The sequence below is a fragment of the Pseudomonas vanderleydeniana genome (assembly GCF_014268755.2).
Classification (GTDB): Bacteria; Pseudomonadota; Gammaproteobacteria; order Pseudomonadales; family Pseudomonadaceae; genus Aquipseudomonas; species Aquipseudomonas vanderleydeniana.
The window spans coordinates 1,553,265-1,668,607 of record NZ_CP077093.1 but is presented as its reverse complement, the minus strand read 5'-3'; the positions used below and the strand labels follow the sequence as shown (position 1 = coordinate 1,668,607).

105 protein-coding genes (2 of these 105 cut by a window edge) are annotated in these 115,343 nt (G+C 63.1%); 42 read left to right on the top strand and 63 right to left on the bottom strand.

The features are described 5' to 3' along the window. From HU752_RS07415 to HU752_RS07330, 18 genes are all read right to left on the bottom strand, one after another. Positions 1–981, bottom strand: partial view of a phage tail protein gene (locus tag HU752_RS07415; RefSeq protein ID WP_186681959.1) — the start only. 1,065 nt of this gene lie to the left of the window's left edge; the window shows 981 of its 2,046 coding nt (coding positions 1–981); the start codon lies at positions 979–981; its stop codon lies beyond the left edge, outside the window. A gap of 13 nt (positions 982–994) precedes the next feature. Next, positions 995–1,594 carry a YmfQ family protein gene (locus HU752_RS07410; RefSeq protein ID WP_186681962.1) on the bottom strand — a complete coding sequence of 200 codons (600 nt, stop codon included), beginning with the start codon at positions 1,592–1,594 and terminating at the stop codon, positions 995–997. Then, positions 1,582–2,622 carry a baseplate J/gp47 family protein gene (locus HU752_RS07405; RefSeq protein ID WP_186681964.1) on the bottom strand — a complete coding sequence of 347 codons (1,041 nt, stop codon included), beginning with the start codon at positions 2,620–2,622 and terminating at the stop codon, positions 1,582–1,584. The genes HU752_RS07410 and HU752_RS07405 overlap by 13 nt, the downstream gene beginning before the upstream one ends. Then, the gene (locus HU752_RS07400; RefSeq protein WP_010451253.1) at positions 2,612–3,010 is read right to left on the bottom strand and encodes a phage GP46 family protein; all 399 of its coding nucleotides are present in this window, start codon (positions 3,008–3,010) and stop codon (positions 2,612–2,614) included. Before HU752_RS07400 ends, HU752_RS07405 begins: the two co-directional genes overlap by 11 nt. Beyond that, positions 3,010–3,519 carry a phage baseplate assembly protein V gene (locus tag HU752_RS07395; RefSeq protein ID WP_186681966.1) on the bottom strand — a complete coding sequence of 170 codons (510 nt, stop codon included), beginning with the start codon at positions 3,517–3,519 and terminating at the stop codon, positions 3,010–3,012. Before HU752_RS07395 ends, HU752_RS07400 begins: the two co-directional genes overlap by 1 nt. 152 nt (positions 3,520–3,671) lie before the next feature. Next, positions 3,672–4,721, bottom strand: coding sequence for a phage baseplate assembly protein (locus HU752_RS07390; RefSeq protein WP_186681968.1), 1,050 nt, complete (start codon positions 4,719–4,721; stop codon positions 3,672–3,674). Positions 4,722–4,724: 3 nt separating this feature from the next. Continuing rightward, entirely contained in the window at positions 4,725–6,023 is a 1,299-nt protein-coding gene (locus HU752_RS07385) for a DNA circularization protein (RefSeq protein ID WP_186681970.1), read from the bottom strand. After that, positions 6,013–7,770, bottom strand: coding sequence for a phage tail family protein (locus HU752_RS07380; protein WP_186681972.1), 1,758 nt, complete (start codon positions 7,768–7,770; stop codon positions 6,013–6,015). The genes HU752_RS07385 and HU752_RS07380 overlap by 11 nt, the downstream gene beginning before the upstream one ends. Positions 7,771–7,900: 130 nt before the next feature. After that, the gene (locus HU752_RS07375) at positions 7,901–8,197 is read right to left on the bottom strand and encodes a phage tail assembly protein (protein ID WP_026007905.1); all 297 of its coding nucleotides are present in this window, start codon (positions 8,195–8,197) and stop codon (positions 7,901–7,903) included. After that, positions 8,194–8,541 (bottom strand): phage tail tube protein, encoded by a 348-nt coding sequence (locus tag HU752_RS07370; protein ID WP_010451233.1) that lies wholly within the window; start codon positions 8,539–8,541, stop codon positions 8,194–8,196. The genes HU752_RS07375 and HU752_RS07370 overlap by 4 nt, the downstream gene beginning before the upstream one ends. A gap of 68 nt (positions 8,542–8,609) precedes the next feature. Continuing rightward, the gene (locus HU752_RS07365; protein ID WP_186681974.1) at positions 8,610–9,194 is read right to left on the bottom strand and encodes a DUF642 domain-containing protein; all 585 of its coding nucleotides are present in this window, start codon (positions 9,192–9,194) and stop codon (positions 8,610–8,612) included. 99 nt (positions 9,195–9,293) lie between these two features. After that, positions 9,294–10,790: a phage tail sheath subtilisin-like domain-containing protein gene (locus HU752_RS07360; RefSeq protein WP_186681976.1), complete on the bottom strand. Its 1,497-nt coding sequence runs from the start codon at positions 10,788–10,790 to the stop codon at positions 9,294–9,296. Then, the gene (locus tag HU752_RS07355; RefSeq protein WP_017906169.1) at positions 10,790–10,972 is read right to left on the bottom strand and encodes a DUF2635 domain-containing protein; all 183 of its coding nucleotides are present in this window, start codon (positions 10,970–10,972) and stop codon (positions 10,790–10,792) included. The genes HU752_RS07360 and HU752_RS07355 overlap by 1 nt, the downstream gene beginning before the upstream one ends. Then, entirely contained in the window at positions 10,969–11,553 is a 585-nt protein-coding gene (locus HU752_RS07350; protein ID WP_186681977.1) for a phage tail terminator protein, read from the bottom strand. The genes HU752_RS07355 and HU752_RS07350 overlap by 4 nt, the downstream gene beginning before the upstream one ends. A 96-nt stretch (positions 11,554–11,649) precedes the next feature. Beyond that, the gene (locus tag HU752_RS07345; protein ID WP_186681979.1) at positions 11,650–12,402 is read right to left on the bottom strand and encodes a hypothetical protein; all 753 of its coding nucleotides are present in this window, start codon (positions 12,400–12,402) and stop codon (positions 11,650–11,652) included. A 10-nt stretch (positions 12,403–12,412) separates the two neighbouring features. Then, on the bottom strand, positions 12,413–12,598 hold the full coding sequence (locus HU752_RS07340) for a Com family DNA-binding transcriptional regulator (RefSeq protein WP_186681981.1): 186 nt from the start codon (positions 12,596–12,598) through the stop codon (positions 12,413–12,415). A 32-nt stretch (positions 12,599–12,630) separates the two neighbouring features. Continuing rightward, a complete protein-coding gene (locus HU752_RS07335; RefSeq protein ID WP_186681983.1) occupies positions 12,631–12,978 on the bottom strand; it encodes a phage holin family protein in 348 nt (115 codons plus the stop codon). 603 nt (positions 12,979–13,581) lie between these two features. Further along, positions 13,582–14,325: a LexA family transcriptional regulator gene (locus HU752_RS07330; RefSeq protein WP_186681985.1), complete on the bottom strand. Its 744-nt coding sequence runs from the start codon at positions 14,323–14,325 to the stop codon at positions 13,582–13,584. A gap of 192 nt (positions 14,326–14,517) precedes the next feature. Here HU752_RS07330 and mutS point away from each other — a divergent pair, with 192 nt between their 5' ends. From mutS to HU752_RS07230, 20 genes are all read left to right on the top strand, one after another. Then, on the top strand, positions 14,518–17,085 hold the full coding sequence (gene mutS, locus HU752_RS07325) for a DNA mismatch repair protein MutS (RefSeq protein WP_186682168.1): 2,568 nt from the start codon (positions 14,518–14,520) through the stop codon (positions 17,083–17,085). A gap of 141 nt (positions 17,086–17,226) precedes the next feature. Then, entirely contained in the window at positions 17,227–17,550 is a 324-nt protein-coding gene (gene fdxA, locus HU752_RS07320; protein ID WP_007924025.1) for a ferredoxin FdxA, read from the top strand. A 525-nt stretch (positions 17,551–18,075) separates the two neighbouring features. Continuing rightward, the gene (locus HU752_RS07315; protein WP_186681987.1) at positions 18,076–18,594 is read left to right on the top strand and encodes an RNA polymerase sigma factor; all 519 of its coding nucleotides are present in this window, start codon (positions 18,076–18,078) and stop codon (positions 18,592–18,594) included. 94 nt (positions 18,595–18,688) lie between these two features. Then, positions 18,689–19,663 (top strand): FecR family protein, encoded by a 975-nt coding sequence (locus HU752_RS07310; RefSeq protein WP_437182333.1) that lies wholly within the window; start codon positions 18,689–18,691, stop codon positions 19,661–19,663. A gap of 115 nt (positions 19,664–19,778) precedes the next feature. Then, positions 19,779–22,382: a TonB-dependent receptor gene (locus HU752_RS07305; protein ID WP_186681989.1), complete on the top strand. Its 2,604-nt coding sequence runs from the start codon at positions 19,779–19,781 to the stop codon at positions 22,380–22,382. 116 nt (positions 22,383–22,498) lie between these two features. After that, the gene (locus tag HU752_RS07300; protein WP_186681991.1) at positions 22,499–23,107 is read left to right on the top strand and encodes a biliverdin-producing heme oxygenase; all 609 of its coding nucleotides are present in this window, start codon (positions 22,499–22,501) and stop codon (positions 23,105–23,107) included. 181 nt (positions 23,108–23,288) lie between these two features. Next, a complete protein-coding gene (locus HU752_RS07295) occupies positions 23,289–23,696 on the top strand; it encodes a YbaN family protein (RefSeq protein ID WP_186681993.1) in 408 nt (135 codons plus the stop codon). A 131-nt stretch (positions 23,697–23,827) separates the two neighbouring features. Continuing rightward, complete coding sequence (locus HU752_RS07290) at positions 23,828–25,177, top strand: CoA transferase (protein ID WP_186681995.1); 1,350 nt, start codon at positions 23,828–23,830, stop codon at positions 25,175–25,177. Between the two features lie 338 nt (positions 25,178–25,515). Beyond that, positions 25,516–26,943 carry an arginine-ornithine antiporter gene (arcD, locus tag HU752_RS07285; RefSeq protein ID WP_186681997.1) on the top strand — a complete coding sequence of 476 codons (1,428 nt, stop codon included), beginning with the start codon at positions 25,516–25,518 and terminating at the stop codon, positions 26,941–26,943. Positions 26,944–26,974: 31 nt separating this feature from the next. Continuing rightward, complete coding sequence (gene arcA, locus HU752_RS07280; RefSeq protein ID WP_186681999.1) at positions 26,975–28,231, top strand: arginine deiminase; 1,257 nt, start codon at positions 26,975–26,977, stop codon at positions 28,229–28,231. A gap of 24 nt (positions 28,232–28,255) precedes the next feature. Next, positions 28,256–29,266, top strand: a complete 1,011-nt coding sequence (locus HU752_RS07275) for an ornithine carbamoyltransferase (RefSeq protein ID WP_186682001.1) — start codon at positions 28,256–28,258, stop codon at positions 29,264–29,266. 158 nt (positions 29,267–29,424) lie between these two features. Continuing rightward, a complete protein-coding gene (gene arcC, locus HU752_RS07270) occupies positions 29,425–30,354 on the top strand; it encodes a carbamate kinase (RefSeq protein WP_186682003.1) in 930 nt (309 codons plus the stop codon). 61 nt (positions 30,355–30,415) lie between these two features. Then, on the top strand, positions 30,416–30,775 hold the full coding sequence (locus HU752_RS07265) for a DUF5064 family protein (protein ID WP_186682005.1): 360 nt from the start codon (positions 30,416–30,418) through the stop codon (positions 30,773–30,775). A gap of 93 nt (positions 30,776–30,868) precedes the next feature. Next, positions 30,869–32,377, top strand: a complete 1,509-nt coding sequence (gcsR, locus tag HU752_RS07260; RefSeq protein ID WP_186682007.1) for a transcriptional regulator GcsR — start codon at positions 30,869–30,871, stop codon at positions 32,375–32,377. A 384-nt stretch (positions 32,378–32,761) separates the two neighbouring features. Then, positions 32,762–33,139: a glycine cleavage system protein GcvH gene (gene gcvH / locus HU752_RS07255; protein WP_186682009.1), complete on the top strand. Its 378-nt coding sequence runs from the start codon at positions 32,762–32,764 to the stop codon at positions 33,137–33,139. A gap of 9 nt (positions 33,140–33,148) precedes the next feature. Further along, the gene (gene gcvP, locus HU752_RS07250) at positions 33,149–35,998 is read left to right on the top strand and encodes an aminomethyl-transferring glycine dehydrogenase (protein ID WP_186682011.1); all 2,850 of its coding nucleotides are present in this window, start codon (positions 33,149–33,151) and stop codon (positions 35,996–35,998) included. A gap of 221 nt (positions 35,999–36,219) precedes the next feature. Further along, positions 36,220–37,596 (top strand): L-serine ammonia-lyase, encoded by a 1,377-nt coding sequence (locus tag HU752_RS07245; protein WP_186682013.1) that lies wholly within the window; start codon positions 36,220–36,222, stop codon positions 37,594–37,596. A gap of 49 nt (positions 37,597–37,645) precedes the next feature. Beyond that, the gene (gene gcvT, locus HU752_RS07240) at positions 37,646–38,770 is read left to right on the top strand and encodes a glycine cleavage system aminomethyltransferase GcvT (RefSeq protein WP_186682015.1); all 1,125 of its coding nucleotides are present in this window, start codon (positions 37,646–37,648) and stop codon (positions 38,768–38,770) included. A gap of 390 nt (positions 38,771–39,160) precedes the next feature. Further along, the gene (locus HU752_RS07235) at positions 39,161–39,373 is read left to right on the top strand and encodes a cold-shock protein (RefSeq protein ID WP_064301650.1); all 213 of its coding nucleotides are present in this window, start codon (positions 39,161–39,163) and stop codon (positions 39,371–39,373) included. A gap of 141 nt (positions 39,374–39,514) precedes the next feature. Continuing rightward, complete coding sequence (locus HU752_RS07230; protein WP_186682017.1) at positions 39,515–40,000, top strand: RDD family protein; 486 nt, start codon at positions 39,515–39,517, stop codon at positions 39,998–40,000. Between the two features lie 77 nt (positions 40,001–40,077). Here HU752_RS07230 and HU752_RS07225 read toward each other — a convergent pair whose 3' ends face one another. The 4 genes from HU752_RS07225 to rpoE all read right to left on the bottom strand — a co-directional run bounded on the left by HU752_RS07225 (position 40,078) and on the right by rpoE (position 43,934). Continuing rightward, on the bottom strand, positions 40,078–41,502 hold the full coding sequence (locus HU752_RS07225) for a DegQ family serine endoprotease (protein WP_416773437.1): 1,425 nt from the start codon (positions 41,500–41,502) through the stop codon (positions 40,078–40,080). Between the two features lie 251 nt (positions 41,503–41,753). Continuing rightward, positions 41,754–42,722: a MucB/RseB C-terminal domain-containing protein gene (locus HU752_RS07220; protein ID WP_186682019.1), complete on the bottom strand. Its 969-nt coding sequence runs from the start codon at positions 42,720–42,722 to the stop codon at positions 41,754–41,756. Between the two features lie 8 nt (positions 42,723–42,730). Next, positions 42,731–43,321, bottom strand: coding sequence for a sigma-E factor negative regulatory protein (locus HU752_RS07215; protein WP_186682021.1), 591 nt, complete (start codon positions 43,319–43,321; stop codon positions 42,731–42,733). A 31-nt stretch (positions 43,322–43,352) separates the two neighbouring features. Beyond that, positions 43,353–43,934, bottom strand: coding sequence for an RNA polymerase sigma factor RpoE/AlgU (rpoE, locus tag HU752_RS07210; protein WP_010452874.1), 582 nt, complete (start codon positions 43,932–43,934; stop codon positions 43,353–43,355). A gap of 566 nt (positions 43,935–44,500) precedes the next feature. Between rpoE and nadB the strand changes: the two genes are divergently transcribed. Beyond that, positions 44,501–46,117, top strand: coding sequence for an L-aspartate oxidase (nadB, locus tag HU752_RS07205; protein WP_186682023.1), 1,617 nt, complete (start codon positions 44,501–44,503; stop codon positions 46,115–46,117). Here nadB and HU752_RS07200 read toward each other — a convergent pair. Further along, the gene (locus HU752_RS07200) at positions 46,086–46,538 is read right to left on the bottom strand and encodes a protein YgfX (protein WP_186682025.1); all 453 of its coding nucleotides are present in this window, start codon (positions 46,536–46,538) and stop codon (positions 46,086–46,088) included. The genes nadB and HU752_RS07200 overlap by 32 nt on opposite strands. Further along, positions 46,522–46,776 (bottom strand): FAD assembly factor SdhE, encoded by a 255-nt coding sequence (locus HU752_RS07195; RefSeq protein ID WP_186682027.1) that lies wholly within the window; start codon positions 46,774–46,776, stop codon positions 46,522–46,524. The genes HU752_RS07200 and HU752_RS07195 overlap by 17 nt, the downstream gene beginning before the upstream one ends. 151 nt (positions 46,777–46,927) lie before the next feature. On the opposite strand from HU752_RS07195, the gene ygfZ reads away from it, so the two are divergent. Next, a complete protein-coding gene (gene ygfZ / locus HU752_RS07190; RefSeq protein WP_186682029.1) occupies positions 46,928–47,869 on the top strand; it encodes a CAF17-like 4Fe-4S cluster assembly/insertion protein YgfZ in 942 nt (313 codons plus the stop codon). Between the two features lie 23 nt (positions 47,870–47,892). Next, positions 47,893–48,714 (top strand): HDOD domain-containing protein, encoded by an 822-nt coding sequence (locus HU752_RS07185; protein WP_186682031.1) that lies wholly within the window; start codon positions 47,893–47,895, stop codon positions 48,712–48,714. A gap of 81 nt (positions 48,715–48,795) precedes the next feature. Here the strand turns inward: HU752_RS07185 and HU752_RS07180 are convergent, their stop codons facing one another. Both HU752_RS07180 and HU752_RS07175 read right to left on the bottom strand, forming a co-directional pair. After that, complete coding sequence (locus HU752_RS07180) at positions 48,796–50,181, bottom strand: sensor histidine kinase (RefSeq protein ID WP_186682033.1); 1,386 nt, start codon at positions 50,179–50,181, stop codon at positions 48,796–48,798. After that, positions 50,174–50,845 carry a response regulator gene (locus HU752_RS07175; protein WP_186682035.1) on the bottom strand — a complete coding sequence of 224 codons (672 nt, stop codon included), beginning with the start codon at positions 50,843–50,845 and terminating at the stop codon, positions 50,174–50,176. Before HU752_RS07175 ends, HU752_RS07180 begins: the two co-directional genes overlap by 8 nt. A gap of 434 nt (positions 50,846–51,279) precedes the next feature. On the opposite strand from HU752_RS07175, the gene HU752_RS07170 reads away from it, so the two are divergent. From HU752_RS07170 to HU752_RS07155, 4 genes are all read left to right on the top strand, one after another. Further along, positions 51,280–52,260 carry a Bug family tripartite tricarboxylate transporter substrate binding protein gene (locus HU752_RS07170; protein ID WP_186682037.1) on the top strand — a complete coding sequence of 327 codons (981 nt, stop codon included), beginning with the start codon at positions 51,280–51,282 and terminating at the stop codon, positions 52,258–52,260. Between the two features lie 63 nt (positions 52,261–52,323). Then, entirely contained in the window at positions 52,324–52,782 is a 459-nt protein-coding gene (locus tag HU752_RS07165) for a tripartite tricarboxylate transporter TctB family protein (protein ID WP_186682039.1), read from the top strand. 1 nt (position 52,783) lies between these two features. Beyond that, positions 52,784–54,298, top strand: a complete 1,515-nt coding sequence (locus HU752_RS07160; protein WP_186682041.1) for a tripartite tricarboxylate transporter permease — start codon at positions 52,784–52,786, stop codon at positions 54,296–54,298. After that, the gene (locus HU752_RS07155; RefSeq protein WP_186682043.1) at positions 54,291–55,319 is read left to right on the top strand and encodes an AbrB family transcriptional regulator; all 1,029 of its coding nucleotides are present in this window, start codon (positions 54,291–54,293) and stop codon (positions 55,317–55,319) included. Before HU752_RS07160 ends, HU752_RS07155 begins: the two co-directional genes overlap by 8 nt. Before the next feature lie 35 nt (positions 55,320–55,354). Here the strand turns inward: HU752_RS07155 and ung are convergent, their stop codons facing one another. Next, a complete protein-coding gene (gene ung, locus HU752_RS07150; RefSeq protein WP_186682045.1) occupies positions 55,355–56,047 on the bottom strand; it encodes a uracil-DNA glycosylase in 693 nt (230 codons plus the stop codon). 132 nt (positions 56,048–56,179) lie between these two features. Between ung and dspII the strand changes: the two genes are divergently transcribed. After that, a complete protein-coding gene (gene dspII / locus HU752_RS07145; protein WP_186682047.1) occupies positions 56,180–57,292 on the top strand; it encodes an enoyl-CoA hydratase/isomerase DspII in 1,113 nt (370 codons plus the stop codon). 21 nt (positions 57,293–57,313) lie between these two features. Here the strand turns inward: dspII and HU752_RS31685 are convergent, their stop codons facing one another. From HU752_RS31685 to HU752_RS07130, 4 genes are all read right to left on the bottom strand, one after another. Continuing rightward, positions 57,314–57,658 carry a hypothetical protein gene (locus HU752_RS31685; RefSeq protein ID WP_225920103.1) on the bottom strand — a complete coding sequence of 115 codons (345 nt, stop codon included), beginning with the start codon at positions 57,656–57,658 and terminating at the stop codon, positions 57,314–57,316. 225 nt (positions 57,659–57,883) lie between these two features. Continuing rightward, positions 57,884–58,723: an ATPase gene (locus HU752_RS07140; RefSeq protein WP_186682049.1), complete on the bottom strand. Its 840-nt coding sequence runs from the start codon at positions 58,721–58,723 to the stop codon at positions 57,884–57,886. 114 nt (positions 58,724–58,837) lie between these two features. After that, positions 58,838–59,836, bottom strand: a complete 999-nt coding sequence (locus tag HU752_RS07135) for an NAD-dependent epimerase/dehydratase family protein (protein ID WP_186682051.1) — start codon at positions 59,834–59,836, stop codon at positions 58,838–58,840. A gap of 51 nt (positions 59,837–59,887) precedes the next feature. Continuing rightward, on the bottom strand, positions 59,888–60,781 hold the full coding sequence (locus HU752_RS07130) for a LysR family transcriptional regulator ArgP (RefSeq protein WP_186682053.1): 894 nt from the start codon (positions 60,779–60,781) through the stop codon (positions 59,888–59,890). A gap of 98 nt (positions 60,782–60,879) precedes the next feature. Here HU752_RS07130 and HU752_RS07125 point away from each other — a divergent pair, with 98 nt between their 5' ends. The 10 genes from HU752_RS07125 to HU752_RS07080 all read left to right on the top strand — a co-directional run bounded on the left by HU752_RS07125 (position 60,880) and on the right by HU752_RS07080 (position 74,937). Next, the gene (locus HU752_RS07125; protein WP_186682055.1) at positions 60,880–61,281 is read left to right on the top strand and encodes an ACT domain-containing protein; all 402 of its coding nucleotides are present in this window, start codon (positions 60,880–60,882) and stop codon (positions 61,279–61,281) included. A gap of 5 nt (positions 61,282–61,286) precedes the next feature. Continuing rightward, complete coding sequence (locus HU752_RS07120; protein WP_186682057.1) at positions 61,287–61,889, top strand: LysE/ArgO family amino acid transporter; 603 nt, start codon at positions 61,287–61,289, stop codon at positions 61,887–61,889. A 175-nt stretch (positions 61,890–62,064) separates the two neighbouring features. Next, entirely contained in the window at positions 62,065–62,661 is a 597-nt protein-coding gene (locus HU752_RS07115; RefSeq protein WP_186682059.1) for a superoxide dismutase, read from the top strand. Positions 62,662–62,998: 337 nt separating this feature from the next. Beyond that, positions 62,999–65,053: a putative bifunctional diguanylate cyclase/phosphodiesterase gene (locus HU752_RS07110; RefSeq protein ID WP_186682061.1), complete on the top strand. Its 2,055-nt coding sequence runs from the start codon at positions 62,999–63,001 to the stop codon at positions 65,051–65,053. A 161-nt stretch (positions 65,054–65,214) separates the two neighbouring features. Next, a complete protein-coding gene (locus HU752_RS07105) occupies positions 65,215–66,558 on the top strand; it encodes an imelysin family protein (RefSeq protein ID WP_186682063.1) in 1,344 nt (447 codons plus the stop codon). A 330-nt stretch (positions 66,559–66,888) separates the two neighbouring features. Continuing rightward, entirely contained in the window at positions 66,889–68,310 is a 1,422-nt protein-coding gene (locus HU752_RS07100; protein ID WP_186682065.1) for a di-heme oxidoreductase family protein, read from the top strand. 27 nt (positions 68,311–68,337) lie between these two features. Continuing rightward, positions 68,338–69,402: an imelysin family protein gene (locus tag HU752_RS07095; RefSeq protein WP_186682067.1), complete on the top strand. Its 1,065-nt coding sequence runs from the start codon at positions 68,338–68,340 to the stop codon at positions 69,400–69,402. Positions 69,403–69,404: 2 nt separating this feature from the next. Then, a complete protein-coding gene (locus HU752_RS07090) occupies positions 69,405–70,502 on the top strand; it encodes a DUF1513 domain-containing protein (protein WP_186682172.1) in 1,098 nt (365 codons plus the stop codon). A 248-nt stretch (positions 70,503–70,750) separates the two neighbouring features. Continuing rightward, positions 70,751–71,899 (top strand): efflux RND transporter periplasmic adaptor subunit, encoded by a 1,149-nt coding sequence (locus HU752_RS07085; RefSeq protein ID WP_186682069.1) that lies wholly within the window; start codon positions 70,751–70,753, stop codon positions 71,897–71,899. 14 nt (positions 71,900–71,913) lie between these two features. Further along, positions 71,914–74,937 carry a multidrug efflux RND transporter permease subunit gene (locus tag HU752_RS07080; protein WP_186682071.1) on the top strand — a complete coding sequence of 1,008 codons (3,024 nt, stop codon included), beginning with the start codon at positions 71,914–71,916 and terminating at the stop codon, positions 74,935–74,937. A gap of 193 nt (positions 74,938–75,130) precedes the next feature. Here HU752_RS07080 and rpoS read toward each other — a convergent pair whose 3' ends face one another. From rpoS to HU752_RS07040, 8 genes are all read right to left on the bottom strand, one after another. After that, complete coding sequence (rpoS, locus tag HU752_RS07075) at positions 75,131–76,135, bottom strand: RNA polymerase sigma factor RpoS (protein ID WP_186682073.1); 1,005 nt, start codon at positions 76,133–76,135, stop codon at positions 75,131–75,133. 107 nt (positions 76,136–76,242) lie between these two features. Next, positions 76,243–77,121, bottom strand: coding sequence for a peptidoglycan DD-metalloendopeptidase family protein (locus HU752_RS07070; protein WP_186682076.1), 879 nt, complete (start codon positions 77,119–77,121; stop codon positions 76,243–76,245). Between the two features lie 241 nt (positions 77,122–77,362). Next, complete coding sequence (locus HU752_RS07065) at positions 77,363–77,998, bottom strand: protein-L-isoaspartate(D-aspartate) O-methyltransferase (RefSeq protein ID WP_186682174.1); 636 nt, start codon at positions 77,996–77,998, stop codon at positions 77,363–77,365. 38 nt (positions 77,999–78,036) lie between these two features. Continuing rightward, positions 78,037–78,786: a 5'/3'-nucleotidase SurE gene (surE, locus tag HU752_RS07060; protein WP_186682078.1), complete on the bottom strand. Its 750-nt coding sequence runs from the start codon at positions 78,784–78,786 to the stop codon at positions 78,037–78,039. Beyond that, the gene (truD, locus tag HU752_RS07055) at positions 78,774–79,832 is read right to left on the bottom strand and encodes a tRNA pseudouridine(13) synthase TruD (RefSeq protein WP_186682080.1); all 1,059 of its coding nucleotides are present in this window, start codon (positions 79,830–79,832) and stop codon (positions 78,774–78,776) included. Before truD ends, surE begins: the two co-directional genes overlap by 13 nt. After that, positions 79,829–80,302 carry a 2-C-methyl-D-erythritol 2,4-cyclodiphosphate synthase gene (gene ispF, locus HU752_RS07050; RefSeq protein WP_186682082.1) on the bottom strand — a complete coding sequence of 158 codons (474 nt, stop codon included), beginning with the start codon at positions 80,300–80,302 and terminating at the stop codon, positions 79,829–79,831. Before ispF ends, truD begins: the two co-directional genes overlap by 4 nt. 194 nt (positions 80,303–80,496) lie before the next feature. After that, positions 80,497–81,360 (bottom strand): S-formylglutathione hydrolase, encoded by an 864-nt coding sequence (gene fghA, locus HU752_RS07045; RefSeq protein WP_186682084.1) that lies wholly within the window; start codon positions 81,358–81,360, stop codon positions 80,497–80,499. A gap of 56 nt (positions 81,361–81,416) precedes the next feature. Further along, positions 81,417–82,529, bottom strand: coding sequence for an S-(hydroxymethyl)glutathione dehydrogenase/class III alcohol dehydrogenase (locus HU752_RS07040; protein WP_186682086.1), 1,113 nt, complete (start codon positions 82,527–82,529; stop codon positions 81,417–81,419). A 106-nt stretch (positions 82,530–82,635) separates the two neighbouring features. On the opposite strand from HU752_RS07040, the gene HU752_RS07035 reads away from it, so the two are divergent. Beyond that, positions 82,636–83,532, top strand: a complete 897-nt coding sequence (locus HU752_RS07035) for a LysR substrate-binding domain-containing protein (protein ID WP_186682088.1) — start codon at positions 82,636–82,638, stop codon at positions 83,530–83,532. A 147-nt stretch (positions 83,533–83,679) separates the two neighbouring features. On the opposite strand, the gene ispD is transcribed toward HU752_RS07035, so the two are convergent. The 23 genes from ispD to rpsB form a co-directional block, all read right to left on the bottom strand. Then, positions 83,680–84,390 (bottom strand): 2-C-methyl-D-erythritol 4-phosphate cytidylyltransferase, encoded by a 711-nt coding sequence (gene ispD / locus HU752_RS07030; protein WP_186682091.1) that lies wholly within the window; start codon positions 84,388–84,390, stop codon positions 83,680–83,682. Beyond that, the gene (gene ftsB, locus HU752_RS07025) at positions 84,387–84,665 is read right to left on the bottom strand and encodes a cell division protein FtsB (protein ID WP_186682093.1); all 279 of its coding nucleotides are present in this window, start codon (positions 84,663–84,665) and stop codon (positions 84,387–84,389) included. Before ftsB ends, ispD begins: the two co-directional genes overlap by 4 nt. A gap of 167 nt (positions 84,666–84,832) precedes the next feature. Further along, positions 84,833–86,122 carry a phosphopyruvate hydratase gene (gene eno / locus HU752_RS07020; protein ID WP_186682095.1) on the bottom strand — a complete coding sequence of 430 codons (1,290 nt, stop codon included), beginning with the start codon at positions 86,120–86,122 and terminating at the stop codon, positions 84,833–84,835. Positions 86,123–86,277: 155 nt separating this feature from the next. After that, on the bottom strand, positions 86,278–87,123 hold the full coding sequence (gene kdsA, locus HU752_RS07015; protein ID WP_186682097.1) for a 3-deoxy-8-phosphooctulonate synthase: 846 nt from the start codon (positions 87,121–87,123) through the stop codon (positions 86,278–86,280). 5 nt (positions 87,124–87,128) lie between these two features. Continuing rightward, positions 87,129–88,760 carry a CTP synthase gene (gene pyrG / locus HU752_RS07010; RefSeq protein ID WP_186682099.1) on the bottom strand — a complete coding sequence of 544 codons (1,632 nt, stop codon included), beginning with the start codon at positions 88,758–88,760 and terminating at the stop codon, positions 87,129–87,131. Between the two features lie 274 nt (positions 88,761–89,034). Next, entirely contained in the window at positions 89,035–90,363 is a 1,329-nt protein-coding gene (gene tilS / locus HU752_RS07005) for a tRNA lysidine(34) synthetase TilS (protein ID WP_186682101.1), read from the bottom strand. Positions 90,364–90,510: 147 nt separating this feature from the next. Then, a complete protein-coding gene (locus tag HU752_RS07000; RefSeq protein ID WP_186682103.1) occupies positions 90,511–91,458 on the bottom strand; it encodes an acetyl-CoA carboxylase carboxyltransferase subunit alpha in 948 nt (315 codons plus the stop codon). A 151-nt stretch (positions 91,459–91,609) separates the two neighbouring features. Then, positions 91,610–95,134 carry a DNA polymerase III subunit alpha gene (gene dnaE / locus HU752_RS06995; RefSeq protein WP_186682105.1) on the bottom strand — a complete coding sequence of 1,175 codons (3,525 nt, stop codon included), beginning with the start codon at positions 95,132–95,134 and terminating at the stop codon, positions 91,610–91,612. A gap of 73 nt (positions 95,135–95,207) precedes the next feature. Beyond that, entirely contained in the window at positions 95,208–95,825 is a 618-nt protein-coding gene (rnhB, locus tag HU752_RS06990; protein WP_186682176.1) for a ribonuclease HII, read from the bottom strand. Positions 95,826–95,836: 11 nt separating this feature from the next. Beyond that, a complete protein-coding gene (gene lpxB, locus HU752_RS06985; RefSeq protein WP_189656603.1) occupies positions 95,837–96,967 on the bottom strand; it encodes a lipid-A-disaccharide synthase in 1,131 nt (376 codons plus the stop codon). Between the two features lie 2 nt (positions 96,968–96,969). After that, positions 96,970–97,746, bottom strand: a complete 777-nt coding sequence (gene lpxA, locus HU752_RS06980) for an acyl-ACP--UDP-N-acetylglucosamine O-acyltransferase (protein ID WP_186682107.1) — start codon at positions 97,744–97,746, stop codon at positions 96,970–96,972. Further along, on the bottom strand, positions 97,743–98,183 hold the full coding sequence (gene fabZ / locus HU752_RS06975) for a 3-hydroxyacyl-ACP dehydratase FabZ (protein WP_186682109.1): 441 nt from the start codon (positions 98,181–98,183) through the stop codon (positions 97,743–97,745). The genes lpxA and fabZ overlap by 4 nt, the downstream gene beginning before the upstream one ends. Positions 98,184–98,288: 105 nt before the next feature. Then, positions 98,289–99,344, bottom strand: coding sequence for a UDP-3-O-(3-hydroxymyristoyl)glucosamine N-acyltransferase (gene lpxD, locus HU752_RS06970; RefSeq protein WP_186682111.1), 1,056 nt, complete (start codon positions 99,342–99,344; stop codon positions 98,289–98,291). A 3-nt stretch (positions 99,345–99,347) separates the two neighbouring features. Then, positions 99,348–99,851, bottom strand: a complete 504-nt coding sequence (locus tag HU752_RS06965) for an OmpH/Skp family outer membrane protein (protein WP_186682113.1) — start codon at positions 99,849–99,851, stop codon at positions 99,348–99,350. Positions 99,852–99,896: 45 nt separating this feature from the next. Next, a complete protein-coding gene (bamA, locus tag HU752_RS06960) occupies positions 99,897–102,284 on the bottom strand; it encodes an outer membrane protein assembly factor BamA (RefSeq protein ID WP_186682115.1) in 2,388 nt (795 codons plus the stop codon). Between the two features lie 76 nt (positions 102,285–102,360). Continuing rightward, positions 102,361–103,713: a sigma E protease regulator RseP gene (gene rseP / locus HU752_RS06955; protein ID WP_186682117.1), complete on the bottom strand. Its 1,353-nt coding sequence runs from the start codon at positions 103,711–103,713 to the stop codon at positions 102,361–102,363. Positions 103,714–103,767: 54 nt separating this feature from the next. Beyond that, complete coding sequence (gene ispC / locus HU752_RS06950; protein WP_186682118.1) at positions 103,768–104,958, bottom strand: 1-deoxy-D-xylulose-5-phosphate reductoisomerase; 1,191 nt, start codon at positions 104,956–104,958, stop codon at positions 103,768–103,770. After that, on the bottom strand, positions 104,955–105,767 hold the full coding sequence (locus tag HU752_RS06945; RefSeq protein WP_186682120.1) for a phosphatidate cytidylyltransferase: 813 nt from the start codon (positions 105,765–105,767) through the stop codon (positions 104,955–104,957). The genes ispC and HU752_RS06945 overlap by 4 nt, the downstream gene beginning before the upstream one ends. Next, on the bottom strand, positions 105,767–106,522 hold the full coding sequence (gene uppS / locus HU752_RS06940; protein WP_186682122.1) for a polyprenyl diphosphate synthase: 756 nt from the start codon (positions 106,520–106,522) through the stop codon (positions 105,767–105,769). Before uppS ends, HU752_RS06945 begins: the two co-directional genes overlap by 1 nt. Positions 106,523–106,539: 17 nt before the next feature. Beyond that, on the bottom strand, positions 106,540–107,097 hold the full coding sequence (gene frr, locus HU752_RS06935) for a ribosome recycling factor (RefSeq protein WP_186682124.1): 558 nt from the start codon (positions 107,095–107,097) through the stop codon (positions 106,540–106,542). Further along, complete coding sequence (pyrH, locus tag HU752_RS06930; protein WP_017906274.1) at positions 107,094–107,837, bottom strand: UMP kinase; 744 nt, start codon at positions 107,835–107,837, stop codon at positions 107,094–107,096. Before pyrH ends, frr begins: the two co-directional genes overlap by 4 nt. 204 nt (positions 107,838–108,041) lie before the next feature. Further along, entirely contained in the window at positions 108,042–108,905 is an 864-nt protein-coding gene (gene tsf, locus HU752_RS06925; RefSeq protein ID WP_186682126.1) for a translation elongation factor Ts, read from the bottom strand. Positions 108,906–109,097: 192 nt separating this feature from the next. Beyond that, a complete protein-coding gene (gene rpsB, locus HU752_RS06920) occupies positions 109,098–109,832 on the bottom strand; it encodes a 30S ribosomal protein S2 (RefSeq protein ID WP_017906276.1) in 735 nt (244 codons plus the stop codon). A gap of 395 nt (positions 109,833–110,227) precedes the next feature. Between rpsB and map the strand changes: the two genes are divergently transcribed. Genes map through dapC form a run of 3 tightly spaced genes read left to right on the top strand, consistent with a single transcriptional unit; the run spans position 110,228 to position 114,978 of the window. Beyond that, complete coding sequence (gene map / locus HU752_RS06915; RefSeq protein ID WP_186682128.1) at positions 110,228–111,010, top strand: type I methionyl aminopeptidase; 783 nt, start codon at positions 110,228–110,230, stop codon at positions 111,008–111,010. Between the two features lie 21 nt (positions 111,011–111,031). Then, positions 111,032–113,734, top strand: a complete 2,703-nt coding sequence (locus HU752_RS06910) for a [protein-PII] uridylyltransferase (RefSeq protein ID WP_186682130.1) — start codon at positions 111,032–111,034, stop codon at positions 113,732–113,734. A 41-nt stretch (positions 113,735–113,775) separates the two neighbouring features. Beyond that, the gene (gene dapC / locus HU752_RS06905; protein ID WP_186682132.1) at positions 113,776–114,978 is read left to right on the top strand and encodes a succinyldiaminopimelate transaminase; all 1,203 of its coding nucleotides are present in this window, start codon (positions 113,776–113,778) and stop codon (positions 114,976–114,978) included. Between the two features lie 197 nt (positions 114,979–115,175). On the opposite strand, the gene HU752_RS06900 is transcribed toward dapC, so the two are convergent. Beyond that, positions 115,176–115,343: the 3' portion of a Na+/H+ antiporter gene (locus tag HU752_RS06900; protein ID WP_186682134.1), read on the bottom strand. The gene runs 1,479 nt beyond the window's last position; the window shows 168 of its 1,647 coding nt (coding positions 1,480–1,647); its start codon lies off the right edge, out of view; the stop codon is at positions 115,176–115,178.

Below are 115,343 nucleotides of genomic sequence, written 5' to 3'. Positions count from 1 at the left end.
CGGCAAGCGGAAGTAACCCGCAGGCTCATCACCCTTGTTGAACGTGGTCCCCAGATACGCCGCCAGATCCGGATAAGCCGCGCTGCTCTGCAAGCTGCCATCGACCTCCAGATACCCTGGAGGTACCGTGCCTTTCGGAAAGGACAGCATTGAACCGACAGGTACCGAAGCTTTCAGTTTCTGCACTTCGTCGACCAGGGCACCCACATCGATCTGACCTTGGTTGACTGGCGCGTTCCAGGCTTTGATACACCACATAACCGCCAAGTTACGAGGGCGTGTTTCAGCTCCACCGGCGGCTCCTATCGTTGTCACCGCCCCCTGGCTACCCACACCCCACGAGTTAGCGCCAGTTCCACCGTTAATGTTCAACATCAGCCCAGGCGAGGTTGCGTGAGAATGGCTCTTATATTCGTCAGACTGCCAACTTCCAAGAGCTCGCCCAGCATCCACCCCCCGCCCATGATCCCAACCTCGCAGAAACTCCCCGCGCGACTCCGGCAGACGAAAATTCCCAGCCCCTTCATCCCCCTTGTTGAACGTCGTCCCCAGATACACCGCCAGGTCCGGATACGTCGCAATGCTCTGCACACTGCCATCGACCTCAAGGAACCCATTCGGCACCACGCCCTTGGGAAACGCCATCATCGCCCCGACCGGCAAGGCGGTGGCATTCTTGAACAGCGCCTCGACCTCCGCCTTGGTATACGCATCGGTAATCCCATACGCAGCCAACGTCGTGCGAATCTGCTCAGGCGGCAGCGAACTCTGGATGATGGTCCGGATCGCCTTCAGCAACTGATCATGCTCCGCCTCGGCAGGCTCCAGCCCACCCGCCTGAACCACATTCAGCAGTTCCTCGGTCACCGCATTCCCCCACACCGCCGGAATCAGCGACCCAGGCGAACCATTGACCGGGTTCTCGTCGACAAACCTGCCATTGACCAACCCAACGCTGGGCGTGCTTTTTGGATAATCCACGTATCCGTCCTCTTCAGTCGTAATTGATGTGCACCAGCGTGTGCGCCGGTGCTGTGCGGTGAATCAGGCATTCCAGGGCGCTGCCCGGGTTGGCGCCGAAGCGCTCGCCCCAGTAGCTGGCGCCAAAACGGCGGCCCATGAGCAAGCGGCCGCCAGTGTTGAGCGTCCACATGAACTGCGCCTGCCAGGTGCCGAACCGCGCCCGACCAAAGCGGGCGCGGCCCATGCGCGGGGTCTGCAGTTCGGTGACGGTGGCGTTGGGATAGCCCTGGCTGCGGGCGATATCCAGGAAGTAGCCGATGCTCTGGTCACCCACCGCCAGCAGGCGCCGACGTACCGCCAGGCGGCGGTCGTCGAACAGCGGCTTGGGGCCCAGGCACGGGTCGGGCAGGTTCATCACCCGCTCCCAGTCCGGGACCAGTTCGCTGACGGTCACCGGGTCCACTTCGTTGAGCAGGTCCACCGCCCGGGCGTCGACCCGGGCCAGTTCCTGGGCGATGCCGAGCAGTACCTGCTGGATCTCCGGTACCTGCTCCGGGTCCCAGGCGGGACCGGCCGGCAGCAGGCTGCGCAGTTGTTCCTGGTATTGCGCGGCAGTTCTTATTCCAGCCATACGCAGCCTCCGAAGGTCAGCAACTGGTTGGTGGCTGCTGGCACATCGGCGGACGGGGTGACCAGCAAATGGTCGTTCTCGCCCGTGGCACTGCTGATGGACTCGGCGATATGGGTCAGCAACAGGGTCTCGCCGAGACCACCCTCACGCTTGTGCAGGTCACGCAGTTGCGCTTCGACGGCAGCGCGGGTGGCCGAGGTGTCCGGTACCAGGCGCAGGGTGTAGGTCACCGGCACCTGCACCGGCGCCAGCACATGCAACTCGGCGGTGACCGGTCGCAACGGCTCGATATAGGCCTGGACCAGCGCCAGTTGCGTGGCATCGGGAATCGGTACCGGGTCGTCGTCACGCATGACGAACAGGCCGACGGTACCTGGTCCGAGATAGTTGCCACGGCACCAGGCTCGGGTGATGCCCGGACACTCCAGCGCCCAGGTTTCGTAATCGGAGGCCGCGCCGCCATGGGGAATGATCCGATAGGAACGGATCACCCGCGAACGCAGCGACTCGAGGCTTTCCGCCGCCACCCCGCCACTCAGCCCCGGGGCGAGCACGGTGAAGGTGTTGCCGACGCCCTGCACCGGCTGGACCGGAAACAGCGTCAGGCCGGCGTCGGCATTACCCAGGCTGCCGGCATCCAGCGCCTGGATCTGCGCGGTATTGCTACCAGCGCTGGTGGTGCCTCCCTGGGTCACCTTGTAGCTGCGGCCGTCATTGCTCTGCAGCAGGGTGTCGACGTCCAGCACCGCACCGGCGGCAGCGGTAAAACTCACGCTGCCGGTGGCCGCCTGGGCAGCCTTGCGCGGTTGGTGCAGACGAAGCGCGGCAATGCGCTCCAGGGTGGATTCATCGGCGGTGTCGGGCAGGATCTGCTCGGCAATCCAGTCGAGGTATCCATACAGGCCAAAGGCCGCGCCGCTGAGGGTGCGGGCCAGGACCTGGGCATCGGACTGGCGCAGCGCATCGCTGGCCAGGTCGCTTTGGGTGCGGTTGATCAGCACCGGCAGCGAAGGGGTTTCAAACGGCATAAGTCACCTGCCAACTGTGGTTCGGGTTGATATCCAGGCGCTCGCCGCCGGCCAGGGTCAGAACCGTGCGCAGGTTCAGTCGCTGGGCGTCGAGCCGTTCGGTTTGAATCTCGATGGCGCTGCAATGGCCGTCGTCGATCAGCCATTGCAAGGCTTCACGGGCATAGAATTCGGCATCGAGCTGGGTCTGCGCGGTCAGCTTGACCCGGCGCAACAGCCACAGCCGCGAGCCGATGCGGTCGTTGGCGACCATGGGGAAACTGTCGCCCCACCAGCCGTAGCGCTCATCGTCATCGATCGGGTCGTCGCTGTTGGCCCGGCGCCAGGTGAACAGGCTGATCAGCACCGAGCGGGTCAGCGCCGCCTTGAGGTTGTTGGAGACGAACATCAGGCACCTCCCGCCGGTGCGCCGGTCTGGCCGCCGCCTGGCTGAATGCCGCCGTGCACATGCTGCATCTGGCTGATGCCACCGGCGACCTGGTCGCCCTGGGAGACGATCTTGCCGGTCTGGGTCAGGGTCGGGCTGTCGAGGTGGATGGCGCTGCTGGCGCGGATGTTCAGGGTGCCGGTCTCGATGTCGATGATCCGGCCACGCTTGAAGTGGATACGGTCACCCTCGTCGGTATAGAGGGCGATTTCGCCGGGGGCGAGGTTCTGCAGGCGGTAGCGGCGGTCGGCGACCACCAGCACGATGCCGTGGGAACGGTCGCCGCCGAGAAAGGTGGCGATACCTTCGGCGCCGGCCAGCGGGTTGCTGGTGAAGCCGTAGGGTTCGAAGTGCTCCATGTCGTCGTTCACTTCGCCGGCGGTCAGGCGCATTTGCAACGATTGCAGTTTGTTGGCCGAGTTGGCGAGCACGACGGTGCCGCGCGCCAGCAGGCGGGTCAGTAGGCTCATGAGGGATTCCTTGGGCGAGCGGTGTGTCAGAAGGGGCCCTTTCGCGGATAAATCCGGCTCCCACAGGATTAGGCAGTGATCACGGACTTCTGTACGCCGCATGCTTGTGGGAGCAGGATTTATCCGCGAAGAGGCCGCCGCGAAGAGGGTGGTTACTTGGCCTTGCTCTTGGCCTTCGTCGGTGTCGCCTCGAAGACTTCCGGCGGCGCCACTTCCAGGGTGGTGATCGAACCCTGCGCGGATAGCGAGTAGGTGATCTTGGAGATCAGCATGTCCTGGTCGACGTCGAGGACCGGGTCCTTCACCCGCACCAGCAGGTTGTGTCGCCACAGGTCGCCGTTGGACTGTCGCCAGCCCTGTACGGTGTAAGTGGTGGCCAAGGCCTTGCCGGCGCGGGTGGCCCGCTCCCAGTCGGCCCGTTGCTGGGCCAGCTCGGGGGTCAGTTGCACGCTTTCGCTGATCACCGTGACGCGTTTGCGCTGCGCAGCGGTCTCGCTGGACACGCCGCTAACTTCACTCACCGCGCTGCCGCTCTTCTGGTCGCTGCCCTTGTGCTGGCCGATCACCCGATACTCGGAGAACACCGCGCTGTAGTCCCTGCCGGTGCTGGCCGAGAGGATGTTCTTGCCCAGCTCCAGTACATCGCTGGCGCGTCCGGCGCTGCCGGGTTTGGCCAGCACCAGGTTGCCGTTCGCATCATCGGTGGAAAACACCCGATACAGGGTCAGCAGGCGGTCGATGGATTTGAATACCGTCTCCCCCGGCACGATGCTGTGGGTCTGCAGTTTGGTGGTGGCCGGGATCTCGCTGCGCACGTTGACCTGGTAGGGTTTGGCGAGCGCCTCGACGATCGTCAGCAAGCCCTGCTGGCGCCACTGGCTCGGCTGGTTGATGGCCGCGCAGTCGACCAGGTCGCGGGTCAGTGAACTGCCCTCGATGGTCAGGCTGATCTGCTTGCCGTCATAGCTGATGGGCGCCTTGTAGACATGCCCGGTGAGCACCAGGTCGCAGCCGATCAGCACCTGGCAGCGGGCACCGGCCTTGATCGGCACGGCCAGCGTCTGCCCCGGCCATTGCCAGGTGATGCCCAGCTTGAAGGTGCGGAACTGACGCTCGAGATCGGCACTGATTTCGATGGCTTTCCAGCCCTCGTAGCTCAGGCCGTCGACCAGCAGGACGACGGCATTGTCGATATCGTTCATGGCTTACTCCCGGGAGATCTGCAACGGTGCCGGCGGGATGAAACCGGGGTGGGCAATCCGGTTGCGTTGCACCACCTCGCCGACCCGCGTGGCATCGCCGAAGTTCTTGTAGGCCACCACCAGCGCCGGCAGGTTGCTCTTGGGCACCAGGTCGATCAGCCGCACGCCGTTGGAGGCCACCGCGTTGAGGTGCTGCACCAGTGCCTGGCGCACGGTATTGAGCGCCTGGTAATGCACCGAGTCGGCCTTGAGCGCCGCTTGCCAGATCGCCTCGTTGAGGTTGTCGCGCAGCGCCAGCACATCATCAACCACCGGCACATCGGCACGCTGCACCGGCTGCTGGGCCTGTTGCGCCAGCGACGGAGTAACGGCCAGCTTCACTGCCTGGGTCGCTGCCGGGATTACCGACACCAACTGTGCGATCTGCACCAGCAAGGCATCCTGGATCAGGTTCACCGTGGCCTGCGAGGCCGCGGCGGTGTCCTTGCCGATCGCCAACTGCGAAGCATCGAGCGACTTGGCGTCCTCGACCTGCTTCGACAGGTCGGCCAGCATCCCGTGGTAGCCCTGGACGGCGAAGTCCTTCAGACCACGCACTTCACCGACCAGGCCACGAACCTCGCCAACCAGGCCATTGAACTCGGCCTTGACCTCGCTGAGCACGCCCTTGACCGCCGCACTCACCTGGTGGGGGAACTCCTTGACCGTGCGCACCAGGGCATAGACATTCGCATAGGTCTCGATCAGCGGCTGCAACTGCTGTTCGATCACCTGGTACGCCTGGGTGATGCCCTTGCGCAGGTTGTCCAGGCCGACCCGCGCCTGGTTGACCAGCTTCATCGCCTCGTCGAAACGACCCACCGATGAGGTGAGCAATTTGCTCGACGCCACCTGCAGTTGCTCCTGGGTGTTGACGACGGGCTTGGGGAACTGCAGCGGCTCGTCCGGGTAGAACTTCAGGTTGAAGGTCACCAGCCCACCGTCCTGGCGGGTCTGGGTCATGTCGCATTCGCCGACCTTGACCTGCATCCGGCCCAGCCATGGGTGGACCAGCTCACCACTGCCCTCCTCCAGCGCCTTGAGCAGCTTGTCACGCTGCTCCAGGCAATCGGCGCCGACGATGAAAGCCGTCAGGTCATGGATCTTCGCCTGCTGGCCGAGCCCTTCGAAAAACGGCTGGTCGCGCTGGGGATACTCATGCAGTTGGCCTTTTTGGCCGACCGGGGTCTTCGCCTGGTCGACCCAGAACGGCACGCCGCGAAACGACGCCGGCAACAGGCGCTCACGCCAGTTAGTCGCCATAGGCACCTCCGAGGGAAAGCGAGCGGTAGCCGACGGCAGGCGTCAGGCTCAGGCCCGGTTGGTTGGTCTGGGGTTGGTCGACACGCAGACCCTGCGGCGCGTTTTCGAAACGCACGGTCAGGCCGCCTTCGAGTTGGGTACGGTTGTTGGTGGCGGTTTGCCGGACGAGCAGGTTGGCGTTCTGTGTCAGGCCGCCAGGCAGCAACGCGCTGCTTCGGGTGACATCAGAGTCGGTCGTCGAGAAATGCCCCGTCGATTCATCACCACCGCCAAAGAAGCGGCTGACAACCCCGACCACACTGCTGATCATGTCCTTGATCGGCTGGACGAAGGGCTTCAGTCTTTCCAGCAGGGAAGAGAAGAATTTGGGCAGCGCGTCGAACTTGGCCCTCAGGACCTCCAGGGGATCACCACCGAACAACGTGCTCATGAAGTTGCGTACCGGCGCCGCCAGGGCTTCCAGCCCCCCTGTCAGATTACCTATCAGGGAAGTCAAACCGGTCCAGAACGTCTCGAAGATGGTCACCGGGGACCAGGCCGCGAAGATCGCCTTCAGACTGTCCCAGAACTGAAGAACACCATCGCCAATGCCATTCCACAGCCCCTCGAAATAACCCACGGCACCGTCCCAGAGCCCACTCAGGTACTGCAGCGGTGACCAGGCATCGAAGGTCGCCTTGATGTTCCCCCAGAACCGAATGACGCCATTGAGGACGTCATTCCACAGCTCCACGAAGAAACGCTTGATACCGCCCCAGATTCCTTTCAGATACTCCAGTGGTGAAAAACTGGCGAACCAGGTCTTGAGTTCACCCCACAGTTTGCCGGTGCCCTGGCTGATTTCTGCGGCTTTCTTGAGAACGCCACTTTTGACATCCGCCCAGGCCGCTGCCGACTTCGTCTTGAGTTCGTCGAGAGATTTTCCGGTACTGGCGCAGGCCCTTTTCCAGCCGCTGGATATGCCAGCGCCCATGGCCTTGGCTCCGTCCACGATCCAGAACAAGAACCGGGTGATAAGCCGCATGCTCGAATTGATCAGCCCCATCACTGGCTTCCATGCCAGCACCAGCACCACGGCGGCTCCGGCGACCACCGCGGCGATCAACCCAATGGGCGATGCCAATACCCCCATTACCGTCGCCAACCCAATTGCCGCAGCGGTAATCACTGTAAACGCCAACGCCCCGACAGCCAGTGCCTGCACCAACGCCGGGTTGTTGGCCACGAATTGCCCAAAGCTGGTTGCCAGGGGAATCAGCGCGGTCACGATGCTATCGAACGCAGGCAACAGCGCCTGGCCGATCTTCAGGGTGATCTTGTCCAATGCCTTTTCGAGCTTGGCCAAGTGTTGCGAAGTCGTTTCCAAGTCCACCTTTGGCACCTTCGGCGTCACCGGGGCCTTGTGTATGACGGCCTTGTGAACAACAGGCGACGTGGACGGCACTGCTACCTTCGGAACAGTTGGCAGCTTCGGCGCCTTGCGCGCGCCCGCCGCCAGGGCCAGTCGATCCTGTTCCTTGATCGCGGCCTTGAGCCCATTGGTGAAGGGCGTAAGCAAGCCACCGCCCTTCAGATTCAGTTTATCCAGCCCGCTCTCTTCAAGATCCTGCTTGAGCTTGTTGGCATGGAGACGAATCCCCGTCTCCTTTGCCTCGGTATCCTTCTTGTCTCCCATCGCAGCAATCTTCGCTGCGATGAGGCTTTCGGCTTGCTTAGCACTTAAAAACGTCTGTTTTTTTCTGGCCATCACTCCACCTGCTGCATCGCATTGATCCGTTGCGCGTGCTCCAGGGACTCCCGGAGCACATCCAGTGGCCTGGCCATCATCCGTTCGGGATCAACCTTCCAGAACCAGGCCAGGTCATAGGCGACCGCAATCAGTTCGCCGATGGCTGCGATGCCGCACTCATGAAAAAACCGGCCACCGCCCAGCTCAAGGTATTGAGGTCGGACAGGTCCAGCTGGTTGACCGACGACGGCGGGATGCCGGCGCAGACCGCGATGTACTTGGCCGCGACATCCATGTCGAGGCTGACTTCTTCGCTCTTGTCGATCTTGTACGGCAGCGCCTTGATCGCCCGCACTTCCTGCACCGTCGGACGGCGCAGGGTGAGTTCGTCGAGGGTCGCGCCGTGGGCTTCGATGGGCACCTGCAGCTTCATCGGCTCGCTCATTGCCAGGTCCCCTTGATGCCTTCGAATTTCAGTTCGATGGCCGCGTCATCACCCTTGATGACCGGTTCCTCGACCAGGTAGGCACCGGCCAGGACGTAGACCTTGCCATTGCTGAACTCGCAGGTGACGGTCATGTCGGAACCGGCGATCAGTTGCTTGAGCGGGAAGTCCGCGGTATGCAGCGCGGTGACCTTGAAGGAGGGAGCGATGTCGGTTTCCTTGTAGAAACCCGGTACCACCGTTTCCCGCTTGACGGCCATCAGGGGCGCTTCGCAGCCGCCGTTGATGGTCAGTTGAGCGCCGTCCACTTTGACGTAGCAGGTGCCCGCAATCAGTTGACCCATGGTGTATCTCCAAAAAATAAGCCCGCTCGATGGCGGGCTGGAATTGACGAGTGAAAATCGAGGCAGACTTAAGGAATGCTTTCGACACTCACGTTATCGATGAAGGCGTAATTGCTGTAGGGATTCTGTTCGTTGGAAAAGGCCAGCGTGGTTTGCGGCGTCGTCGCGGTGAAGTCGTAGGTGATGACATCCCATACCACGGTCGACGAAGTGGCGACCGGCGTGTTGAAGGTAACGTTCTGCCCGGCCACCTTGACCTGGATCACGCCACTACCCGAACGCCCGCCATACACGACGTTGCCCGCACTGAACTTCAGTCGGTACTTGGCACCCACGACCGTCGCGAAGTTCTGCTGGATGCCACCGCCGTTCTGATAGACGTAGTTGGCCAGATCCACGATCACCACACCGTCGGCCGCGACGCCGTAAGGGATCGAAGCCGGCATGTTGAAATACTCGGCCCCGGACAGGAATGTGGTCCAGCCCGTGATGAAGTTGGCTTTTTCAGGCGTGTCCAGCACGCAACTGACCGTACAGCCCGGCGATTCGAAACTGCCGTTGACCAACAGGTTGGCGGCAGAAGCGGAAGTGGCCGCACCCAGAATGGAAGCGGAGAGCAGGCATTGATGGAGGTATTTCTTCAGTACATTCATTTATGAACCTATCGAATCAAAGTCACTGGTAACGCTGAAACGACCTGTTTTCCTCATGTCAAAACAGGCCACTTACAGCACATTTTTCCTACGGGCCGATCAGGCCGCCGCGTCGTACTGCAGACGGAACTGGTTGAGCAGCGCGAACACCCGCAGGCCGTTGACGTAGTCAGGCGGGAACAGCACGTTGACCCGGCTCGGGTCCTGGCTGTCGCGCTCGACGATCAGGTGCTCGGCGAACAGTTCGGCGTTTTCCACGTGGCCTTCCAGTTCGAGCTTGGCGTACTGGGCGATCAGCTCACCGCGGATGGTGCTCGGGGTGACGATCGGCTGGCCGGCGCCGAAGCGGGTGCCGTCGGCGGCCAGCTTGTGGCGGCCGTACTTGCTGGTGATCACGCTTTGCAGACGGCGCACGATGTAGGCCGACTGGTGCATGGTCTCGCTGTCCAGGTAGGAGTTGTCCGCCTGACCGTAGGCGTTCTTCTGGTAGGTGGTGATCGCCCGCTGGATGCGCACGTAGCCACCTTCGTAGTAGGCGGTGGCGACACCGTAGCTGAGCAGCGACTGGCGCTCGGTCAGGGTGAAGCGCTCGCTGGCCGCGGCCGGATCGATACCCGGCAGGCTGCCGCTCTGGGTCGGACGGCTGGCGTCGGCCGAGATGAACACCGAGGTGCGTGCAGCCAGTGCGGCGGCCTGAACCCAGACCGGTTGTGGCACGCCCTGCTCCATCGCCAGGACGGTGACGTGCTGGTCGTTGCGCGCCTGGCCGGCGGCGACCAGGGTGCCGACGGTGCCACGCTTGGCGGTGTAGACATGACCGAACAGTTGCTTGGACCAGGACCAGCGACCGACGCTGTCATCCATCGCCGCCTGCCAGGCATTCAGCGAGGCCACGTCGGACCAGGGCTGGCAGATGAACTCGAACGGCTCGTCGCCCAGCGCCGCGAGGGCTGCGACCTGGTCCGGGATACCGGCGCCACCGGCCATCTTCGCGGTGACGATGGTCAGACCGGCCGGGGTTTCCTCGCCATTGCTCTTGCCCAGGCGGTTGAATTGCAGGCTGATGTCGTTACCGCTGTCACCGGTCCACTTGCAGCTCAGGGTGACGGTGCCATCAGTGGCGACGGCGCTGACCGGCAGGTCGGCGGCGGCATTCACTTGCAGCGCCAGGGTGGTGGCGACCTGCGCAGCGGTCTGGCCGCTGACCACGGCGGCCTGCACACGGGCACCGCCGACATACAGGTTGAGCACGCCGCTTTCGGTGGCGGTGCCGGTCAGCTTCAGGTCGGCCTTGGCGATCGCGCCGGTGCTGTTGCGCAGCGGCAGGCACCAGATCTCGCCGACCGGGTCGGCCTTGCGCCAGGTGTCGTACATGGCGGCGAGCATCGAGCCCTGACCGCCGATGCTCTTGGCCAGGGCGACGCTGGAGACCAGCACCAGGCTGCCGATTTCCGGGCTGGTGGCGTTGTCGTTGACCTGGGCGACGATCAGTCGACGCAGGGTCGACGACGCACTATTGGCCGCCGAGTTGTCCATCTCGGCGTAGAACAGCGGAACACGCAGGTCCGATGGGATGTTGCTGAATCCGATAGCCATTATTGGGCTTCCTGTGGTTGTGCCGCTTGCACGGCGGAAAGGGTGATATCGCCATCGGCCTGACGGCGGCGCCACCAGGCGCTGTCAGCCACTTCGCGGCCGGTAGCCGGCAGCAGGTCGCCAGCCTCCGGGTCCGGTACGGCACGGCCGGCGGCCGGTACTACAGTGATGCGTTGGGTCATGGTTTTACGTTTCCTGAAAAGGCCAGCTCCAGGCGCCCGTCGGGGCCTGGGCGGTGCAGATTGGGGTCGGCGGGGTCGATGGCATCGACCCGCACCGTCACCCCGGTAAAGGACGGCAAGCCGTCCAGTTCACGCTCATGCCAGGTTTCCGCCGGATCGGTGGCGTGGTTGCGCCCCAGTTGGAACTCGGCGAAGAAACGCAGGCGATAAAGCAAGCGAGTGGCGTTGATCGACACCAGCCGACCGCCGCCGTATTGGAGCGGCGTGTAGAAGGTGTCGGGCTTGAACCCCACCAGCGCGCGCCAGAGTTCGGCGCGCAGGTTGTGGAGTTGGTCGAAAGGGGCCTGGCCGTTGCTGGCGTCGAGCACCAGGATCAGTTCCAGGCGGTCGCGGATGGTCTGCCGGGAGACGTTCTGCGCAGTGTTCTCGGCGGCCAGGTCACAGCGAAGGGTGATGAAGGCCGACGGGGTCGGCAGCGAGGTATTGCCTTGCAGCAGGTCCAGGTCGAGACCGGTGGAAATGTGTTGGGCAAGGCTGGGGCATTCAGCACGCAATTGCGTGATGATCGGGGTGATGTTCATGGGGGGATACCGGACATGGAAAACCCGCCGGAGGGCGGGTTTGACTGACGACTGTTCACATTCAGGAAGCCTGCATCCCGGCAGGCTGGGCGCTGCTTATTGACCCAGCAACTCCAGACCGTGGGCCATGTTCAACGACTTGGTCAGCGAGGTGCCCAGGGCGAACACTTCCGTTTCGAAGGTGAAGTAGGCGTTCTGCTGAGCCAGCGGCACCAGCGACGGCGCCAGGGTGTTGAGGGTGTACGAACCCGATCCGGTGAGTCCCTGTTTGCTCACCGTCGTACGGGTGCCGTTCAGGTCGGCGGAAACGCGGATCACGTAGTTCAGGGAACGCTCAGGGTTCCTCGGGTTGAGCGTGACCTTGATCGAGGCAGGAGAGCCTGCCGACTTGACGATATCGGTGATCACGATCTTGTAGTGACTCAGCGCATTGTCCACGGAACCACCGCTGTTGCCGCAACCGCCGACACGACCGGCAGGCAGGGAGAAATACCCCGCCGGGCGATAGGTACCGGGGATCGCGCAAGCGACGATGCCATCTCGCGCCGCAGCGATACGGTAGTTGGCGTTTGCGCCGAGGCTGTCGTTGGCGGAAACCACCACCCACGGCTCACTCAGGCTCGGCAGTTCCTGTGGCTTGATGATGGTCAGGTTCTCTTCCGGGGTACGGTAGCGAATGGCCTTACGGGTCGGGCAGTTTCCGGAGAGGATATTGGCCTCGACCGTCAGATAGCCGATCGGCCGGGACATGTTTTCGCATTGCTGGATCTGCGCCGCCTGGGCATTGATGGAGGCCAGCAGCGAGCTGGCGGCAATCGCCGCGAAAGCGAACAATTTTTGATGGAACATGGTAGTTACCTCAGGATCGAATGGATGAGGCGCACACTGGCGCACAGGTCGATTCGCTCAAGGGCGATGGTTCGAGACGCTCGGTCTTCATATGGTTGAGTGCCGCGCAACGCGGGCACTTGATCTGGATCTGACTGAATTCGCCAATGCGGGCCAGCAGTCGATTGCATTTGCCGCAGCGAAACTCTTGCAGCATCGGTGGACCTCCCTGTTCAACTGACGATGCGCTCAGTGGTTGCTCCCGGCCTCCGGGGGAGGCACTTCGCCAACCCCCAATCGCCTGGCCGCCCAGCGCTCGTAAAGACCGATGGCGACATCCGCCCCGGCCATGGCAGTCAGGCAGCCAAAGGCGCCGGCAGTCCAGATCGACACGCCGGCGGCATACAGCAGCATGATGGTCGATACTCCGCAGACCATGCAGGCCCCGGAGCGCAATACCAGTCGCCGCAGCAGCGGCCAGCCACGGGCGCCTTCCTTGTCGGCGCGCCACATCTCGCCGGACACCCCGCCGATCACGGCCAGCACGATGACCAGCCAGATAGGCATGTCCGCCAACGCTTGTTGCTCGCTTGTCATGTCACGCCTCCTGTTAATGAAAATGGCCATTCACTGGCCGTTGATGGTTTGGCTTGTAGTTCAAGATGAAGGGTTCTCGTGGAAGCCCATGTTCCCTGGGCATTCCAAAAGGCCCGGCTCTGCCAGGCCCTTTGGTAATGCCGGCGTCCGCCCCGGCCCCGCACGCCATTCGGCGAGCGCGGGATACGCGATTCGGACACCCGATCCTTCGGCGCTACTGGCGCGGTACGGATCGATTCGAATTGTTCCTCCGACCGCGGCCCCTGCCCGCCGGATAACTGCTTTTGGTGCTTTACGCTGCACACCCGGGTCAGTTGCCAACCCTCTGGATCATCAAGGCCGATCCATCGCTGCCTGTTCCTTGAAGCGGTACGACTAAAGAGCTTCGGGGCTACCCCCTGGCATCGCTGCCCTTGCCTGGCCTTTCCGGCTGGCTTGGAGCAAAGAATATGCATGCATGCATATACAGTCAATGCATAAATGCATTTATTTTTGCACGACAAATGCACGAACGCATGGAGGCCGCGCCGATCAAGGGGTTGGTCTTTTTTGCAGGCGAAAAAAAACCCACATCGCTGTGGGTTTTTTCCGAATCGGAAGGGGTTACCGGGCGTACATGCCCCACCAGAAGACGTGACCAAGGATGGTGATCTGCTCTTCCTGGATTTCCTGGAAGCTGTAGTCCTCATCCGGGTGCTCGTCGCGATTGAAGCTGCGCAGGCGAATGCCGGTCGGCAGGCGATAGAGCTGCTTCACCCGCAGTTGGCCATTGTGGTTGATCGCGTAGAGATCACCGTCGACGATATCGCCGATGGCGCTCTTGCCGGCATTGACCCCGACCGTGGCGCCGTCGCGCAGCACCGGCAACATGCTGTTGCCGCGTACCGTCACGCACTTGGCCTGGTCGAACTGCACGCCGTTGTGGCGCAGGCTGCGCTTGCCGAAGCGCAGGCTGGCCTTCTCGCTTTCCTCGATGACGAATCTTCCTGATCCAGCAGCCAATTCAACCTCGCGAAGAAAGGGTACGGACACCTCGTCTTCCTCGACGGGGGTGTCGTCGTCCCACAGGCTTATATCCTTGAGTTCAGAGTGCAGCGGGCCTTGCTCCTGGTCGCGGGCGGCGCCGATATCGGCACGGCCGCGCAGCTGGTCGGTACTGACCTGGAAATACTCGGCGATCTTCGAGATGTGCTTGTCCGAAGGGTCGACGATCTTCCCGCTGAGTATCCGCGACAGGGTGGATTGGGGCACGCCGGTTCGACGGTGAAGCTCCGTGGGGGAGATCCCGTGGCGGTCGAGCAGTGCTCGGAGGACGGTAGAAACGTTGCGTATTTGCATAACGCGCATATTGATTGGGCTTCGCGCGAATAGCAAATGCTAATTTGCATATTCAATGCATAAATATTGTTTCAGGAGCAAAAGGCCATGTCTGCGGAGCCGGACCGCCCGTGTTAACCTTGCGCCCATTGCAAGGCAAACAGCCCGATTTTGCCCCCCACTTTATTCAAGCTATCACCTACCCCACTGATGAATAAGCCAATTTCCGATCTGTCCTCGCACACCCCGATGATGCAGCAATACTGGCGCCTGAAGAACCAGCACCCCGATCAGCTGATGTTCTATCGCATGGGCGACTTCTACGAGATCTTCTATGAAGACGCGAAGAAGGCCGCCAAGCTGCTGGACATCACCCTGACTGCACGCGGGCAGTCGGCGGGGCAATCGATCCCGATGTGCGGGATTCCCTTTCACTCGCTCGAAGGCTACCTGGCCAAGCTGGTGAAACTCGGTGAATCGGTGGTGATCTGCGAACAGATCGGCGACCCGGCGACCAGCAAGGGCCCGGTGGAACGCCAGGTGGTGCGGATCATCACCCCCGGCACCATCAGTGACGAAGCCCTGCTCGACGAGCGCCGCGACAACCTGATCGCCGCCGTGCTCGGTGACGAGCGGCTGTTCGGCCTGGCGGTGCTGGACATTACCAGCGGCAATTTCAGCGTGCTGGAAATCAAGGGCTGGGAAAACCTGCTCGCCGAACTCGAGCGAATCAACCCGGTGGAGTTGCTGATCCCGGACGACTGGCCACAAGGCCTGCCTGCCGAGAAGCGCCGTGGCAGCCGTCGCCGTGCACCGTGGGATTTCGAACGCGACTCCGCTCATAAAAGCCTCTGCCAGCAGTTTTCCGTGCAGGACCTCAAGGGCTTCGGCTGCGAAACCCTGACCCTGGCCATCGGCGCCGCCGGCTGCCTGCTCGGCTACGCCAAGGAAACCCAGCGGACCGCCCTGCCGCACCTGCGCAGCCTGCGCCATGAGCGCCTGGACGACACCGTGGTGCTCGACGCCGCCAGCCGCCGCAACCTGGAGCTGGACACCAACCTCGCCGGTGGTCGCGACAACACCCTGCAATCGGTGGTCGACCGTTGCCAGACCGCCATGGGCAGTCGCCTGCTGACCCGCTGGCTGAACCGTCCGCTGCGTGACCTGAAGATCCTCACCGCACGACAGGCCTCCATCGGCTGCCTGCTGGAAGGCTATCGCTTCGAACGGCTGCAACCCCAGCTCAAGGAAATCGGCGATATCGAGCGGATTCTCGCCCGGATCGGCCTGCGCAATGCCCGTCCACGCGACCTGGCGCGCCTGCGCGATGCCCTCGGGGCCCTGCCGCAACTGCAGGACGCGATGCTCGAACTGGACGCCCCGCACCTCAAGCAACTGGCCGCCACTGCCCGCACCTACCCGGAACTGGCGATCCTGCTGGAGCGCGCTATCATCGATAACCCGCCGGCGGTGATCCGTGACGGCGGCGTCCTGAAGACCGGCTACGACGCCGAGCTGGACGAGCTGCTGTCGCTCAGCGAAAACGCCGGCCAGTTCCTGATCGACCTGGAAGCCCGGGAAAAGGCCCGCACGGGCCTGGCCAACCTCAAGGTCGGCTACAACCGTGTACACGGCTACTTCATCGAACTGCCGAGCAAGCAGGCCGAATCGGCACCGGCCGACTACATCCGGCGCCAGACCCTCAAGGGTGCCGAGCGCTTCATCACCCCGGAACTCAAGGAGTTCGAAGACAAGGCGCTGTCGGCCAAGAGCCGTGCGCTGGCCCGGGAGAAGATGCTCTACGAGGCGCTGCTGGAAACCCTGATCGGCGAGCTGCCGCCGCTGCAGGACACCGCCGCCGCACTGGCCGAACTGGACGTGCTGAGCAACCTCGCCGAACGTGCGCTGACCCTCGACCTGAACTGCCCACGGTTCGTCGACGAGCCGTGCATGCGCATCAGCCAGGGCCGCCATCCGGTGGTCGAGCAGGTCCTGACCACGCCGTTCGTCGCCAACGACCTGGCCCTCGATGACAACACCCGCATGCTGGTCATCACCGGGCCGAACATGGGTGGTAAATCCACCTACATGCGCCAGACCGCACTGATCGTGCTGCTGGCTCATATCGGCAGCTACGTACCGGCCGCCAGTTGCGAGCTGTCGCCGGTGGACCGGATCTTCACCCGGATCGGTTCCAGCGACGACCTCGCCGGTGGCCGCTCGACCTTCATGGTGGAGATGAGCGAAACCGCGAACATCCTGCACAACGCCACCGAACGCAGCCTGGTGCTGATGGACGAGGTGGGCCGTGGTACCAGTACCTTCGACGGCCTGTCCCTGGCCTGGGCCGCCGCCGAACGCCTGGCCCACCTGCGCGCCTACACGCTGTTCGCCACCCACTACTTCGAGCTGACGGTGCTGCCGGAAAGCGAGCCGCTGGTCGCCAACGTGCACCTGAACGCCACCGAGCACAACGAACGGATCGTCTTCCTGCACCACGTACTGCCTGGCCCGGCCAGTCAGAGCTATGGTCTGGCGGTGGCGCAACTGGCCGGTGTGCCGGGTGACGTGATCCGCCGTGCCCGCGAGCACCTGAGTCGCCTGGAGACCACCAGCCTGCCCCATGAGGCCCCGGTAGCCAAGGCCGGCAAGCCGTCGGTGCCGCAACAGAGCGACCTGTTCGCCAGCCTGCCGCACCCGGTGCTCGACGAACTGGCCAAGCTCGACCTCGACGACCTGACGCCCCGCCGCGCACTGGAAATGCTCTACACATTGAAGACACGGATCTAACGCAGACGGCCGCAAGCTGCTAGAATCTCGCGCGGTTTGGGAAGCTGCGGGCTATTAGCCTGGTCCGCAGAGCCCTTCCCGAGCCCTGCGAGCCCGTCCTGATAGGGTTTTCGCCGCCGCCGCCTGAGGAGAGAATTAGAAATGACCTTCGTCGTCACCGACAACTGCATCAAGTGCAAGTACACCGACTGCGTAGAAGTCTGTCCGGTGGACTGCTTTTACGAAGGCCCGAACTTCCTGGTGATTCACCCGGATGAGTGCATCGATTGTGCACTGTGCGAGCCAGAATGCCCGGCCGTAGCCATCTTCTCCGAAGATGAAGTTCCGGAAGAAATGCAAGAGTTCATTCAGTTGAACGTCGAGCTGGCCGAAATCTGGCCGAATATCACCGAGAAGAAGGATTCGCTGCCGGACGCCGAGGAGTGGGATGGCGTCAAGGGCAAGATCAAGGATCTCGAGCGCTGAGTCCAGCATGCTCCGAAAAAGGCCCCTTGCGGGCCTTTTTGCATTTGCGGGCCAGGGTCCGCACTTTTCTGCAGGCAAAAAAAGGGGCGGTGTAACCCGCCCACATTTTTTCCCTAGTCCCTTTTTTCCCTTTCATCATCCTGATGAATCGCATCCCGCGATGTTCCTCTCAGCGATCTTCCGTGATCGCCGTGTCTATCCGTCGACACAGGGCCGATATTAATGACTTTCCGGCCCCTCGCAAGTGGATCCCGTACCGCATGGAAAGACTTTGGATCCATCTCCCGCTTAAAAAACTTAATATATTTCAATCAGTTAAACAGACTCTTCGTCAATCTGGTGCGGTCAGCATCCTTGATCGCTTACGCTACGTGTAAGTAAAGACTTACACCGACAAGCCACCAAAAACGAACTTCTGGAACCTCGACAGGTCATCCACCCACCACACCACCGACGCGATTGGCCCTTGACCGAGACTGCAAATGATAAATATTATCATTAATATGAAATCGGTCAGGTGCCGTCGTGACGCAATCCCAGTTCAACCAGGTCTTCCTCACCCAGCGGCTCACGTTGCTGCGGACGCTGCAGCGCATGGTGCAAAACCCCAGCACCGCCGAGGATCTGCTGCAGGAAACCTATCTGCGGGTGACACGGGCCTTGAGCGAACGCCCCATCGACCACCTCGAGCCCTTCGTGTTCCAGACCGCCCGCAACCTTGCACTCGATCATCTGCGCGCACGGCGGATCCAGTCGCGCACGCTGATGGAGGATGTGCCGCTGGAGGTGGTGGAGAATGTCGTTGCACCACTGAGTACCCCGGAAGATGCCACGCATGCCGAACAATTGCTGGAGCGCCTGAGCGTGAGCCTGGGCCAATTGACTGCGCGTCAGCAGCAGATCTTCATCCTCAGCCGCCTGCATGGCTGCAGCTACCAGGAGATCGCCGAACGCCTCGACGTGTCCCTGAGCACCGTGCAAAAGGATCTCAAGCTGATCATGGCCATCTGCGTCGGGGTGGCCGAACGCCTGGATCACCCTTAAGCTTGCCGCCAGCCCCAAGACCTATGAGGCCCGCCAGTCCCCGACAAGGCAGGCCCGCGAATCGAACCGTGACAGCGATTACCGAGGAACACCCGTGACGGACAGCACCAACCAGCCCCCTCCCGAAACCGTTCGGCAGGTGCTGCCAGACGATGCCATGGACCAGGCGCTGGACTGGCTGATCGTGATGGAGTGCCCGACCGCCGGGCAACGCGCCGAATTCGACGCCTGGCTCGCCGCCGACCCGGCGCATGCCCAGGCCTATGCCCGTGCCAGCGGCGCGTGGAATGCACAACCGGTGATTGCCGCCGCCCAGGCATTGCAGGCCACGATCCACCGACGCCCCTCCCTGCTGCGGCGCCTGCGCCCCCACTGGAAACCCCTGGCGACCGCTGCCGTGCTGCTGCTCGCCATCGGCATCTACGGCAACCTGCCGTTGCGCCTGCAGGCCGATCATCTGACCGTGGTTGGCGAGCGCCAGCACCTGCAACTGGAGGACGGCTCGAAAGTCCTGCTCAACACCAACTCGGCATTTTCCAGCCGGTTCACCGATCAGCAGCACCTGGCTCGCCTGTACAAGGGCGAGGCGTTCTTCGAGGTGTCCGGCCAGCGCGAGCATCCGCTGGAGATCGATGCCGGTCCCGTCCAGGCCAGCGTGCGCGATACAGCCTTCGCCGTGCGCTACCTCGATGGCGAGGCGCAGGTGCAGGTGCAACGCGGTGATGTCGACCTGCGCACCCGCGACGACAGTGCTCGCCTGCGCCTCTCCGCCGGCAACAGCGTGCGGATCGGCCCGCATGGGTTCAGTCGTCCGGAAAAGCTTGATGCGCAGAAGGACCTGGCCTGGGTCCAGGGCCGCCTGGTGTTCGAGAACTGCCCGATGGGCCAGGTGCTGGCCGAACTGCGTCGCTATTACCCGGGCTGGATCGTCAATAACAACGAGCAACTGGCCCAGGTTGCCGTGACCGGCAACTACCGCCTGGACAAGCCGCTGGACGTGGTCCGCTCCCTTGCCCACATCACTTCTGCGCGGGTCTCGGAATACCCCGCATTGGTGATTCTCAACTAACCGGAAGTTTTTTTACTCGATAGCGACCGACCATTCGTCTCGTTATAGCCAATGCAAGTGATTCTCATATCGAATCGCATCGCAACTATAAGTTTCTAAGATCGGAGCGTTATCGATGCCCACTCGTTTCACCTCCAAGGCCCGCAGTGGCGGCCTGCAACAGTGCACGCTGTCCCTGCTCACCGCCGCCATGCTGCTCGCCGGCGTCCAGGCGACTCCCGTACTGGCGGCCACCACCAGCACCCAACCGGCGCGCAGCCTGGGCAACTACAACTTCGCCATCGCCCAGCAGCCATTGGTATCGGCCTTGAATGCATTCACCTCGGTGACCGGTTGGCAGGTCGGCCTGCCCGCCGAGCTGGGTCAGGGTGTGGCATCCCCCGGCGTACGTGGTGCACTCACGCCGGAAAAGGCCCTGGAACAACTGCTGGTCGGCACCAACCTGAGCTACCGCAAGCTCGGCGACAACAATGTCGTGCTGGAAAGACGCGCCAACGGCGGCACCCTCAACCTGCAGCAGGTGACCATCAGCGCCACCCGCCAGGCACAGGATGTGTCCTCGGTGCCCAACACCGTGAGCGTGCAGGACCGCCAGCAGCTCGACCGGCAGAACGTGAACAACATCAAGCAACTGGTGCGTTATGAGCCGGGGGTTTCCGTAAGCGGCGCCGGCCTGCGCGGCGGTGGCATCAGTGGCTACAACATCCGCGGCATCGACGGCGACCGCATCCTGACCCAGGTCGACGGCGTCGAGGTGCCGGACAGCTTCTTCAATGGCCCCTACGCGCAAACCCACCGCAACTACGTCGACCCGGAAATCGTCAAGCGCGTGGAAATCCTCCGTGGCCCGGCCTCGGTGCTCTACGGCAGCAACGCCATCGGTGGTGCGGTCAGCTACTTCACCCTCGACCCCAGCGACATCATCAAGCCCGGCCAGGACGTCGGCGCCCGCCTGAAGACCGGCTACAGCTCCGCCGACAACAGCTGGCTGACCTCCGGCACCGTCGCCGGCCGCAGCGGTGACTTCGACGGCCTGCTGCACCTGAGCCAGCGCAACGGCCGCGAGACCGAATCCTACGGCGACACCGGCGGCACCGGCCTGAACCGTACCGCAGCCAACCCGGAAACCAACCGCACCACCAACGTACTGGCCAAGCTGGGCTGGAACTACAACGACGACTCGCGCCTGGGCCTGACCTACGAACGCTACAAGAGCGATGTCGACACCAACCAGCGCAGCGCCGTGGGTGGGCCGTTCAGCAATGGCACGGGCGTGGGCATGTATCGCTCGCGTACCGGCAACGACACCGTCACCCGCGAACGCTTCGGCCTCGAGAACAGCTTTGGCCTCGATAGCGCGGTGGCCGATCACGTCAAGCTGAGCCTGAATTATCAAACCGCCAAGACCGACGAAAGCACTCTGGAAGACTACTTCCCCTTCGTCCGTCGTGTACTGCGCAGTCGGGACACCGTCTACCAGGAACAGCAGTGGGTGCTCGACGCCCAGGCGGACAAGGCCTTCAACATTGGCGAAACCGATCATCTGCTGACCTACGGCACCACGATCAGGCAGCAGAAGGTCACCGGCTCGCGCAGTGGCAGCGGCACCTGCCTGGCAGTCAGCGTCGTACCTGGCCAGGGCTGCACCACGATCGGCGGCAACAGCCCGCTGGATCGCCTGGCGAAATCCAGCGACTTCCCCGATCCAACCATCGACACCTACTCGCTGTTCGCCCAGGACCAGATCAGCTGGAACCAATGGACCTTCCTGCCCGGCCTGCGCTATGACCGTACCCAGCTCAAGCCGCACATAACCCAGGCGTTCATCAACACCATCACCGCAGCGGGTGGCGGTGACATCGACGGCTCGAACAAGACCTGGCACCGCGTGTCGCCGAAGTTCGGCCTGACCTACGCCCTGACCGACCAGTACACCTGGTACGGCCAATACGCCGAGGGCTTCCGCACTCCATCGGCCAAGGCGCTGTACGGTCGCTTCCAGAACGGTACCACCGGCTACAACGTCGAACCCAACCCGAACCTGGAACCGGAAAAGAGCAAAAGCTATGAAACCGGCCTGCGCGGTCGCTTCGATGCCGGCTCCTTCGACGTGGCGGTGTTCTATAACAAGTATCGCGACTTCATCAACGAAGACGCGGTCGCTCCCGGCTATAGCGAGCTGACCTTCCAGACCAACAACATCAAGCACGCCACCATCAAGGGCGCCGAGGTCAAGGGTCGCCTGAACCTGGACCACTTCGGTGCGCCACAGGGGCTCTACACCCAGGGCTCGATCGCCTATGCCTACGGTCGCAACGATGACAATGGCGAGCCGATCAACAGTGTCAACCCACTGACCGGCGTGTTCGGCCTGGGCTACGACCAGGAGCAATACGGCGCCCTGCTGAGCTGGACCCTGGTCAAGCGCAAGGACCGGGTGGACGACACCACCTTCAACGCCCCCGACGGCCTGACCAGCAGCAAGCAGTTCAAGACCCCGGGCTACGGCGTATTCGACCTGACCGGTTTCTACAAGGTCACCGACGACGTGACGGTCAATGCCGGCCTGTACAACCTGACCGACAAGAAGTACTGGAACTGGGATGACGTGCGCGGCTACGACGGCGTGGGCGAGGCCGGTGTACTCAGCCCGGCCAACCTCGACCGCCTGACCGCCCCGGGCCGCAACTTCTCGGTCAACCTGATCTGGGACATCTGACCGATCGCTGCCTCCCCCGCCAATATCTCGATTGGCGGGGTGAGGTTTTTTTACTGTGGCGCGTCTCCTTGTTCGTCTAGTAACTGAAAGCGCCTCTCATTCCCAAGGACTCCGCAATGACCTCCCAGGACTCTACCCAACGCCCAAGCCTGCGCTCCCAGCGCCTGAACCAGATCACCAACGAGCCACACAGCAAGCTCGACCAGTTGGTGAAGGCCCACGCACCGTTCGAGAACCAGGCCAATTTCGCCCGTTTCGTCGTTGCCCAGTATCTGTTCCAGTCGGAACTGGTCGCGCTGTACAACGATCCGGCCTTGATCGCCCTCGTCCCCGACCTGCCGGCACGCTGCCGCGCCGAAGCGGCCAAGGCCGACCTGGCGGACCTGGACACCGAAGTCCCGGCGCCAGTGGCCGGTGCCCTGAAGAACCCGAGCAAGGCCGAGGCGCTGGGCTGGATCTTCGTTTCCGAAGGCTCCAAGCTCGGTGCGGCGTTCCTGATCAAGCGTGCAGTGGGCCTGGGCCTGAGCGAAACCTTCGGTGCCCGTCACCTGGGCGAGCCGGCTGGCGGTCGCGCCGAGGGCTGGAAGAGCTTCATCAAGACCCTCGACGGCCTGGCGTTCAGCGCCGAGGAAGAAGCGGCGGTGGAGAAAGGTGCCATCGATGCGTTCGTTCGTTTCACCGTGTTGCTGGAACAGGCCTACGAGTCGGCACCCGAGCTGGCCTGAGTGGTACGGGTTTGCCTGTGAGGTCTTCGGTGATTTCGCGGGCCTTTTCGCGGGCAAGCCCTGCTCCTACAGGTTGCAGTGTTCTTCTGTAGGAGCAGGGCTTGCCCGCGAATGAGGCTTGAACAGCACAATGAAACACCAGAGCTTGAGCCAAATCGCCCGGCGCACCACAATTGATACCATGACCCGCAAAACGCCCTCGTCCTCCAAACTCTCGCGCCTCCTGTTCGGCGTGCTCGCCTATGTCAGCCTCGGTATCGGCCTGATCGCCATCGTCGTGCCCGGCCTGCCCACCACCGAGTTCATTCTGCTCGCCGCCTGGGCCGCGACCCGCAGCTCGCCACGACTGAGCGCCTGGCTGGAGAACCACCGGCTGTTCGGGCCGATCCTGAACAACTGGCGCAACGGCAAGATCATCGCCCGCCGGGCCAAGGTCAGCGCCACCGTCAGCATGCTGCTGTGCGCGACGTTGATGCTGGTGATGCTCGAACACCACTGGCCGGTCTACCTGGCCATCGCCGGGATGACCCTCGGCAACCTGTGGATCTGGTCACGTCCCGAACGCCAGCCGGTCGCCGAGCTGCCTTGATGGCGGCAGCTTGCTGGTAGGCGGGTGCACCATCATCGTCTGCGACGCACAATCGTCGGTTGCCCTCCTGCAAAAGTCGACAGCCCCGCATATTTGCGCTGCAATGTCCCTTACTCATGGAGGGCCTTTCGATGACCGATCTGCTGACATCCATTCAAGCCGCACTCGAGCTACCCGCCTCTCGCCCTGACTTCACCGAATCCGGTGCCCTGCCCTCGGCCTTCGCCGTCACCGACCTGGCCAGTGCCAGCCTTGCCGCAGTCGGCGCGAGTGTCGCTGAACTGCTCAGGCAGCAGACCGGACAAGACCCGGGCATCAGCGTCGACCGCCGCCTGGCCTCGTTCTGGTTCGCCAGCTCCCTGCGGCCGATCGGCTGGAACCTGCCGGCGCCCTGGGACCCGATTGCCGGCGACTACGCAACGGCCGATGGCTGGATTCGCCTGCACACCAACGCCCCACACCACCGGGCTGCCGCCGAGCGGACTCTGGGGGCTGCCAGCGATCGCGCGACGATGGCCGGGTTGGTCGCTCGCTGGAACAAGGGTGAACTGGAGCAGGCGATCGTCGACAGCGGTGGCTGCGCTGCCGAAATGCGCACCTGGGACGAGTGGAAAAGCCATCCCCAGGGACTGGCCGTGAATGCCGAGGCGCTGATCCAGCGCTACACCGACGATATTCAGCGTCCACGCGCCTGGACCGGTTCGGCGAAACAGCCGCTGGCCGGCATCAAGGTCCTCGACCTGACCCGCATCCTCGCCGGTCCCGTGGCCAGCCGCATGCTGGCCGGGCTCGGCGCCGATGTCCTGCGCATCGACCCGCCGCACTGGGAAGAACCCAGCCTGGTGCCGGAAGTCACCCGGGGCAAGCGCTGCGCACGCCTGGATCTGCAGGACAGCGCCGACCGCCGGGTCTTCGAGCAGTTGCTCGCAGAGGCCGATATCCTGCTGCACGGCTATCGCGCCGACGCGCTGGAAGGCCTGGGCTACGCGGCGCCGCACCGTCGGCAACTGGCTCCCGGGCTGGTCGATGTCTGCCTCAATGCCTATGGCTGGAGCGGGCCGTGGCGCAACCGGCGCGGCTTCGACAGCCTGGTGCAGATGAGCTGCGGCATTGCCCAGGCCGGCATGCAGTGGAAACAGGCGGATGTCCCGACGCCATTGCCAGTGCAGGCGCTGGACCATGCCACCGGCTACCTGATGGCGGCCACGGCAATCCGTGCCCTGACCGAACGACTGCACAGCGGGCGCGGCGGCTCAGCCAGGTTGTCGCTGGCACGCACGGCGAAACTGCTGGTGGAACACGGAGCCGGCAACGACACCCAGCCCCTGCGTCGGGAAACCTCCACCGACCGCAGCACCTGGATCGAGTACACCGCCTGGGGGCCGGCGCATCGCCTGATACCGCCGCTGAATATCGAGGGAACGTCGCTGCACTGGCCGTTGCCGGCCGGGAGATTGGGAACTCACCCTGCCAAGTGGTGAATTCGGGGGCTGGCTATTATATTGCCAGCCCTTTTATTTCTCTTTTACTTCAGTTTTACGAAAACCAAGTTCCGCCCCCACGGAGCATATCCCCGCATATGGCGCCACAAACTTTCAAATTCGCGACACCGGCCAATGACTGCCGCTTTTAAAAAAACGATACAAATTAAAAAATACATATAAATCAAAGATCTATAAAACATAGCGACATACCTGCGCAATTAACTCAAGTTATCCACTAAAAATTAAATATCCCTCATAACCTGATCTGAGTCAGCTCCCGCCCTCATTTACCCGCCTACGCTGAAGCCTCACTTCTCCTGAACTGGAGTCATGCAATGGCTGAGTCTCCCGGAAAACTACGTCTAGGCGCACTGATTGCCCTGGTAGTGGGTTCGATGATCGGCGGCGGAATCTTTTCGCTGCCACAAAACATGGCCGCCAGCGCCGATGTCGGCGCCGTCCTGATCGGCTGGGCCATCACCGCCGTGGGCATGCTGACCCTGGCCTTCGTGTTCCAGACCCTGGCCAATCGCAAACCGGATCTCGATGGCGGGGTCTACGCCTACGCCAAGGCCGGCTTCGGCGACTACATGGGCTTCTCTTCGGCCTGGGGCTACTGGATCAGTGCCTGGCTGGGCAACGTCGGCTACTTCGTCCTGCTGTTCAGCACCCTGGGCTACTTCTTTCCGATCTTCGGCGAAGGCAACACGGTCGCGGCGGTGGTCGGCGCCTCGCTGCTGCTGTGGGCCGTGCACTTCCTGGTGCTGCGCGGGATCCGCGAGGCGGCGTTCATCAACCTGGTGACCACCGTCGCCAAGGTCGTACCGCTGCTGCTGTTCGTACTGATCGCGGTGTTCGCCTTCAGGCTGGACATCTTCACCGCCGACATCTGGGGCGTGAAGAACCCGAACCTGGGCAGTGTGATGAACCAGGTGCGCAACATGATGCTGGTCACCGTCTGGGTGTTCATCGGCATCGAGGGCGCGAGCATCTTTTCCTCGCGTGCGGAAAAACGCTCGGACGTGGGCAAGGCCACGGTCATTGGTTTCATCACCGTGCTGCTGTTGCTGGTGCTGGTCAACGTGCTGTCACTGGGTATCCTGACCCAGCCGGAACTGGCCAAGCTGCAGAACCCGTCCATGGCCGCCGTGCTGGAGCATGTGGTCGGCCACTGGGGCGCATTGCTGATCAGCATCGGCCTGGTCATCTCGCTGCTCGGTGCCCTGCTGTCGTGGGTGCTGCTGTGCGCCGAGATCATGTTCGCCGCCGCCCGCGACCACACCATGCCGGAGTTCCTGCGCCGCGAGAACGCCAACCACGTACCGGCCAATGCGCTCTGGCTGACCAACGCGATGGTGCAGCTGTTCCTGGTCATCACGCTGTTCTCCGCCAGTACCTACCTGTCGCTGATCTACCTCGCCACCTCGATGATCCTGGTGCCCTACCTGTGGTCGGCAGCCTACGCGGTGCTGCTGGCGGTGCGTGGCGAATCCTACGAGAACGCCCCCGGCGAACGGCGCAAGGACCTGTGCATCGCCGCCATCGCCCTGCTCTACGCGGTCTGGCTGCTGTACGCCGGCGGCGTGAAGTACCTGCTGCTGTCCGCCCTGCTCTACGCCCCTGGCGCGATCCTGTTCGCCAAGGCCAAGCATGAGCTGGGCAAACCCATCTTCACCAACGTCGAGAAGCTGATTTTCGCTGCGGTGGTCGGCGGCGCCCTGCTGGCTGCCTATGGCCTCTACAGCGGCTTCCTGACGCTGTAACGACCCGTTTGTTTCCTCTGGAGGATCTGCAATGACCACGGAAAAAGTGAAGTACGGCGTTCATTCCGAAGCCGGCAAACTGCGCAAGGTGATGGTGTGCTCCCCCGGCCTGGCCCACCAGCGGCTGACCCCGAACAATTGCGATGAACTGCTGTTCGATGATGTGCTCTGGGTCGCCCAGGCCAAGCGCGATCACTTCGACTTCGTGACCAAGATGCGTGAACGCGATATCGATGTGCTGGAGATGCACAACCTGCTGACCGATATCGTCGGCCAGCCGCAAGCACTGGACTGGATTCTCGAGCGCAAGCTCACCGCCAACCAGGTCGGACTCGGCCTGGTCAACGAAGTCGGTTCCTGGCTCAGGAGCCTGGAGCCACGCAAGGTTGCCGAATTCCTCATCGGCGGCGTATCGGCCGACGACCTGCCCGACAGCTTTGGTGGCAAGACAATCCAGATGTTCCGCGACTTCCTCGGGCATTCCAGTTTCATCCTGCCGCCACTGCCCAACACCCAGTTCACCCGCGACACCACCTGCTGGATCTACGGCGGGGTGACTCTCAACCCGATGTACTGGCCGGCACGCCGCCAGGAAACCCTGCTGGCCACGGCCATCTACAAGTTCCACCCGGAATTCGTCAACGCCGACTTCAAGGTCTGGTATGGCGACCCGGACCAGGAGCACGGCAACGCCACCCTCGAAGGCGGCGACGTGATGCCGATCGGCAACGGCGTGGTCCTGATCGGCATGGGCGAGCGCTCATCGCGCCAGGCCATCGGCCAGTTGGCGCTGAACCTGTTCAAGAACAAGGCGGTAGAACGGGTGATCGTCGCCGGCCTGCCCAAGTCCCGTGCGGCCATGCACCTGGACACCGTGTTCAGTTTCTGCGACCGCGACCTGGTGACCATCTTCCCGGAAGTGGTGAACCAGATCGTCGCCTTCAGCCTGCGTCCCGACGAGAGCAAGCCCGGAGGCATCGATGTCCGCCGCGAGGACACCAGCTTCCTCGACACCGTCGCCCAGGCCCTGGGCCTCAAGGCCCTGCGCGTGGTCGAGACCGGCGGCAACAGCTTCGCCGCCGAACGTGAACAGTGGGACGACGGCAACAACGTGGTCGCCGTGGAGCCAGGCGTGGTGATCGGCTACGACCGCAACACCTACACCAACACCCTGCTGCGCAAGGCCGGCGTCGAGGTCATCACCATCAGTGCCGGCGAACTCGGCCGCGGCCGCGGCGGCGGCCACTGCATGACCTGCCCGATCGTCCGCGACCCCATCGACTACTAACGGCTACCCAGGGAGACTCCTACCATGGCTTTCAACATGCGCAACCGCAGCCTGCTGAGCTTGATGCACCACACCAACCGCGAGCTGCACTACCTGCTCGACCTGTCCCGCGACCTCAAGCGCGCCAAGTACACCGGTACCGAGCAGGCGCATCTCAAGGGCAAGAACATCGCGTTGATCTTCGAAAAGACCTCGACCCGCACCCGCTGCGCCTTCGAAGTCGCGGCCCATGACCAGGGTGCCCACGTCACCTACATCGACCCGGTGTCCTCGCAGATCGGCCACAAGGAAAGCATGAAGGACACCGCCCGCGTGCTGGGGCGGATGTTCGACGCCATCGAGTACCGCGGCTTCGAACAGGAGATCGTCGAGGAACTGGCCCAGTTCGCCGGTGTGCCGGTGTTCAACGGCCTGACCGCCGAGTTCCACCCGACCCAGATGATCGCCGACGTGCTGACCATGCGCGAGCACAGCGACAAGCCGTTGCATGACATCAGCTACGCCTACCTGGGCGATGCCCGCTACAACATGGGCAATTCGCTGCTGATGATCGGCGCCAAGCTCGGCATGGACGTGCGCATCGCCGCGCCAAAGGCGCTGTGGCCCCATGAGGAATTCATCGCCCAGTGCCAGGCGTTCGCCGAGGAAAGTGGCGCGCGCATCACGTTGACCGAAGACCCCGTGGCCGCGGTCAAGGGCGTGGACTTCATCCACACCGACGTCTGGGTCTCCATGGGTGAGCCGGTGGAGGCCTGGGACGAGCGTATCGAGCAGTTGCTGCCCTATCAGGTCAACGCCCGGCTGATGAAGGCCGCCGGCAACCCACGGGTCAAGTTCATGCACTGCCTGCCGGCGTTCCATAACAGCGAGACCAAGGTCGGCAAGGACATCGCCGCCCGCTACCCACACCTGGCCAATGGCGTGGAGGTCACCGAGGAAGTGTTCGAATCGCCGGCCAACATCGCCTTCGAGCAGGCGGAGAACCGCATGCACACCATCAAGGCGATCCTGGTGGCGGCGCTGGCGGACATCTGACCTGCAACCTTCCGGCGGGTCGAGCAGCACCCCGCCGAAGCTCTACCCCGTGGGAGCGGGCTGGCCCGCGAAGCTTTTGGCAGCCTCAAGGGCCCATTCGCGGGCAAGCCCGCTCCCACGAAAGCCGGCCATAACGCTCTCGAAGAAGGACTTGCACCATGCGTATCGTCGTAGCACTGGGCGGCAACGCCCTCCTGCGTCGTGGTGAACCCATGACCGCGGACAACCAACGCGCCAACATCCGTATCGCCGCCGAGCAGATCGCCAGAATCCACCCTGGCAACCAACTGGTGATCGCCCACGGCAACGGCCCGCAGGTCGGGCTGCTGTCGCTGCAGGCGGCGGCCTATACCCAGGTCTCGCCCTACCCGCTGGATGTGCTCGGCGCGGAAACCGAGGGCATGATCGGCTACATCATCGAACAGGAACTGGGCAACCTGCTGGATTTCGAAGTGCCTTTCGCCACCCTGCTGACCCAGGTCGAGGTCGATCCCCGGGACCCGGCCTTCCAGCGACCAAGCAAACCCATCGGCCCGGTCTATGATCGGGAAGAAGCCGAACGACTGGCTAGGGAAAAAGGCTGGAGCATCGCCCCCGACGGCGACAAGTTCCGCCGGGTGGTCGCCAGCCCGAAACCGAAACGCATCTTCGAGATCCGTCCGATCAAATGGCTGCTGGACAACGGTAGCATCGTGATCTGCGCCGGCGGTGGCGGGATTCCGACGATGTATGACGAAAACCGCAGGCTGCAGGGCATCGAGGCGGTGATCGACAAGGACCTGTGCTCGGCGCTGCTGGCCCGGCAACTGGAAAGCGACTTGCTGGTGATTGCCACCGACGTCAGCGCGGCCTTCGTCGACTGGGGCCAGCCAACCCAGAAAGCGATCGCCCAAGCCCACCCGGATGCCCTCGAAAAACTCGGCTTCGCCGCCGGTTCCATGGGGCCGAAAGTCGAGGCCGCCTGCGAGTTCGCCCGGCAGACCGGCAAGGTCGCGGTGATCGGTTCACTGGCGGATATCGAGGCTATCGTCCAAGGTAAAGCGGGGACCCGGGTCAGTACCGCCCAGCCCGGCATCGTCTATTCATGAGAACCTTCAGGGGCAGGCCATGGTCTGCCCTACTCCAATGCCTTGTTAGGGAGACATCACCATGGCCAAGTTCGAACCCGGTCACCTGCACATCGAGCGACATGCGCTGAACAAGGAGGATTTCAGCTACAACCTGTGCATCGACTACCAACTCGCCCAGGATGCGCAGGAGGGCCAGGGCATGCAGTTCAGGCTGCACGGGAGCATCGAGGACAAGCCGCTCGACGAGTCGTTCTTCCTGGCCAAGGACCAGGCCTTCGATTTCGCCCGCCACGCCACCCGCATCGCCCAGCATCACGGCATGCCCAAGAGCGCCAACATCATCGCCCTGCACAAGTACTACGACGAGATGTTCGAGGACGTACGCGCGCAACTGCACGTCAAGTCCGGCGATCCGATGAAGCCCGAGCACCTGCAGTAATCACCAACCGACCGCGCAACGCATTGCGCGTGGGAAGCCCGTGGCGGAGATGGCATAATTGCGCCCTTCTCGCCCGGAACCGTATACCGCCCCATGCGTATCCACGTCAGCTTCATCGACCGCGTCGGCATTACCCAGGAAGTCCTGGCCCTGCTCGGTGGGCGCAACCTGAACCTGGATGCGGTGGAGATGGTGCCGCCCAACGTCTACATCGACGCTCCAACGCTCAGTGCGCAAGTGCTGGACGAGCTGCGCGACGCGTTGTTCAGCGTGCGGGGGGTGCAGGCGGTCACGGTGGTGGACATTCTTCCCGGCCAGCGCCGCCACCTGCAGCTCGATGCGCTGCTGGCCGCCATGACCGATCCGGTCCTGGCCCTGGACAGCCAGGGCCTGGTACTGCTGGCCAACCCGGCGATGATCGCCCTGTACGGGCGCGAACCGGCGGGCGAAAGCGTCGCCAGCCTGTTCGCCGACCCCGGCCTGCTGGATACGCTGCTGGAAAACGGCTTTCGCCTGCCGCTGCGGGACATCACCGTCAATGGCCAGACCCTGCTGCTCGACGCCACGCCGATCACCGACGCGGGCGCCCTGCTGACGCTGTATCAACCCAACCGGATCGGTGAGCGCCTGTCCGCGCTGCACCACGACCACGCCGAAGGCTTCGACTCGCTGCTCGGCGACTCGGCGCCGATCCGTACCCTCAAGGCCCGCGCCCAGCGGGTCGCGGCACTCGATGCCCCCCTGCTGATCCAGGGCGAGACCGGTACCGGCAAGGAACTGGTGGCCCGCGCCTGCCACGCCATCAGTGCCCGCCACGGTGCACCGTTCCTCGCCCTGAACTGTGCGGCGCTGCCGGAAAGCCTGGCCGAAAGCGAGCTGTTCGGCTACGCCCCCGGCGCCTTCACCGGTGCCCAGCGCGGCGGCAAGCCGGGGCTGATGGAACTGGCCAACCAGGGCACGGTGTTTCTCGATGAAATCGGCGAGATGTCGCCGTACCTGCAGGCCAAGCTGCTGCGCTTTCTCAATGACGGCAGTTTTCGCCGGGTCGGCGGTGATCGCGAGGTCAAGGTCAACGTCCGGATCATCAGCGCCACCCATCGCGACCTGGAGAAGATGGTCAGCGAAGGCCACTTCCGCGAAGACCTGTTCTACCGCCTCAATGTCCTCAACGTCGAGGTGCCGCCGCTGCGCCAACGCGGCCAGGACATCCTGCTGCTGGCGCGCTACTTCATGCAGCAGGCCTGCACGCAGATCCAGCGCCCGGTCTGCCGGCTCGCCCCCGGCACCTACCCGGCGCTGCTGGGCAACCGTTGGCCGGGCAACGTCCGCCAGTTACAGAACGTGATCTTCCGCGCAGCGGCGATCTGCGAAGGCAGTCTGGTGGACATTGGCGACCTGGACATCGCCGGTACTTCCGTGGCGCGCGAGAACGACGGCGAGGTCGAAAGCCTGGAGCAGGCGGTCGAGGACTTCGAGCGCAACCTGCTGGAAAAGCTCTACGCGCAATACCCCTCGACCCGCCAACTGGCCAATCGCTTGCAGACCTCCCACACCGCGATCGCCCATCGCCTGCGCAAGTACGGGATTCCCGGCAAGCCCTAGCGCCGGCCCAAACCGACACGACCCACGCGCGAACAAGTCGCCAGCACCCGGCTTTCCTGGGCAACCGGGTGGGCGCCGGCTACTCCAGAAGCGACATGCATCTGTGCTGAAAACGCTACAGTGGAACGATTTCATTACAAAAGCCGTCTCCCCCAACCCGACAAGGCTTTGATCCCGTTGCGCTTTTTCTGGCCGGCGAGACTGTAGCGATTTCGCTACAGCCAATGTTTGCAAAAACGCCTGCTTTCACTGCCAAGCCCTTGATTTACAAGCTCTTCACAACATTGGCCGCGAACTTGCTAAGGGACTGCCATTCAAGCGGGGCGAAGTCCTCGCATTCCATAGCGTCCACCAGACGAATCTGGCCCTTTGAGGAGTGTGTTCATGACCGAGTTGCGTTTTACCGAAGACCACGAATGGCTGCGTACCGAAGCCGACGGCAGCGTAACGGTCGGGATCACCGCATTCGCCCAGAACGCCCTGGGTGACGTGGTGTTCGTTCAACTGCCGGAACTGCAGGCCTACGACAAGGGCGCCGAAGCCGCCACCGTGGAATCGGTCAAGGCCGCCAGCGGCGTGTACATGCCACTCGATGGCGAAGTGCTGGAGGTCAACCCGGCGCTGGAAGACAGCCCGGAACTGGTCAACGAAGACCCGCTGGGCGAAGGCTGGTTCTTCCGTTTCAAACCTGCCGATGCCGCCGCCGTCGGCCAACTGCTGGATCAGGCCGCCTACGACCGCCTGATCGCAGCCCAGGCCTGAGGAATCGCCATGACCCTCAACCTCGGCACCACCAACGAATTCATCGCCCGTCATATCGGCCCACGCCAGGATGACGAGCGTGCGATGCTCGCCACCCTCGGCTTCGACTCCCTGGAAGCCCTGAGCGCCAGCGTCATTCCCGACAGCATCAAGGGCACCAGCGTCCTCGACCTGCCGGCTGGCCAGAGCGAAGCCGACGCCCTCGCGTCGATCAAGGCCATCGCCGCCCGGAACCAGCTGTTCAAAACCTACATCGGCCAGGGCTACTACAACTGCCACACGCCGTCGCCGATCCTGCGTAACCTGCTGGAAAACCCGGCCTGGTACACCGCCTACACCCCTTACCAGCCGGAAATCTCCCAGGGCCGCCTGGAGGCGCTGCTGAACTTCCAGACCCTGATCAGCGACCTGACCGGCCTGCCGATCTCCAACGCCTCGCTGCTCGATGAAGCCACCGCCGCCGCCGAAGCCATGACCTTCTGCAAGCGCCTGAGCAAGAACAAGGGCAGCCATGCCTTCTTCGCCTCCGTGCACTGCCACCCGCAGACCCTCGATGTGCTGCGCACCCGTGCCGAGCCGCTGGGCATCGAAGTGGTGGTCGGCGACGAGCATGCACTCGGCGATGTCAGTGCCTACTTCGGCGCCCTGCTGCAATACCCGGCAAGTAACGGCGACCTGTTCGACTATCGCGAACTGACCGAACGCTTCCATGCCGCCAATGCCCTGGTCGCGGTCGCCGCCGACCTGCTGGCGCTGACCCTGCTCACCCCGCCGGGCGAATTCGGCGCCGATGTCGCCATCGGCAGCGCCCAGCGCTTTGGTGTCCCGCTGGGCTTCGGTGGCCCGCACGCGGCCTACTTCTCCACCCGTGATGCGTTCAAGCGCGACATGCCCGGCCGCCTGGTCGGTGTTTCGGTGGACCGTTTCGGCAAGCCGGCCCTGCGCCTGGCGATGCAGACCCGCGAACAGCACATCCGTCGCGAGAAGGCCACCAGCAACATCTGCACCGCCCAGGTGCTGCTGGCCAACATCGCCAGCATGTACGCCGTGTACCACGGTCCCAAGGGGCTGACGCAAATCGCCCAGCGCACCCACCGCCTGACCGCGATCCTGGCCAAGGGCCTGGGTACACTGGGCCTGGGTGTCGAGCAGGAGAGCTTCTTCGATACCCTGACGCTCAAGACCGGTGCCCAGACCGCTGCCCTGCACGCCAAGGCGCGCGAGCAGAAGATCAACCTGCGGGTGGTCGATGGCGAACGCCTGGGCCTGTCGCTCGACGAAACCTGCGGCCAGGCCGATGTCGAAACCCTCTGGGCGCTGCTGGCCGGTGACAAGGCCCTGCCTGACTTCGCCGCGCTCGCCGCCTCGACCGGGGACAGCATCCCGGCAGCCCTGCTACGTCAATCGCCAATCCTCAGCCACCCGGTGTTCAACCGCTATCACTCGGAAACCGAGCTGATGCGCTACCTGCGCAAGCTGGCGGACAAGGACCTGGCCCTGGACCGCACCATGATCCCGCTGGGCTCGTGCACCATGAAGCTCAACGCCGCCAGCGAGATGATCCCGGTGACCTGGGCCGAATTCGGCGCCCTGCACCCGTTCGCCCCCGCAGAACAGAGCGCCGGCTACCAGCAACTGACCGACGAACTGGAGGCGATGCTCTGTGCCGCCACCGGTTATGACGCGGTATCCCTGCAGCCGAACGCCGGCTCCCAGGGCGAGTACGCCGGCCTGCTGGCGATCCGCGCCTACCACCAGAGCCGTGGCGAAGGTCGTCGCGACATCTGCCTGATCCCGTCCTCGGCGCACGGTACCAACCCGGCCACCGCCCACATGGCCGGCATGCGCGTGGTGGTCACCGCCTGCGACGCCCGTGGCAACGTCGACATCGAGGACCTGCGGGCCAAGGCCATCGAGCACCGCGAACACCTCGCCGCGCTGATGATCACCTACCCGTCGACCCACGGTGTGTTCGAGGAAGGCATCCGCGAAATCTGCGGCATCATCCACGACAACGGCGGCCAGGTGTACATCGACGGCGCCAACATGAACGCGATGGTCGGCCTCTGCGCCCCGGGCAAGTTCGGCGGCGACGTCTCGCACCTGAACCTGCACAAGACCTTCTGCATCCCCCACGGCGGTGGCGGCCCGGGCGTCGGCCCGATCGGCGTGAAATCCCACCTGGCACCGTTCCTGCCCGGCCATGGCGTGATGGCGCGCAAGGAGGGCGCGGTCTGCGCGGCACCGTTCGGCAGCGCGAGCATCCTGCCGATCACCTGGATGTACATCCGCATGATGGGCGGCGAAGGTCTCAAGCGCGCCTCGCAGCTGGCGATTCTCAACGCCAACTACATCTCCCGTCGCCTGGAAGAGCACTACCCGGTGCTCTACACCGGCAGCAACGGCCTGGTGGCCCACGAGTGCATCCTCGACCTGCGCCCGCTGAAGGACAGCAGCGGCATCAGCGTCGACGACGTCGCCAAGCGCCTGATCGACTTCGGCTTCCACGCCCCGACCATGTCGTTCCCGGTCGCCGGCACGCTGATGATCGAACCGACCGAAAGTGAGTCCAGGGAGGAGCTGGACCGCTTCTGCGACGCCATGATCCGCATCCGCGAGGAAATCCGTGCGGTCGAGAACGGCAGCCTGGACAAGGACGACAACCCGCTGAAGAACGCCCCGCACACCGCGGCGGAGCTGGTCGGCGAGTGGGCGCACCCGTACAGCCGCGAGCAGGCGGTGTATCCGGTGGCTTCGCTGGTCGAGGCCAAGTACTGGCCGCCGGTCGGCCGTGTCGACAACGTGTTCGGCGATCGCAACCTGGTCTGCGCCTGTCCGTCGATCGAGAACTACGCTTAAACCTTTACCGTGACCAAAGGCTTGCCTGTGGTGAGGGGCTTGGCGGAACACCGCACTGCCCCGCTGGGGCGCGCGGCGCCCCAAAACCGGCTATTGCGTTGCACCAGAGTGAACGCATTGGCTGGTTTTACGGCTGCTTCGCAGCCGAGCGCGGGCAAGCCCGCTCGCCACAAGCGTACAGACCGTCCCCCTATAATTATTAGAAAAAATGGAGAACCATCATGTCCCTGAGCGTGTTCGACCTGTTCAAGATCGGCATCGGTCCCTCCAGCTCCCATACCGTCGGACCGATGCGCGCCGCCGCACGTTTCGTCGAAGGCCTGCGTCGTGACCACCTGCTGGAACAGACCACCTGCGTCAAGGTCGAGCTGTACGGCTCGCTTGGCGCCACCGGCAAGGGCCACGGCAGCGACAAGGCCGTGCTGCTCGGGCTCGAAGGTGAGCACCCCGATACCGTCGACACTGAAACCGTCGCCGAGCGCCTGCAAGCCATTCGTGGCAGCGGACGCCTGAAGCTGCTCGGCGAACATTCCATCGAATTCAGTGAAAAACTCCACCTGGCGATGATCCGCAAGCCCTTGGCCTACCACCCCAACGGCATGATCTTCCGCGCCTTCGACAGCGCCGGCCTGCAGATCCGCAGCCGCGAGTACTACTCGGTTGGCGGCGGTTTCGTCGTCGATGAGGACGCCGCCGGCGCCGACCGCATCGTCGAGGACAGCACTGCGCTGACCTTTCCGTTCAAGAGTGCCAAGGAACTGCTGGGGCACTGCAGCACCTACGGCCTGTCCATCAGCCAAGTCATGCTGACCAATGAAAGCGCCTGGCGGCCAGAGGCGGAGACCCGCGCCGGGCTGCTGAAGATCTGGCAGGTGATGCAGGACTGCGTCGCCGCCGGCTGTCGCAACGAGGGCATCCTGCAAGGCGGCCTGAAGGTCAAGCGCCGCGCCGCCGCGCTGCACCGACAATTGTGCAAGAACCCGGAGGCGGCCCTGCGCGATGCGCTGTCGGTGCTGGACTGGGTCAACCTCTACGCCCTGGCGGTCAACGAGGAAAACGCCAACGGCGGGCGGGTCGTCACCGCACCGACCAACGGCGCGGCCGGGATCATCCCCGCCGTCCTGCATTACTACATGCGGTTCATCCCCGGCGCCAACGAGGATGGCGTGGTGCGTTTCCTGCTCACCGCTGCCGCGATCGGCATTCTCTACAAGGAAAACGCCTCGATCTCCGGTGCCGAAGTCGGCTGCCAGGGTGAAGTCGGCGTGGCCTGCTCGATGGCTGCCGGAGCGCTCTGCGAGGTACTGGGGGGCAGCGTGCAGCAGGTCGAGAATGCCGCCGAAATCGGCATGGAGCACAACCTCGGCCTGACCTGCGACCCGATCGGCGGGCTGGTCCAGGTGCCGTGCATCGAGCGCAACGCCATGGGCTCGGTCAAGGCGATCAACGCCGTGCGCATGGCCTTGCGTGGCGACGGCCAGCACTTCGTTTCCCTCGACAAAGTGATCCGCACCATGCGCCAGACCGGTGCCGACATGAAAAGCAAATACAAGGAGACCGCCCGCGGCGGTCTGGCCGTAAACATTATCGAATGCTGAGCGACGAGGCCGGCGCAAGCGGCCTCCCGGCAATTTCCAGGAGTTGAAGATGTCCACCGAAAACCTGCTGAAAACCCCGCTGCACGCCCTGCACCTGCAACTCGGTGCGCGCATGGTGCCGTTCGCCGGCTATGAAATGCCGGTGCAGTACCCACTGGGCGTCCTCAAGGAGCACCAGCACACCCGTGACCAGGCCGGGTTGTTCGATGTCTCGCACATGGGCCAGATCCGCCTGGTCGGCGCAGGCGCCGCCAAGGCCCTGGAAACCCTGGTGCCGGTGGATATCGTCGACCTGCCGGTGGGCATGCAGCGCTATGCGATGTTCACCAACGAAAACGGAGGCATCCTTGATGACCTGATGGTCGCCAACCTGGGTAACGACGAGCTGTTCCTGGTGGTCAATGCCGCCTGCAAGGAACAGGACCTGGCCCATCTGCGCACGCACCTGGGGCACCTGTGCGAGGTGCAGCCGCTGTTCGAGGAGCGCGCCCTGCTCGCCCTGCAAGGCCCGGCCGCCGTTACCGTGCTGGCCCGCCTGGCACCGGAAGTAACCCGGATGACCTTCATGCAGTTCGCGCCACTGCGCCTGCTGGGGGTCGACTGCTACGTCAGCCGCTCCGGCTACACCGGTGAAGACGGCTTCGAGATTTCCGTGCCGGCAGCCAGTGCCGAAAGCCTGGCCCGCAGCCTGCTGGCCGAGACCGAAGTCGAGGCCATCGGCCTCGGCGCCCGCGATTCGCTGCGCCTGGAAGCCGGCCTGTGCCTCTACGGCCACGACATGAATGAACAGACCACGCCGGTGGAGGCCAGCCTGCTCTGGGCCGTGTCCAAGGCCCGGCGTGCCGATGGCGCACGCGCTGGCGGCTTCCCCGGTGCCGCCCAGGTCTTCGCCCAGCAGCAACAAGGCGTACAACGCAAGCGTGTCGGCCTGCTACCGCAGGAGCGCACCCCGGTGCGGGAGGGCGCGGAAATCGTCGATGAAGCCGGCACGGTGATCGGCAGCGTGTGCAGCGGTGGTTTCGGCCCGACCCTCGGCGCACCGCTGGCCATGGGCTACCTGGATGCCGCCCACTGCGCTCTGGACAGCCAGGTCTGGGCGATCGTACGAGGCAAGCGCATCCCGCTGAAAGTCAGCAAAATGCCGTTTGTCGCACAACGTTACTATCGTGGTTGATACCAACAGTAACAACTAACGGTAATGAAACTGTGCACTGGTTTGTAACGTGTCCGCCACAAACCAGTGCATATATTCACAAGTGAACTTGGCTTATAACAGTCGAACACAAGTGAATGCCTGAATGTCCGGGATGTCCCCGCCAGAGCCCGCGAAAACTGCGGCAAACGGCCTCAAACCGCGGGCTGGACGGGGGCTTGTTTTTTCTCCCACAGTTGGCGTAGAGTTTCCCTACTGTGTTTGCATGGGTCGCTTGGAATCGTGACCTGGGCAGTAGCTCTAAGTTTCGCTACAACCCGTTCGACGTCTCTTACTTTCCTGCAACCCAGCCCAGTACTCTTTCAGGTGAAAGGGACTGTCATTAATTTTTAGCGTCAAAGGAAATAAGAAATGTCCACACGTCAGAGCGGCACCGTCAAGTGGTTTAACGACGAGAAAGGTTTTGGTTTTATCACTCCTGAGAGCGGTCCGGATCTGTTCGTCCACTTCCGCGCCATCCAGGGCAGCGGCTTCAAGAGCCTGAAAGAAGGCCAGAAAGTGACCTTCGTTGCCGTGCAAGGCCAGAAAGGCATGCAAGCTGACGAAGTCATCGCAGAGAACTGAGTTCAGTTTTCATCGCATGCAAAGCCCCTGATGGTGACATCAGGGGCTTTTTTTTGTTTGCGGTTTTGTGCATCAGCCCCCGAAGGTCTGGTTTTATGGGGGGAGCTTCGTAAAATGGACTTTTCCTCGAGAGAACACCCCATGACGAAGCACGTACTAAGCCCGCAGGGGGACTTCCCTGCCGCAGGCCTGGGCCGCCGCCTGGCAGCGATGTTCTATGACGCCCTGCTGTGCACGGCACTGCTGATGGTGACCGGCTTCATCTACAAGGGGGCCCAGGCGGCAATCATCGGCGAGCCACGCCTCAGGGTCCTGCAGGACTCCGGGGCCCTGGATGGTGACCCACTGTTTTCGACCGTGATGCTCTTCATGCTGTTCGGCTTCTTCGCCAAGTTCTGGACCTACAAGGGCCAGACCCTGGGCATGCAGGTCTGGGGCATTCGCGTACAGAACGCCGATGGCTCGGCCATCACCCTCTGGCAGGCCCTGCTGCGCTTTCTCATCGCCATCCCCTCCATGCTCTTCGCCGGCCTGGGTTTCCTCTGGGTGCTGCTGGACAAGCAGAAGCGCAGCTGGCACGACATCTACTCCGATAGCCAGTTGGTACGCATTCCCAAACGGCGCTGAGGCTTTCCAGCCGCCCATGAAAAAGCCCGCCTCATCTTGAGGCGGGCTTTTTTACATCAAGGCGTTAGCCGATTGCGTTACTCGGCCAGCTTGAAGGTGATGAAGCTCGCACGTCCCTGACGCAGGACACGCATCGACACCGAACGATTCTTCGGCAGGGCCTTGGCGATCTCGGTGAACTGCTTGGCATCGGTGATCGCCTGGTTGTTCAGGTGGGTGATCACGTCGCCTGGCTGCAAGCCGATCAGCGCCGCCGGACCATCCTGGACTTCCTTGATGACCACGCCGCCCTTGACTAGGTCGTTGGCCTTCTTCTGCTCATCGCTCAGGTCGGCAACGGAAACACCCAGGCGATTGCTGCTGCGCTCGGCACCGGCCGACTTGCCGCTGTCCATTTCCTTGCCTTCGTCCGGGATCGCCCCGACGGTCAGCTCGATGGTCTTGCGCTGGCCTTCACGAACCACTTCCAGCTTGGCCTTCTCGCCCGCCTTCAGTGCACCGACCAGGTGCGGCAGATCCGCCGACATCTCGATCGGCTGGCCGTTCATGCTCAGGATCACGTCACCGACCTGCAGGCCACCCTTGGCAGCCGGACCATCATCCTGCACCTGGGCAACCAGGGCACCGGCCGGCTTGTCCAGGCCGAACGACTCGGCCAGGTCCTTGTTGACCTCCTGGATCACCACGCCCAGCCAGCCACGGCTGACCTTGCCACCGGCCTTGAGCTGGTTGGAAACGTCCATCGCGACATCGATCGGGATGGCGAAGGACACGCCCATGAAGCCGCCGGAACGGGTGTAGATCTGCGAGTTGATACCGACCACTTCACCATTGAGGTTGAACAGCGGGCCACCGGAGTTACCCGGGTTGATCGGTACGTCGGTCTGGATGAACGGGACATAGTTCTCGTTCGGCAGGCTGCGACCCACGGCACTGACGATACCCTGGGTCACGGTGTGGTCGAAACCGAACGGCGAGCCGATGGCGACCACCCACTGGCCAGGCTTCAGGTCCTTGGACTTGCCGAGCTTGAGAGTCGGCAGGTTCTTCCCGTCGATTTTCAGCAGGGCCACGTCGGAACGTGGGTCGGTACCGACCAGCTTGGCCTTGAGCTCACTGCGGTCAGCCAGGCGCACGAGAATCTCGTCGGCGTCGGCGACCACGTGGTTGTTGGTCAGGATATAGCCGTCATTGGAGATGATGAACCCCGACCCCAGCGACTGCGCCTCACGCTGCCGACCGCCGCCGCCACCTTTCGGGCCGCGCGGTTGCGGAAAACCACGGAAGAACTGCTGGATCTCCGGAGGCAGGCCCTCGAGCCCCTGGATATCCGAAACCTTGCGGTCCGGCAGCTTCTGGGTGGTACTGATGTTCACCACCGCTGGCGAAGCCTGTTCCACCAACTGGGTGAAATCGGGCAGCTCCGCGGCCTGGGCCGCCACCGCCTGCCCGAGTAGCAGGACGGTGGCGAATATGGACAGATAGGATTTCAAGCTTGGTATCGACATACGGCTCCCGTGAATAACGAGCATGGTTAAGCGACAGGTACCATAAAACCCAAAGACGATTAAGCCTGGATTACGGACCGGAAATAACAAACAAGGCCAGGGCCGCATGGGCCCTGACCTATTGGAAAACTCAGGTTTATCTGTAGGAAGAAAAGATCACCAGACATGGCGGCATCTCGATCCCGCTGCCAGGCAGCGTCCAGGTGAAGGCATGATCGAGTCGACAGGCGTCATGCTTCAGTCTCTCACTGCCTGGCCGCCTGGACTTCCCCGGCGCGCATCGACAGGGCGATGCGCTCGGCAGTACCGATGGGGATCTCCCCGACCACCGTGACCATGATTTCCCCACCCGGGGTGGTCAGGCGACGGGAGACCGCAACGGTAGGCCCCAGCTGGGTGCGGGTATCGGCGATGCTGGCGCCGTTGAGCGGCTCGAGGAACACCGAGAAACGCGCCAGGCCATCGTCATACATCAGGCTGCTGACCTGGGTTTTGGTCTGTGCATCGGTACGCGCCGAGCTGCTCACCAGCTCGAAGCCCGGTGGCAGCCAATCGGAATGCCATTGCTGGGCAACCTTGCTCGCCTGGGTCTGCGCCTGGCTGCTGGCCTGGAGTACCGGCTTGCACTCGGATCCACCCTGCAACTGGCTGTCCTGGGGGGCGTCGGTGGTGTTGAGCTCGGTGAACTGGAAGCGTTCGAGCAACTGGCCTTTTTCGTTGATCAGCAACGACTTCAGCGGCAAGCCGGTCTGGCGGTCCAGATGCAGCTCGAAACCGTAGCGGTGCTGATCACGGGGCGTCAGGGAGACGATTACCGCGGCACGACCGGCGACGCGGGACTTGCCCACGACGGCGATATCGTACCAGGTCTTGAGTTTCTGTGGATCAAGTGCGCGGGCATGGGCATCGGGCGACTCGCCGAGCCCCGCGACCAACGCGCCGCTGACACACTCGGTGTGCCCATCGACGCGTACCACTTCTTGTGCCGAACCATCGAGCTGGAGCAGGCGTTCGCGAACCTGACCGTTCTGGACCAGATGCCAGATACTGTGGGTCGAGAAACTGCCATTGCGTTCGTAGACGAAGGTGCCCTGGAAGCTTTGCTGTTGCTCGGCTTGCCCAAGACGGTTCAACCAGTCCTGGGCTTCGTCGGCCTGGGCGGTGAGAGCGAATCCACCGGCCAGGGCAAGCGTTAGAAGAGGTAGTGCGCGCATGATCCTCCTTACTTGGCGGTTTCCAGGCTGGCGGCACGAGCGTAGGGCAGCGCGCTCTCGGTACCTTTCAAGGCAGCTTGCTGGGCATGCTGGCGCAGGTAGCCTGGCAGGCGCTGATCCCAGCCGGTCTGACCCTGTTGCAGTACACCGTTGGCCATCGGCCCGGTAGGCTCGGAGCCTTCAGTATAGCCGGCCAATACCGCCGGGCCCTTCGCTGTTGGCGCGGCCAGGCCAGGCTGGTTCGACTGCTGGGCCAGCTGGGCGCCAGCAATGTCATCCTGGTTGTAGAAACGCACGCCGGCCAGTACCGCCATGGTCACCGAAGCGGCCACGGCCAGGCGGCCGAGGGTGCGCCACGGGCCACGGGAGCTCTTGGCTGGCACGTCTTCGCCGGCCAGCGCCGCCGAGACAGCCGAAGCGATATCCAGGCGCGGGTCCAACAGATCCTTGTGCATCACCGCCCGGGCGACCTGATAACGCGACCAGGTGGCACGAGTGTCGGCATCATCGAGAGCATTGAGCACTCGACGCAATTCCAGTTCGTCCGCTTCGTTATCCATCACCGCGGACAGCGATTCCTGCAGGGCTTCACGACTCATGACGGTTCCTCTCTTGGCTGTCGCCGCTGTCTCAGGTTTCCTGCAACAACGGTTGCAGGGCTTTGTCGATGGCCTCCCGAGCGCGGAAAATCCGGGAGCGCACGGTGCCCACCGGACATTGCATGACTGCCGCAATGTCCTCATAACTCAGACCGTCGAATTCACGTAAAGTTAACGCTGTACGCAAATCTTCCGGCAGTTGCTGGATGGTTCGATGGACAGTGCCTTCGATTTCATCCCGGAGCAACGCACGCTCCGGCGATTCGAGATCCTTGAGGCCATGATCGCCATCGTAGAACTCGGCATCTTCGGAACTGACATCACTGTCTGGAGGCCTGCGACCGCGGGACACCAGATAGTTCTTCGCCGTGTTGATGGCGATGCGGTACAGCCAGGTATAAAACGCACTGTCACCGCGAAAATTCCCCAGGGCACGGTAGGCCTTGATAAACGCTTCCTGTGCAACATCCTGGGCTTCATGGGTGTCGTGCACGAACCGCACGATCAACCCGAGAATTTTGTGCTGGTATTTCAGCACGAGCAGATCAAACGCCCGCCTGTCGCCGCGTTGCACGCGCTCGACCAGCTGCTGATCCTCTTCCTGGGTTAGCATGAACGCTCCTCATAGGACTTGAAGGAGGTTGCCATTGCTAATCGATCAGGCTTGCAAACATAGACTCGGACTGTCGGCAAAAGTTCTCCCCCTTCAAGCAAGTTTCCTGCGGTCCGCCAAAGGGACCCACACGAAAAACGCAGTACGGCCCTGGCCGGCTGCGTGAATGATCTTAGTCGTCGAATCCGCTGGCGCATCCCTTGGTCAGGCTGCGCAGACAACCGACGCTGTCCCCTTCTTTCTGGCACCTGCCTATGGAGCCCGGGGCTTTTTAAAAGTTCCCGGATACCGTAGTAAGTAATAGCATTGTGCCCTGCAATTGGGCAAAGGCGCCGTGAGTCTGGTTATAGCCGGAAAATCATCGTCTTACCGTGCAAAAGCGCATGCATGACGACCCAGAGTGGCGCACACTTCCCGCCCGCAGTAGTTTCACAATGCCACGAAGGCCCGGCTATTGTGCCGATCCCCCCCAGCAGTTACCAGTGGGCCGTGTGGCAAGTTCCGAGCCCTGGCTTGCCCGGGCCCAACGCACCGTTCACCCGGTGCTTTTTTTCGGATTGATTGAGATGAGCCAACATTTTCAACACGATGTGCTGGTGATTGGCAGCGGCGCCGCCGGGCTGAGCCTGGCCCTGACCCTGCCGGGCCATCTGCGCATCGCCGTGCTGAGCAAGGGCGACCTGGCCAACGGTTCGACCTTCTGGGCCCAGGGAGGGGTCGCGGCGGTACTGGATGATGCCGACACGGTGCAATCGCATGTCGAGGACACCCTCAACGCCGGTGGTGGCCTGTGTCACGAGGACGCGGTCCGTTTTACCGTCGAGCACAGCCGCGAGGCCATCCAGTGGCTGATCGACCAGGGCGTGCCCTTTACCCGCGACGAAAACGCGAAGGTCGACGACGGCGGCTTCGAGTTCCACCTGACCCGCGAAGGCGGCCACAGCCATCGGCGCATCATTCATGCCGCCGATGCCACAGGGGCGGCGATCTTCAGGACCCTGCTGGAACAGGCCCGGCAGCGCCCGAACATCGAGCTGCTGGAACAGCGCGTGGCCGTCGACCTGATCACCGAGAAACGCCTGGGCCTGGAAGGTGAGCGCTGCCTGGGGGCCTACGTACTCGATCGCGGCACCGGCGAGGTCGATACCTACGGCGCGCGCTTCACCATCCTCGCCTCGGGTGGCGCAGCCAAGGTCTACCTCTATACCAGCAACCCCGACGGCGCCTGCGGCGATGGTATCGCCATGGCCTGGCGCTCGGGCTGCCGGGTGGCGAACCTGGAGTTCAACCAGTTCCACCCGACCTGCCTGTATCACCCACAGGCCAAGAGTTTCCTGATCACCGAGGCCCTGCGCGGCGAAGGCGCCCACCTCAAGCTGCCCAATGGCGAGCGCTTCATGTCGCGCTTCGACCCACGTGAGGAGCTGGCGCCACGGGACATCGTCGCCCGTGCCATCGACCACGAGATGAAGCGCCTGGGCATCGACTGCGTCTACCTGGACATCAGCCACAAGCCCGAAGCCTTCATCAAGACGCACTTCCCGACGGTGTACGAACGCTGCCTGGAATTCTCCATCGACATCACTCGCCAGCCGATCCCGGTGGTACCCGCGGCGCACTACACCTGCGGCGGCATCCTCGTCGACCAGCAGGGCCGCACCGATGTCCCCGGCCTTTATGCAATCGGCGAAACCAGCTTCACCGGCCTGCATGGCGCCAACCGCATGGCCAGCAACTCGCTGCTCGAGTGTTTCGTCTATGCCCGCTCGGCCGCCGCCGACATCCTCCGGCAGTTGCCGGACGTCGCCCAGCCGGCAGCCCTGCCGAGCTGGGACGCGAGCCAGGTGACCGACTCCGACGAAGACGTGATCATCGCCCACAACTGGGACGAGCTGCGGCGCTTCATGTGGGACTACGTGGGTATCGTGCGCACCAACAAGCGCCTGCAGCGGGCCCAGCACCGGGTGCGCCTGCTACTGGACGAGATCGACGAGTTCTACAGCAACTACAAGGTCAGTCGCGACCTGATCGAGCTGCGCAACCTGGCCCAGGTGGCCGAGTTGATGATCCGCTCGGCCATGGAGCGCAAGGAAAGCCGGGGCCTGCACTACACCCTCGACTACCCGGGCCTGCTGCCCGAGGCCCTGGACACTATCCTGGTGCCGCCCACCTACGCCGGCTGAACTTGAGCCGCACGCGCAGGCGCCGATGCAGATCGTGCGCCAGCGCGTCACGGGGCACGCAAATCGAACGAGGCCACCACTCGCCCTCGAGCCGAAAGCGCAGCAGCACCAGCCAGGGCAACGCCAGGCTGTCACGGCGCAACCGTACCGGCTGCCAGCCACCCGCCCGGCTCCACAGCTGCCAGCCGTGTTCGTCCCGGCGCAGACCGATAAAAGCCGATGAATGGTTCAGCAGGATCTGTCGCGGCACGACCCAGGCGGCATGCAGCAGGCACGCCAGGGCACCGGACAGGCTTGCCCAGAGCGGAATGTCCAGCAGGAACAATGACAATAACGCAAGGCCCAGGGCCCCGAGATAGGCCGCCAGCAACCGCCGTGAGGGCTGCCAGCGACATTCGAAGCGACTACTTGGGCTGAACACGGTCCAGGATCATGCGCACCATGCGCTGCAGCTCCGGATCCGACGACTCGGAGCGCTCCATGAACCAGCCGAACATGTCCTGGTCCTCGCACTCGAGCAGATTGCGATAGCACTCGCGGTCGGCCTCGTTCAGGTGCGGGTACACCTCCTTGACGAATGGGACCAGCAGCACGTCCAGCTCCAGCATGCCGCGGCGGCTGTGCCAGTAGAGGCGATTGAGTTCTACATCTTCGACCATGGAACACTCCTCGAATTTGGCCGCAAGTATACAGGCCTGATCGGCATCGCACAGTCGGCTTTGGTCGGTAGCGACCGGCGCTCGGTGAACTATCCATTTCCAGGGCGCCCCTCTATGATGTGTGCCAGACCTTTTCATGCTGCGAAGACTCATGGCCGATTCCGCTTTTTTCTGCACCCTTTCCCACGAGGGCGTTCTCGCTGTCCGCGGCGCCGACGCCAGCAAGTTCCTGCAAGGCCAATTGACCTGCAACCTCAATTACCTCAGTGATACCCACGCCAGCCTCGGCGCCCGCTGCACCCAGAAAGGCCGCATGCAGTCGAGTTTCCGCATCCTGCTCGAAGGCGACGGGGTACTGCTGGCCATGGCCAGCGAGCTGCTGGAGCCGCAACTGGCGGACCTGAAGAAGTACGCGGTGTTCTCCAAGTCCAAGCTCACCGACGAAAGCGCTGGCTGGGTCCGCTTCGGCCTCGGCGATGCCGATGCCGTCCTGGCCGGCCTCGGCCTGGCACTGCCCGACGAGAGCGACAGCATGGTTCGCGCCAATGGCCTGATCGCCGTGCGCGTCTCGCCCGGGCGCAGCGAGCTGTGGGTCCCGGCCGAGCAGGCCGAGACACTGCGTGCGCAACTGGTCAGCCAACTGCGCGAAGCCGAACTCAATACCTGGCTGCTCGGCCAGGTTCGTGCCGGTATCGGCCAGGTCATGCCGCAGACCCGCGAACTGTTCATCCCGCAGATGCTCAACCTGCAGGCGGTCGGTGGCGTCAGCTTCAAGAAGGGCTGCTACACCGGCCAGGAAATCGTCGCGCGCATGCAGTACCTGGGCAAGCTCAAGCGTCGCCTGTACCGCCTGGCGCTGGACGGCGGGCAACTGCCTGAACCCGGCCAGGAACTGTTCTCGCCGTCCCACAACAGCTCGATCGGCGAAGTGGTGATCGCTGCCAGGACCGCCGACGGCATCGAGCTGCTGGCCGTCCTGCAGGCCGAAGCCGCCGAAGAAGGCACTGTCCACCTGGGTGACCTGCAAGGTCCCGTCCTGACATTGCTGGATCTGCCCTATCAACTGGACCGCGATCGCGAAATCCAGCGCTGATCACGCCGCCGTAGAGAGCACGAATGAACAAGCTGGCGGAAAAGGTCCAACGCGACCTGATAACGGCCATCGATAACGATGACCTGGTCCTGCCCACGCTGCCGGAGGTCGCCCTGAAGATTCGCGAGGCGGCCGAGGATCCGGAAATCAGCGTCAGTACCCTGAGCAAGGTGATCGGTGTCGATACCGCGCTGTCGGCGCGCCTGATCAAGGTGGTCAACAGCCCATTGCTGCGGGCCAGCCACGAAGTGACCGACCTGTACACCGCCATCACCCGGCTGGGGGTGAACTACAGCAGCAACCTGGCGATCGGCCTGGTGATGGAGCAGATCTTCCACGCCCGCTCCGAGGTGGTGGAGCAGAAGATGCGCGAGGTCTGGCGCAAGAGCCTGGAGATTGCCGGGATCTGCTACGTGTTGTGCCGCGACTTCACCCAGCTCAAGCCGGACCAGGCGGCCCTTGGCGGGCTCGTGCACCAGATCGGCGTGCTACCGATCCTGACCTATGCCGAGGATCACTACGAACTGCTCGCCGACCCGCTGAGCCTGGACCACGTGATCGACAGCATCCACCCGATCCTCGGCGACAAGCTGCTACGGGTGTGGGACTTCCCCGAGCGGCTGGTCAAGTTGCCGGGCCAATACCTGGACCTGGCTCGAGACAGCGCGACCGTCGACTACGTCGACCTGGTACAGATCGCCACGGTGTTCTGCCAGCAGGGAACGGCGCACGCGCTTGCCCATGTCGACCCGACCAGCCTGCCGGCGTTCCGAAAACTGGGCTTGGACCCGAAGAGCGAGGCCTGGGTCGAAAAGCTCAATGATGCGCGAATGATGCTCAACTAGAGAATCCGTGGATTCCGTTCGCAGATGAATCCGGCTTCCACACGGAGGAGCCGATGCGGCGCCCCCCTGCACGGTCCCTGACTAACCGGCGATGAAACTCACCCGCACCTTCAGCCCGCGCTGCTCGCCGTCATGCAGGCTGATCTGCGCCAGGTGTGCGCGACAGATCTCGCCGACGATCGCCAGGCCCAGCCCCGAGCCCACGCCCTGCTGGTTACGCCGGTAGAAACGCTCGAACACCCGGTCACGCTCCTCCAGCGGAATACCCGGTCCGTCGTCCTCCACCTCCAGTACCGCCGGCGCGCTGACCCGCAGGATCACATTGCCGCCGGCCGGAGTATGGGCCAGGGCGTTGTCCACCAGATTGCTGAGCAATTCATTGAGCAGGGTCGGCTCCCCGCGCAACCACACCGGTTCGTCCGCCTCCAGCGCCAGGGCCACGCCCCGGGCATGCGCCAGCGGCGCCATCGCCATGCCCAGCTCCCGGGCCAGTTGGCTCAGGTCAAGCAACTGCGCACCGCCCTCGGCAATCGCCCGCGCACCGTTCTCCACACGGGCCATCGACAGCAACTGGTTGGCCAGGTGGGTCAACCGATCGGTGCCCTGGGCCGCCGTTTCCAGGGTGCTGCGCCAGGTGCCCGCATCCGAGGCCCGCAGCCCCAGCTCCAGCCGCGCCTTGAGGGCTGCCAGGGGCGTGCGCAGTTCATGCGCGGCATCGGCGATGAATTGCTCCTGGCGTTCGAACTGCCGTCGCAGGCGCTCGGTGAAATGGTTGAGCGCGCGGACCAGCGGCCACAGTTCACGCTGTACCTGCACCAGCGGCAGGGGCCGCAGGTCATCCGACTGACGCTCCTCCACGGCATCGCGCAAGCGCTCCAGCGGGCGCAACGCGGCACTCACGGCGAACCACACCAGCAGCAGCGCACCCACCGCCAGCATACCCAGGCGCAGCAACGTATCGGCCATCAGGCTGCGGGCCATGTTGACCCGTGCCTCGTCGGTCTCGGCCACGCGGATTTCCGCCATGCCGTTCATGTTCGGTTCGCTGACCGCCTTGAGCAGGCTCACCACCCGTACCGGCTGCCCGCGGTACTGGGCGTCGTAGAACCGCGCCAGGGCTGGATAGTCATCGGTCCGAGGCGTGCCGGGCGGCGGCGGTGGCAGGTTCTCGTAGCCGGAAATCAGCTGCTGGTGGATGTCGTTGACCTGGTAGTAGATCCGCCCGGCGCTGTCGTAGGCGAAAGTGTCGAGCGCGACGTACGGCACATCGGCGCTGAGGGTGCCGTCACGTTGCGACAGGCCGGCGGCGATGGTGCGGGCCGAGGCCAGCAGGGTTCGGTCGTAGGCGGTATCGGCGGCCTCGCGACCATTCCAGTAGGCACTCCAGCCACTGGCGAGCATCAGCACCACCAGCAGCAGCGCGAGGTTCCACAGCAGGCGCCAGCGCAGGCTGCCGGGCTTATGCATCACGGGCTTCCAGCAGATAACCAAGGCCACGGAAGGTCACGATGGCCACCGCATGCCCGTCGAGCTTCTTGCGCAGGCGATGCACGTAGATCTCGATGGCGTCGGCACTGGCTTCCTCGTCCAGGCCAAACACCTGGGAAGCCAATTGTTCCTTGCTCATCACCCGTCCCGGGCGGGCGACCAGGGCCTCGAGCACCGCCTGCTCGCGAGAGGTCAGGGTCAGCAACTGATCGCCGAGGGTGAAGCGCCGGGTATCCAGGTCGTACACCAGCGCGCCGCAGCGCTGTTGCCGTTCGCCGCCCAGCACGCTGCGGCGCAACAGGGCCTTGACCCGCGCCTCCAACTCCGTGAGTTCGAAGGGTTTGGCCAGGTAGTCGTCAGCGCCCAGATTCAGCCCATGGACCCGATCCTTCACGTCACTGCGGGCCGTCAGCATCAGGACCGGAAGGTTCTTGCCGCGGGTGCGCAAGCGCGCCAGCACCTCGAAACCATCCATGCGCGGCAGGCCCACATCAAGGATCGCCACGGCGTAGTCCTCGCTGGCCAGGGCCAGGTCCGCGGCCACCCCGTCATGCAGCACGTCCACGGTCAAACCCGTACTCTTGAGCGCCTGGGCGACACTTTCGGCCAACTGCAGATGATCTTCGACCAAGAGTACACGCATGAATTTTCCACCTCTGAGTGGGGCGGCCAAACGCCCTTTCGAGCAGGGAGTTTACCCAATAAACACCGCGCCGCTAGCCGGCCAGGCCCATGTTTCTCGGGCCTTGGAGCCTGAAAGGTTGGTGAAAGGTTCGCTCGCTACAGTCTCTTCACGGACAGTTCCGCCCAGCGCATCGAGCGCCTGGCGACTGCCGGCAAAACGGCAATGCCCCGAAAACGCCACGATGCGTTTTCGTGAAGAACAAGAACAATAACGGAGTCCGACACGATGCTGCCTCTACAGCCTCAGGCTTTCCCGCCTGCCCGTTTTTTCGTTCCCCCGCACCTGACCGACCTCTCGAGCCCCGCCGACGAGCGCGCACGCCTGCTCGCCTGCCCATGCCCCAGCCGCGTGGCCACCGAACACCCATAACAACAACTCCCCTGGAGAGAACAATGGATCTGTCATTACGTAAACTCGCCCTCGCCGCCAGCCTCGCCCTGCTGGCCGGCCAGTCCTTCGCCGCCGAGCCCAAGCGCCCGGAGTGCATCGCCCCGGCCTCGCCCGGTGGCGGTTTCGACCTGACCTGCAAGCTGGCGCAAAGCGCCCTGGTCAACGAGAAAGTGCTGAGCAAGCCGATGCGCGTCACCTACATGCCAGGCGGCGTCGGCGCCGTGGCCTACAACGCCGTGGTGGCCCAGCGTCCGGCCGATGCCGGTACCCTGGTGGCCTGGTCCAGCGGTTCGCTGCTGAACCTGGCCCAGGGCAAGTTCGGCCGCTTCGATGAGAGCGCGGTGCGCTGGCTGGCCGCCGTCGGCACCAGCTATGGGGCCATCGCGGTGAAGAGCGACTCGCCGTACAAGAGCCTCGATGATCTGGTCAAGGCATTGAAGAAGGACCCGGGCAGCGTGGTGATCGGTTCCGGCGGCACTGTCGGCAGCCAGGACTGGATGCAGACCGCGCTGATCGCCAAGGCGGCTGGCATCAACCCGCGCGACCTGCGCTACGTGGCCCTCGAGGGCGGCGGCGAAATCGCCACGGCCTTGCTCGGCGGGCATATCCAGGTCGGCAGCACCGACATCTCCGACTCCATGCCCCACATCCTCAGCGGCGACATGCGCCTGCTCGCGGTGTTCTCCGAACAGCGCCTGGACGAGCCGGAAATGAAGAACATTCCCACCGCCCGCGAACAGGGCTACGACATCGTCTGGCCGGTGGTGCGCGGTTTCTACCTCGGGCCGAAGGTCAGCGACGAGGACTACGCCTGGTGGAAAGCCTCGTTCGACAAGCTGCTGGCCTCCGAAGAATTCGCCAAGCTGCGCGACCAGCGTGAGCTGTTCCCTTTCGCCATGACCGGCCCGGAGCTGGACAGCTACGTGAAGAAGCAGGTCGCCGACTACAAGGTACTGGCCAAGGAATTCGGCCTGATCCAGTAACCCCTGCCCTCTAAGCCGAGGCCACGCATCCCGTGCGACGGGGGCGTGGCCCAGGAGTCGCTCATGCTCTTGCAACGCATCTTCGCCTTCGCGCTGCTGCTGGCCTGTGCTGGCCTGGCGCTGATGGCCTGGCCCTATCAGGCCGCCTTCTCCTACGAACCAGTGGGACCACGCGCCTATCCGCTGCTGATGCTCGGCCTGATGGGCCTGGCCCTGCTGTACATGCTGTTTCGTCCGGCACCGCTCAAGCACAGCGAGGACGAACCGCCACTGGACCGCGAAACCCTGACCAAGATCGCCCTCTGCACCGGCCTGCTGCTGGTCTTCGCCGGCACCTTCGAACCGCTGGGCTTCATCCTCAGCAGCATCCTCGTCGGCATTCCGATGGCACGCCTGTACGGCGGCCGCTGGTTGCCCAGCACAGTGATCATCAGCCTGATGAGCGTCGGTCTCTACCTGCTGTTCGACAAGGCCATGGATGTACCGCTGCCCCTCGGACTGCTCGACGTACTGGAGAACTGACATGGATACTTTCAGCTACCTGGGCCAGGGCTTCGGCGTCGCGCTCAGCCCCTACAACCTGGTCACCGCCCTCAGTGGCACCCTGATCGGCACCATCGTCGGCCTGCTGCCGGGGCTCGGTCCGATCAACGGCGTCGCACTGCTGATCCCGATCGCCTTCGCCCTCGGCCTGCCGCCGGAGTCGGCGCTGATCCTGCTGGCGGCGGTCTACCTGGGCTGCGAGTACGGCGGGCGGATCAGCTCGATCCTGCTCAACATCCCCGGTGAAGCCTCCACCGTGATGACCACCCTCGACGGCTACCCGATGGCCCGCCAGGGCCTGGCCGGCGTCGCCCTGTCGCTGTCGGCCTGGAGTTCGTTCATCGGCGCCCTCATTGCCACCTGCGGCATGGTGCTGTTCGCCCCGCTGCTGGCGAAATGGGCGATCGCCTTTGGCCCGGCCGAGTACTTCGTGCTGATGGTGTTCGCCATCGTCTGCCTTGGCGGCATGGCCGGCGACCGTCCGCTGAAGACCTTCATCGCCGCGTTGATCGGGTTGTTCCTGTCGAGTGTCGGCATCGATGCCAACAGCGGCGTGTACCGTTTCACCGGCGATAACGTGCACCTGACCGACGGCATCCAGTTCGTCGTGCTGGTGCTGGGCCTGTTCTCCATCAGCGAGATCCTGCTGTTGCTGGAGAAGACCCATCACGGCCAGGAAGCGGTGAAGGCCACCGGGCGGATGATGTTCAACCTCAAGGAAGCGGCCTCGGTGTTCGTGGTCAACCTCCGTTGCGGCCTGCTCGGTTTCATCATGGGCGTGCTGCCCGGTGCCGGCGCGACCCTGGCCAGCGCCGTGAGCTACATGGCCGAGAAACGCATCGCCGGCAACAGCGGCAAGTTCGGCCAGGGTGACAAGCGTGGCCTGGCAGCGCCGGAAACCGCCATCGGCGCTTCGGCCTGCGGCGCACTGGTGCCGATGCTGACCCTTGGGGTACCCGGTTCGGGCACCACCGCCGTGATGATCGGCGCATTGACGCTGTACAACATCACCCCCGGCCCGCTGCTGTTCGAACAGCAACCGGACATCGTCTGGGGCCTGATCGCCTCGCTGTTCATCGCCAACGTCATGCTGGTGATCCTCAACATTCCGATGATCCGCATCTTCACCCGCATCCTCTCGGTGCCGAACTGGGCGCTGGTGCCGGTGATCGCGATCATTACCGCGATCGGTGTCTACGCGGTGCACGCCACCACCTTCGACCTGTTCCTGATGATCGGCATCGGCATCTTCGGCTACATCCTGCGCAAGCTCGACTTCCCGCTGTCGCCGGTGCTGCTGGGTTTCATCCTCGGCGGGTTGATGGAGTCGAACCTGCGCCGGGCGCTGTCGATTTCCAACGGCGCGCTGGAGATCCTCTGGGCCAGCCCGATCAGCATCGGGGTCTGGGTGCTGACCGTGATCATGCTGTTGATGCCGCTGCTGCGTATCTGGCGCAAGCGCTCCACCCAGCGTCGCGAGCTGGCCGATGCCTGAAGGCGCTTTTCGCCGTTGGTGGGGAACGCCGCTGGTCGGCCTGGCTGGCGGCTACCTCGCCAGCCAGGTCGGTTGGCCGCTGCCGTGGATGGTCGGTTCGCTGCTGGCGATCATCCTGGTGCGCTGCCTGACGCCCTGGCAGCTCGCGGAGATTCCCGGCGGACGCAAGACCGGCCAGTGGGTGGTCGGCATCGGCATCGGCCTGCACTTCACCCCCCTGGTGATGGAGCAGGTGCTCTCGCATTTCGGCCTGATCCTGTTCGGCGCACTGGTCACCAGCCTGTCCAGCGTACTCGGTGTGTGGTTGCTGCGGCGCACCGGCGAGGACCGCGCCACGGCGTTCTTTTCCAGCATGCCGGGCGGCTCCGGGGAGATGGTCAACCTCGGCGCGCGCAACGGCGCGGTGCTCAGCCGGGTCGCGGCCGGGCAGAGCCTGCGGGTGCTGGTGGTGGTGCTGTGCGTGCCGGCGGCGTTCAAGTATCTGCTGGGCGAAGGTGTGCCGATCAACGGTTCGAGCATCGTCGACTGGCGCTGGCTGGTCCTGCTGTTTCCCCTCGGCGCCCTGCTCGCCTGGCTCTGGCAACGCCTGCGCCAGCCCAACCCGTGGCTGTTCGGCCCACTGCTGGTGAGCGCAACGCTCAGTATCGCCTGCGACCTGCATATCGGCCTGCCGAACGGTGCCAGCCAGATCGGCCAATGGCTGATCGGCAGTGGCCTGGGCTGTCATTTCAATCGCGAGTTCTTCCGCCGGGCGCCATCGTTCATGGGCCGTACCCTGGTCGGTACGGCGTTGACCATGCTGGTCGCCAGCCTGTCGGCCTGGGCCCTGAGCGCGCTGACCCAACTCGACCTGCGCTCGCTGACCCTGGGCATGATGCCCGGCGGCATCGCGGAAATGAGCCTGACCGCCGAGACCCTGCAATTGTCGGTACCGCTGGTGACCGCCATGCAGGTGATGCGCCTGCTGTTCGTGCTGTTCATGGCCGAGCCGCTGTTCCGTCGCTGGAACGCAGCGGCCTGAAACGATTGCGCCCCGATGCCGGGGCGTCATTCAAGCTAGAGCGGTGGCAGGGCCCACTCGATCGGTGCCAGGCCGTTCTGCTCGAGGAACTTGTTGGTCCGGCTGAAATGCCCGCAACCAAGGAAGCCGCGATAGGCCGACAACGGCGAGGGGTGTACCGACTTCAGCACCAGGTGCTTGGTCGAGTCGATCAGTTTCTGCTTGCCCTGGGCATGGGCGCCCCACAGCAGGAATACCAGTTTGTCCTGGCGCTCGCTCACCACCTCGATGATCCGATCAGTGAAGAACTGCCAGCCGCGATTGGCATGGGAGGCGGCATTGCCACGCTCGACGGTCATGGTGGTGTTGAGCAGCAACACGCCCTGCTCGGCCCAACTCTGCAGGTAACCGTGGTTGGGGATGTCGATGTTCAGGTCGCGCTGCAGTTCCTTGTAGATGTTCACCAACGACGGTGGCGTCGGCACCCCTGGCTGTACCGAGAAGCACAGGCCATGGGCCTGGCCGGGGCCGTGGTACGGGTCCTGGCCGAGGATGACCACCTTGACCTGGTCCAGCGGCGTGCTGTTCAGTGCATTGAAGATCAGCGGGCCTGGCGGATAGATCTGCTTGCCGGCAGCATGCTCCTGGCGCAGGAACTCACGGAGCTCGGCCATGTAGGGTTTGTCGAATTCATCCCGCAGCGCCTGCTTCCAGCTGGGCTCGAGTTTGATACGGTCGTCGTCGGTCATGGCGGGGTCCGGAAATCACAATGGGGCGGACACTAGGGATGCCTACCACGCTTGTCAATTGATCCGACGCATTACCGGCAGTTTCCCACACAGGGATCATACTGAGGACTCAACCCGCAGTCAGAGGTCGCGATGAATCTGCTCTTCGAAGAACTCATCGGCAGCCACGGTGCACGCATCGGCATCGCCAGCCTGGATGCCGAACAGACCCTCAACGCACTGTCCCTGCCGATGATCAACGCCCTGCATGAACGGCTCGACGCCTGGGCCAGGGATCCTCACATCGCCTGCGTGCTGTTGCGCGGCCATGGCGCCAAGGCCTTCTGCGCCGGTGGAGAAGTCCGCAGCCTGGCCGAGGCCTGTCGCGCCCACCCCGGGAAAGTGCCGACGTTGGCCGCGGACTTCTTCGCGGCGGAATATCGTCTCGACTATGCCTTGCACACCTACCCCAAGCCGCTGGTCTGCTGGGGCCACGGTTACGTGCTGGGCGGTGGCATGGGCCTGCTGCAAGGCGCCAGCATCCGCATCGTCACCCCCGGTAGCCAGCTGGCAATGCCGGAAATCGGCATCGGCCTGTATCCGGATGTGGGCGGCAGCTGGTTCCTGTCCCGCCTACCCGGCAAGCTGGGATTGTTCCTCGGCATGACCGGCGCCCGGATGAACGCCCGGGATGCCGTTGACCTCGGGCTGGCCGACCGCATCCTGCGTGATGACCAGCAAGACGAACTGATCGACGGCCTGGTGCAACTCAACTGGCAGGAACATCCGCAGCTGCAACTCAACAGCCTGCTCAAGGCGCTGGAGCACCAGGCACGCGAACAGCGCCCGGCCGCGCAGTGGATGCCACGCCGGGAACGGATCGACGCCTTGCTGGACGTCGCCGATGTCGGCTGCGCCTGGAAGGCGCTGGTCCAGCACGCCGAGGATGCCGACGACCTGCTGGCCCGGGCGGCGAAGCACCTCAGGGATGGCTGCCCGTTGACCGCCCACCTGGTCTGGGAACAGATCGTCCGGGCACGCCACCTGTCGCTGGCCGAGGTGTTCCAGATGGAGTACACGCTGAGCCTGAACTGCTGCCGCCACCCGGAGTTCAGCGAAGGCGTGCGCGCCCGGCTGATCGACAAGGACCAGCAACCACGCTGGCACTGGCCGCAAATCACGGCCGTGCCGCGGGCGGTGGTCGAGGCGCACTTCCACAAGGCCTGGGAAGGGCGGCATCCGCTGGCGGATCTCTCGGACTACTGAGGGAGCGGCCGATTCGGCAAGCTAGTGCCCGCGCCCGTGTCCATGCCCGCGCCCATCGTGGTCGCCACGTCCGCCACCATGATCGCCCCACCCCTGGTAGGGGTGTCCCCAGCCGCGGTTCGGATAAGGCCGTGGCGGCGGGGCATAGTAGCGCGGTGCCGAGTAGTAGCGCGGCTGTGGCGCGTAGTAGCGGGGTTGCGGCGCGTAGTAATAGTCTCGCCGGTAGTAGGACCCCCCGCCATAGTAGACCGGAGCCGGTGACGTATAGACGTCGGAACTGTAGTAGCCCGTCCCACCATCGTAGTAGGGCGCGCACGCGGAAAGAGTCAGAACCAGACTTGCCGTGAGAAGAAGTCGAAGATGCATGGCGGCCTCCCGGACCGCGAAGAAGCCATACCAGCGACGCTGGTCGGCATACGTCGAAAGGGACGTCGACGCATACTTCTAGGACCGTGAAACCTGCATGAAGTGCCGTTTACGTAATATTTAGAAACAGCCTTTCAGGGGTGAGCAGAGCTCGTCTGTTCGCCTCCTCCCAGCAGAAGCGCGGCGTGTCGGCTCCTGCTGGGAGAGGCAAATCCGGGCTGCACTTCAGGGACGCGCGTTGAGCTGCTGCTGCAGGTTCTGGATCTGGCTCTGCAGCGTATTGATGTTGCGCGTGACCTGGCCACGGAAGGCATCGAACTCTGCCGTGCTGGCGCCCTGGCCACCCGCGGCCTGGCGATTGTCCTGCTCGCTCTTGAGCACGATCATGTCCTGCTCCAGGCGCTCCAGGGCCGCACTCGGATTGCCCTGTTTCTTCAACGCGGCGATATCGGCGGCATGGCTTTTGAGCTCGGCATCGACCTTGCCGCTGTCCGACTGGGCCGTCTTCAGTGCCGCCAGGTCGTTGCCCAGGCTCTTGAGCTGCGCCTGCAACTGGCTGTTGGCTGTCTGCAGGTCTGCGGTCTGTGCATTCATCTTTTGCAGGCGCTGTTCCAGCCCGGTCTGCTGACCGGCTACCCCCTGCTGCTGGCGATCCTGCTCCTGCAACTTGCCCTCGAGCTGGCGAACCTGCAGCTTCAGCGCCTCGTTGTCACTGTTGGCGCTCGACTCGGTGGACGCGACCTTGCCGGAGATCACTTGCAGGCGTCCCGCCGCTTCCTCGCTGATACGCGCAAAGCTCTCCTGGGTCGCCACCAGTTGCTGCTCCATCAGCGAGATTTGCTGGAAGCTCCACCAGGCCAGTCCGGCGAAGGCGAAGAACAGCGCGCCCACCAGTGCCCACAAGGGACCGGTGCTCGCCCCCTTGACCTTGACCACCGGAGTGCTGCGCGAGGCGACACGGGTGCGCTCGCGGGCCGCCGGGGTGGTTGGAAAATCATCGTCATCGCCCACGTCGGCACGCAGGCTGGGGACATCATCGAAATCGTCGTTGGCATCGTTACGCATGAAAGAACCTTTGCGGACCATATGATGGCGAAATGCGCCGAGTATAAACCCGTTACCCGCCGCTCTGATCGACTCCGAGCCTGGCATTCGGTTCAGCGCTGGTCACCGAATGTTTCAGCGCAGCCCCGACTCCTGGGCCTGCCACCAGTGGCAGAACTCATCCAGCGCCGCCCACAGGCTGACCTTGGGCTCGTAACCCAGATAATGCCGTGCGCGACTGATGTCGAGGGTGAAATCTTTGTTCATGACCTGCATCCCCAGCCGGGACAGGGTCGGCTCCGGGCGGCCCGGCCAGAGTGCGCAGGCGGCTTCGTTGAGGGCCGCGACGCTGTAGGCCAGCCCGTAGGAGCGGTAGCGCGTCACCTGCGGCACCTGCATCTGGCGCATCACGTAGTTGACCACGTCCCACAGCGGCACCGGCGTGCCGTTGCTGATGTTGTAGACCTTGCCCAGGGCCGAACCCGTGACCTGCAGGCAGCTGAGCAGCGCCTCGTTGAGGTTCTGCATGCTGGTGAAGTCGACCTTGTTCAGGCCATTGCCGACGATCGCCAGGCGCCCCTTGCGCTGCATCTTCAACAGCCGCGGAAAGATGCTCATGTCGCCGGCCCCGGTGACGAAGCGCGGGCGCAGGGCGAGCACTTCCAGGCCGAACTCCTGGGCACCGAAGACCTTCTGCTCGGCGAGAAACTTGGTTGCCGCGTAGGGATGCCGGAAACGCTTGGGGACCTGTTCCTCGGTCAGCCCCAGATGGGAGCGACCATCGAAATACACCGACGGCGAGGACAGGTGCACCAGGCGTCGTACCTGCTCCTTGAGACAGGCCTCGACGACATTCTCGGTGACCAGCACATTGCCTTGGTGAAACGCCTGGTAGCGCCCCCACAACCCCACCGCACCGGCACAATGCACCACGGCCTCGACGTCCCGGCACAGCTCGCGCACCAGCTGCGGATCACCCAGGTCCCCCTGGATGAACTCGGCCCCACGGCGCACCAGGTGCTCGACGCCCTCGGCCCGGCGACCATTGACCCGCACCGCATAGCCCTGCTCCAGGGCGCAACGCGCAAAGCGCCCGCCGATAAAGCCGCTCGCGCCGGTGACCAGAATTTTCATGTCGTCTCCAAATACCTTGATTCGTCTTGCCTGCTACTTAAACGCTGCCGATCACGCCAGAGGCACCAGCCAGTGTGCAGCCGAGCGGGCCAGGTGCTCGGTCAGGCGCCCGAGCAGTTGCCCTCCGTTGCGCCAATGATGCCAGTACAGCGGCACATCCACCGGCCTATCCGCGATCAATTCCACCAGTTGCCCGCGGGCCAACTGCTCGCGCACCTGCAACTCCGGCACCAGGCCCCAGCCCAGGCCGGCTTCGCACATGCGCAGGAAACCTTCGGACGAGGGACACAGATGATGCTCGAAACCGCCCTCCACGCCCAATGCGGCGAGGTAGCGATGCTGCAGCAGATCGTCCGGACCGAACACCAGCCCCGGCGACCGCGCCAGCGAATGGACATCGACGCCTCCCGGAAAATGTCGAGCCATGAAGCCCGGGGTCGCCAGCGCCCGGTAACGCATGGCCCCGAGCAGCACACTCCGTGCACCGGCCACCGGCCGTTCGCTGGCGCAGAGGCAGGCCGCCACCTCACCGGCGCGCATGCGCTTGAGGCCAACGGTCTGGTCCTCCACCACCAGGTCCAGCAACAGGTGGTTGGCGACACAGAACGCGCCGACCGCCTGGGCCCACCAGGTCGCCAGGCTGTCGGCGTTCAGCGCGATGCGCAGGCGTTCCGGCTGCCCCTCCTCATCCAGTGCCGGGACCTGGCCCTGCAGATCGCGCTCGAGCAGACGCACCTGCTGCACATGGTTGAGCAGGCGCCGGCCGATCTCGGTCGGGCTCGGCGGTGCGGCCCGCACCAGCACCGGCTGGCCGACCCGCGCCTCGAGCAGCTTGATCCGCTGGGACACCGCCGACTGGGACAGGCCCAGCACCTGCGCCGCTCGCTCGAAACCGGCCTGTTCGACCACGGCGGCCAGGGCTGAAAGCAACTTGTAGTCGAACATCAGTTTCCCTAATGAGCGATCACCAATATTGGTTTTTCTTATACAGGATCTCGCCGGAAAATACCCGCCAACACTCTTCGACTATCAAGGATACCGGCATGGCTGGCGAAACCTCCCTGGCAACCCTGCTGCGCAGCATGAGCCCACAACTCAATGACGGCGACTACGTGTTCTGCTCCATCGCCAACAGCAGCCTGCTGCAGGGCCGTGAAGCGCTCGGCAGCTTTCGTGAGCGCGAAGGCCTGACGGTGATCCTCAAGCGCGAGGATGCCGAGGCACTGGGCCTGCTTTTCGACTACTGCGCGGCCTGGATCACCCTCAACGTGCATTCGGCGCTGGAAGCCGTCGGTCTCACCGCCGCCTTCGCCGGCGCCCTGGGCAAGGCCGGCATCAGTTGCAACGTGATCGCCGGCTATTACCACGACCACCTGTTCGTCGGTCGCGATGACGCCGAGCGCGCCATGGCGGTGCTGCACGAACTGACCCGCACAGGAGCCTGAACGCCATGTGGCAGAGTTATGTGAACGGCCTGCTGGTCGCTGCCGGGCTGATCATGGCGATCGGCACGCAGAACGCCTTCGTCCTGGCCCAGAGCCTGCGCCGCGAACATCATCTACCGGTCGCCGCGCTGTGCGTCATCTGCGACGCGATCCTGGTGACCGCCGGCGTGTTCGGCCTGGCTACCGTGCTCGCGCACAACCCGACGCTGCTGGCCGTCGCCCGCTGGGGAGGCGCGGCGTTCCTGATCTGGTACGGCAGCCTGGCCCTGCGCCGCGCCTGCTCGAGGCAAAGCCTGCAACAGGGCGAGGGCCAGGCCGCACGTTCGTTGCGCGCGGTCTTGCTCAGCGCCCTGGCGGTGACCCTGCTCAACCCGCACGTGTATCTCGATACCGTGCTGCTGATCGGCTCCCTCGGTGCCCAGCAGACCGAGCCAGGGGCCTATGTCGTCGGCGCCGCCAGTGCCTCGCTGCTGTGGTTCTTCACCCTGGCCCTGGGCGCTGCGTGGCTGGCCCCCTGGCTGGCACGGCCGGCAACCTGGCGGGTGCTCGACCTGCTGGTGGCGGCGATGATGTTCGGTGTGGCGGCGCAACTCATCGCCGCAGGTTGATATAACAAAAGGCTCTGGAACCTCTATTCCACACAGTTGTTGCGTGGTTAAGCCGCAACCCCGGTGCTATGATCGAAGACCTGCGCCTCAAGGAGTACAAACTCCACGGCGCATTGTCGGGCCGCCCGTGATCGGCCTTGCGCTCCCCGCAACTGACCTGATTAGGAGAATAACCATGGCTTTCGAATTGCCGCCGCTGCCCTACGCACACGATGCCCTGCAGCCGCACATCTCCAAGGAAACCCTGGAGTTCCACCACGACAAGCACCACAACACCTATGTCGTGAACCTGAACAACCTGGTCCCAGGTACCGAGTTCGAAGGCAAGACCCTGGAAGAAATCGTCAAGACTTCCTCCGGTGGCATCTTCAACAACGCCGCTCAAGTCTGGAACCACACCTTCTACTGGAACTGCCTGGCGCCAAACGCTGGCGGTCAACCTACCGGTGCCCTGGCCGACGCGATCAACGCTTCCTTCGGCTCGTTCGAGAAGTTCAAGGAAGAGTTCACCAAGACTTCCGTCGGTACCTTCGGTTCCGGCTGGGGCTGGCTGGTGAAGAAAGCTGACGGTTCCCTGGCACTGGCCAGCACCATCGGCGCCGGCAACCCGCTGACCAGCGGCGACACCCCGCTGCTGACCTGCGACGTCTGGGAACACGCCTACTACATCGACTACCGCAACGTGCGTCCAAAGTATGTCGAGGCGTTCTGGAACCTGGTGAACTGGAAATTCGTCGCCGAGCAGTTCGAAGGCAAGACCTTCACCGCTTGAGACTCAAGCCCAGCTTGAAGAAGAACCCGGCCTTGCCGGGTTTTTTTATGCCCGGCCATTCGTACAGTCGTGCCCGGCAAATGGAAAGCCCACGCGCCGATCGCTGAAACGTTTACGCCAGTTCCCGCCAGATCAGCTAAATTGAAGGATGGGCCCTCAAGTTAGGCGACTACCCTACCGACACAGTACCTAATGAACCGCAAGGGACGAAAAACCGCGTTTTGGCCAGGCATACGTACCGATCATCCCCAGTCGCATTGTCCCTTTGACTGCCGGAGCCGGATTGCCAATACTCATGGCAACTTGATGCTACCCGCACGGAACAAGGAATAGCCCTTTGAAGCTGGAACTCAAGAACAGCTTGTCGGTGAAGTTGCTCCGGGTCGTACTGCTGTCGGCATTGATCGTCGGCGTGGTACTGAGCTGTGCACAAATCGTGTTTGACGCCTACAAGACCCGCCAGGCCGTCGCCAGCGACGCCCAGCGGATCCTCGACATGTTCCGCGACCCCTCGACCCAGGCCGTCTACAGCCTCGACCGGGAAATGGGCATGCAGGTGATCGAAGGCCTGTTCCAGGACAAGTCCGTGCGCATGGCCTCCATCGGCCATCCCAACGAAACCATGCTCGCGGAAAAATCCCGCGACCTGCAGACCTCTTCCAGCCGCTGGCTCACCGACCTGATTCTCGGCCAGGAACGCACCTTTACCACTCAACTGGTCGGCCGTGGTCCCTACAGCGAGTACTACGGCGACCTGAGCATCACCCTCGACACCGCGACCTACGGCCAGGGCTTCATCGTCAGCTCGGTGATCATCTTCATTTCCGGGGTATTACGAGCGCTGCTCATGGGCCTGGTGCTGTACCTGGTCTACCACTGGCTGCTGACCAAGCCGCTGTCGCGGATCATCGACCACCTGACCAATATCAATCCGGATCGCCCGGCGGCGAACCAGCTGCCCCTGCTCAAGGGCCACGAAACCAACGAACTGGGAATCTGGATCAATACTGCCAACCAGTTGCTGGCCTCGATCGAGCGCAATACCCATCTGCGCCACGAGGCGGAAAACAGCCTGCTGCGCATGTCCCAGTACGACTTCCTCACCGGCCTGCCCAACCGCCTGCAGTTGCAGCAGCAGTTGGACAAGATCCTGATCGACGCCGGGCGCCTGCAGCGCCGGGTCGCGGTGTTGGTGGTCGGCCTCGATGACTTCAAGGGCATCAACGAACAGTTCAGCTACCAGACCGGTGACCAGTTGCTGCTGGCCCTGGCCGACCGCCTGCGTGCCCACAGCGGCCGCCTCGGCGCCCTGGCCCGCCTGGGTGGCGATCAGTTTGCCCTGGTCCAGGCCGACATCGAACAGCCCTACGAGGCCGCCGAGCTGGCGCAGAGCATTCTCGACGACCTGGAGGCACCCTTCGCCCTCGATCACCAGGAAATCCGCCTGCGCGCCACCATCGGCATCACCCTGTTCCCGGAGGATGGCGACAGCACCGAGAAGCTGCTGCAGAAAGCCGAACAGACCATGACCCTGGCCAAGACCCGCTCGCGCAACCGCTATCAGTTCTACATCGCCAGCGTCGACAGCGAAATGCGCCGTCGCCGCGAACTGGAAAAGGACCTGCGCGAGGCGCTCAATCGCAACCAGTTCCATCTGGTCTACCAACCCCAGATCAGCTATCGCGACCATCGGGTGGTCGGTGTCGAGGCGCTGATCCGCTGGCAGCATCCGGAGCACGGCCTGGTGCCACCGGACCAGTTCATTCCACTGGCCGAGCAGAACGGCACCATCATCGCCATCGGCGAATGGGTGCTGGACCAGGCCTGCCGGCAATTGCGCGAATGGCACGACCTGGGCTTCACCGACCTGCGCATGGCGGTCAACCTGTCGACCGTGCAACTGCACCACGCCGAGCTGCCGCGAGTGGTCAACAACCTGCTGCAGATGTACCGCCTGCCGCCACGCAGCCTGGAACTGGAAGTCACCGAAACCGGCCTGATGGAAGACATCAGCACGGCTGCCCAGCACCTGCTCAGCCTGCGCCGCTCCGGCGCGCTGATCGCCATCGACGACTTCGGTACCGGCTATTCGTCGCTGAGCTATCTCAAGAGCCTGCCGCTGGACAAGATCAAGATCGACAAGAGCTTTGTCCAGGACCTGCTGGAGGATGATGACGATGCGACCATCGTGCGGGCGATCATCCAACTGGGCAAGAGTCTCGGCATGCAGGTGATCGCCGAAGGCGTGGAAACCGTCGAGCAGGAGGCCTACATCATTTCCGAGGGCTGCCACGAGGGCCAGGGCTATTACTACAGCAAGCCCCTGCCGGCCCGCGAACTGGGTGCCTACCTCAAACAGTCCCAACGCAGCAACACGGCGATACTCCAGTAATCGCCGCCTTACGCATATATCAAACAGTAATCAATCAACAGATTATTAGTAAATATTTCAACGACTAGTCCTTTACACAAAATGCATATCTTTCGCATTATGTGCCGGTTTTGCGCATCCCCGCGCGCACTCGTCCACCCTCTCGAAGCAGGATACTCGCCATGATTCGCATGCCTCTGGCCACCGCCAGCCTGTTGGCCCTTGCCATCGCCCTCGCCGGCTGTGGCGACAAGGACAAGGAAAAAACCGCAGCCGCCGCGCCGACACCAGCCGCCAGCGCTCCGGCCACGCCTGCCAGCGACGCTGCCGGCAAGGTTGACGAGGCCGCCGGCAAGGCTGTGGTCGCGCACTACGCCGACATGGTCTTCGCCGTATACAGCGACGCCGAATCCACCGCGAAGACCCTGCAACAGGCCATCGACGCCTTCCTCGCCAAGCCGAACGACGACACCCTCAAGGCCGCCAAGGCTGCCTGGGTAGCGGCGCGCGTACCTTACCTGCAGAGTGAGGTGTTCCGCTTCGGCAACACCATCATCGACGACTGGGAGGGCCAAGTGAACGCCTGGCCGCTGGACGAAGGCCTGATCGACTACGTCGACGCCTCCTACGAGCACGCCCTGGGCAACCCGGCTGCCAGCGCCAACATCATCGCCAACAAGCAGGTCCAGGTTGGCGAAGACAAGGTCGATGTCACCGAAATCACCCCGGAAAAACTCGCCAGCCTGAACGAGCTGGGCGGTTCCGAAGCCAACGTCGCCACCGGCTACCATGCCATCGAATTCCTGCTCTGGGGCCAGGACCTCAACGGTACCGGCCCGGGTGCCGGCAACCGTCCGGCGTCGGACTACCTCGAGGGCGCCGGCGCCACCGGTGGCCACAACGATCGCCGCCGCGCCTACCTGAAGGCGGTGACCCAACTGCTGGTCAGCGACCTGGAGGAAATGGTCGGCAACTGGAAGCCGAACGTGGCCGACAACTACCGCGCCAGCCTGGAAGCCGAGCCAGCCGAAAGCGGCCTGCGCAAGATGCTGTTCGGCATGGGCAGCCTGTCGCTCGGCGAACTGGCGGGCGAGCGGATGAAAGTGTCCCTGGAAGCCAACTCGCCGGAAGACGAACAGGACTGCTTCAGCGACAACACCCACAACTCGCACTTCTACGATGCCAAGGGCATCCGCAACGTCTACCTGGGCGAGTACACCCGCACCGACGGCACCAAGCTGACCGGCCCGAGCCTGTCGTCGCTGGTGGCGAAGGTCGACCCGGCCGCCGACACCGCGCTCAGGAACGACCTGCAAAGCACCGAAGCGAAGATCCAGGTCATGGTCGACCACGCCAACAAGGGCGAACACTACGACCAGTTGATCGCTGCCGGCAACGACGCGGGCAACAAGATCGTGCGCGACGCCATCGCCGCGCTGGTCAAGCAGACCGGCTCGATCGAACAGGCTGCCGCCAAGCTGGGTATCAGCGACCTGAACCCGGACAACGCCGACCACGAGTTCTGATCACCAGCCAGGCCGTCCCTCTTGAACAGAGGGACGGCCCCTGTAGACGGATATCCCTGTGGTGAGTGGGCTTGCCCACGCTGGGCCGCCTTGCGGCCCCAGTATCGAAGATCGCGCTGCATCAGGAAGAACGCGATAACCGATTTACGGCTGCGTTGCAGCCGAGCGTGGGCAAGCCCACTCGCCACAAGCGAACCGACCAGCCGCGAACAGGCGGTCCCGTTACAGATAACGACTGGCTCAGCACCATATTTACTGATCTGGGCAAACGCTTGCCCAGCCCCGGCCCGATAAGATTCGCGCCCTGTCCCGAACCCTGTTTCCATGCCCATGCCTTCATCACCGCTTCGCCTGTCGTCGTTACTCCTGGCTCTGCTTCTGAGTGCCTGCGATGACGCTGCGCGCTTTACCGCGCCCGAGCCCGGCGAGGCACGCTCCGGCGGCGAGACCACGGTGAACAGGAGCGATCGCAGTGCCTTTTCGGCACCGGCCGCCAATCTTTCACCAAGCCGCCGCCTGGACTTCAGCGTCGGCAACAGTTTCTTTCGCAGCCCCTGGGTGATCGCCCCTTCGACCACCACTGCCCGGGATGGCCTGGGCCCGTTGTTCAACACCAACGCCTGCCAGAACTGCCACGTCAGGGACGGTCGCGGGCACCCGCCGGAAGCGGACTCGGATAACGCCGTATCGATGCTGGTGCGCCTGTCGATCCCCGACAGCCCGGCCCATGCGAAGCAGATCGAGCAGCAGGGCGTGGTGCCCGAGCCGGTCTATGGCGGACAGTTGCAGGACATGGCCATTCCCGGCGTGGCGCCGGAAGGCAAGGTGCGGGTCGAATATGATCCGCTGCCGGTACGCTTCAAGGACGGCACCGAAGTCGAGCTGCGCAAGCCACGCCTGCTGATCAGCCAGCTGGGCTACGGCCCGATGCATCCGGACACGCGCTTTTCCGCCCGGGTCGCCCCGCCGATGATCGGCCTCGGCCTGCTGGAAGCCATTCCCGAAGGGGCGATTCTTGCCAACGCGAAGGCGCGCCAACCCGATGGGATCGCCGGCCGTCCCAACCGGGTCTGGGACGACGCCCAGGGCAAGACCGTGCTCGGCCGCTTTGGCTGGAAAGCCGGGCAGCCCAATCTCAACCAACAAAACGTTCACGCATTTTCTGGTGACATGGGCCTCACCACGACACTGAGGCCCTTCGATGACTGCACCCCAAGCCAGACGGCTTGCCGTAATGCCCCCAACGGCAATGGCGCCGACGGCGAACAGGAAGTCAGCGACAACATCCTGCGCCTGGTGCTGTTCTACACCCGCAACCTCGCAGTCCCGGCGCGCCGCGATGTCGGCGCACAGCAAGTACTGGCCGGCAAGAACCTGTTCCACCAGGCCGGTTGCCAGAATTGCCACACCCCGCAGTTCACGACCTCGGCCAATGCCCCCGAACCCGAGCTGGCCGGCCAGGTGATCCGCCCCTACAGCGATCTGCTGCTGCATGACATGGGCCCTGGCCTGGCGGACAACCGCACCGAATTCCTCGCCAGCGGCAGCGATTGGCGTACTCCACCGCTGTGGGGCATCGGCCTGACCCGAACGGTCAGCGGCCATACCCAGTTCCTGCATGACGGCCGCGCCCGCAATCTGCTCGAAGCCGTGCTCTGGCACGGCGGCGAGGCGTTGCCGGCGCAACAGCGGGTGTTGTCGTTCAATGCCGAGCAGCGCGCCGCGTTGCTGGCTTTCCTGAATTCGCTATAAGAACTCCTTCAATCAGAGGACCTGGACATGTTCCGCCCCAAACTGTTGTTCACCAGCCTCGCCGCGCTCGCCCTCGGTGCCTGCTCACCCCAGGATCCACAGGCCATCACCTCGGCCGCCATCGCCAAACAGGTGATCCTGCCGACCTACAACCGCTGGGTCGAGGCCGACCGCCAGCTGGCGATCAGCGCCCTGGCCTTCTGCGAAGGCAAGGCCAGCCTGGACACCGCCCGCGCCGACTTCCTCCACGCCCAGAAGGCCTGGGCCGAACTGCAGCCCTTGCTGATCGGGCCGCTGGCCGAAGGCAACCGTTCCTGGCAGGTGCAGTTCTGGCCGGACAAGAAGAACCTCGTCGGCCGCCAGGTCGAACAACTGGTCACCGCCCAGCCACAGATCGATGCCACGGCCCTGGCCAAGTCCAGCGTGGTCGTCCAGGGCCTGTCGGCCTACGAATACATCCTGTTCGACAGCAAGATCGACATGGCCGACAGCACGCAGAAAGCCCGCTACTGCCCACTGCTGACCGCCATCGGCGAGCGCCAGAAGAACCTGGCCGAAGAGATCCTGTCGCGCTGGAACACCAACGACGGCATGCTCGCGCAAATGAGCAAGTTCCCGAACCAGCGCTACGCCGACTCCCACGAGGCCATCGCCGACCTGCTGCGGGTCCAGGTCACGGCACTGGATACCCTGAAGAAAAAACTCGGCACGCCGATGGGCCGCCAGGCCAAGGGCATCGCCCAACCGTTCCAGGCCGACGCCTGGCGCAGCCAGTCGTCGCTACAGGGCCTGGAAGCCAGCCTGGCAGCCGCCCGCACCGTCTGGGTCGGGGTCGACAACAAGGGCCTGCGCGGCTTGCTGCCCGCCGAACAGAAGCCGCTGGCCGACAAAATCGACGCCGCCTACGCAGCATCGCTGAAACTGTTCGCCAGCAACCAGCGCTCGCTGACCGAAATGCTCGGCGACGATGCCGGACGCCAGCAGCTCAACGATCTCTATGACAGCCTCAACGTCGTCCATCGCCTGCACGAAGGCGAACTGGCAAAGGCGCTGGGCATCCAACTAGGCTTCAATGCCAACGACGGTGACTGATGATGTTGCGACGCCAGGCCCTGACCTTGGGTAGCCTGCTGCTCAGCGCGATCACGCTGGGCGGCTGGACCCTGTTCCGACACAAGGACCACAGCCCGCTGCTGCTCTCGGCCCGTGACGATGGCGAAGGCGGGCACTACGCCGTGGGTTATCGACTGGATGGCAAACAGGTCTTCGCGACCCGGGTCAACCAGCGTTGCCACGACATCATCAACCACCCGACGCTACCGCTGGCAGTGTTCATCGCCCGCCGCCCCGGCACCGAGAGCTACCTGATCGACCTGCGCGACGGGCGTCTGCTGCAGACCATCGCGTCGCAGCCGAACCGGCACTTCTACGGCCATGCGGTGATCCACAAGGACGGCGACTGGCTGTACACCACCGAGAACGACACCCGCGATCCCGGGCGAGGCCTGCTCGGAGTCTACCGGTTCGAGGGCGAGCGCCTGGTCCACAGTGGCGAGATCCCTACCCACGGTATCGGCCCGCACCAGGTCTCGTGGATGCCCGACGGCGAAACGCTGATCGTCGCCAACGGTGGCATCCGCACCGAAGCCGAGAGCCGGGTGGAGATGAACCTCGACGCCATGGAGCCCAGCCTGGTGTTGATGCGGCGCGACGGCACCCTGCTGAGCAAGGAGACCCTGGCCCAGCAGATGAACAGCGTGCGCCACCTCGGCGTGGCCAGCGACGGCACCATTGTCGCCGGCCAGCAGTTCATGGGCCCCGCCCACGAGTCGTCCGAGCTGCTGGCGATCAAGCGTCCCGGCCAGCCGTTCGTGGCCTTCCCCGTGGCCGAGCAGCAGTTGCAGGCCATGGGGCACTACACCGCCAGCGTTGCGGTGCACAGCGATCTGCGCCTGGTCGCATTGACCGCGCCACGGGGCAACCGCTTCTTCATCTGGGAACTGGACAGCGGCCAGCTGCGCCTGGACGCTCATCTTCCCGACTGCGCTGGCGTTGGCGCGGTCGCCGACGGCTTCGTGGTCACCTCTGGCCAAGGCCGCTGTCGTTTCTATGATTGCCGTCAGAAGGAGCTGACAGCAAAACCCCTGGACCTGCCTGCGGGGCTCTGGGACAACCACCTGCACCTGGTGTAGGGCCGATAGACCCTGTTCGCGGGCAAGCCGCGCTCCTACAAGTTTGCGCTGTAGCCTGTAGGAGCGTGGCTTGCCCGCGAACGGGGCCCGGTAAACCCTCCCCCACACTGACCGGACCTTCGTCTAAACTCACGCCATTGGCTTAGTATCTGCTGACAAATAGCTTCAAGGCGACGCCTGCGTGCGGGAGTTATCGTGCAAGGCGGCAGTTCGACCTTCCGTTAGCCTCGTCTCCAAGGAACTGGAATATGCTGCGTCGCCGCATGCTGATCATGTTGGGTCTCGTCCTCCTGGCCGTGCTGGCACTCGCCGGCTACAAGGCTTTCTCGATCTACAGGCAGATCCAGGTCTACTCCGCACCCAAGCCCGCCATCCAGGTTCCAGCCGTCACCGCGAGCGCCAGGCCCTGGCAGGAGCGGCTGCCCACGGTCGGCACGCTCAAGGCCCTGCAGGGCGTCGACTTGAGCCTGGAGGTCGCCGGTACGGTCAAAGCCCTGCAATTTGAATCCGGGCAGAAGGTCAAGGCCGGACAACCGCTGCTGCAACTGGACAGCGATGTCGAAAGCGCCCAGCTGGAAACCGCCCAGGCCGACCTCGGGTTGGCGGAACTGGACTACGGGCGCGGCGCCAAGCTGGTAGGCAGCCAGGCGATCTCCAAGGGCGAATTCGACCGACTCTCGGCCGTCCGGCAAAAGGACCGGGCCACGGTCAACCAGCTCAAGGCCGCCCTGGCCAAGAAGAAGATCCTTGCACCGTTCAACGGCACCATCGGCATCCGCCAGGTGGATGTCGGCGACTATCTCGCCAGCGGCACGGTGATCGCCACCCTGCAGGACCTGAGCAGCCTCTACGTCGACTTCTACCTGCCCGAACAGTTCGTGCCCAGGCTGGCGGTCGGACAGCCAGTGCAACTGGGCGTCGCCGCCTATGGCCAGGAAGTCTTCCCGGGCACCCTCAGCGCCATCAACCCGAAGGTCGATGAAACCACCCGCAACGTGCTGGTGCGTGCGACCCTGGCCAATCCCGACGGCAAGCTGCTGCCGGGCATGTTCGCCAACCTCCAGGTGCTGCTGCCGAACCCGCAGCCCTTCGTGGTGATACCGGAAAGCGCCGTTACCTACACCCTCTACGGCAACTCGGTGTATGTCGTGGCCGAGAAGAAGGCCGAAGATGGCAGCGTGCTCAAGGAGCCCGACGGCAAGCCGCAACTGATGGCCGAACGGCGCTTCATCAAGACTGCCGAGCGGCGCGACGGGCTGGTCAAGGTCATCGATGGGCTCAAGGATGGCGAGCAGGTGGTCAGCGGTGGCCAGTTGAAGCTGGACAATGGCGCACACATCGCCATCAGTCCGGACAAGATGGCTCCCACGACGTCCCCAGCCCCCCACGCGAACTGATCAGGGAGTCGATCATGGCCTTTACCGATCCGTTCATCCGCCGTCCGGTGCTGGCCTGCGTGGTCAGCCTGCTGATTCTCCTGCTGGGCTTCCAGGCCTACAGCAAACTGCCCCTGCGCCAGTATCCGCAGATGGAAAACGCCCTGATCACGGTGACCACCGCCTACCCCGGGGCCAACGCCGAAACCATCCAGGGCTACATCACCCAGCCGTTGCAACAGAGCCTGGCGAGTGCCGAAGGCATCGACTACATGACCTCGGTCAGTCGGCAGAACTTCTCGGTGATCTCGATCTATGCACGGATCGGCTCCAACAGCGATCGACTGTTCACCGAGCTGTTGGCCAAGGCCAACGAGGTCAAGAACAAGCTGCCGCAGGACGCCGAGGATCCGGTGCTGAGCAAGGAAGCCGCAGGCGCCTCGGCGCTGATGTACATCAGTTTCTTCAGCGACCAGTTGAGTAACCCGCAGATCACCGACTACCTGTCGCGAGTGATCCAGCCCAAGCTGGCAACCCTGCCCGGCATGGCCGAGGCGGAGATTCTCGGCAACCAGGTATTCGCCATGCGCCTGTGGCTGGACCCGGTGAAGCTGGCCGGCTTCGGCCTCAGTGCCGCAGACGTGACCACTGCGGTGCGCCGCTACAACTTTCTGTCCGCGGCCGGGGAGGTCAAGGGCGAATACGTGGTCACCAGTATCAACGCCAGCACCGAACTGAAGTCCGCCGAAGCCTTCGCGGCGATCCCTCTCAAGACCGCCGGTGATAGCCGGGTGTTGCTCGGCGACGTGGCGCGGGTCGAAATGGGCGCGGAAAACTACGACACCGTCAGCTCCTTCGGCGGTACGCCCTCGGTCTACATCGGCATCAAGGCCACCCCCGGCGCCAACCCGCTGGATGTGATCAAGGAAGTACGCAAGATCATGCCGGAGCTGGAGGCCCAGTTACCGACCAACCTCAAGGCGGAAATCGCCTACGACGCCACGCTGTTCATCCAGGCCTCGATCAACGAGGTGGTCAAGACCCTGTTCGAAGCGGTACTGATCGTCATCGTGGTGGTCTTCCTGTTCCTTGGCGCCCTGCGCTCGGTGGTGATTCCGGTCATCACCATCCCGCTGTCGATGGTCGGCGTGCTGTTCTTCATGCAGTTGATGGGGTATTCGATCAACCTGCTGACCCTGCTGGCGATGGTGCTGGCGATCGGCCTGGTGGTGGACGATGCGATCGTCGTGGTGGAGAACATCCACCGGCATATCGAGGAAGGCAGGAGCCCGCTGGAGGCGGCCCTCGAAGGCGCGCGGGAAATTGCCCTGCCAGTGGTGTCGATGACCATCACCCTCGCGGCAGTCTACGCCCCCATCGGTTTCCTGCAAGGGCTGACCGGCGCCCTGTTCAAGGAATTCGCCCTGACCCTGGCCGGCGCGGTGGTGATTTCCGGCGTGGTCGCCCTGACCCTGTCACCGATGATGTGCGCCCTGCTGCTGCGCCATGATGCCAATGCTTCAGGCCTGGCGCATCGCCTCGACCAACTGTTCGAACGCCTCAAGCGCCGCTACCGCACGCTGCTGCACGGCACCCTTGATACGCGGCCGGTGGTGGTAGTGTTCGCGGTGATCATCCTCGGGCTGATCCCCGTGCTACTGAAATTCACCCAGTCGGAGCTGGCGCCCAACGAGGACCAGGGCATCATCTTCATGATGGCCACCGCCCCGCAGCCGAGCAACCTGAACTACCTGAACAAGTACACCGACGAGTTCATCACCATCTTCAAGGAGTTTCCCGAGTACTACTCGTCGTTCCAGATCAACGGCTTCAATGGCGTGCAGTCGGGGATCGGCGGCTTCCTGCTCAAGCCCTGGAACGAACGCCGGCGCACGCAGATGCAGATCCTGCCCGAGGTCCAGGGCAAGCTGGCGAGCATCGGCGGGCTGCAGGTGTTCGGCTTCAACCTGCCATCGCTGCCCGGCACCGGCGAGAGCCTGCCGTTCCAGTACGTGCTCAATACCCCCAACGACTACACGGCCCTGCTGGACGTCGCCAACCGGATCAAGAAGCGCGCCCTGGAGTCCGGCAAGTTCGCCTTCCTCGACATCGATCTGGCTTTCGACAAGCCCGAGGTGGTGGTGGATATCGATCGTGGCAAGGCGGCGCAGATGGGGGTGTCGATGCAGGACCTGGGGGCGACCCTGGCGACGCTGCTCGGTGAAGCCGAAATCAACCGTTTTACCCTCGAGGGTCGCAGCTACAAGGTGATCGCCCAGGTGGAACGGGCCTACCGCGACAACCCGGACTGGCTGAACAACTACTACGTGAAGAACAGCGAGGGCAAGCTGTTGCCCCTGTCGACACTGATCACGGTATCCGACCGCGCCCGCCCCCGGCAGTTGAACCAGTTCCAGCAACTGAACTCGGCGATTGTTTCCGGGGTGCCTATCGTCAGCATGGGAGACGCCATCGAGACCATTCGCCAGATTGCCGCCGAAGAGGCGCCAACGGGGTTCGCCAGCGACTATGCCGGCTCCTCGCGGCAATTCGTCCAGGAAGGCAACGCGCTGTGGGTGACCTTCGGCCTGGCCCTGGCAATCATCTTCCTGGTACTGGCGGCGCAATTCGAGAGTTTCCGCGACCCGCTGGTGATCCTGGTGACCGTACCGTTGTCGATCTGCGGGGCGCTGCTACCGCTGTTCCTCGGCTGGTCGAGCATGAACATCTATACCCAGGTGGGCCTGGTGACACTGATCGGACTGATCAGCAAGCACGGGATCCTGATCGTCGAGTTCGCCAACCAGTTGCGCCACGAAAGGGGGTTGTCGGCCCGTGAGGCCGTGGAAGAAGCTGCGGCGATCCGCCTGCGGCCAGTGCTGATGACGACGGCGGCGATGGTCTTCGGCATGGTGCCGTTGATCCTGGCCAGCGGTGCGGGGGCGGTCAGTCGTTTCGACATCGGTACGGTGATTGCCACCGGGATGTCGGTGGGCACGCTGTTTACGCTGTTCGTGCTGCCATGCGTCTACAGCCTGCTGGCGAGAAAAGATGCCTGACGCCGCAGCCCAACTGCCATGGAAACAGTTTTTGTAGCCGCAGATAACCGGTGGGAGCCGGATTTATCCGCGAAGAGGCCCTTGAGGCCACTAGAAGCTTCGCGGATAAACCGGGGCGCCGGGCCACCGGCTCCCACCGTCTTGCGTACGCCGTCATATTCCCACCAGGGCCTGCTCACTCAGGCCCCGGCAGTCACTGGAACAGCGACTCGCTCGACAAGCCGTTCTTCTCCAGGATCTCGCGCAACCGCTTCAGGCCCTCGACCTGAATCTGCCGTACCCGCTCACGGGTCAGGCCGATCTCCAGGCCAACGTCCTCCAGCGTGCTGCTTTCGTGACCACGCAGGCCGAAGCGGCGCACGACCACCTCACGCTGCTTGTCGGTCAGTTCCGAAAGCCACTGGTCGATGCTCTGGGACAGGTCGTCGTCCTGCAGCAACTCGCAGGGATCGGTTGGCCGGTCATCCGTCAGGGTATCGAGCAGGGTCTTGTCCGAGTCCGGGCCCAGGGAAACGTCCACCGAGGACACCCGCTCGTTCAGGCCAAGCATGCGCTTGACCTCCCCGACCGGTTTTTCCAGCAGGTTGGCGATTTCTTCGGGAGAAGGCTCGTGGTCGAGCTTCTGGGTCAACTCGCGGGCAGCCCGCAAATAGACGTTGAGCTCCTTGACCACGTGGATCGGCAAACGGATGGTCCGGGTCTGATTCATGATCGCCCGTTCGATCGTCTGGCGGATCCACCAGGTGGCATAGGTCGAGAAGCGGAAGCCGCGCTCCGGGTCGAATTTCTCGACCGCCCTGATCAAGCCGAGGTTGCCCTCTTCGATCAGGTCCAGCAACGAAAGTCCCCGATTGACGTAACGTCGGGCAATTTTCACCACCAGGCGCAAGTTGCTTTCGATCATGCGTTTGCGTCCGGCCGGATCGCCGCTTTGCGACAGACGCGCAAAATGGACCTCTTCTTCCGGGGACAGCAAGGGGGAAAAACCGATTTCATTGAGATACAGCTGGGTCGCATCCAGGGCCCGGGTGTAGTCAATGTACTTGTGCTGCTTGAGAGCGGCAGCATTTTTGGTCTTGGCACGAACTGGGGGTGGAGAATTCTCATCCTCCGGCATCATATCCATGACAATGTCGGAGTCCATAAGGAGCACCTCATCGTCGATGTCAAACCCCGGCGCTTCTTTACTGAGAGCCATTGTTATAGTCCTTTGGTGAGTTCGACCTCAGGCTCAAGCGGCGCCTTTATCCCTGGCAACGCTGGAACCTGTTCCCACTACGTCATGAGAACAGGCTGGAAAACGGATCAACGACGGGGCAGGAATTGCAGTGGGTCTACGGGTTTGCCCTGGCGGCGAATCTCAAAGTGCAGTTTCACCCGGTCTGTACCAGTTGATCCCATCTCGGCAATTGTCTGTCCGACTTTGACCTGCTGCCCCTCCCGAACCAACAGCCTGCGGTTATGACCGTAGGCACTGACGTAGGTATCGCTGTGCTTGATGATCACAAGTTCGCCGTAGCCCCGTAGTCCACTCCCGGCGTATACAACTGAACCATCAGACGCAGCTAAAACAGGCTGTCCCAAATCACCGGCGATATCAATACCTTTATTCAAACTACCGTTTGAAGCAAATTTTCCAATCAAAATACCGTTCGCCGGCCAGGCCCAACCCTTCGGTGCGGGTCCTGGTGGAGGGGTTGGCGTGGCCGGCGCAGTGGTTGTCGGAGAAGCTGCCGCAGTGGTGGTGGAAGTTCCACTGGAGTTCGCCGGACGCCGGGTGACGGTGATCTTGCTGGACGAGGAAGAGGACGACGTGGTGGTCGATGTCGCTACGGCCGGTGTTGAATTTGAACGGCTGTCGAAGCGAATCGCCTGACCGACGTGGATGGTGTAGGGCTCCTGGATATTGTTGCGCGCGGCCAGGGCCTTCCAGTCCCAGCCGTAGCGGAAGGCAATCGAGAACAAGGTATCGCCGCGGACAACAACATGCTGCCCGGTGGTGGTCATCGGCCGTTGCGGTGCCGCACTGGCGCCCCCCGTCGCATTGCCATTGCGATCGACGACGCGCACGCCGTTCTTGGGAGCACTGGAGCAACCAGCCAGTAAAGCACTGAGGGCAAGACCGATCATCAGGCGCTGAACGCTTGTTTTACCCATACGCTGCCGAATGACTGTGAGACTCACCCGCCGCTCCCTTCATGTTGTCTGAAATGAATATAGAGTGCCCATAAAAGGCGCTAGTGTGACGCAAGTATAACTGGCCGTTGGAGTTTTACGGACAGTGAAGCGCTATATGCCAGCCGCTTGTACAGTTCTGTAGTGAAACTCGACACACTTTGAACGGGCGCCGCCTGCAAGTTCCGACACTAAGACCGATAACCTTAAACAGAATTCAGCGCACTTGTTGAACAACTGCAAACGGGGTTCAGGCCAATGGCCCGTTAAGCAATGGAACGAAACGGACTGCGCCGAGAACATGCCGGGAAAAGCCATGTTCCTCACGTACGATCAACATCAGTTGCTGGACCTCACCCGAGCCGACCGGAATCACAAGGCGTCCGCCCGGAGCCAGCTGGTCGAGTAACGCCTGTGGTACATCGGTGGCGACCGCGGTGACGATGATGCCGTTGTACGGTGCCAGTGCCGGCCAACCCTCCCAGCCGTCCCCCCAGCGGAACACCACGTTGCGCAGGTTGAGCGCGACCAGGCGCTCCTTGGCGCGATCCTGCAAGACCTTGATCCGCTCGACCGAGAAGACCCGCTCGACCAGTTGCGACAGCACTGCGGTCTGGTAGCCGGAACCGGTCCCGATCTCCAGCACCTTGTCCAGCGGCCCCGCCTCCAGCAGCAGCTCGCTCATGCGGGCCACCATGTACGGCTGGGAAATGGTCTGGTTGTGCCCGATCGGCAGCGCAGTGTCCTCATAGGCCCGGTGGGCCAGGGCCTCGTCGACAAACAGATGGCGCGGCGTACGCCGGATCACTTCCAGCACCTGGGGGTTGGACAACCCTTCCTCATACAACCGCTGGATCAGGCGCTCGCGGGTTCTCTGCGAGGTCATGCCGATCCCGCCACGCAGCAAATCGTTTTCACGCGCCATCAGGCAAGCCCCTCCAGCCAACCACCGAGATTGGCAAAGGCATCGTTGAAGGTACGATCCAACTGCAGCGGGGTGACCGAAACGAAGCCCTGCATCAATGCATGGAAATCCGTGCCAGGCCCACCATCCTCGACATCACCGGCCGCGGCGATCCAGTAGCCGGCCTTGCCGCGCGGATTGAGCTCGCGAATCGGCGCCGCCGCTCGCGCCCGGTGCCCCAGGCGGGTCAGGCGGATACCGCGGATATGCTCCAGCGGCAGGTTCGGCACATTGACATTGAGCACGGTGCGCGGTGGCAGTTGCAGGCCGGCTTCGGCCTCCACCAGCAAGCGGGCGAAATGTGCCGCGCTCGCCAGGTTGTCGACCTGGTGCGAGGCAAGCGAGAAGGCGAACGAGGTCCTGCCGAGGAATCGGCCTTCCAGTGCCGCGCCGACCGTACCGGAATACAGCACGTCATCACCGAGATTGGCCCCCAGGTTGATCCCCGAGACCACCATGTCCGGCTCGTAGCCCAGAAGGCCATTGACCCCCAGGTGCACGCAATCGGTCGGCGTGCCGTTCAGGCTGATGAAGCCGTTGGGCAGGGCGTGCGGGTGCAGCGGACGGTCGAGGGTCAGCGAACTGCTGGTACCACTCCTGTCCTGGTCCGGGGCAATCACCCGGCACTCGGCATGGTCCGCCAGCGCAGCATGGAGCGCAGCGAGACCGGGGGCGAAGACCCCATCGTCGTTGGAAATCAGAATACGCATGAGCTGTCCGTCTGTCCCGCCGGCACCAGATCAACGAGCTCGCGCACCAGAGCGGTGGCGAAGCATCCGGCCGGCAGGACGAATTCCAGTTGCAGAATGTCCAGCGCAGGATAATGCCACGTCAGCCCGCCAATGGGCAGCCGCAGGATGCGACGTTCGTGCTCCATTCCCGCCTTCGCCAGCCACTGGCACAACTGCGCTTCACGCGCGCCGACGGCCTGTTCCAGCTCGAAAGTGGCGCCAGCCGCCGGGGAAGGCCCCTCGCCCCACTGCGGGCCGGTCGGGTGCAGGTCGAGAATCGCCAGGCGCGGGTCGTGGCATTCGGCTTCATTGGCCGGGAAAAAGCTGCGGCTGTCGGTGAAGGCCAGCAGGTCGCCGACCTGAGCACGATTCCAGCTGCCCTCGGCGACACGCGCCGCCAGCACCTGGTTGAACAGATAGCTGCGAGCGGTGGACAGCAGTCGCGAACGCACATTGCGCTGCTCCGGCAGCGCCTGGCGTGCCGCGTAGTCGCGGGCCTCGCCGAGATTGCCGCCCTGGTGGCCGAAACGCTGGCTGCCGAAGTAGTTGGGAATGCCCAGGCGGCGGATCTGCTCGAGGCGCTGCTCGAGACCTTGCCGGTCTGCGGCCAATTGACTCAGACGCAGGGTGAAGCCATTGGCCGAGTGGGCACCGCGCTGCAGCTTGCGCTTGTGGCGGGCACTCTTGAGAATCCGCAGCGTGTCGTTCTGCGCGGCAGTCATGTCCGGATCGGCCTTGCCGGGCAACTGGATACTGAACCATTGCCGCGTCAGGGCCTGGCGATCCTTAAGGCCCGCATAACTGACCGTGCGCAGCGGCACACCAGCGGCCCTGGCCAGGCGACGGGCCGCCTCCTCGGTGTTCAGGCCACGTTTCTCGACCCACAACCACAGGTGCTCGCCGTCCCCGGACAGGGGAATATCGAGGACTTCATCGACCTGGAAGTCTTCCGCAGTCGCCTTGAGCACCGCAGTGCCCAGCGCTTCGCCGTGGGCACGGGGGCCCAGTAGTTCCAGTTCGGTCATGCGCGCAGCAACAAGGCGACGGAATGCACCGCAATACCTTCCTCGCGGCCGGTGAAGCCAAGTTTTTCGGTGGTGGTGGCTTTTACGTTCACTTGGTCCAGCTCAACTTCAAGATCCTCGGCAATCAGCGCCCGCATCGATTCGATGTGCGGGGCCATTTTAGGCGCCTGGGCGACGATGGTGTTGTCGACGTTGCCGACCCGCCAGCCCCGATCCTTGAGCAGGGACATCACGTGACGCAACAGCACGCGGCTGTCGGCGCCCTTGTAGGTCGGGTCGGTGTCGGGAAAATGCTTGCCGATGTCACCCAATGCCGCCGCACCCAGCAGTGCGTCGCTCAGGGCGTGCAGCAGCACATCGCCGTCGGAGTGAGCCAGCAGCCCATGGTGGTGCGCGATCCGCACGCCGCCCAGCGTGATGAAATCGCCTTCGGCGAAACGGTGAACATCATAGCCGTGGCCAATACGCATAAAAAAACGCCCCGATTTAGTCAGGGCGTGATTCTACCTATTTTGTCCGACATTAGGTTCTAGTACGAGAATTAGTCGAGCAACGCTCAGGCAAGGCAAAAACAGGCGACGACCGGCCGGGGTCGCGTCCGACCTGACTGTAGTCAATGAGCATCCGAGCCTGTTTTTAACGCAGCCTGAGCGAGCGCAGACAATTATCGTGCAGAACCTGCGCCAAGAGCTTCAGCGTGATGTTTCAAATGATCGTCGATGAAGCTGGCGATGAAGAAGTAGCTGTGATCGTAGCCCGGCTGCAGGCGCAGGGTCAGCGGGTGCCCGGCCAGCTTGGCCGCCTGCTGCAGGGCTTCGGGCTTGAGCTGGTTGGCCAGGAAGTCGTCGCGATCGCCCTGGTCCACCAGGATCGGCAGCTTCTCGCTGGCTTCGCTGATCAGGGCGCAGGCATCCCATTCGCGCCAGCGCGAACGTTCTTCGCCCAGGTAGCGCGAAAACGCCTTCTGCCCCCACGGGCAATCCATCGGATTGCTGATCGGCGCAAAGGCCGACAACGACTGGTAGCGCCCCGGATTGCGCAAGGCGCATACCAGCGCACCGTGGCCGCCCATCGAATGACCGCTGATCCCGCGCTTGTCGGACGCCGGGAAATGCGCCTCGATCAGCGCCGGCAACTCATTCACTACATAGTCGTGCATCCGGTAGTGGCGAGCCCAGGGCTGCTGGGTAGCGTTCAGGTAGAAACCGGCGCCGAGACCGAAGTCCCAGGCATTCTCGGGATCGCCAGGCACCTCAGGGCCACGCGGGCTGGTATCCGGCGCCACGATGATCAACCCCAGTTGCGCAGCCATGCGCTGGGCGCCGGCCTTGTGCATGAAGTTTTCATCGGTGCAGGTCAGCCCGGACAGCCAGTACAGGACCGGCAGCTTGACGCCCTGCTCGGCCTGCGGTGGCAGATAGACGGCGAACACCATGTCGCAACCGAGCACATCGGAATGGTGTTTATAGCGTTTATGCCAGCCGCCGAAGCTCTTCTGGCAAGAGAGGTTTTCCAGGGACATAAGCACAACTCCGTACTGCAAGGGGCGGCCGACGGCCAGCGTGGTCACCCCCTGCCAGGTAATCAGAAGTGGATGACGGTACGGATGCTCTTGCCTTCGTGCATCAGGTCGAACGCCTTGTTGATGTCCTCCAGGCCCATGGTGTGGGTGATGAAGGTATCCAGCGGGATTTCACCCGTCTGCGCCATGTCGACATAGCTCGGCAGCTCGCTGCGACCGCGTACGCCACCGAAGGCCGAACCGCGCCAGACGCGGCCGGTCACCAGTTGGAACGGACGGGTGGCGATTTCCTGGCCAGCACCGGCCACGCCGATGATCACCGACTCGCCCCAGCCCTTGTGGCAGCACTCCAGCGCCGCACGCATCAGTTGCACGTTGCCGATGCACTCGAAGGAGAAGTCCACGCCTCCGTCGGTCATGTCGACGATGACTTCCTGGATCGGACGGTCGAAATCCTTCGGGTTGACGCAATCGGTCGCACCCAGCTGGCGAGCGATCTCGAACTTGGCCGGGTTGATGTCGATGGCGATGATGCGAGCGGCCTTGGCCTTCACCGCACCGATCACCGCCGACAGGCCGATGCCGCCCAGGCCGAAGATCGCCACGGTATCACCGGCCTTGACCTTGGCGGTGTTGAGCACCGCACCGATCCCGGTGGTGACGCCACAGCCCAGCAGGCAGACCTTCTCCAGCGGCGCGTCCTTGGCGATCTTGGCGACGGAGATTTCCGGCAAGACGGTGTATTCGGAGAAGGTCGAGGTGCCCATGTAGTGGAAAATCGTCTCACCCTTGTAGGAGAAACGCGAAGTGCCGTCCGGCATCAGACCCTTGCCCTGGGTCGCCCGGATCGCCTGGCAGAGGTTGGTCTTGCCCGACAGGCAGAATTTGCACTTGCCGCATTCCGGGGTGTACAGCGGGATGACGTGGTCGCCAACGGCTACCGAGGTCACGCCCTCGCCAATGGCTTCGACAATCGCACCACCCTCATGACCGAGGATCGACGGGAAGATACCTTCCGGGTCCGCGCCGGACAGGGTGTAGGCGTCGGTGTGGCAGACGCCGGTGGCCACGACACGCAACAGCACTTCGCCGGCCTTGGGCATGGCGACATCGACTTCGACGATTTCCAGAGGCTTCTTCGCCTCGAAGGCAACGGCAGCACGTGACTTGATCATCCAGCAACTCCTGAAAGTGAATGGCAAAGATCACAGTGTAAATCATCGACTATTGGTGAATAATCCAGCCAAAAGCAAAACATTATTGCCACACAGGGATAATCCAATGAGTGATAACGGCTGGGAAGGGATAGACGAATTCGTCGCCGTGGCCGAATGCAGCCAGTTCACCGCGGCGGCGGAACGCCTGGGCGCCTCCTCTTCGCATATCAGCCGGCAGATCGCCCGGCTGGAGGAACGCCTGCAAACCCGCCTGCTCTATCGCAGTACCCGGCGCGTCACCCTGACCGAGGCCGGGCAAACCTTCCTGCAACATTGCCAACGCCTGCAGGACGGCCGCGAGGAAGCCCTGCGGGCGGTAGGCGACCTGACCAGCGAACCCAAGGGCATGCTGCGCATGACTTGCGCCGTGGCCTATGGCGAGCGCTTCATCGTGCCGCTGGTGACCACGTTCATGGGGTTGTACCCGCAGTTGCGGGTGGATATCGAGCTGAGCAACCGCACTCTGGACCTGGTGCACGAGGGCCTCGACCTGGCCATCCGGCTGGGCCGCCTGCAAGACTCAAGACTGGTGGCGACCCGGCTGGCGCCACGGCGGATGTACCTGTGCGCCTCCCCTTCCTACCTGGAGCGCTATGGCCGCCCCCACAGCCTGTCGGAACTGAGCCGGCACAACTGCCTGGTTGGCAGCTCGGATATCTGGCAACTGGCGCAGGAAGGGCGCGAGTTTTCCCAGCGGGTCCAGGGCAACTGGCGCTGCAACAGCGGCCAGGCGGTGCTCGATGCGGCGTTGCAGGGGGTCGGGCTGTGCCAGTTGCCGGACTACTACGTGTTGGAGCATTTGCACAACGGCACGCTGATTTCCCTGCTCGAAGCCCATCAACCGCCCAATACTGCAGTGTGGGCGCTGTATCCACAGCAGCGGCACCTGTCGCCGAAGGTGCGCAAGCTGGTGGATTATCTCCGGGAGGGGTTGGCAAAGCGGCCGGAGTACAAGGCCTGACGCCAGATCTGTGTTGCCGGTCGTGGCCTCTTCGCGGATGAATCCGGCTCCCACAGTTTGCGTCGATCACAAGATATGTGTTCGGCACGGTACCTTGTGGGAGCCGGCGGTCCGGCGCCCCGGTTCATCCGCGAAGAGGCACGTGCGTCAGCGGCGATTGGCCCAGCGCAGGCGCAGCCACTCCAGGTCTTCGGGACGAGTGACCTTGATATTGTCCGAACGGCCCTCGACCAGGCGCGGCGCCTGGCCGGCCCACTCCATTGCCGAGGCTTCGTCGGTGATGGTCGCCTCGGCCACCAGGCTGTCGGCCAGGGCCCGGTGCAGGGCGCCCAGGCGGAACATCTGCGGCGTGTAGGCCTGCCAGATCAGCGCCCGGTCGACGGTTTCCAGCACCCGCCCCTGCTTGTCGACACGCTTGAGCGTATCCCTCGCCGGTACGGCCAGCAGGCCACCTACCGGATCGTTCGCCAGCTCGGCGAGCAGGTGGTCGAGGTCGTCACGGGACAGGTTCGGTCGGGCCGCGTCATGCACCAGTACCCAGTCGTCTTCCGCCGCGCCCAGGGCATGCAGGTGCAACAATGCGTTGAGTACCGAGTCGGCACGTTCGGCGCCACCGTCGACGCGACGGATGCGCGAATCACCGGCACAGGCCAGGGCCGGCCAGTAGGGATCATCGGGCGCCAGGCTCAGCACCAGCCCCTTGAGGCCAGGATGATCGAGAAAACAGCCAAGGCTGTGTTCGAGAATGGTTCGTCCGCCCAGTTGCAGGTACTGCTTGGGACGGTCGGCTGCCATACGGGCACCCACACCCGCGGCAGGAATCACGGCCCAGAAGGCCGGTAGCGAGGAGTCAGTCATTGTGCCAACTGATAAAGGGTTTCGCCGTCCTTGACCATGCCCAGCTCATGGCGAGCACGTTCTTCAACGGTCTCCATGCCTTTCTTCAGTTCAAGAACTTCTGCATCGAGGACGCGATTACGCTCCAGCAGGCGTTCGTTCTCGGCATGCTGCTCGGCAATCTGTTGGGTCAGGTCGGCTACCTGCGCCAGGCTCCCGTTACCCACCCAGAGGCGGTACTGCAGGCCAGCCAGCAGCAAGAGCAGGACAAGGAACAACCAGTAGGGACTGCGCATCGAATTTCGTTTACCCAGTGAAAAAGACAGCCAAGCCGACGTCCATATACCAACAGCCCAAGCCTGGGTATACCCGGGCTTGGGCTTGTCAGCCATCAGATTAGTTGCGAAAAAACCGCTATAGCGACTTTTCCGACACAATCCGGTGTCTTTTTACCATCTACTGCTTAACCGCGAAACTCGGAACGACCGTTGTATTTCGCCTTGGCACCCAATTGCTCTTCGATACGCAGCAGTTGGTTGTACTTGGAAACGCGGTCGGAGCGGCACAACGAGCCAGTCTTGATCTGGCCGGCAGCGGTACCCACGGCCAGGTCGGCGATGGTCGAATCTTCGGTTTCACCGGAACGGTGCGAGATCACCGCGGTGTAGCCGGCAGCCTTGGCCATCTGGATCGCTTCCAGGGTTTCGGTCAGGGAGCCGATCTGGTTGAACTTGATCAGGATGGAGTTGGCGATCTTCTTGTCGATGCCTTCCTTCAGGATCTTGGTGTTGGTCACGAACAGGTCGTCGCCCACCAGCTGGGTTTTCTCGCCGATCTTGTCGGTGAGGATTTTCCAGCCAGCCCAGTCGGACTCGTCCAGGCCGTCTTCGATCGAGATGATCGGATAGCGCTGGGTCAGGCCCTTCAGGTATTCGGCGAAACCTTCAGCGGTGAACACCTGGCCTTCGCCGGACAGGTTGTACTTGCCGTCTTCGAAGAATTCGCTGGCGGCGCAGTCCAGGGCCAGGGTCACGTCGGTGCCCAGGGTGTAGCCGGCGTTGGCAACGGCTTCGGAGATGACTTTCAGGGCATCTTCGTTGGACGCCAGGTTTGGCGCGAAACCACCTTCGTCACCGACCGCGGTGCTCAGGCCACGGGCCTTCAGCACGGCTTTGAGGTGATGGAAAATCTCGGTGCCCATGCGCAGGCCCTCGGAGAAGGACTTGGCGCCAACCGGCTGGACCATGAATTCCTGGATGTCGACGTTGTTGTCGGCGTGTTCGCCACCGTTGATGATGTTCATCATCGGAACCGGCATCGAGTAGACGCCTGGAGTACCGTTCAGGTTGGCAATGTGCGCGTACAGCGGCAGGTCCTGGTCCTGTGCGGCAGCCTTGGCTGCGGCCAGGGAGACTGCGAGGATGGCGTTGGCGCCCAGGTTGGCCTTGTTCTCGGTACCGTCCAGGGCAATCATCGCGTGGTCCAGAGCCTTCTGGTCGGCAGGGTCCTTGCCCAGCAGCAGCTCACGGATCGGGCCGTTGATGTTGGCAACAGCCTTCAGAACGCCCTTGCCCAGGTAGCGGCTCTTGTCGCCATCACGCAGCTCGAGCGCTTCACGCGAGCCGGTGGAAGCACCGGACGGAGCGCAGGCGCTGCCGATGATGCCGTTGTCCAGAAGCACGTCCGCTTCCACAGTGGGGTTGCCACGGGAGTCGAGAACTTCACGACCTTTGATGTCGACGATTTTTGCCATTGTTGTAAACACTCCAAAGTTGACGAAAACGACGCAGCTGAAGGGAATCTAGTTCGCCGGCAAGCGTATGAAAATTGGCAGCCTTGCAGACGAAAAGGCTCTGAACCTTGGTCCAGAGCCCTGAATCGTGCGGTACTTTACCGGAGATTTGCCGATTAAGCGGTTTCTATCGTCGGAAAACTCTTAATCAACTCATCCAGTGCCTTGAGCTGGCTCAGGAACGGCTCCAGTTTGTCCAGGCGCAGGGCGCAAGGACCGTCGCACTTGGCGTTGTCCGGATCCGGATGCGCCTCGAGGAACAACCCCGCCAGGCCCTGGCTCATGCCAGCCTTGGCCAGGTCGGTGACCTGGGCGCGGCGACCACCGGCCGAATCGGCGCGACCACCCGGCATCTGCAGGGCATGGGTCACGTCGAAGAACACCGGGTACTCGAACTGCTTCATGATGCCGAAGCCGAGCATGTCCACCACCAGGTTGTTGTAGCCGAAGCTCGAACCCCGCTCGCAGAGGATCAGTTGGTCGTTACCGGCTTCCACGCACTTGTTCAGGATGTGCTTCATTTCCTGGGGCGCGAGGAACTGGGCTTTCTTGATGTTGATCACCGCCCCGGTCTTGGCCATGGCGACCACCAGGTCGGTCTGGCGCGACAGGAAGGCCGGCAACTGGATGATGTCGCAGACCTCGGCGGCCACGGCGGCCTGGGCCGGCTCGTGGACGTCGGTGATGATCGGTACGCCGAAGGCTTGCTTGATGTCCTGGAAGATCCGCATGCCCTCTTCCAGGCCGGGGCCACGGAAAGAGGTCACGGAGGAACGGTTGGCCTTGTCGAAGCTGGCCTTGAACACGTAGGGGATACCGAGTTTCTCGGTAACCTTCACGTATTCCTCGCAGACCTGCATCGCCATTTCACGGCTTTCCAGCACGTTCATGCCACCGAACAGCACCATCGGCTTGTCGTTGGCGATCTCGATGTCGCCGACGCGAATGATCTTCTGGGCCATCAGTCTTACGCCTTCTTCTGGTGTTGGGCCAGGGCCGCCTTGACGAAGCCACTGAACAGCGGATGACCGTCACGCGGGGTCGAGGTGAACTCGGGGTGGAACTGGCAGGCGACGAACCATGGGTGATCCGGCACCTCGACCACTTCGACCAGCGCGCCATCGCCGGAACGACCGGAGATTTTCAGGCCGGCTTCCATGATCTGCGGCAGCAGCTTGTTGTTCACTTCGTAGCGGTGACGGTGACGCTCGACGATCACGTCCTTGGCGTAGCAGTCGTGTACCTTGGAGCCCGGCTCCAGCAGGCAGTCCTGGGCGCCCAGGCGCATGGTGCCACCCAGGTCGGAGGCTTCGGTACGGGTCTCGACCGCGCCGGTGGCGTCTTCCCACTCGGTGATCAGGCCGACGACGGCGTGGGCGCTGGTACGGTCGAACTCGGTGGAGTTGGCGTCCTTCCAGCCCAGTACGTTACGGGCGAACTCGATGACCGCCACCTGCATGCCCAGGCAGATACCCAGGTACGGGACCTTGTTCTCGCGAGCGTACTGGACGGCGGTGATCTTGCCTTCCACGCCGCGCAGGCCGAAGCCGCCCGGAACCAGGATCGCGTCGACGCCTTCGAGCAGGCCGGTGCCCTGGTTCTCGATGTCCTCGGAATCGATGTAGCGCAGGTTGACCTTGGTACGGTTGGTGATGCCGGCGTGACTCATCGCCTCGATCAGCGACTTGTAGGCGTCCAGCAGCTCCATGTACTTGCCGACCATGGCGATGGTGACTTCGTGCTCCGGGTTGAGCTTGGCATCGACGACCTTTTCCCACTCGGACAGGTCGGCACCGTTGCATTGCAGGCCGAAACGCTCGACGACGAAGTCATCCAGGCCCTGGGCGTGCAGCACGGCCGGGATCTTGTAGATGGTGTCGACGTCTTCCAGGGAAATCACCGCACGCTCTTCGACGTTGGTGAACAGCGCGATCTTGCGACGCGAGGACACGTCCACCGGATGGTCGGAACGGCAGATCAGCACGTCGGGCTGCAGGCCGATGGAGCGCAGCTCCTTCACCGAGTGCTGGGTCGGCTTGGTCTTGGTCTCGCCAGCGGTGGCGATGTACGGCACCAGGGTCAGGTGCATCAGCATCGCGCGCTTGGAGCCGACTTCGACGCGCAGCTGGCGGATGGCTTCCAGGAACGGCTGCGACTCGATGTCGCCCACGGTACCGCCGATTTCCACCAGGGCCACGTCGGCATCGCCGGCACCCTTGATGATGCGACGCTTGATTTCGTCGGTGATGTGCGGGATCACCTGGATGGTCGCACCCAGGTAGTCACCACGGCGCTCCTTGCGCAGTACGTGCTCGTACACGCGGCCGGTGGTGAAGTTGTTGTTCTGGGTCATGGTGGTGCGGATGAACCGCTCGTAGTGACCCAGGTCCAGGTCGGTCTCGGCGCCATCGTGGGTGACGAACACTTCACCGTGCTGGAACGGGCTCATGGTGCCCGGATCGACGTTGATGTACGGATCCAGCTTGAGCATGGTGACTTTCAGCCCCCGCGCCTCCAGGATGGCCGCCAATGAAGCCGAGGCAATGCCTTTCCCCAATGAAGAAACAACACCGCCCGTGACGAATATATAGCGCGTCATGAAAAACCCTAGAAGTCTGCGTTAAAGCGGTCCGAGCCGCCCGGGAAAGCGAAGGAAGGCCGAAGCCCCCGATCACCAGCATTAATCACAGTGCATCTTTCAAAAAAACCGCCGCGTTGGGACAGACCGGAAGTGAAAACACCGGTACGTTGCTCGCTACACATTTTTTGGAATCGCCCAGCAAAGACTGCTTGGTAATCGGCAACTCCTGTCATTCAGGCGAATCAACAGAAGTTGTATCAAGAAGGGAGCGTAGTCTACCGGAAAGCGGCTTTCAGCTCAAACCTTGATCGCTCGAAGGTGGCTGCCATTGCAAATGCCAGTCGCCGAATGCCCGCCCGTCGAGCCCGGCCAGGTTGGCCACGGCCAGCAACTGTCCATCCCGATAGAGCAGCGGCAAACGGCCGCGGACGAACCAGGGCACCCCGCTTTCGTTGAGCAGGCGCTTGAGATCACGATGCCCGCGATCCGGCAGGTGCAACACCTCGCCACCCTGGCGATAACGCACCTGCAGCGGTCCCGGCGGCGCGTCACCGACGATCAGCAGCTCGCCGTTGTCCGGCAATTCCAGGCCGCGCCGGGGGTCACGCCAGTCAATATCCGCCACCGGCTGGCGCAACCAGGAACCACTCAGCCACCAGAGGTGCTCGTCGGCCCGGCGCAACTCGCCTTCGGCCAGGCGCCATTTGGGCCGGGCATCGTGACCGGCATCGCGCAGGTCCTCCCAACCGGCCCAGTGGTCGCTGTCCGGCAGTTGCGTCAGCGGTTCCAGCCAATGCCGCAGCAGGTTGCGCTGACGGGCAGCGGACAGTCCGGCGAGCGCGTCCAGGGCCAGCGACGGCATGCCCAGCCAGTCATAACGGGAATGCGCCCGGGCGTTATCCAGGTCGATCTCGGCCAGTTCATCCAGCAGTTCCTGGGCCTCGCGCAGGTGCGCTGCACTGCGCACCATGCTGCCGACCGCGTGCGGCCAACGCTCGACCAGGCCCGGGAACACCCGATGGCGCAGGTAGTTGCGAGAGAACTGCTGGTCGGCATTGGACGGATCCTCGATCCAGTTCAAGCCGTGTTCGCGAGCGTATTGCTCCAGCTGCGCCCGGGAGACATCGAGCAGCGGCCGGACCAGATAGCCCCCGCCCACCTCGCGCTCGCCCGGCATCGCCGCCAGGCCACGTACACCGGCACCACGCAACAGGCGAAACAGCAGCGTTTCCGCCTGGTCGTCACGGTGCTGGGCAGTGAGCAGGACGTCGTTCAACTGGGTCACGCCGGCAAATGCCAGATAGCGCGCATCCCTCGCCGCCCGTTCGAGACTGGCCCCCAGCTGGATGCTCACCCGCACCACCTGCAACGGCACGCCCAGCGAGTCGCAGATGGCCTGGCAATGCTCTGGCCAGCTGTCCGCAGCGATCTGCAAGCCATGATGGATATGCAGGGCCTGGAGCTCGGGCAGCGATTCGGTCTTGCCCAGGCGGGCCAGCAAATGCAGGAGGACGGTGGAATCGAGGCCGCCGGAGAAGGCCAGTCGCCAGGTGGAGGCACTGCGCCAGGGGGCCAGGGCTTGAAGAAGTCGGTCAGGAAGAGCAAGAGTACGCTGAGTCATGGATTCGGTCGCTCCGCCTCCTGCTGTGGTCAACCTGAGCCGGGACTCTGTGGGGCCGACGGGCTGGCGATCAGGCCTTTCGGCCTGGCAGCGCCTCTTCGGGCGCTATCGCCAGCAAACCGGCTCCCACAGAAAAGATCAGGTCATTCAGAGACCATAGCTCATCAGACGCTCATAGCGACGGGCCAGCAGTGCTTCGTTGTCGAATTTCTTCAGCATCGCCAGCTGCGAGCTGAGTTCGGCACGAATCAGGGCGGAAGCCGCCACCGGGTCGCGGTGCGCGCCGCCCAGGGGCTCGGCGATGACCTTGTCGACGATGCCCAGGCCTTTCAGGCGTTCGGCAGTGATGCCCATGGCTTCGGCGGCATCGGCAGCCTTTTCGGCGGTTTTCCACAGGATCGAGGCGCAGCCTTCCGGCGAGATCACCGCGTAGGTCGAATATTGCAACATGTTCAACTGGTCGCAGACACCGATCGCCAGCGCCCCACCGGAACCACCTTCACCAATGACGGTGGCGATGATCGGGGTCTTCAGGCGCGACATGACGCGCAGGTTCCAGGCGATCGCCTCGCTCTGGTTGCGCTCTTCGGCGTCGATCCCCGGGTAGGCGCCCGGCGTGTCGATGAAGGTCAGGATCGGCATCTTGAAGCGTTCGGCCATTTCCATCAGGCGGCAGGCCTTGCGGTAGCCTTCCGGACGCGGCATGCCGAAGTTGCGGCGCACCTTCTCGCGCACTTCACGACCTTTCTGGTGGCCGATGACCATCACCGGCTGGTCGTCCAGGCGGGCGATACCGCCAACGATCGCGGCATCGTCGGCAAAGTGCCGGTCGCCGTGCAGCTCATCGAACTCGGTGAAGATGTGTTCGATGTAGTCCAGGGTGTAGGGACGACGCGGGTGACGCGCCAGACGAGCAATCTGCCAGCTGGTCAGTTTGCCGAAAATATCTTCTGTCAGCGTGCTGCTCTTTTCCTGCAGTCGGGAGATCTCATCGCCGATGTTCAGCGAGTTGTCGTTACCGACCAAGCGCAGTTCTTCGATCTTGGCTTGCAGGTCAGCGATCGGCTGTTCGAAATCAAGAAAATTCGGGTTCATAAGCGTCCGTCTTGGGTCGAGCACAGTGGTGTTTACACAGCCTGGCCGGCCGGTTGATCTGTATCGCGCACTACCTTAAGGGATATGGCGCGCTCAGGTCGAGATTAAAAGTAAGTTCAAGGTCGGGGCGCCTCCAGGGGACGCCACCACCTCAACGGTATTGGAGAAAGACGTTGTCTCGTCCCAACTGGTCACGCAATGCCTGAATCAGGCCATCTGCCGGGTCGATCTTCCAGCCGTCGCCGAGTTGCAACAGTGCCTTCGCATCGGGACCGGTGTACTCCATGGTGATCGGGCAGGCACCCCGGTACTGCTTGAGCAGGTCGCCCAGCCAGCGTAGCTCATTGACCTTGAGCGCGGCGCCCTGGACCTTCAGGCGCAGGCTCTCGGCCAGGTTGGTCCGGGCGTCCTCCATGCTCATCACGCGCTTGACCCGCAGGCGCAGGCCACCGGAGAAGTCGTCGTTGCTGACTTCGCCTTCGACCACCACCATCGCATCGGTCTGCAACAGCGACTGGGCCGACATGAAGGCATCGGCGAACAGCGAGGCCTCGATCCGCGCCGAGCGGTCGTCGAGGGTGATGAAGCCCATCTTGTCGCCCTTCTTGTTCTTCATCACGCGCAAGGCAATGATCATCCCGGCGACGGTCTGGGTATCGCGCGCCGGCTTCAGGTCGATGATGCGCTGGCGGGCGAAGCGACGGATCTCGCCTTCGTACTCGTCGATCGGGTGACCGGTCAGGTACAGGCCCAGGGTGTCCTTTTCGCCACGCAGGCGATCCTTCAGGGTCAGTTCGCGAGCGTTGCGATGGCTGCCATAGACATCGGCATCCTCTTCGACGAACAACCCGCCGAACAGGTCCGCATGACCGCTGTCAGCGGTGCGGGCAGTCTGCTCGGCCGCCTTGATCGCTTCTTCCAGGGCCGACAACAGCACCGCGCGATTGCGGTCGATGTTGGCCTGGTAGGCCTTGATTTCGTCGTGGAAGTACGGCCCCAGGCGATCCAGGGCGCCACTGCGGATCAGCGCGTCCAGGGTTCGCTTGTTGATGCGCTTGAGGTCGACGCGGTCGCAGAAGTCGAACAGGTCCTTGAACGGACCACCCTCGGTGCGCGCCTCGACGATAGCTTCCACCGGCCCCTCGCCGACCCCCTTGATCGCGCCCAGGCCATAGACGATGCGCCCATCGTCGTTGACCGTGAACTTGAAGTCGGAGTTGTTCACGTCCGGCGAATCGAGACGCAGCTTCATGCTGCGCACTTCCTCGATCAGGATCACCACCTTGTCGGTGTTGTGCATATCCGCCGAGAGTACGGCGGCCATGAACGGCGCCGGGTAGTGGGTCTTGAGCCAGGCGGTCTGGTACGAAACCAGGCCGTAGGCGGCCGAGTGCGACTTGTTGAAGCCGTAGCCGGCGAATTTTTCCACCAGGTCGAAGATGTTCCCCGCCAGGTCGCCATCAATGCCGTTGTTGGCGCAGCCCTCGATGAAGCCGCCGCGCTGCTTGGCCATTTCCTCGGGTTTCTTCTTACCCATCGCCCGACGCAGCATGTCCGCGCCACCAAGGGTGTAACCGGCCATCACCTGGGCGATCTGCATCACCTGCTCCTGGTACAGGATGATGCCGTAGGTCGGTGCCAGTACGGGCTGAAGGCCCTCGTACTGGTAGTCCGGATGCGGGTAGGCCAGCTCGGCGCGGCCGTGCTTGCGGTTGATGAAGTCGTCCACCATGCCCGATTGCAGCGGGCCCGGACGGAACAGGGCCACCAGTGCGATGAGGTCTTCCAGGCAGTCGGGCTTGAGCTTCTTGATCAGCTCCTTCATGCCGCGCGATTCAAGCTGGAACACCGCCGTGGTCTCGGCCTTCTGCAGCAGCTCGTAGGTCTTCCTGTCATCGAGCGGAATGAAGTCGATGTTGACGTCGGGCAGGTTGTTCTTGGCCTGCTCGCGATTGATGGTCTCCATCGCCCACTTGATGATGGTCAGGGTCCGCAGGCCGAGGAAGTCGAACTTCACCAGGCCCGCCGCCTCGACGTCGTCCTTGTCGAACTGGGTCACCAGGCCGCCGCCCTCCTCATCACAGGCGATCGGCGAGAAATCGGTGAGCTTGGTCGGCGCGATCACCACGCCACCGGCGTGTTTGCCGGTACCACGGGTGACACCCTCGAGCTTGAGGGCCATCTCCCAGATTTCCCGACCGTCCTCGTCGACCTTGAGGAAGTCGCGCAGGATCTCTTCCTGCTCGTAGGCTTTCTCCAGGGTCATGCCGACTTCGAAGGGGATCATCTTCGACAGGCGGTCGGCCAGGCCATAGGACTTGCCCTGGACCCGCGCCACATCGCGCACCACCGCCTTGGCGGCCATGGTACCGAAGGTGATGATCTGGCTCACCGCGTTGCGTCCGTAGGCCTCGGCCACGTAGTCGATCACCCGGTCACGGCCATCCATGCAGAAGTCGACGTCGAAGTCGGGCATGGAAATACGTTCCGGGTTGAGGAAACGTTCGAACAGCAGGTCGTAGGCCAGCGGGTCGAGGTCGGTGATCTTCAACACGTAGGCGACCAGGGAACCGGCACCCGAGCCCCGGCCCGGGCCGACCGGCACGCCGTTGTTCTTGGCCCACTTGATGAAGTCCATAACGATCAGGAAGTAGCCGGGGAAACCCATCTGGATGATGATGTCCAGCTCGAACTTCAGGCGATCCAGGTAGAGCTGGCGCTTTTCCTCGTAGTTGGGCGTGGTGTCCTTGGGCCAGAGCACCGCCAGGCGCTCTTCCAGGCCTTCATGGGAAACGTGGCGCAGGTAGTCGTCGATCCCCATGCCGTTGGGCGTCGGGAAGTCGGGGAGGAAGTACTTGCCCAACTGCACCGTGATATTGCAGCGCTTGGCAATCTCCACGGTGTTTTCCAGCGCCTCGGGCAGGTCGCTGAACAGCTCGGCCATTTCCTCGGCGCTCTTGAGGTACTGCTGGTCGCTGTAGTTGCGCGAGCGGCGCGGATCATCCAGGGCCCGACCCTCACCGATGCACACGCGGGTCTCGTGGGCATCGAAGTCTTCCTGCTTGATGAAGCGCACGTCGTTGGTCGCCACCAGCGGCGCACCGATCCGGTCGGCCAGGGCCACGGCGGCATGCAGGTGCTCTTCGTCGTTGAGGCGGTTGGTGCGCTGCACTTCCATGTAGAAGCGATCCGGGAAGATCGCCATCCACTCCAGCGCCAAGGCCTCGGCCACTTCCGGGTTGCCGCCGACCAGGGCCATGCCGATCTCGCCCTCCTTGGCCGCCGACAGCATGATCACGCCTTCGGCGGCCTCGGCCACCCATTCGCGCTCGATGATGATCAGGCCATTGCGCTGGCCATCGGTGTAGCCGCGGGAGATCAACTCGGTGAGGTTGCGATAGCCCTGCGCGTTCATCGCCAGCAGGCTGATGCGGCTCAGCGGTGCCTCGGGGTCCTTGTTCGACAGCCACAGGTCGGCACCGCAGATCGGCTTGATGCCGCCGCCCATGGCGGTCTTGTAGAACTTGACCAGGGAACACATGTTGCTCTGGTCGGTCACCGCCACGGCGGGCATGCCCATGCCGTTCAGGGCCTTGACCAGCGGCTTGATCCGGACCAGACCGTCGACCAGGGAGAACTCGGTGTGCAGGCGTAGATGAACGAATGAAGCCGGCATAGTGATCCTGTCCAAATCTTTGAAAACAACAAGGCCCGGAATTGTACCGGGCCTTGGCTAAAACATCAGCAGACTAACGTCCCTCGCGGGCTTCCCAGGCGAGCCGCACGGGGGCGAACGAACGCCGGTGAATGGGCGTCGGCCCCAGGCGGCCCAGGGCTTCCAGGTGCACGGGGGTCGGATAGCCCTTGTGCCCACCGATACCGTAACCGGGATAGATTTCTTCGAAAGCAGCCATTTCACGATCACGACTGACCTTGGCCAGGATCGAGGCCGCCGCAATCGCAGGCACCTTGCTATCGCCCTTGACCACCGCCTCGGCCGGCATCACCAGCTTGGGGCAACGGTTGCCGTCGATCATCGCCAGCCTCGGCTGGATGTGCAGCCCCTCCACTGCCCGCTGCATGGCCAGCATGGTGGCGTGAAGGATATTCAGCTCGTCGATTTCCTCGACCTCGGCCCGGGCAATGCACCAGCTCAGGGCCTTTTCCTGAATTTCATCAAACAGCTTTTCGCGGCGGGCCTCGGTGAGCTTTTTCGAGTCATTGAGCCCAAGGATCGGGCGACTGGGATCGAGGATCACCGCGGCCGTCACCACCGCCCCGCAGAGCGGGCCGCGACCGACCTCATCGACTCCGGCTACCAAAGCTCCGGCATCGGCCACCAGGGAAAAATCCAGTCCCATCTGCATGTTGGTCTTACTCATACGGGTTTTGCGATCAACGCCAGCACCGCGTCGGCGGCCTGGTTCGAAGCATCCAGACGCAGGGTCCGATGGATCTCGTCGAAACTGCGGGTCTGCTCCTCGCCCCCCTCGATCAACGGCGACAGGGTGTTCGCCAGCGCCTCGGGCGTAGCGTCATCCTGCAGCAGCTCGGGTACCAGCAGGCGTTGGGCCAGCAGGTTGGGCAAGGAAATGTAGGGGCTTTTCACCAGGCGCTTGAGAATCCAGAAGGTCAGCGCCGCGAGGCGATAGGCGACCACCATGGGCCGCTTGTACAGCAGCGCCTCCAGGGTCGCGGTACCGGATGCGATCAGCACCGCATCGCAAGCGGCCAGGGCCTTGTGCGACTGGCCGTCGAGCAGGGTCAACGGCAGGTCGCGCCCGACCAGCAAGGCCTCGACCTGGGTACGCCGCTGCGCACTGGCACAGGGCATGACAAAGCGGATGCCAGGGTGCATCGCGCGCAGGCGCTCGGCGGTATCGAGGAACAGTGCGCCGAGGCGACCGACCTCTCCGCCACGGCTACCGGGCATCAATGCCACCAGCGGACCGTCCGGCAAGCCGAGCTCGGCGCGAGCCGCCGCACGATCGGCCTGCAGCGGGATGGTATCGGCCAGGGGATGCCCGACAAAACGTACCGGCACGCCCTTCTCTTCGTAGAAACGCGCCTCGAACGGCAGCAGCGTCAGCATCAGGTCGCAACCTTCGCGGATCTTCAGGACCCGTTTCTGGCGCCAGGCCCATACGGAGGGGCTGACGTAGTGTACGGTCTTGATCCCGGCACGACGCAACTGGAGCTCGATGTTGAGGGTGAAGTCCGGCGCATCGATACCGATGAATACGTCCGGTTTCTCGGCAATCAGTCTCTGGACCAGGTCCTTGCGTCGCTTGAGCAGCTCACGCAGGCGACCCAATACCTCGACCAGCCCCATCACCGACAACCGCTCCATCGGGAACTCGGAGACCAGACCTTCGGCCTCCATCAACGGCCCGCCGACACCGATGAACTCGACGTCGGGATGACGCACCTTGATTGCACGCATGAGGCCGGAGCCGAGAATGTCGCCAGATGCCTCGCCGGCGACCAGCGCAATACGCAGACCGGCCATGATCAGCGGGTGATACCGCGGGTCGAGGACTGGATCGACTCGAGAAACACCGCGACCTCGGGGTACTGGGCGGCTGGCTCGACCAGTTCGGCGATCGCCTGCTCCACGGTCAGGCCCTGGCGATAGACCACCTTGTAGGCCCGGCGCAGTGCATGGATCGCTTCCTCGCTGAAACCGCGACGGCGCATGCCCTCGAAGTTCATGCTGCGGGCTTCGGCCGGGTTGCCGAACACCGTGACATAGGCAGGAACGTCCTTGCCGATGGCGGTCCCCATCCCGGAAAAGCTGTGGGCACCGATATGGCAGAACTGATGCACCAGGGTATAGCCGGAAAGGATCGCCCAGTCGTCGACGTGCACGTGTCCGGCCAGCGCGGTGTTGTTGACCAGGATGCAGTGGTTGCCAATCACGCTGTCATGGCCGATATGGGCATAGGCCATGATCAGGTTATGGTCGCCCAGCGTGGTTTCCGCGCGGTCCTGGATGGTGCCACGGTGAATCGTCACGCCTTCACGAATGACGTTGTGGTCGCCGATCACCAGGCGAGTCGCCTCGCCCTTGTATTTCAGATCAGGTGTGTCTTCGCCTACCGAGGAAAACTGGTAGATGCGGTTGTGCTTGCCGATCCGGGTCGGGCCCTTGAGGATCACATGCGGCCCGATGACTGTCCCCTCGCCGATTTCCACACCTGCGCCAATGATCGACCAGGGGCCGACCTCGACGCCCTCGGCCAGGACGGCCGTGGGATCGATGATTGCACGAGGGTCAATCAGACTCATACTTCCTGTTCCGCACAGATGATCTCGGCGGAGCACACAGGCTTGCCATCCACCGAAGCCTGGCACTCGAACTTCCAGAGCTTGCGCTTGCAGCTGATGAAGGTCGCCTCGAGGATCAGTTGGTCACCTGGCTTGACCGGCTGGCGGAAGCGCAGCTTGTCGGAGCCAACGAAATAGTAGAGGGTGCCGTCGGCAGGCTTCGCCCCGAGCATCTTGAAGCCCAGGATACCGGCAGCCTGTGCCATGGCTTCGATGATCAGCACGCCCGGCATGATCGGATGCGCCGGGAAGTGACCATTGAAAAATGGCTCGTTGATGCTGACATTCTTGTAGGCACGAATGCTCTTGGCCTCGACATCCAGTTCCTCCACCCGGTCCACCAGCAGGAACGGGTAACGGTGAGGCAGGTATTCGCGAATCTCGTTGATGTCCATCATTTCGTGGGGAAGCCTGTAGTAAAGATGGGGAGCCCACCCTGGCCGGGTCGGCTCCTCTAGCAAATCAAGGAGGCAGTCGTGTGACTACTTGATATGGAAATGGTATCAGCCTTCAGATGAAGCGTCCGCGTCCGGGGTCACGTTCCCGACACGTTTTTCCAACTGCCGCAGCCGCCGCGACATGTCGTCGAGCTGGCGAATGCGTGCCGCGCTCTTGCGCCACTCGGCTGCCGGCTGCATGGCTGTACCGGAAGAGTAGGCACCCGGTTCGGTAATCGAGTGGGTAACCATGGTCATGCCGGTCAGGAACACGTTATCGCAAATCTCGATATGCCCCACCAGTCCGACACCGCCGGCGAGCATGCAATGCTTGCCGATCTTGGTGCTGCCGGAGATGCCACAGCAGGCGGCCATGGCAGTGTGATCACCCACCTGGACGTTATGGGCAATCTGGATCTGGTTGTCGAGTTTGACGCCATTCCCAAGGATCGTATCGGCCAATGCACCACGATCGATGGCGGTATTCACGCCGATCTCGACATCGTCGCCGACCAGCACACCACCGATCTGGGCAATCTTGTTCCAGACACCCTTCTCGTTGGCGAAACCAAAGCCTTCACCACCGAGCACCGCGCCCGACTGGATGACCACCCGCTTGCCGATACGCACGTCGTGATACAGCGTCACCCGTGGCGCCAGCCAGCCACCCTCGCCGATCTCGCAACGCGCACCGATGAAGCAGTGGGCACCGACGGTGACACCCGCACCGATACGCGCACCGCTCTCGATCACCACGAAGGCGGCAATGCTTGCCGTCGGGTCGACGACCGCATCCTCGGCCACCACGGCGCTCGGGTGAATCCCGGGAGCGGCCTTGGGTTTCGGATCGAACAGATGCGAGATTCGCGCATAAGCCAGGTAGGGGTCGGCCACCACCAGCGCATCACCGGCATAACCTTCGGCATCGGCGGCCTTGAGCAGAACGGCGCCTGCCTGGCTATCGACGAGGTATTTGCGGTACTGGGGGTTTGCCAGGAAGCTCAATTGAGCTGGGCCGGCCTCCTGCAAGGTGGCCAGCCCAGTGATTTCCTTCTCCTCGGAGCCACGCAGGGTGGCACCGAGGATCTCGGCCAGTTGGCCGAGCTTGATAGTCGCAGTCATGGATTACTTCAGCTGGTTCATGCGCTCGATCACCTGACGGGTGATGTCGTACTGAGGCTTGACATCGATCACCGCGCCACGCTCGAACACCAGGTCGTAGGCACCTTTCTTAATGACTTCTTCCACGGCGCTGTCCAGCTTAGGCTTCAGTTGCTTGAGCATTTCACGGTCGGCAACGGCCTTGGCTTCGTTCAGTTCCTTGGACTGGAACTGGAAGTCACGGGCCTTTTGCTTGAATTCAAGTTCCAGACGCTCGCGCTCGCCCTGTTGCATCTTGTCGCCACCGGCCACCAGACGATCCTGGATACCCTTGGCGCTGCTTTCCAGGGTCTTGAGCTTGGTCAGTTGCGGACCGAATTTTTTCTCGGCGTCCACGGCGTATTTCTTGGCCGCATCGGACTCCAGCAGGGCCATCTGATAGTTCAGCACGGCGATTTTCATTTCGGCAAAGGCCGGGGTCGCTACCAGGACGCTTGCCAGCAGCACCAGTTGGGTCAACTTACGCACGATAAACTCCTACAAAATCCATTGTCATTATCTGGGGGCAGAGCCTTAGAAGGTCTGACCGAGGGAGAACTGGAACACCTGAGTTTCGGCGTTGTCCGGTTTCTTGACCGGCATCGCCAGGGCAAAACTCAACGGACCCAGCGCTGTAACCCAGGTCACACCCACGCCCACGGAGCTGGCCAGGTTGCTGAAACTGACGTCGTTGCACTGTGTCTGCGACAACGTACCGTTGGTGTTCTTGACCTGCTCGCACTTGGAGTCGAACACGTTACCCACGTCCCAGAACAGCGAGGTACGCAGGGAGCGCTGGTCCTTGACGAACGGCAGCGGGAACATCAGCTCGGCACCGCCCTGGATCAGCACGTTGCCACCGAATGGCAGCGGGTCGGTATCCGAGTCGGCGATAGTGCCCACGTTACCAGTTACCCCTACACCACGGCTTGGTGTACCACGTGGGCCCAGGGTACTGTCCTTGAAGCCACGGACCGAGTTGAAACCACCGGCATAGTAGTTCTCATAGAACGGCAGGCCGTTGGTGGAGCCAAAACCGTCGCCATACCCCAGCTCCGTGTGGAAGCGCATGGTATAGGTATCGGTCAGCGGCGCGAACACCTGGCCGCGGTAGTCAAGCTTGTAGAAGGACAAGTCGCTGCCCGGCGTGGTGGTTTCCAGGGTCAGGCTCTGGGAATGACCACGGGTTGCCAGTACGCCCTTGTTCAGGGTCGATTCCGACCAACCGGCCGACGCCTTGAAGTTCAGGTAGTTGCTGCCGTTCTCGTTGACGAAGTTGAAGATCTCGTCGACGGTGTACAGGCCGGTCTTGATCTTGTCCTGCTGGGCGGTCAGGCCGAAGGTCAGACGGGACGTCTCGCTGATCGGGTAGCCCACGCTCACACCGGCACCCAGGCTGTCCACCGCATAGCTGGCTACGTTGACGTCGAGGTCCTTGTAGTCGGTGGTGCGGTAGAACACGTTGTAGCCCAGGCTGACACCGTCTGCGGTCCAGTAGGGGTCAACGTAGCCGAAGTTGTAGCGGCTCTGGTATTCGCTGCGGGTCAGACCGATGCTGACCTTGTTACCGGTACCGAGGAAGTTGTTCTGGGTGATCGAACCACCGAGGATCAGACCGGCGCTCTGGGCGAAACCGACGCTGGCGGTGATCGAACCGGAAGCCTGCTCTTCCACGGCGTAGTTCACGTCGACCTGGTCGTCGACACCCGGCACGGCCGGTGTCTCGACGTTGACTTCCTTGAAGAAGCCCAGGCGCTCCAGGCGGGTCTTGGACTGGTCGATCAGGTAGGTCGAAGCCCAGCCACCTTCCATCTGGCGCATCTCGCGACGCAGCACTTCGTCCTCGGACTTGGTGTTGCCACGGAAGTTGATGCGGTTGACGTAGGCACGCTTGCCCGGGTCGACCACGAAGGTGATGTCGACGGTGTGGTCATCATCGTGCGGAGTCGGTACGCCGTTGACGTTGGCGAAGGTGTAGCCATCGTTACCCAGGCGGCGGGTGATCAGCTCGGAGGTGGTGGTCATCAGCTTGCGCGAGAACACCTGGCCCGGCTCGACCAGCAACAGGGACTTGACCTGGTCCTCAGGCACTTTCAGGTCACCGCTGAGTTTGACGTCGCGGACCTTGTACTTCTGGCCTTCGGTGATGTTGACGGTGATATAGACGCTTTTCTTGTCCGGGGTGATCGATACCTGGGTCGAGGCGATATCCATGTTGATATAGCCGCGGTCCAGGTAGTAGGAACGCAGGCGCTCCAGGTCACCGGAGAGTTTTTCACGCGCATACTTGTCGTCGTTCTTGAAGAACGACAACCAGTTGGTGGTCTTGAGTTCGAACAGGTCGATCAGGTCGTCGTCCGGGAATACCGTGTTGCCCACCACGTTGATGTGCTGGATCGCGGCAACGGTGCCTTCATTGATCTTGATCTTCAGGCCGACGCGGTTACGTGGTTGCGGTACCACTTCGGTCTCGACCTCGGCCGAGTAGCGGCCCTGGGCAACGTACTGGCGCTGCAGTTCGTTACGTACACCTTCGAGGGTCGCACGCTGGAAGATCTCGCCTTCGGCCAGGCCGGACTGCTTCAGGCCCTTCATCAGGTCGTCGGTCGAAATCGCCTTGTTGCCTTCGATATCGATGCTGGCCACCGAAGGTCGCTCGACGACCGTGATGACCAGGACGTTACCTTCGCGCCCCAGCTGGATATCCTGGAAGAAACCGGTTTTGAACAGCGCACGGGTGGACTCCACCAGGCGACGGTCATCCGCTTGATCCCCGACGTTCAACGGTAGCGCACCGAACACGCTACCAGCGGACACCCGCTGGAGGCCGTTGACACGGATATCGGAGATAGTGAAGGACTCGGCGTGAACTTCGGCGATCATCAATACGGTGAGAACCGCAGTTAGCAGCAGACGTTTCATGAAGTCCTTTCTTATTCCAACTGGCAATAAACAAACTGCCGCAAAATGCGGCAGATTCGCAATTTTTAGCGACGCGTTACAGTCGACCCAGATCGTTGACCAGGGCAAGCAGCATGACCCCGACCACCAAACTGATACCGATCTGTACCCCCCAACCTTGTACTCGTTCCGACAAGGGGCGACCACGTGCCCACTCGATCAGATAAAACAGCAAATGTCCCCCATCCAGTACCGGGATGGGCAACAGATTCAGAACACCCAGGCTGATGCTCAGATAAGCCAGGAAATTCAGGAAATCAGCGACGCCCGACTGGGCTGAAGCGCCCGCCACTTTAGCAATGGTTATCGGTCCGCTCAAGTTTTTTACCGAGAGCTCGCCGAACAGCATTTTCTTCAGGGAATCCAGGGTCAGGACGCTCATGGTCCACGTACGCCTGGCCCCTTCACCGATCGCTGCCACAGGCCCGTAGCTGACTTCGCGGAGCATCTGCGGCGGCCAATCCGCCGCCTTGACACCCGCGCCCAGGTAACCGGTGGCAGCCTTGCCTTCACCACGGGATGCCAGGGTTACAGGGACGTCGATTTGAGCACCATCACGCTCGACATGCAGCACAATCTTGGTATCAGGACGCACACGTACCCAGTCGACCACCTGCTGCCAGTCGCTGACCGCGTCACCATTCAACGACAGCAGGCGATCACCGGTCTTCAGGCCAGCAGCCTGGGCCGGGCCTTTCGGATCCAGCTCGGCGAGCAAGGGTGGCAGGGCCGGGCGCCAGGGGCGGATACCCAGGGACTTGATCGGATCCGGCTCGTCGGCACCTTGCAACCAGCGGTCGAGGGCCAGCTCACGGGGAGAGTCGACGCTCGAGCCTGCCTCACGGACCTGCAAGCGCAGCGTACCGCTCTCACCCAGGCGACGGACGAGCTGCAGGTTGACCGCCGACCAGCCGGAGGTCGGCTCACCATCGATCGAAACAATTTCCTGACCAGCGGCCAGGCCGGCCTTCTCGGCGATACTGCCGCTCTCGACAGCGCCGATGACCGGACGCACCTGCTGGCTGCCGAGCATGGCCAGCACCCAGAAGAAGGTAATGGCCAAGAGGAAGTTGGCAATCGGACCGGCGGCCACGATAGCGATGCGCTGGCGCACCGACTTGCGGTTGAACGCCTGGTCCAGCTCGTGCGGCGCGACAGGCGCCTCGCGCTCGTCGAGCATCTTCACGTAGCCACCCAGCGGAATCGCGGCGACGACGAACTCGGTACCCCGGCGATCATGCCAACGCAGCAGCGGCGTACCGAATCCCACGGAAAAACGCAGCACCTTGACGCCGCAGCGGCGCGCCACCCAGAAGTGACCGAATTCATGGAAAGTGACCAACACTCCCAGTGCTACCAGGGTGCCGACAATCATATAGAGTGCGCTCATCTACTTTCTCCGCAATCCTATCAAGTGCCGCATCGCACGAGCGCCCAGCCAGACTCAGCGCCCGTTACGACTCAACCATTGCTCGGTCAATGCCCGTGCCTTGGCATCTGCTGCGAATACCGCGTCGAGTTCATCGACCGCAACAACAGCTTCACGGCTCAACACATCCTCGATGATACTCGCGATCTCGGGGTAGCGGATGCGCCGTTCGAGAAACGCGGCAACCGCCACCTCGTTGGCCGCATTGAGCATCGCCGGCGCGCTACCGCCCGCCTCTGCCGCCGCCCGCGCCAGGCGCAGGCAGGGGAAACGCTGCTCATCCGGGGCCTGGAAGTCCAGCCGGGCCACGGCAAACAGGTCCAATGGCGCCACACCCGAGTCGATACGCTCCGGCCAGGCCAGGGCGTTGGAAATCGGCGTACGCATGTCGGGATTACCCAGCTGGGCAAGTACCGAACCATCGACATAATCAACCAGGGAGTGAATCACACTCTGCGGATGAATCACCACCTCGACCTGGTCGGGCCGCGCATCGAACAACCAGCAGGCCTCGATCAACTCCAGGCCCTTGTTCATCATGCTGGCCGAGTCGACCGAAATCTTGCGCCCCATCGACCAGTTGGGATGGGCACAGGCTTGCTCAGGCGTAACATGCTCCAGTTCAGCCAGGGGCGTCTGCCGGAACGGACCACCAGAGGCTGTCAGCAGAATCCGCCGAACCCCTACCGCACCGAGACCGCGGGCAAAATCGCCCGGCAGGCACTGGAAGATCGCGTTGTGCTCGCTGTCGATCGGCAGCAGCACCGAACCGCTCTTGCGCACCGCCTGCATGAACAACGCGCCGGTCATCACCAGCGCTTCCTTGTTTGCCAGCAGGATCTTCTTGCCCTTCTCGACCGCCGCCAGGGTTGGCCGCAGACCCGCCGCGCCGACGATCGCCGCCATCACGGCATCGACCTCGGGATGCGAAGCAACCTGGCACAGGCCCTCCTCCCCGAGCAGAACCTCGGTCGACAGGCCGGCAGCACGCAGATCCGCCTGCAGGCCGCGAGCGGCGAGCTCGTCCGGCACCACGGCGAAACGCGGGCGATGGCGGACACACAAGGCCAACAGCTCGGCCAGGCGAGTGAAGCCACTCAGGGCGAATGCCTGGTAACGCTCCGGATGCCGGGCAATCACATCCAGGGTGCTCAAGCCGATGGAGCCGGTCGCCCCCAGCACGGTAACCTGTTCCGGGCGGCTCACGATGCGGCAATCCACAGCAGGACGGCAAACATGGGGATCGCAGCCGTCAGGCTGTCGATGCGATCAAGCACGCCACCATGTCCCGGCAGCAGGTTGCTGCTGTCCTTGATCCCCGACTGACGCTTGAACATGCTTTCGGTCAGGTCACCGATCACCGAAACGAAGACGATGATTGCCGCGCCCATCAGGCTCGCCAGGATCTGCCCGAAACCCCAGCCGGAAACCAGGCCGAACACCGCGGTGATCGCCAGGCTCAGCAACAGGCCGCCGTAGACACCCTCCCAGCTCTTGCCAGGGCTCACGGCCGGCGCCAGCTTGCGCTTGCCAAAGGCCTTGCCGGAAAAATAGGCACCGATGTCAGCCCCCCAGACCAGGATCATCACCGCCATGATCAGCAGGTTACCCTGGCCCGAGGCGTGCTGCTTGATCTCGATCAACCCTTGCCAGGCCGGCAGCAGGATCAGGAAGCCGATCACCAGCTTGCTCGCGGCACTCGACCATTGCGCACTGGACTGCGGATAAGTCAGCACCAGGTAGGTCGCCAGACCCCACCACAACACCGACGCACCCAGCACCCAGGGCGCCAGGTTCGGCAGGATGTACATGAAGAACAGCAACACCGCGACCAGCGCGGCATATGCCACCCGGGCCGGCTGCGCGTCGAAACCGGCCAAGCGCGCCCACTCCCAGGCCCCGAGGGTCACGACCACGCCGATGAACAGCGCAAACCCGGAGCCCGAGAGCAGGAAGAAACCGCACAGGGCGATCGGCAGGAGGATAAGTGCCGTGATGATGCGTTGCTTGAGCATTAAACCCGGGCCCCAGCTTCGACCTGCTCGCTCGTTTTACCAAAGCGACGCTGGCGGGAAGCGAAATCAGCCAGCGCATTGCGCATGGCATCGTGTTTGAAGTCCGGCCAGAACAGGTCGGAGAAATACAGCTCGGCATACGCCAGCTGCCACAGCAGGAAGTTGCTGATCCGATGCTCGCCACCGGTGCGAATGCACAGGTCCGGCAACGGCAGGTCGCCAGTGGCCAGGCACGTCTGCAGCAGGTCCGGCGTGATGTCATCGGGACGCAGATGTCCGGCTTGCACTTCACGAGCCAGACGCTGGGCCGCCTGGGCGATATCCCACTGCCCACCGTAGTTGGCGGCGATCTGCAGAATGAAGCGATTGCTGCCCGCCGTCGCAGCTTCCGCCTCGCGCATCGCCGCCTGGAGTTCAGGATGGAAGCGCGAGCGGTCACCGATGATCCGCAGGCTGATGTTGTTGTCGTTGAGGCGCTTGGCCTCACGCCGCAAGGCCTTGAAGAACAGGTCCATCAAGGCGCTGACTTCGTCGGCGGGGCGCTGCCAGTTCTCGCTGGAGAAGGCGAACAGGGTCAGTACCTCGACCCCCGCCTCGGCACACACTTCGATCACCGCCCGCACCGCATCGACACCGGCCTTGTGGCCGGCGACGCCAGGCAAGAAACGCTTCTTGGCCCAGCGATTGTTGCCATCCATGATGATCGCGACGTGGCGCGGCACCGAGGATGGCACAGCCTGCTTGGTCTTTTCCATTGAAGGTGTCCTGACCCTTATACGGCCATCAGGTCCTTTTCTTTTTCTTCGGTAGCCTTGGCGATCTGGGCTTCGAATTCCTTGATCAGCTTGTCGATTTCAGCACCGGCGCGGCGCTCTTCGTCTTCGCTGATTTCCTTGTCCTTGGCCAGTTTCTTCAGATCACCCAGGACGTCACGGCGAATGTTGCGTACGGCAACCCGCGCATCTTCGGCTGCGGCGCGCGCCTGCTTGGTGAAGCCCTTGCGGGTTTCCTCGGTCAGCGGAGCCATCTTGATCAGCAACAACTCGCCCAGGTTGGTCGGGTTGAGGTTCAGGCCGGCACTACCGATGGCCTTGTCGATGGCACCCAGCATGTTGCGCTCGAACGGCACGACCTGCAGGGTCTGGTTGTCCTTCACGGTGACGTTGGCCACACCGGTCAGCGGGGTGTCGGCACCGTAGTAAGGCACCATCACGCTGCCCAGGATGCTCGGGTGAGCCTTGCCGGTGCGAATCTGGCCAAATGCGTGGGCCAGAGACTCCAGGGACTTCTGCATGCGCACCTGAGCGTCTTTCTTGAGTTCGTTGATCATTGTACGCCTTCCTCGACCAGGGTTCCTTCAGCGCCGCCATGTACGATGTTCAGCAGGGCGCCAGGCTTGTTCATGTTAAATACGCGCAACGGCATCTTGTGATCGCGGCACAGGCAGATAGCGGTCAGATCCATGACACCCAGCTTGCGATCCAGCACCTCGTCATAGGTCAGATGATCGAACTTCTCGGCATGCGGGTCCTTGAACGGATCTGCGGTATAGACGCCATCGACCTTGGTTGCCTTGAGCACCACGTCGGCATCGATTTCGATCGCACGCAGGCAGGCTGCCGAATCCGTGGTAAAGAACGGATTACCGGTACCCGCCGCGAAAATCACCACTTCCTTGGAATTGAGGTGACGCATGGCCTTGCGGCGATCGTAGTGATCGGTCACACCGACCATGGAAATGGCCGACATCACGATGGCCGAGATATTCGCACGTTCCAGCGCATCGCGCATCGCCAATGCGTTCATCACGGTCGCGAGCATGCCCATGTGGTCGCCGGTCACCCGATCCATGCCGGCAGCACTCAGTGCGGAACCGCGGAACAGGTTGCCGCCGCCGATCACCAGGCCGACCTGCACACCGATTCCGACCAGTTGACCGACTTCCAGCGCCATGCGATCCAGGACCTTCGGATCGATCCCGAACTCTTCCGAGCCCATCAGGGCCTCGCCGCTAAGCTTGAGTAGAATGCGTTTATAGCGAGCTTGATAACCACTGCCCTGCTGAGCCATTGCGAATCTCTCCTGCGGCGTTATAAAAAATCTTGCGAGCTGTTTTGCAGCCTGCGCTAACTCTAGCTTGGCGCTGCTACAGCGCCATCAGAACACAGCTTTGTAAGCCGGTTCCGACGAGAGAAAGAGAAACCCCTCCTCCCATTTGAAAAGAGGCTGCGCGCGTGAGCGGGCAGCCTCTTCGGGGCGACAGACGGGTCTGTCTTACTGCTTGGCGGCAGCTACCTGGGCAGCAACTTCTTCAGCGAAGTTGTCAACCGGCTTCTCGATGCCTTCGCCAACCTTGAAGTAGGTGAAGGAAACGATTTCAGCGCCGGCTTTCTTGGCCAGTTCGCCAACCTTGACTTCCGGGTTCATGACGAAAGCCTGCTCAACCAGCGAGGCTTCGGCCAGGAACTTCGAGATACGACCCTTGATCATGTTCTCGACGATGTTTTCTGGCTTGCCAGCGATCTTGTCGGCGTTCAGTTGCAGGAAGACGCCCTTCTCGCGCTCGATGGCTTCGGCCGATACTTCCGACGGCAGCAGGAACTCTGGGTTCGAAGCTGCAACGTGCATGGCGATGTTCTTGGCCAGCTCGACGTCGCCGCCTTTCAGAACGACGGTTGCACCGATCTTGTTACCGTGCAGGTAGGCGCCGACAACGTCACCCTCGACACGCACCAGGCGACGGATGTTGACGTTTTCGCCGCACTTGGCAACCAGCGCTTCACGAGCAGCTTCACGCGAGGCGATCAGCGGAGCAGCGTCGGTCAGCTTCTGGGCAAAGGCTTCTTCCAGGCTTTCGCTGACGAAGTTCTTGAAGTCGTCCTGCAGGGCCAGGAAGTCGGTCTGCGAGTTCACTTCCAGCAGGACCGCAGCCTTGCCGTCGGTCTTGACGGCGATAGCGCCTTCAGCAGCGACGTTGCCAGCTTTCTTGGCGGCCTTGATGGCGCCCGAGGCACGCATGTCGTCAATGGCTTTTTCGATGTCGCCGCCGGCCTTTTCCAGGGCCTTCTTGCAATCCATCATGCCTTCGCCAGTACGCTCACGCAGTTCTTTGACCAGAGCCGCAGTAATTGCTGCCATTTCAAAATTCCTCTTGGATAGGTTTTCAACCATTCCACCCGATCGAACGGGCGTTCAATTCTTCCCGAATCACCCTTGTTAGCAGCTGCACATTACAGACGCTGTAGCGGCGCATCCAACAAACGGTTTTCGAGGTGGCAAAAAGGGGGCCAAGCCCCCTTTTTGCTTACTGAGTCAACGCCAGGGCGTCAATTACTCAGCTGCAGCCTGAGTTTCTTCAACGAAGACTTCAGTGCCGCCAGCAACGTTGTTGCGGCCACGGATAACGGCGTCAGCCATCGAACCCATGTACAGCTGGATGGCGCGGATGGCGTCATCGTTGCCTGGGATGATGTAGTCAACGCCTTCAGGGCTGCTGTTGGTATCGACTACGCCGATGACCGGGATGCCCAGCTTGTTGGCTTCGGTGATCGCGATGCGCTCGTGATCAACGTCGATGACGAACAGTGCGTCAGGCAGGCCGCCCATGTCCTTGATACCGCCCAGGGAACGATCCAGTTTTTCCAGATCGCGAGTGCGCATCAGCGCCTCTTTCTTGGTCAGCTTGGCGAAGGTACCGTCTTCGGCTTGCACTTCGAGGTCACGCAGACGCTTGATGGAAGCACGGATGGTCTTGAAGTTGGTCAGCATGCCGCCCAACCAGCGGTGATCGACGTACGGCGAACCGCAACGTACTGCTTCTTCAGCAACGATCTTGCCAGCGGAACGCTTGGTGCCGACGAACAGAATCTTGTTTTTGCCCTGAGCCAGGCGCTCTACGAACGCCAGAGCGTCGTTGAACATAGGCAGGGTTTTTTCAAGGTTGATGATGTGGATCTTGTTGCGCGCGCCGAAAATGTACTTGCCCATTTTCGGATTCCAGTAACGGGTTTGGTGACCGAAGTGCACACCGGCCTTCAGCATATCGCGCATGTTGACTTGGGACATGATAGTTCCTTGATAAGTCGGGTTTGGCCTCCACGTATCCCAATGACCAACCGATCGGCATGAAGCCGAAGGCACCCAGGTCATCGTGTCGACACGTGTGTGGATTTAGGCTTTTCGGGGCTATCCCCGGAAAGCGGCGCATTTTATACCACAAGAGCACTGAAAACGGAACCCGGAATCGCATATCCCGCCAGTAGCTTTTGCGCAGCCCTTGGATTCGCGCCAGAATGCCCCATGCTAATAGAGAGAAGCGATGCCCGGACGTCATGATTTGCTCCGTCCGTCTGTTAGAATCGCATTTTTCAGGGTTCCGGAATGCAGCACTCCGTAAGCGGATGTTGCCGCCGTCGCCCTTTTTCCGTGTTTACCTGCGCCTGAGCGCATAGAGAGCCCGTATGACCGTCACCCTCAAGACTCCCGAGGACATCGCAAAAATGCGTATCGCCGGGAAACTGGCCGCCGATGTACTGGAAATGATCGGTGAGCACGTCAAGCCCGGCGTCACGACCGAGGAGCTGGACCGCATCTGCCACGACTATATCGTCAACGTGCAGCAGGCCATCCCCGCCCCGCTCAACTATAAAGGCTTCCCCAAGTCGATCTGCACCTCGATCAACCACGTGGTCTGCCACGGCATCCCGGGCGACAAGCCACTCAAGGATGGCGACACTCTGAACATCGACGTGACGGTGATCAAGGATGGCTACCACGGCGATACCAGCAAGATGTTCCACGTCGGTACCGTACCGGTCTGGGCCGAACGCCTGTCCCAGGTGACCCAGGAGTGCATGTACAAGGCGATCGAGATCGTCAAGCCCGGCTGCCGCCTCGGCGACATCGGCGAAATCATCCAGAAGCATGCGGAAAAGAACGGCTTCTCGGTGGTTCGCGAGTTCTGTGGCCACGGCATCGGCAAGGTGTTCCACGAGGAGCCGCAGATCCTGCACTACGGCCGCGCCGGCACCGGCATGGAACTCAAGGCCGGCATGACCTTCACCATCGAGCCGATGATCAACCAGGGCAAGGCCGACACCAAGGTGCTGGGCGACGGCTGGACCGCGATCACCAAGGACCGCAAGCTCTCGGCCCAGTGGGAACACACCCTGCTGGTCACCGAAACCGGCTATGAGATCTTCACCCTGCGCAGCGACGACACCATCCCGCGCACCTCCGCCTGACCCATAAAGGAAATCCGAACGATGCCGCAGGTGGACCCCGAACTCTTCGACCGTGGTCAGTTCCAGGCGGAACTGGCACTCAAGGCCAGCCCCATAGCGGCATTCAAGAAAGTCATCCGTCGGGCCCACGAGGTTCTCGACGAACGCTTTCGCAGCGGGCGCGACATCCGTCGACTGATCGAGGATCGCGCCTGGTTCGTCGACAACATCCTGCAACAGGCCTGGGACCAGTTCGCCTGGAGCGAAGACGCCGACATCGCCCTGGTGGCAGTCGGCGGCTACGGTCGCGGCGAACTGCATCCCTACTCGGACATCGACCTGCTGATCCTGCTCGACAGCGCCGATCACGAGATCTTTCGCGATTCCATCGAACGCTTCCTGACCCTGCTGTGGGACATCGGCCTGGAAGTCGGGCAGAGCGTTCGCTCGGTGCAGGAATGTGCCGATGAAGCGCGAGCCGACCTGACCGTCATCACCAACCTGATGGAAAGCCGCACCATCGCCGGCCCCGAGCACCTGCGCGAGCGCATGCTGGACGTCACCAGCACCGCCCACATGTGGCCGAGCAAGGACTTCTTCCTGGCCAAGCACGCCGAACAGAAGGCGCGCCACCACAAGTACAACGACACCGAATACAACCTGGAACCCAACGTCAAGGGTTCCCCCGGTGGCTTGCGCGACATCCAGACGATTCTCTGGGTCGCCCGCCGCCAGTACGGCACCCTGAACCTGCGGGCACTGGCCGGCGAAGGCTTCCTGGTGGAAAGCGAGAACGCCCTGCTGGCCTCTTCCCAGGAGTTTCTCTGGAAGGTCCGCTATGCGTTGCACATGCTCGCGGGCCGCGCCGAGGACCGCCTGCTGTTCGACCACCAGCGCAGCATCGCCGGACTCCTGGGGTTCCAGGGCGACGACGCCAAGCAGGCCGTCGAGAACTTCATGCAACAGTACTACCGGGTGGTCATGAGCATTGCCCAGCTCAGCGAACTGATCATCCAGCACTTCGCCGAAGTCATCCTCGCACCGGAAGACGAAGCGCCGCCGCAACCGCTGAACTCGCGCTTCCAGTTGCATGATGGCTACATCGAGGCGAGCAACCCGAACGTGTTCCGCCGCACCCCGTTCGCCATGCTGGAAATCTTCGTGCTGATGGCCCAGCAGCCGGAAATCAAGGGCGTGCGCGCCGACACCATCCGCCTGCTGCGCGAACATCGCCACCTGATCGACGACGACTTCCGCAACGATATCCGCAACACCAGCCTGTTCATCGAACTGTTCAAGTGCAAGATCGGCATCCACCGTAACCTGCGCCGGATGAACCGCTACGGCATCCTCGGGCGCTACCTGCCGGAGTTCGGTGACATCGTCGGGCAGATGCAGCACGACCTGTTCCACATCTATACCGTCGACGCGCACACGCTCAACCTGATCAAGCACCTGCGCAAGCTGCAGTACACACAGGTTTCCGAGAAATTCCCGCTGGCCGCCAAGCTCATGGCCAAGCTGCCCAAGCCCGAGCTGATCTACATGGCCGGGCTCTACCACGACATCGGCAAGGGCCGCCATGGCGACCACTCGGAACTCGGTGCGGTCGACGCCGAGGCCTTCTGCAAGCGCCACCAGCTACCGGCCTGGGACAGCCGCCTGATCGTCTGGCTGGTGCAGAACCACCTGGTGATGTCGACCACGGCGCAACGCAAGGACCTGTCCGATCCGCAGGTGATCCACGATTTCGCGCAGATCGTCGGCGACAACGTGTACCTGGACTATCTCTACGTCCTCACCGTGGCCGACATCAACGCGACCAACCCGACGCTGTGGAACTCCTGGCGCGCCAGCCTGCTGCGCCAGCTCTACACCGAAACCAAGCGCGCGCTGCGCCGCGGCCTGGAGAATCCGGTGGACCGCGAGGAACAGATCCGCCAGACGCAGAGCGCGGCCCTGGATATCCTGGTCCGTACCGGCACCGACCCGGACGATGTCGAGCAGCTCTGGGCCCAACTGGGCGACGACTACTTCCTGCGCCATACCGCCGCCGATGTCGCCTGGCACAGCGATGCGATCCTCCAGCAGCCGGCCGACGGCGGCCCGCTGGTGCTGATCAAGGAAACCACCCAGCGCGAGTTCGAGGGCGGCACGCAGATCTTCATCTACGCCCCGGACCAGCACGACTTCTTCGCCGTGACCGTGGCCGCGATGGACCAGCTCAACCTGAACATCCATGACGCGCGGATCATTACCTCGAGCAGCCAGTTCACCCTCGACACCTATATCGTGCTGGACACCGACGGCGGCTCCATCGGCGACAACCCCAAGCGGGTCAAGCAGATCCGCGAGGGCCTGGCCGAAGCCCTGCGCAATCCGGACGACTACCCGACCATCATCCAGCGCCGGGTGCCACGCCAGCTCAAGCACTTCGCCTTTGCCCCGCAGGTGACCATCCACAACGATGCCCAGCGCCCGGTGACCGTGCTCGAACTGAGCGCCCCGGACCGCCCCGGCCTGCTGGCACGGGTTGGAAAGATTTTCCTGGAGTTCGACCTGTCGCTGCAGAACGCGAAGATCGCCACCCTGGGCGAGCGGGTGGAAGACGTGTTCTTCATTACCGACGCACAGAACCAGCCACTGTCCGACCCGCAGTTGTGCAGTCGCCTGCAGGACGCCATCGTCGAGCAATTGAGCGTCAACTCCGAAGCGACCATCGAGCTGACCCGCCTGAGCATCTAGCGGCCAGCCATGAACCTGATTTTGATTGAGAGCCGTACCCGATGAACAACGCGTTGAACCAGCTGCAACCCTACCCGTTCGAGAAACTGCGCGCCCTGCTCGGTGGCATCCAGCCCAATGCGGACAAGCGCCCGATCGCGCTGTCCATCGGCGAACCCAAGCACCGCTCGCCCAGCTTCGTCGCCGAAGCCCTGGCGAGCAACCTCGACCAGATGGCGGTTTACCCGACCACCCTGGGTATCCCGGCCCTGCGCGAGGCGATCGGCGCCTGGTGCGAACGTCGCTTCAATGTACCGGGCGGCTGGATCGACCCGGCGCGCAACGTACTGCCGGTCAACGGCACCCGCGAAGCCCTGTTCGCCTTCACCCAGACCGTGGTCAACCGTGGCGATGACGCCCTGGTGGTCAGCCCGAACCCCTTCTACCAGATCTACGAAGGCGCAGCCTTCCTGGCCGGGGCCAAGCCACACTACCTGCCGTGCCTGACCGACAATGGCTTCAACCCGGACTTCGATGCGGTCCCGGTCGAGATCTGGCAGCGCTGCCAGATCCTCTTCCTCTGCTCGCCAGGCAACCCGACCGGCGCGCTGATTCCCCAGGCAACCCTGGAGAAGCTGATCGCCCTGGCCGATGAACACGACTTCGTGATCGCCGCCGACGAGTGCTACAGCGAACTGTACTTTGACGAACAGACCCCGCCGCCCGGCCTGCTCAATGCCTGCGTGGCCCTGGGCCGCAAGGACTTCAAGCGCTGCGTGGTGTTCCACAGCCTGTCCAAGCGCTCCAACCTGCCCGGCCTGCGCTCCGGCTTCGTTGCCGGCGATGCCGAGATCCTCAAGGCCTTCCTGCTCTACCGCACCTACCACGGTTGTGCGATGCCGGTGCAGACCCAACTGGCCAGCGTCGCGGCCTGGAACGACGAGGTCCATGTGCGTGCCAACCGTGCGCTGTATCGCGAGAAATTCGATGCGGTACTGGAGATCCTCGCACCGGTCATGGACGTGCAGCGGCCGGATGGCAGCTTCTACCTGTGGCCGAACGTACAGGGTGACGATGCCGAGTTCTGTCGCGACCTGTTCGCCGAGGAACACGTGACCGTGGTGCCAGGCTCCTACCTGTCCCGCGAGGTCGATGGCGTCAACCCGGGTGCCGGCCGGGTGCGCATGGCCCTGGTCGCACCACTGGCCGAGTGCGTCGAGGCAGCACAGCGGATTCGGGCCTTCATCGAACGCCGCAAGCCGTAATCCCGCTCTCCCCCTGGCAAGGACCTGTGTGTTGAGCGGGCCCGTGTGGCGAGCGGGCTTGCCCGCGCTCGACCGCAAAGTGGTCGTCAAACCACGCGGAGCGGTTCACCCGGCATTACGGAGCGTCCGGCTTTGGGGGGGCTTTGCCCCCTGACGCGGGCAAGCCCGCTCGCCACAAGTGTCAGCCACTACCAGGGCTACTTCACCTGCCCCAGATTGGCCTCGCTCAGGTCCAGTTCTCCCAGCACCTCACGCAGTGCATCATCGCCGATCTGGTGATGGCGCCGCAGACTATAGAGCTCCAGGCGCTGCGCTCGTAGCGCCTTCAACCGCAGCCGGCGCTCCAGCAGGTCCATCTGGAAGGC

Bases quoted from the DNA above. Each gene is read 5' to 3' on its own strand.
- ung (WP_186682045.1), bottom strand. From the start codon at position 56,047: ATGACCGACGACGACCGTATCAAACTCGAGCCCAGCTGGAAGCAGGCG.
- HU752_RS07165 (WP_186682039.1), top strand. From the start codon at position 52,324: ATGCTCTTGCAACGCATCTTCGCCTTCGCGCTGCTGCTGGCCTGTGCT.
- HU752_RS07065 (WP_186682174.1), bottom strand. From the start codon at position 77,998: ATGACCTCGCAGAGAACCCGCGAGCGCCTGATCCAGCGGTTGTATGAG.
- lpxA (WP_186682107.1), bottom strand. From the start codon at position 97,746: ATGAGTCTGATTGACCCTCGTGCAATCATCGATCCCACGGCCGTCCTG.
- HU752_RS07275 (WP_186682001.1), top strand. From the start codon at position 28,256: ATGGCTTTCAACATGCGCAACCGCAGCCTGCTGAGCTTGATGCACCAC.
- rpsB (WP_017906276.1), bottom strand. From the start codon at position 109,832: ATGTCCCAAGTCAACATGCGCGATATGCTGAAGGCCGGTGTGCACTTC.
- arcA (WP_186681999.1), top strand. From the start codon at position 26,975: ATGACCACGGAAAAAGTGAAGTACGGCGTTCATTCCGAAGCCGGCAAA.
- gcsR (WP_186682007.1), top strand. From the start codon at position 30,869: ATGCGTATCCACGTCAGCTTCATCGACCGCGTCGGCATTACCCAGGAA.
- HU752_RS07090 (WP_186682172.1), top strand. From the start codon at position 69,405: ATGTTGCGACGCCAGGCCCTGACCTTGGGTAGCCTGCTGCTCAGCGCG.
- HU752_RS07000 (WP_186682103.1), bottom strand. From the start codon at position 91,458: ATGAACCCGAATTTTCTTGATTTCGAACAGCCGATCGCTGACCTGCAA.
- tilS (WP_186682101.1), bottom strand. From the start codon at position 90,363: ATGACTCAGCGTACTCTTGCTCTTCCTGACCGACTTCTTCAAGCCCTG.
- HU752_RS07385 (WP_186681970.1), bottom strand. From the start codon at position 6,023: ATGGCGACTAACTGGCGTGAGCGCCTGTTGCCGGCGTCGTTTCGCGGC.
- nadB (WP_186682023.1), top strand. From the start codon at position 44,501: ATGAGCCAACATTTTCAACACGATGTGCTGGTGATTGGCAGCGGCGCC.
- HU752_RS07105 (WP_186682063.1), top strand. From the start codon at position 65,215: ATGATTCGCATGCCTCTGGCCACCGCCAGCCTGTTGGCCCTTGCCATC.
- dspII (WP_186682047.1), top strand. From the start codon at position 56,180: ATGAATCTGCTCTTCGAAGAACTCATCGGCAGCCACGGTGCACGCATC.
- HU752_RS07395 (WP_186681966.1), bottom strand. From the start codon at position 3,519: ATGAGCCTACTGACCCGCCTGCTGGCGCGCGGCACCGTCGTGCTCGCC.
- HU752_RS07100 (WP_186682065.1), top strand. From the start codon at position 66,889: ATGCCTTCATCACCGCTTCGCCTGTCGTCGTTACTCCTGGCTCTGCTT.
- kdsA (WP_186682097.1), bottom strand. From the start codon at position 87,123: ATGGCCCAGAAGATCATTCGCGTCGGCGACATCGAGATCGCCAACGAC.
- HU752_RS07330 (WP_186681985.1), bottom strand. From the start codon at position 14,325: ATGCGCGTTATGCAAATACGCAACGTTTCTACCGTCCTCCGAGCACTG.
- HU752_RS07390 (WP_186681968.1), bottom strand. From the start codon at position 4,721: ATGAACGATATCGACAATGCCGTCGTCCTGCTGGTCGACGGCCTGAGC.
- ispD (WP_186682091.1), bottom strand. From the start codon at position 84,390: ATGACTGACTCCTCGCTACCGGCCTTCTGGGCCGTGATTCCTGCCGCG.
- HU752_RS07215 (WP_186682021.1), bottom strand. From the start codon at position 43,321: ATGAGTCGTGAAGCCCTGCAGGAATCGCTGTCCGCGGTGATGGATAAC.
- arcC (WP_186682003.1), top strand. From the start codon at position 29,425: ATGCGTATCGTCGTAGCACTGGGCGGCAACGCCCTCCTGCGTCGTGGT.
- rnhB (WP_186682176.1), bottom strand. From the start codon at position 95,825: ATGCAGATGGGACTGGATTTTTCCCTGGTGGCCGATGCCGGAGCTTTG.
- HU752_RS07300 (WP_186681991.1), top strand. From the start codon at position 22,499: ATGACCTCCCAGGACTCTACCCAACGCCCAAGCCTGCGCTCCCAGCGC.
- HU752_RS07400 (WP_010451253.1), bottom strand. From the start codon at position 3,010: ATGTTCGTCTCCAACAACCTCAAGGCGGCGCTGACCCGCTCGGTGCTG.
- dnaE (WP_186682105.1), bottom strand. From the start codon at position 95,134: ATGCCGGCTTCATTCGTTCATCTACGCCTGCACACCGAGTTCTCCCTG.
- HU752_RS07155 (WP_186682043.1), top strand. From the start codon at position 54,291: ATGCCTGAAGGCGCTTTTCGCCGTTGGTGGGGAACGCCGCTGGTCGGC.
- fabZ (WP_186682109.1), bottom strand. From the start codon at position 98,183: ATGATGGACATCAACGAGATTCGCGAATACCTGCCTCACCGTTACCCG.
- HU752_RS07360 (WP_186681976.1), bottom strand. From the start codon at position 10,790: ATGGCTATCGGATTCAGCAACATCCCATCGGACCTGCGTGTTCCGCTG.
- HU752_RS07340 (WP_186681981.1), bottom strand. From the start codon at position 12,598: ATGCTGCAAGAGTTTCGCTGCGGCAAATGCAATCGACTGCTGGCCCGC.
- HU752_RS07365 (WP_186681974.1), bottom strand. From the start codon at position 9,194: ATGAATGTACTGAAGAAATACCTCCATCAATGCCTGCTCTCCGCTTCC.
- rpoE (WP_010452874.1), bottom strand. From the start codon at position 43,934: ATGCTAACCCAGGAAGAGGATCAGCAGCTGGTCGAGCGCGTGCAACGC.
- HU752_RS07095 (WP_186682067.1), top strand. From the start codon at position 68,338: ATGTTCCGCCCCAAACTGTTGTTCACCAGCCTCGCCGCGCTCGCCCTC.
- pyrG (WP_186682099.1), bottom strand. From the start codon at position 88,760: ATGACGCGCTATATATTCGTCACGGGCGGTGTTGTTTCTTCATTGGGG.
- tsf (WP_186682126.1), bottom strand. From the start codon at position 108,905: ATGGCAGCAATTACTGCGGCTCTGGTCAAAGAACTGCGTGAGCGTACT.
- HU752_RS07170 (WP_186682037.1), top strand. From the start codon at position 51,280: ATGGATCTGTCATTACGTAAACTCGCCCTCGCCGCCAGCCTCGCCCTG.
- HU752_RS07120 (WP_186682057.1), top strand. From the start codon at position 61,287: ATGTGGCAGAGTTATGTGAACGGCCTGCTGGTCGCTGCCGGGCTGATC.
- HU752_RS07175 (WP_186682035.1), bottom strand. From the start codon at position 50,845: ATGCGTGTACTCTTGGTCGAAGATCATCTGCAGTTGGCCGAAAGTGTC.
- HU752_RS07295 (WP_186681993.1), top strand. From the start codon at position 23,289: ATGACCCGCAAAACGCCCTCGTCCTCCAAACTCTCGCGCCTCCTGTTC.
- rseP (WP_186682117.1), bottom strand. From the start codon at position 103,713: ATGAGCGCACTCTATATGATTGTCGGCACCCTGGTAGCACTGGGAGTG.
- HU752_RS07245 (WP_186682013.1), top strand. From the start codon at position 36,220: ATGTCCCTGAGCGTGTTCGACCTGTTCAAGATCGGCATCGGTCCCTCC.
- arcD (WP_186681997.1), top strand. From the start codon at position 25,516: ATGGCTGAGTCTCCCGGAAAACTACGTCTAGGCGCACTGATTGCCCTG.
- lpxD (WP_186682111.1), bottom strand. From the start codon at position 99,344: ATGACTGCGACTATCAAGCTCGGCCAACTGGCCGAGATCCTCGGTGCC.
- eno (WP_186682095.1), bottom strand. From the start codon at position 86,122: ATGGCAAAAATCGTCGACATCAAAGGTCGTGAAGTTCTCGACTCCCGT.
- HU752_RS07140 (WP_186682049.1), bottom strand. From the start codon at position 58,723: ATGCGTAACGATGCCAACGACGATTTCGATGATGTCCCCAGCCTGCGT.
- HU752_RS06910 (WP_186682130.1), top strand. From the start codon at position 111,032: ATGCCGCAGGTGGACCCCGAACTCTTCGACCGTGGTCAGTTCCAGGCG.
- HU752_RS07130 (WP_186682053.1), bottom strand. From the start codon at position 60,781: ATGTTCGACTACAAGTTGCTTTCAGCCCTGGCCGCCGTGGTCGAACAG.
- rpoS (WP_186682073.1), bottom strand. From the start codon at position 76,135: ATGGCTCTCAGTAAAGAAGCGCCGGGGTTTGACATCGACGATGAGGTG.
- HU752_RS07265 (WP_186682005.1), top strand. From the start codon at position 30,416: ATGGCCAAGTTCGAACCCGGTCACCTGCACATCGAGCGACATGCGCTG.
- surE (WP_186682078.1), bottom strand. From the start codon at position 78,786: ATGCGTATTCTGATTTCCAACGACGATGGGGTCTTCGCCCCCGGTCTC.
- HU752_RS07135 (WP_186682051.1), bottom strand. From the start codon at position 59,836: ATGAAAATTCTGGTCACCGGCGCGAGCGGCTTTATCGGCGGGCGCTTT.
- HU752_RS07405 (WP_186681964.1), bottom strand. From the start codon at position 2,622: ATGCCGTTTGAAACCCCTTCGCTGCCGGTGCTGATCAACCGCACCCAA.
- HU752_RS07180 (WP_186682033.1), bottom strand. From the start codon at position 50,181: ATGCATAAGCCCGGCAGCCTGCGCTGGCGCCTGCTGTGGAACCTCGCG.
- HU752_RS07115 (WP_186682059.1), top strand. From the start codon at position 62,065: ATGGCTTTCGAATTGCCGCCGCTGCCCTACGCACACGATGCCCTGCAG.
- uppS (WP_186682122.1), bottom strand. From the start codon at position 106,522: ATGGAAAAGACCAAGCAGGCTGTGCCATCCTCGGTGCCGCGCCACGTC.
- HU752_RS07160 (WP_186682041.1), top strand. From the start codon at position 52,784: ATGGATACTTTCAGCTACCTGGGCCAGGGCTTCGGCGTCGCGCTCAGC.
- HU752_RS07220 (WP_186682019.1), bottom strand. From the start codon at position 42,722: ATGCGCGCACTACCTCTTCTAACGCTTGCCCTGGCCGGTGGATTCGCT.
- lpxB (WP_189656603.1), bottom strand. From the start codon at position 96,967: ATGGCCGGTCTGCGTATTGCGCTGGTCGCCGGCGAGGCATCTGGCGAC.
- dapC (WP_186682132.1), top strand. From the start codon at position 113,776: ATGAACAACGCGTTGAACCAGCTGCAACCCTACCCGTTCGAGAAACTG.
- gcvP (WP_186682011.1), top strand. From the start codon at position 33,149: ATGACCCTCAACCTCGGCACCACCAACGAATTCATCGCCCGTCATATC.
- bamA (WP_186682115.1), bottom strand. From the start codon at position 102,284: ATGAAACGTCTGCTGCTAACTGCGGTTCTCACCGTATTGATGATCGCC.
- HU752_RS07370 (WP_010451233.1), bottom strand. From the start codon at position 8,541: ATGGGTCAACTGATTGCGGGCACCTGCTACGTCAAAGTGGACGGCGCT.
- HU752_RS07195 (WP_186682027.1), bottom strand. From the start codon at position 46,776: ATGGTCGAAGATGTAGAACTCAATCGCCTCTACTGGCACAGCCGCCGC.
- HU752_RS07035 (WP_186682088.1), top strand. From the start codon at position 82,636: ATGAGTGATAACGGCTGGGAAGGGATAGACGAATTCGTCGCCGTGGCC.
- HU752_RS07235 (WP_064301650.1), top strand. From the start codon at position 39,161: ATGTCCACACGTCAGAGCGGCACCGTCAAGTGGTTTAACGACGAGAAA.
- HU752_RS07290 (WP_186681995.1), top strand. From the start codon at position 23,828: ATGACCGATCTGCTGACATCCATTCAAGCCGCACTCGAGCTACCCGCC.
- ygfZ (WP_186682029.1), top strand. From the start codon at position 46,928: ATGGCCGATTCCGCTTTTTTCTGCACCCTTTCCCACGAGGGCGTTCTC.
- map (WP_186682128.1), top strand. From the start codon at position 110,228: ATGACCGTCACCCTCAAGACTCCCGAGGACATCGCAAAAATGCGTATC.
- gcvT (WP_186682015.1), top strand. From the start codon at position 37,646: ATGTCCACCGAAAACCTGCTGAAAACCCCGCTGCACGCCCTGCACCTG.
- HU752_RS07040 (WP_186682086.1), bottom strand. From the start codon at position 82,529: ATGATCAAGTCACGTGCTGCCGTTGCCTTCGAGGCGAAGAAGCCTCTG.
- HU752_RS07335 (WP_186681983.1), bottom strand. From the start codon at position 12,978: ATGACAAGCGAGCAACAAGCGTTGGCGGACATGCCTATCTGGCTGGTC.
- HU752_RS07410 (WP_186681962.1), bottom strand. From the start codon at position 1,594: ATGGCTGGAATAAGAACTGCCGCGCAATACCAGGAACAACTGCGCAGC.
- HU752_RS07345 (WP_186681979.1), bottom strand. From the start codon at position 12,402: ATGTTCCATCAAAAATTGTTCGCTTTCGCGGCGATTGCCGCCAGCTCG.
- ftsB (WP_186682093.1), bottom strand. From the start codon at position 84,665: ATGCGCAGTCCCTACTGGTTGTTCCTTGTCCTGCTCTTGCTGCTGGCT.
- frr (WP_186682124.1), bottom strand. From the start codon at position 107,097: ATGATCAACGAACTCAAGAAAGACGCTCAGGTGCGCATGCAGAAGTCC.
- HU752_RS07085 (WP_186682069.1), top strand. From the start codon at position 70,751: ATGCTGCGTCGCCGCATGCTGATCATGTTGGGTCTCGTCCTCCTGGCC.
- HU752_RS07355 (WP_017906169.1), bottom strand. From the start codon at position 10,972: ATGACCCAACGCATCACTGTAGTACCGGCCGCCGGCCGTGCCGTACCG.
- HU752_RS07125 (WP_186682055.1), top strand. From the start codon at position 60,880: ATGGCTGGCGAAACCTCCCTGGCAACCCTGCTGCGCAGCATGAGCCCA.
- HU752_RS07380 (WP_186681972.1), bottom strand. From the start codon at position 7,770: ATGGCCAGAAAAAAACAGACGTTTTTAAGTGCTAAGCAAGCCGAAAGC.
- truD (WP_186682080.1), bottom strand. From the start codon at position 79,832: ATGACCGAACTGGAACTACTGGGCCCCCGTGCCCACGGCGAAGCGCTG.
- HU752_RS07230 (WP_186682017.1), top strand. From the start codon at position 39,515: ATGACGAAGCACGTACTAAGCCCGCAGGGGGACTTCCCTGCCGCAGGC.
- pyrH (WP_017906274.1), bottom strand. From the start codon at position 107,837: ATGGCTCAGCAGGGCAGTGGTTATCAAGCTCGCTATAAACGCATTCTA.
- HU752_RS07375 (WP_026007905.1), bottom strand. From the start codon at position 8,197: ATGAGCGAGCCGATGAAGCTGCAGGTGCCCATCGAAGCCCACGGCGCG.
- ispF (WP_186682082.1), bottom strand. From the start codon at position 80,302: ATGCGTATTGGCCACGGCTATGATGTTCACCGTTTCGCCGAAGGCGAT.
- gcvH (WP_186682009.1), top strand. From the start codon at position 32,762: ATGACCGAGTTGCGTTTTACCGAAGACCACGAATGGCTGCGTACCGAA.
- fdxA (WP_007924025.1), top strand. From the start codon at position 17,227: ATGACCTTCGTCGTCACCGACAACTGCATCAAGTGCAAGTACACCGAC.
- HU752_RS31685 (WP_225920103.1), bottom strand. From the start codon at position 57,658: ATGCATCTTCGACTTCTTCTCACGGCAAGTCTGGTTCTGACTCTTTCC.
- HU752_RS07305 (WP_186681989.1), top strand. From the start codon at position 19,779: ATGCCCACTCGTTTCACCTCCAAGGCCCGCAGTGGCGGCCTGCAACAG.
- HU752_RS07350 (WP_186681977.1), bottom strand. From the start codon at position 11,553: ATGAACATCACCCCGATCATCACGCAATTGCGTGCTGAATGCCCCAGC.
- HU752_RS07185 (WP_186682031.1), top strand. From the start codon at position 47,893: ATGAACAAGCTGGCGGAAAAGGTCCAACGCGACCTGATAACGGCCATC.
- HU752_RS06945 (WP_186682120.1), bottom strand. From the start codon at position 105,767: ATGCTCAAGCAACGCATCATCACGGCACTTATCCTCCTGCCGATCGCC.
- HU752_RS07080 (WP_186682071.1), top strand. From the start codon at position 71,914: ATGGCCTTTACCGATCCGTTCATCCGCCGTCCGGTGCTGGCCTGCGTG.